The sequence below is a fragment of the Vibrio sp. OY15 genome (genome assembly GCF_000742455.1).
In the GTDB taxonomy this organism is placed as follows: Bacteria; Pseudomonadota; Gammaproteobacteria; order Enterobacterales; family Vibrionaceae; genus Vibrio; species Vibrio alginolyticus.
Genome location: NZ_JPIL01000003.1, coordinates 57,672 through 173,014, shown reverse-complemented (window position 1 = coordinate 173,014; position 115,343 = coordinate 57,672). Strand labels below are relative to the sequence as shown.

Genomic DNA, 115,343 nt, shown 5'->3' with positions numbered 1-115,343 from the left:
CGAACCCAGATAACGTTAAGAACGAGCTTGCTCAATACGACGTTATTCCTGAAGAGTGGGGCGGTGAGAACATGTTCGTTCACATCTCTGCTAAACAGGGTACAAACATCGATGGTCTTCTAGAAGCAATCCTTCTTCAGTCTGAAGTTCTTGAACTTACAGCTGTAGCTGAAGGCATGGCATCTGGTGTTGTTGTTGAATCTCGCCTAGATAAAGGTCGTGGTCCAGTTGCAACAGTACTTGTTCAATCAGGTACACTAAACAAAGGCGACATCGTTCTTTGTGGTCAAGAATACGGCCGTGTTCGTGCAATGCGTGATGAGCTAGGTAAAGAAATTACTTCGGCTGGCCCATCTATCCCTGTAGAGATCCTAGGTCTTTCAGGTGTACCATCTTCAGGTGATGAAGCAACAGTAGTTCGTGACGAGCGTAAAGCGCGTGAAGTAGCTAACTACCGTGCTGGTAAGTTCCGTGAAGTGAAACTTGCTCGTCAGCAGAAATCTAAACTAGAGAACATGTTCTCTAACATGACTGCTGGTGAAGTTGCTGAACTTAACGTTGTACTTAAAGCAGACGTTCAAGGTTCTGTAGAAGCAATCGCAGACTCACTAGTTAAGCTATCTACTGACGAAGTTAAAGTGAACATCGTTGGTTCTGGTGTTGGTGGTATTACGGAAACTGACGTAGTACTAGCGGAAGCTTCAAACGCAATCATCCTTGGCTTTAACGTTCGTGCAGATGCTTCTGCTCGTCGTGCTGTTGAAGCCGCAGCTGTTGACTTACGTTACTACTCAATCATTTACCAATTGATTGACGAAGTGAAACAAGCAATGGGCGGTATGCTTGCTCCAGAATTCAAGCAAGAGATCATTGGTCTTGCTGAAGTTCGTGACGTGTTTAAGTCACCGAAACTGGGCGCTATCGCTGGTTGTATGGTTACAGAAGGTGTGATCAAGCGTAACAACCCAATCCGTGTACTACGTGATAACGTTGTTATTTACGAAGGTGAACTAGAGTCACTGCGTCGTTTCAAAGATGACGTTCAAGAAGTTAAGAATGGCTACGAATGTGGTATCGGCGTTAAGAACTACAATGATGTTCGCGTTGGTGACCAAATCGAAGTCTTCGAAATCGTTGAAATTAAACGTACTCTAGACTAATTGACTAAAATTACTAATATTGTCTTTGAAAGATAAGTAGTAATTGGTTGTTGAATACACCATGGGGGGCTGGCTTTGACCAACCCCCCATTCTTTCTATATAAGAGTAAAGATATGTCAAAAGAATTTAGCCGCACGCAGCGCGTTGCACAGCAGCTGCAAAAAGAACTAGCGATGATCCTTCAACGTGAAGTTCGTGACTCTCGCCTTGGCATGGTGACGATCTCAGACGTAGAAGTCTCTCGTGACCTAGCTTACGCAAAAGTATTTGTGACCTTCCTATGTGTGGGTGAGCAAACACCTGAATCATGTCTAGCAGCGCTACGTGAGCACGAAGTGCACATTCGCATGATGTTAGGTAAGCGTATTCGTCTACGTTTAACGCCAGAAATCCGCTTCCACTATGACAATACGCTTGTTGAAGGTATGCGTATGTCTAACCTAGTGTCTGAAGTCGTTAGTTCAGACAAACAAAAGCAAAAAGATTCTGGTCGTGAGGACGAAGAATAATGGCTCGTCGTCGTAAAGGTCGTCCAATTAATGGCGTTATACTGTTGGACAAACCAACAGGTATCTCTTCCAATGATGCACTGCAAAAAGTAAAGCGAATCTACTTTGCCGAGAAAGCAGGCCACACTGGAGCCTTGGACCCATTAGCGACAGGCATGCTGCCAATTTGCTTGGGTGAAGCGACAAAATTTTCTCAGTTTCTTCTTGATTCTGATAAACGCTACCGCGTGATCGCAAAGCTGGGTGAACGTACCAATACGTCTGACTCGGATGGTGAAGTTGTAGAGACGCGTCCAGTCGATGTTACGTTAGACAAGCTAGAAGCGTGCATCGATCAGTTCCGTGGTGAATCTGATCAAGTGCCTTCCATGTTCTCTGCGTTGAAGTATCAAGGTAAACCCTTGTATGAATACGCTCGTAAAGGCATCGAAGTTCCGCGTGAATCTCGTAAGATCACGGTATATGAGATTGTTCTTCACCGTTTTGAAGGCGATGAAGTAGAGATGGAAGTGCACTGCTCTAAAGGTACCTATATTCGTACTATCGTTGATGATCTGGGCGAAATGTTAGGTTGTGGTGCGCACGTAACTATGCTTCGTCGTACTGGTGTGGCTAAATACCCTTACGAGAATATGGTAACACTTGAGCAACTAAATGAGTTGCTAGAGCAAGCTCACCGCGAGGAACGAGCGCCTCGAGAACTACTGGACCCGCTACTTTTGCCAATGGATACAGCGGTAGAAGACTTACCAGAAGTCAACTTGGTGCCTGAACTGGCGGATATGGTCCAACATGGGCAGCCCGTTCAAGTATTTGGTGCTCCGACAGAGGGCTCACTTCGCCTTACTATGGGTGAAGAACGCTTATTTATTGGCGTTGGCGAAATGAACGAAGATGGCAAAATCGCTCCTAAGCGATTGGTCGTGTTCCGAGATGACGTTGCATCCAAGTAAATGATTGAAAATACCGACCTGAGTGTCGGTATTTTTATATTGCACGAGATAGGAAATTTCCCTATAATCCTCGCTTCGCGTAGCGGCTGAATCAGAGATTGGCTGCTACAACTTTAAACCTACTCTTATTAGGAGAGAATTATGTCTCTGAATGCAGAAACTAAAGCAGCAATCGTTGCAGAATACGCACAAGGCGAAGGCGACACTGGTTCACCAGAAGTTCAAGTAGCTCTACTTACAGCTTCTATCAACCACCTACAAGGTCACTTCAAAGCGCACAAAGGCGATCACCACAGCCGTCGTGGTCTTCTACGCATGGTTTCTCGTCGTCGTAAGCTTCTAGATTACCTAAAAGGTAAAAACCTAGCTCGCTACCAAGACCTAATCAAACGTCTAGGCCTACGTCGCTAATCAGCGACTGCATAGCAGTTTGTCTAAAAAGGGGCTTTATGCCCCTTTTTTGTTGCCTAAATTTAGCCAAATTAGACTTATGCCGTTATAATACTGGCGGCTAAACCTTGTAAGAGGTTTTCTCAAAAGCTCATAGCATTACAGTCAACCACGTCGACCAAAAGGTCGCGACTATTCAAAAGGAATTTCCGAGTTTCTTTTTACTAGTCGCGATTCGTAATGCCTTGAGTGTCAATTAACACATCTAAGATTTCTTTAAGCACTAAAGGAAGATTAGAAACAAGGAATAACAATGTTCGAAAAACCAGTTGTTAAAACGTTCCAGTACGGTAACCACACAGTTACTTTAGAAACTGGCGTTATTGCACGTCAAGCTACAGCAGCAGTTATGGTCACAATGGATGATACGTCTGTATTCGTATCTGTTGTAGGTAAAAAAGAAGCCGTTGCAGGTCAAGACTTCTTCCCACTAACGGTTAACTACCAAGAGCGTACTTACGCTGCGGGTAAAATCCCAGGCGGCTTCTTCAAACGTGAAGGTCGTCCTTCTGAAGGCGAAACGCTAACAGCTCGTCTAATCGACCGTCCAATCCGTCCGCTATTCCCAGACGCGTTTAAAAACGAAGTTCAGGTTATCGCGACAGTAATGTCTGTAAACCCAGATGTTCAGCCAGATATCGTTACAATGATCGGTACTTCTGCTGCTCTTGCTATCTCTGGCATTCCATTCAACGGCCCTATCGGTGCGGCGCGTGTTGGTCATATCGATGGTCAGCTTGTACTTAACCCTAGCCAAACTGAACTAGAAACTTCTAAGCTTGACCTTGTTGTTGCAGGTACAGAGTCAGCAGTACTGATGGTTGAGTCAGAAGCGGACAACCTAACTGAAGAAGAAATGCTAGCGGCGGTTGTTTATGGTCATGACCAACAACAAGTTGCTATTCAAGCTATCAACGAATTCAAAGCAGAAGTTGCAACTCCTGCTTGGGATTGGGTTGCTCCTGAAGAGAACACAGCGCTTAAAAATAAGATTGCTGATCTAGCAGAAGCTAAACTTGTTGAAGCTTACCAAATTACTGAGAAAATGGCTCGTTACGACCGCATCCATGAGATCGCTGCGGAAGTAAATGAAGTTCTTCTTGCTGAAGATCCTGAAGCAGACACAAAAGAAATCCACACTATCTTCCATGATCTAGAGAAGACAGTAGTACGTAGCCGTATTATTGCAGGTAACCCTCGTATCGATGGCCGTGAAAAAGACATGGTTCGTGCACTAGATGTACGTACTGGTGTTCTTCCTCGTACTCACGGTAGCGCGCTATTCACTCGTGGTGAAACTCAGGCGATCGTTACTGCAACGCTAGGTACTCAGCGTGATGCTCAAATCATCGATGAGCTAACTGGTGAGCGTAAAGATCACTTCCTACTGCACTACAACTTCCCTCCATACTGTGTAGGTGAAACTGGTTTTGTAGGTTCTCCTAAGCGTCGTGAAATCGGCCACGGTAAACTGGCGAAGCGTGGTATTGCTGCAGTAATGCCTTCTGTTGATGAGTTCCCATACACAGTACGTGTTGTATCGGAAATCACTGAATCTAACGGTTCATCTTCAATGGCTTCAGTATGTGGTACTTCTCTTGCACTTATGGACGCAGGTGTGCCAATCAAAGCATCTGTTGCTGGTATCGCAATGGGTCTTGTTAAAGAAGGTGACGATTTCGTTGTACTTTCTGACATCCTTGGCGATGAAGACCACCTAGGTGACATGGACTTTAAAGTAGCAGGTACTAACACTGGTATCACTGCACTTCAAATGGACATCAAGATCGAAGGCATCACTAAAGAAATCATGCAAATTGCGCTTAACCAAGCTCAAGGCGCACGTAAGCACATCCTATCTGTAATGGATGAAGCAATCTCTGGTGCTCGTGAAGACATCTCTGAATTTGCTCCGCGTATTCACACGATGAAGATCAGCGCTGAGAAGATCAAAGACGTTATCGGTAAAGGTGGTGCAGTTATCCGTGCTCTAACTGAAGAGACTGGTACAACTATCGAAATCGAAGACGACGGTACTATCAAGATTGCGGCAACTGAAGGCACTGCTGCGAAAGAAGCTATCCGCCGTATCGAAGAGATCACTGCTGAAGTTGAAGTGGGCCGTATCTACACAGGTAAAGTTGCACGTCTAGCAGACTTCGGTGCATTCGTAACGGTTCTTCCAGGCAAAGATGGTCTTGTACACATTTCTCAAATCGCAGAAAAACGCGTAGAGAAAGTGTCTGACTACCTAGCTGAAGGTCAAGAAGTTCAAGTTAAAGTTCTTGAAATCGACCGCCAAGGCCGTGTACGTCTAAGCATGAAAGAAGCGGTAGAAAAGCCAGCTGAAGAAGCTGCTGCTGAAGCACCAGCTGCTAAAGACGAGTAAGACAAAATGAGACTTTCAGCCTTTTATTAGATTAAGGGCCTGAAAGCATGTTATAAAAGGGGAGCATTTTCGCTCCCCTTTTTTGGTTTGTTTCGATGTATTAACCTCAAACGAGGTTATCGCCTATATTGCATTAAGAGAAATAAATCTTGAGCGGTCCAAACAGGAGTATCAATTAGTGAAATGGTTTCAAACCGCAATTTTATGTGTTGCTATCGCGCTGACCGGTTGTGCAAATACTTCTCAACAATCAGCACAAAAGTGGTTATATCCACCGATGGCGGTGCCACTTCAGCCTAGTGTTCAACAAGAAGTACAAATCGCGCGTCTCTCGCAGTTGCTACAACGTCCCGACCTTAGTGATGAAGTGCGCGCTAAAATGCATTATGAGCGCGGTAGCTACTACGACAGCGTTGGTTTACGTGATCTTGCCCGTTTGGACTTTAACCAGTCTTTGCAGTTGAATCCTGCTCAGCCGGACATCTTCAATCTTTTGGGAGTATACTTTACCCAAGTAGGAGAGTTTGATGCGGCATATGAAGCGTTTGACTCGACCATAGAGTTGGCTCCTGATAATACCTATGCTGAGCGCAACCGTGCGATTGCACTGTATTATGGTGGCAGAATCGATCTCGCTTTAGAAGATATGACCAAGCATTATCAAGAAATGCCAACGGATCCTTTTCGTTCATTATGGCTGTACATCATCGAAGCTGAGCAAAATCCAGAGCAAGCAAAAGCCAATCTTCAACAGCGTTATTTACGAGATCGTAGTGAAGAGTGGGGATGGGTTCTTGTTGCCATCATGCTACGAGACGTCTCGGACGAAGACGCGCTTAAAGCAATTATGGATGGAACGAGAGAGAACTATCGCCTAGCTGAACGATTGACGGAAACGTATTTCTACCTTGGAAAGCGTAATCAGCTTGAAGGTGATATCGCAAGTGCCATCTCACTTTATAAGCTCGCGATTTCGTTCAACGTTTACGATTATGTTGAGCATCGCTATTCTTTCTTGGAGTTGGCGCAAATTTACGATCAATTACAGCAAGATAGATTGGCCAAGTTAAAGGCTGCCAAGAAGCTGGAAATTGAATGATTTAGAGCCGCTCGATGAGAGCGGCTTTTTTTATGATTGAACTTGATGAGTGACTCATTTAAAATAGTTAGTCTTGCTAACTAAGTGGTGGTGGCTTTTATGGCATTAGAAGAAAGCTTGATTGATTTAGAGCGTTTTTGCGCCAAAGCTTGGCGTGTCTATGCCAAAGAAGATCCATTATCACATCTAAGCTTTAATGAGTTCGATTATTTACGTGTGATTCAGGTTTACCCTGAGGGTGTGCGAATAACCGATCTTGCAGAAGAGCTGCAAGTGACTAAGCCTTCCGCATCGACAATGGTTGTGCGTTTGGAAAAAAAGGGTTTGGTGAAACGCATCGCATGTAATGAGGATGCTCGTGCTAAGCGTGTGTTGCTTACGGAAGAAGTCGCAGAAAAAATGTCTTTGGAGCAGGTAGTGTACAAAGATATCTCTGACCAAATGATGCAACAATTAAATCAGCAAGAAGCTGAACAGTTACAAGCTTTATTGAATAAAGCATTGAGTAATAAGTCATTTTAAACTGAAGCAAAGGCCTCAGCTGTATGGTTTAGTTTTTGTTGTTTCATCTTTCTTTTATTTAATTTAACCATTTAGTTAGCCTTGCTAATTAAATGGTTAGCTTTGCTAACTACTGGTGACAGTCATGCAAAACTCAATTTATAGACAGTTTTGGAAATATACGATTCCAACCGTCGCAGCAATGCTCGTAAACGGTTTGTATCAAATAGTTGATGGCATTTTTATTGGCCGTTATGTTGGCGCTGACGGATTAGCTGGGATCAATGTTGCGTGGCCTATTATCGGTTCGATCCTCGGTATAGGAATGATGATTGGGGTGGGGACTGGCGCGCTGACTTCGATCAAGCAAGGAGAGAACGATCATGAAGGCGCTAAGCGAATCCTAACGACCGGATTGACGTTGTTAGCGGCATTGATGCCGATCGTTGCTACAATATTGTTCTTGTTTTCGGATGAATTTATTCGCTGGCAAGGTGCGGAAGGGCGAGTGTTTGAACTTGCGCTGCAATATTTGCATATTCTGATTGTCGCGTGCGTATTCACGTTGGGTTCTATCGCAGTTCCGTTTTTATTACGCAATGACGACAGCCCGAACTTAGCAACGATTTTGATGGTCATCGGTGCCGTTATTAACATTGTATTAGACTACGTATTTATTGCTTGGTTGGAGTGGGAGTTAACCGGAGCCGCTATTGCCACTGCACTTGCACAATTAGTGGTCACTGTGCTCGGTATTGGTTACTTCTTTACTTCAAAAGCAACATTACGCCTTCGTATCCGCGACTTCAAAGTTCAGGTTGATGCTGCACCAAAGATTATCATGATAGGTACATCAAGTTTCTTTATGTACGCCTACGGCTCTGTGATGGTGGCACTGCACAACTCGTTATTTGCTCAATACGGAAGTGCAATGTTGATCGGAGCGTACGCCATTTTGGGGTACATCGTGACGGTTTACTATCTGATAGCAGAAGGAATTGCGAATGGTATGCAGCCTTTAGTGAGCTTCAACCACGGTGCACGTAATCAGGAGAACATCAGAAAGTTATTAAAGGTCGCGATGGGGACATCTGTGCTTGGTGGGGTGGCGTTCGTTGTTTTGATGAACCTTTTCCCGTACGAACTGGTTGCGGTGTTTAATAATGCTGACCAACAGTTGATTGATAGCACCGTGATCGGGATTCGTTTACACATGTTTGCGTTGTTCTTAGATGGTTTTTTAGTTGTGGCGGCCGCGTACTATCAATCAGTAAACAAAGGCAGCAAAGCTATGTTTGTAACACTAGGCAACATGCTGGTCCAGTTGCCATTCTTATTCATTATGCCGAAACTTTTCGGCGTGACAGGTATTTGGTTAGCTTTCCCATTGTCTAACATTGCATTGAGTTTGGTCGTGATCAGTATGTTGTGGCGAGATGTGAAAAAGCTGCTTAATGAGAGTTCTGTCGAACCAAGGGTGCAAGCCTGCTAACAAAAGCTAACAGATAAAAGCGAGGCTAGGCCTCGCTTTTATCTTTAAGGATTAAATGGTTTTTACTTCTAAGCCCGCTAGTTGATGCCAATAGCCATTGCATTGGCGGCTTTCGAGCTTTTCAGGATTATCGCCGTATTCGTTTGAGCGAAAACGCTCTAACTCTGAAAAAGTGTCGATACCAAGAGGGCTTAACCGGACCACATCAACCAGCCCTTTCATAGTAGGTAAGTCATTGATGAGGTTGTAGCAATACCCTGACTGTGTTTGAATGCCGTTAAGGTTAAAGACTTCTTGCCCTTCTTGGCTGCTGACCTGGATACCCGTAGGGTATTTGATACAGCAGGTTTCGCAATCGTCTTTCGCTCGGTTTTCAGCTCGGGCTGTGAAACAGCGAGCGGAATACGCTAAAGGCAAATAACCGTGGCTAAATACCTCAACTTCAAACTTGTTACGAATACCAAGCTCGTCACACTGAACTAAAGTATCGTTTAACCATTCGCGAGATAGCTCGACAGGCATGCACCAACGCATCATACCTTGCTTCAAAAATAAGTTGAGCGTGTGTGCGTTATAAGTATTGATTGCAGGGCCAACGACGAAAGGCACTTTATGCTCTGATGCCAATTGAACAGCAGATACGTCATTTGCTTCAATCGCGAAGTCACCGTTGTCGATGTACTTCTTCATTATGTTTACTTCACTCGGAGCTTCTAGTAGTGCCATTGTTGATAGCACCACTTGCTTGCCAGATGCAGACAGCTCTTTTGCGATTTCAAGCCAATGCGAAGGCTTCATTTCTCGACGTTTTGAACATACGGTTTCCCCAAGATAGATGATGTCCGCGGAGCTTGATTTCGCTTGTTCATAAAACGCTTCGATATCTTGTTTTGGCCAGAAGTACAACAGCGGACCAAGCGCGTATTTCATTGAATTATCCATCTTAACCTCTACTGCCATTTGCGGTGATAAGCACCAAGTGTGGTCTGCGTACCTTCAGACACGTTTGCCAATGCGGCATCCCAAGCCGCTTCGACTTGATAAGCTTCTGGGTTTGCTTGGTAACGGTCAATCGCGGCTCGCCATGTTCGAGTGACTTGTTCTACGTAAGCTGGGCTACGTTGGCGACCTTCAATTTTTACAGACGCCACATTTGCAGCAAATAGTTCTGGCAGCATAGAGAGGGTGTTCAAACTGGTTGGTTCTTCCAGTGCGTGGTAGCGTTTTTTCTCGCCTTCGATTTCTGCTTCGAAACGACCTTTACACAAGGTAGGGTAGCCCGCATTTTCACCGGCGCTGTAGCGATCGATCAAAATGTCGTTAAGGCGGGATTCCAGACCATTTTCTGTTTCTTGCCAGCGAACGTACTTAGCTGGAGAGCATGCTCCCACAGTGTTTGGAGACTCGCCTGTCATATATGACGATAGGTAGCAGCGACCTTCAGACATGATGCAAAGGCTACCAAAAGCAAAGACTTCTAACTCGACATCGCTAGTGATGTTGCGTGAAAGCTGTTTGACCTGATGAATCGATAAAACGCGAGGTAATACTACCCGTTTTACGTTGAAGTTTTGTTTGTAAAAATCAATGGCTGCGACGTTGGTCGCTGATGCTTGCACTGAAAGGTGTAGTTCTAGATCGGGATATTTGCGAGCCGCGTACTCCAGCACTGCAATGTCTGCAACAATCAGCGCGTCTACACCCAGTGCCGCTGCATTGTCTACTGCGTTCGTCCAGCGCTCGAAGCCATTGGGATGAGCGAAGGTATTCAACGCGACATGAATTTTTTTATTGCGGTCATGAACGTATTGCACCGCTTTTTCTAACTTTTTGCCGTTAAAGTTGAGGCCAGCAAAGTGACGGGCGTTGGTATCATCTTTGAAACCAATGTAGACGGCATCGGCACCGCAATCAATCGCAGTTTTTAACGCAGGCAGGTTACCCGCGGGACACAAGAGTTCCATATGCTCACAATCATTGAGAATAAAAAGGTGTCCGCATTTTATGAAGAATTATGAATAGCGAAATTGACCTAAGTTAGGTTTAGCTCAATAAAGTCGATATTTACCCCTTGCGAGTAAGGGTATCGGGTCGGGGTTAGTTCTTGTGACGACGATTCTGTACAAACAGCTCTTCAATTTCATGTTTTGGCTGCGGGCGATAAAAATGGAATCCTTGAATCGCATTACATTGAAGGTTAGAGAGCAGGGTCGCTTGCTGGTGGGTTTCCACCCCCTCGGCAACGACAGTTAAGTCGAGCGACTTACCCAGATTAATGATGTTTTCAATCACAGTGACTTGTTTCGGTAGTGTGTCGATATCATTAATAAAAGCGCGGTCGATTTTTAGCTCGTCAATAGGAAAACGCGCTAAGTAGGAAAGAGAAGAGTAGCCGGTACCAAAGTCATCGATAGAGAGAGCGAAGCCAAGCTTTTTAATCGCATTCAACATTTGCAGTGTATGTTCGCTATCACTCATCACGGCACTTTCGGTTAGCTCGAAGGTAATGCAGCTTGGATCAAGCTCGGTAGTGCGAAGCAGCTTTTCCATAAAGTCGATCAGCTGTGGGTTGCCAAATTGCTCGGGAGAGAGGTTGATGGCGACACGGCCTGGCAGTATGCCTTGTTGCTTCCAACGTTTTACCGTATTGAAAACATCACGCATCACGACACGTCCAAGGTGTTCTATTAACCCAGCGCGCTCGGCGACAGGAATGAATGAGCCAGGACTAATGTACCCTTCGACTGGATGCTTCCAACGAACGAGCGCTTCTGCGCCGTTGATACTGAAGTCTCGCGCGTTAACCTTAGGTTGATACCACACTTCCAAACCGTTCTGCTGCAATGCTTTTTGCAGTTCAATTTCAAGCCACAAACGCATACGCGCTTCTTTGTTCATTTGATCGTTAAATTTGATCAGACGATTTCTACCACGATCTTTGGCTTCATACATCGCAGTATCGGCATTTTGTAGTAGGATTCGCGCATCTTGTCCGTCTTCAGGGTATCGAACGCTACCAATTGAACACGCAAGGCGTTTACTGAAGTGGTGCAAGTCGAAAGGTTGGTTGATCAACGAGATAATGCGATCGGACAAAATTTCAGCCATGCGGGTGTTTTCTGGCTCCGGCAGAATGACGCCAAACTCATCGCCACCCAAATGACCAATAATCGCTTGGTTTGGCAGTAACCGTTTAAGACGGGCCGATACCTCTTGAATCACTTTATCGCCAATATGGTGACCAAGTGAGTCATTAATGTTTTTGAAGTTATCGATATCCAAATAGAACACCAGAAGCGGTGTTTGCTTTTTGATCAGCTGTTCCAAACGTTTGGTGAAGCCAAAGCGGTTGTAGAGTTTGGTGAGCGAGTCAATGTGTATGTCTTCATTCGATGCAGAAGACAGGTTTTTGGGCGCATCATCAGCATCTTGGATTAGGATAATTTGAGATTCGCTACCTAATATCGCCGTGGAATCCGCGTGTAGCTGAACTTTCCGTTCAAAGCCGCATCTTGCACTGGTTAAGCAGACAAAAGGTTTGTCAGAAATTAATGTACTCAATCGATGACTAAATACCTTTTTACTGTTTTCATCGATGAATAAACGACTTAGCTCTTCGCCCAACAATTCATGAGGAGAGTTAAGTCCGAGAAGGCGCGCTGATGCGGGGTTCGCAGAGATGACAATATCATCTTCGATAAGCAGTAAGCCGTCTGGTAGCAGTTGTGTTAACTTCGCAAACTTACTTTCGGACTCTTCTAAGGAGCGAACGAGTATCTGCTTTTCTGAAGTATCGACAGCGTGAAAAACAACAAAGCGAATGTCGTTACCTTCAAAAACTGGCGAAAGACTAAAGTGAAGACTGGTTTCAAGGTCGGTTTCATCGAGCGTGATTTCGGCTTCGACATGTGCCCCTTTGAACGCGCGCTGATAGTATGGTGCAAGCTTCTTATAAAACTGTTCACCCAGCACTTGGCAATCGTTTAAGCCGACGATTTCCTCATGACTTAAACCTGCGATATCGCAGTAACGGTCACTTACCATTCGATAATTGTGTTTTTTATCAAGAATGGCAAAGAAGAAAGGGCTATTTGAGGTTAGCGTGGCAAACCAATGTTTTAATTGCTGGGAAGGCATTAGGGTATTACCGATCTCCAATGAGCCAGATTATTCGTCCGTGTATAAAAAGCGACACCCTGATAAGCCTGCGGCGATCTACCACCAAGCCAAAGTGTTACTTGCCATTAAAGGGCTCGCGGTTTTAGCTGTGCAGTCGACAATCACATGGATACGCTCAGATAACTATAACTTTGAAAATACGGTTGTAAAAGTGTTTATCCACCTGTTCGCATCAATAATACACGTAAGTTCAAAAAAAGAAGCGTTAGTGAGCAATAAACCACCAATCTAAAATAAGCACTTTATTGATACATAACAGTAATCTCATCGCCACGATTGCTTAATATAAGCAACCTAATGACAAAGTAACGGATAATGAACGTGTTAAACAAGATTCGCAGTCAACTAGTAAAGAACGCAGCTAATATTTTGCGTTCTCCAGTCCAGTTATTACCACAGCCAATTCAGCAAAAAGCGTTGCTAGAAGGGCTAAAAATGGTGTTTAAAGAAGCCTTGGAAGATGGTGACTTTGAGTTCCTTGAAGACAAGTGGTTAAAAGTTGCGATTAAAGACTTGAACTTAGCATGGTACATCAGCTATCAAGACGAAAAATTGGTGGTAGCTGAAAAACCAGTTCAGGAAGATGTGAGTTTTAGTGGTAATCTAAACGACCTAGTACTGATTGCTGGTCGTAAAGAAGACCCTGACACACTGTTCTTCCAACGTCGCCTTTCAATTGAAGGTGATACTGAGCTTGGCTTAGAAGTGAAAAACTTAATGGACAGTGTCGACTTAGAGCAGTTACCGAAAGCAATGCAAGTCGCTTTGAATCAATTGGCTGATTTTGTTCAGAAAGGAGTTCAAGCGCCTGCACAACCAACCGGAGTAGCGAATGCTTATTCGAACTGAAGCCCCAGCGGACATTCTTACCATTGACCGCTTATTGAAACACGCCTTCCCGACGGAAGCTGAAGCTGAGCTTGTGATGCGTTTGCGCGAAAACAGCAAATTCACGCTTTCCTTAGTCGCGTGTACAGATGAGGGAGAGGTGATAGGCCATGCTTTATTTAGCCCTGTGACCTTAAATGGTGAAGATTTGTCATGGCAAGGGCTAGCGCCATTAGCTGTTCATGAAGATTACCGTCGCCAAGGCATCGCTGCAGAGCTGATCAAAGAAGGTTTTGATTCACTGCGTGATTTTGGTTACCCAGTGTGTGTGGTGTTGGGCGATCCTGATTATTACGCGCGCCAGGGTTTTCAATCATGCGACGAGATGGGCTTTGAATGTGCTTGGGATGTCCCTAAAGGTGCATTTCGAGTCGCAGAGTTGGTCGAAGGTCAATGTGCTGGACGCTCCGGACGCATAGACTATGCGCCAGAGTTCTCTGAACTGTAAATGAAAGAAGCCCACGACTAAGTGGGCTTCTTTCTTATTCACTGAAAACTGAGATAGGGAGGTTAGGATGACTGGTTACTTTTCTTTTTGCCCCAGACCTCTATTTTCGCTTTTTTACTTACCCCTAGCAGGCTAAGTTTTGTGCTTCCCCAGCTACTGTAAGTCATTTCAATCCGTTTTAGCTTGGCTTCTTTTGTACCTGGAAGGCTCCAGGCACGAGTCGACAATCCGCTTGTTAGTACGCCCATAGAGGAAAGCTTTTTCTCACTACCATCTGTCATGACGACTTTTAAACCATTCATGTCTACCGTTCCTTGCACACATTTTAGTTTTATTTTACTGAAGCTTCGGTTTCGGAATGGCTATTTGGTGTCACGGTATCTGTTTCTGTATGAAAGTTAACGGTTTTCGTTGCAATCAGCTCCCACTCATCGCTGTTATTAGCAAAAACACTCACGCTGGTGGCGGCTACCAGTGTGCAAAGTAGTAGCGTATTTAAGAATTTCATAATGTACCTCATATGTCATACCCAATGTGTGGCCGTTGGCAAAACGCTATGTTCAGGAATATCCAAATCATCTCATTGTGTTCAGGTGTTTCTTGAAGTCCTTTAGGTATAATCGCGATAATTTGATAGGATTGCCCTCGTTCAAATAGGTGACGGAAAATGTCAATTAACGAGAAACAGTATTTACGTGAAATGGGGATCAGCACATGGGAGCTGGTACACCCTGAAAGACTGGAAGGCTATCAATCGCCATTATTGGATTTGCAAAGTTCATGTAAACTCCTATTGGTATCGCCAATATGTCCAGAAAACGAGACGGCATTGATGTTTGAGCGCGTATTAAAAAGCATTAAGCTCACGCTTGATGATGCGCTACACCTAGAGCCTGAGCGCTTATCCATGCTGGGTGAACATCAGCTAGAGTGGGTGTGGTTTGCAGGCTGTGAGGCTGATCAAAGCATCAAGGCAAAGCACCTGACCTCGCCACTATTACAAGATATTGATGGTAATAACGAACAGCGCCGCGCATTGTGGCAACAAATCTGTTCGTACTCTTCTTAACGGAGCTAATGCGTGACAATTGAAATTACGCCGATGCGTGCAGAGCACCTCGACCAAGTTTGGCAAATCGAGCAGCAAGCACATTCTCACCCTTGGGCCGAATCTTTGGTTCGTGACTTATCCAGTCGCGGTGCTTGCCATCATGTGATGCTGGAAGGCTCTCAAGTGGTTGGTTACTTCTATGGACAGAATATTGTTGGAGAAGTGACACTATTAAATATTGCAGTAGCACCTTCTCAACAGGGCAGAGGGCTAGGGCAAAAATTGCTGGACGCGTTTATTGAATACTGTGAACAAGCCAAAGCAGAGAGTGCTTGGTTAGAAGTGCGTGAAAGTAATCACCCAGCTATCCATATTTATGAGCAAGCAGGTTTTAATGAAGTGGACCGTCGTTACAACTATTACCCAGCTAAATCGGGAAATGGTAAGGAAGACGCCATTATCATGAGTTACTTATTTTTGAGTTAGTTTTAGGCCGTTACTAATTACCTCATCAACACTTATGCTTTAAATGCGTATCCGGATTCGAGGCTTTTGAATATGTAATAATAATTTTTTGAATTTTTACATCTCTTTGTGTGGAGCTGGCTTTCCCTTGTTAGTTGCAGGTAAAGGCTGGTGAGCCGAGTAAATTCAGTTCATGTCTTTCCAGTTTGCTAGCACAGCGATAATAAGCGAGAATACCGCACAATATCGAATAGTAGATATGCTTGCCTATTTTGTGAGCATGAAAGTAATTTAGAAGATTAACTAATGTCAAATCCCCTTTTTTTAGGCGAAGTGTCTAAGCGCAGAACGTTCGCTATTATTTCTCACCCGGATGCGGGTAAAACCACCATTACTGAAAAAGTACTGTTATTCGGAAACGCGATCCAAAAAGCAGGTACGGTTAAAGGTCGTGGTAACGCACAGCACGCAAAATCAGACTGGATGGAAATGGAAAAGGAACGTGGTATCTCGGTTACCACTTCTGTAATGCAGTTCCCTTACAATGACTGTCTGGTAAACCTACTTGATACGCCTGGACACGAAGACTTCTCGGAAGATACATACCGTACGTTAACGGCAGTAGACTCGTGTTTGATGGTTATCGATGCGGCGAAAGGTGTCGAGGATCGTACACGTAAGCTGATGGAAGTAACGCGTCTGCGTGACACGCCAATCGTAACCTTCATGAACAAACTTGACCGTGACGTTCGTGATCCAATGGAAGTATTGGACGAGGTAGAAAACGAGTTGGGCATGATGTGTGCGCCAATTACATGGCCAATCGGCTGTGGTAAAGAATTTAAAGGTGTGTACCACATTCACCGTGATGAAACGATTTTATACGAATCAGGTCACGGTCATGAGATTCAAGAAGTTCGAATCATCAAAGGTCTCGATAACCCAGAGCTTGATGAAAAAGTTGGTGCAGGCCTTGCGGAAAGTGTTCGAGAAGAGCTTGAGCTTGTCATGGGTGCTTGCCCTGAGTTTGATTTGGAAATGTTCCTAACAGGTGACCTGACGCCAGTTTACTTCGGTACTGCATTAGGTAACTTTGGTGTGGATCATATGCTAGACGGTCTAACTGAATGGGCTCCAGCGCCGAAAACTCGTCAAGCGGTTGAACGTGAAGTTGAAGCGACTGAAGAGAAGTTCTCTGGTTTCGTATTTAAGATCCAAGCGAACATGGACCCAAAACACCGCGACCGTATCGCATTCATGCGTATTGTATCGGGCACTTACACGCAAGGTATGAAGATGAACCACGTTCGTCTTGGCAAGCAAGTGAGTATCTCTGATGCAGTAACCTTTATGGCTGGTGACCGTGCACGTGCAGAACACGCTTACGCCGGTGACATCATTGGTCTACACAACCACGGTACTATTCAGATTGGTGATACCTTTACGCAAGGTGAATCATTGAAGTTCTCTGGTATTCCGAACTTCGCTCCGGAACTATTCCGTCGTATTCGCCTGAAAGATCCACTAAAGCAGAAGCAGCTTCTCAAAGGTTTGGTTCAGCTATCAGAAGAAGGTGCGGTACAGGTATTCCGTCCTCTACAGAACAACGATCTGATCGTTGGTGCCGTTGGTGTACTTCAGTTCGATGTTGTTGTGGCTCGTTTGAAATCTGAGTATAACGTTGAAGCGATTTATGAAGGCATTAACGTTGCAACTGCGCGTTGGGTTGAGTGTGATGATGCGAAGAAACTGGATGAGTTCCAACGCAAGAATCAAGCGAACTTAGCATTGGATGGTGGTGATAATCTAACGTATATCGCTCCAACAATGGTTAACTTAAACTTAGCGAAAGAGCGTTTTCCTGACGTTGATTTCCGTGCGACACGTGAGCACTAATTTGCGCGGTTAGGGTAAGCCGTAACGCAAACTAGATTTTAAAACGCCCTTGGCTATAAACTTAGCCAAGGGCGTTTTTATATAAGGATAAGATATGAATTGGTTTAAACGTGGGCTAAAGCGTTACGACAACTGGTGTAAAGAGATGGGGTTAACTCCCGATCAGAAACGCAGTTGTGTCCCATATCGAAAAGACCCTGCCCATCAAACTGAAGAGAAGAGTGAAGCCCAACGATCTTCTGATTTTCTGCCCGCAGATACAGATAAAAAGCGTCAAGATGAAGCTCTTTGATACGCACTGCCACTTTGATTTTGATGTGTTTCAAGATGACTTTGCGCATCAACTTGAGCTTGCTCAAACGCAAGGTGTCGCGAGAATTTTGATTCCTTCCGTCGGTCCGCAAAATTGGGCTCGTATTCAAACCTTGGCAGAGCAACATGCTAATTTGTATTATGCGCTCGGCTTTCATCCGTATTTTCTTGAAGATAACGTTGAGCAGCACCTTACAGAGCTAGAAGGCTATCTAAATCAAAAAGGGCCACAGTGCGTGGCAATAGGAGAGTGTGGTTTAGATTTTGCCATTGATGTTGACCCACAGTTGCAAGAAAAGACACTTGAAGTTCAATTTGAGCTGGCTAGACGCTTCGAACTCCCAGTTATTTTACATAGCCGAAAAGCGCACAATCGCCTCATTCAAATGGTGAAAGCGGCGAATCTCCCTAGAGGTGGTGTGCTACACGCTTTTTCTGGGAGTTATCAGCAAGCCATGGAGTGGGTCAAATTAGGTTTTTTTATCGGTGTAGGAGGAACGATTACCTACCCAAGAGCCAAGAAAACACGCGACGCAATTCAAAAATTACCACTCGAAAACCTAGTAATCGAAACAGACGCACCAGATATGCCTATACTTGGATATCAAGGGGAGTCAAATCACCCAGCCAAACTCATTCACGTCTTTAATGAGCTCGTAGAGTTGCATAACGGCCGAAAGCAATCGATTGCCTCTCAACTGTGGAAAAATAGCAATTTTGCTTTCTCGATATGTGAATAAAATCTAAAGATGTGGTTTGAAATCGAAAACGTTTTCCTGCTTATTGTGAATTAACTCACAAAGCTGGTTGAATCAATCATGAATCTTATAGGAAAGTGTGAGGCTGGCATTACTTTAATTGATTCTGCATGAGTATAATTGCCCCCGCTTTATAGCTCCATTTTGTAACACGCCAATAAATAACTTATAAGGAAGTCATAAACTATGAGCCTGTTTATGAGCCTAATCGGTATGGTAGTGCTTCTTGCGATTGCAGTGGCATTTTCTAACAACCGAAAAGCTATCAACTTTAGAACTGTGGGTGGCGCATTCGCTATCCAATTCGCATTAGGTGCATTTGTTCTGTATGTACCTTGGGGCCGTGATCTACTAAACGGTTTCTCTTCAGGTGTTTCTAACGTTATCAACTACGGTAACGATGGTTCATCATTCCTGTTCGGTGGTCTTGTTTCTGACAAGATGTTCGAAGTATTCGGCGGCGGCGGTTTCATCTTCGCATTCCGTGTTCTTCCTACACTGATCTTCTTCTCTGCACTGATTTCAGTTCTTTACTACATTGGCGTTATGCAATGGGTTATCAAGATTCTTGGTGGCGCACTACAAAAAGCGCTAGGCACTTCTCGTGCGGAATCAATGTCAGCGGCAGCTAACATTTTCGTAGGTCAAACTGAGGCACCTCTAGTTGTTCGCCCATTCGTTCCAAAAATGACTCAATCAGAGCTATTCGCGGTAATGTGTGGTGGTCTAGCTTCTGTTGCTGGTGGTGTACTAGCTGGTTACGCATCTATGGGTGTTCCACTAGAGTACCTAGTTGCGGCATCATTCATGGCAGCACCAGGTGGTCTACTGTTCGCTAAAATCCTTCACCCAGAGACTGACCAGCCTCACGAAAGTATCGAAGAAGCGATGGACGGCGGTGACGACAAACCAGTTAACGTAATCGACGCAGCTGCGGGCGGTGCGGCTTCTGGTCTACAACTTGCGCTTAACGTAGGTGCAATGCTAATCGCATTCGTTGGTCTAATCGCGCTAATCAACGGTATGCTAGGTGGCATCGGTGGTTGGTTCGGCATGCCAGAACTAACACTAGAGCTAATCCTAGGTTACGCGTTCTCTCCACTAGCATTCCTAATCGGTGTTCCATGGGCAGAAGCTGTAACAGCTGGTTCATTCATCGGTCAGAAAATCGTAGTGAACGAATTCGTTGCTTACTTGAACTTCACACCATATCTAGGTGAAAACGCTCAAGTAATCGCGGCAACTGGTGAAGTAATGTCTGAGAAGACAACAGCTATCATCTCATTCGCACTATGTGGTTTCGCGAACCTTTCTTCTATCGCGATTCTACTTGGTGGTCTAGGTAGCCTTGCACCAAACCGTCGTAGTGACATCGCTCGCATGGGTGTTAAAGCAGTTCTTGCAGGTACGTTGTCTAACCTTATGGCAGCGACAATTGCAGGCTTCTGCTTAAGCCTTGCAGCACTATAATTAGAATCGGTTCTTAATATATAGACGCCGTTTTACATCATGCCCTGTAGCAAGAGATTGCTGCGGGGCATTTTTCGTTTTTCGGGCTCCAAAATTTCATCGGGTGTTTGCCTTAGTCGAGGTATTACGCAGTCAATGGAATAGGGGCTAGGAAATTTTGAGATACAAACCGTTTGCGCTCTATTTGGTGCTACAGTTTTGCGGTGAAACTCTATAATGTATTAATCACAGGATAGTGGTTAAGCTTGATTCTTAATCACGTAATGAATATTACATAATCGATGGGCAAATGAATTGCCCTGCAATATCAGATCTAATAGGCGTTTTGCTTTGTGATGTGATATTAAAGACACCGCAATCATAGATTGTTGTGCCATAGGCCAAACTGGTACTGTGCGGTGACAAGGATAGCAATTGGCATATGATAAATTTTCGCTGTATATGCCGAGTCTTCAGGGAACCAAGTCCGTTCATTAATAGACTGTTTAGCCATTTACTCACATTGTCTCGACTTGTTGATTATAGTTAAAGACGTGATGTAAGGCTGAGTAGTGAATTTTTTGAATATTGATCGGAGATAGAAATGAGCGATTTAAAAGCAGCAGCGCTACGTGCACTTAAACTTATGGACCTAACTACGTTGAATGACGATGACACTGATGCAAAAGTGATCTCACTATGTCATGACGCGAAAACAGCAGTAGGCAACACAGCTGCAATTTGTATTTACCCTCGCTTTATTCCTATTGCTAAGAAGACACTTCGTGAGCAAGGTACGCCAGAGGTTCGTATTGCAACAGTAACGAACTTCCCACATGGTAACGACGACATTGAAATCGCAGTTGCTGAAACAAAAGCGGCGGTTGCTTACGGTGCAGACGAAGTTGACGTAGTTTTTCCTTACCGCGCGCTAATGGCGGGTGATGAGAAAGTAGGCTTCGAACTAGTTAAGCAATGTAAAGAAGCTTGTGGTGACATTCTTCTTAAAGTGATCATCGAAACAGGTGAACTAAAAGAAGAAGCACTAATCAAGAAAGCATCTCAAATCTGTATTGAAGCAGGTGCTGACTTCATTAAAACTTCAACTGGTAAAGTGCCAGTAAACGCAACACCAGAATACGCTCGCATGATGCTTGAAGTTATTCGCGACATGGGTGTTGCAGAAACTGTTGGTTTCAAACCAGCAGGTGGTGTGCGCACTGCTGAAGACGCAGCAGCATACCTAGCAATGGCTGACGAAATCCTAGGTGACAACTGGGTTGATGCTCGTCACTACCGTTTTGGTGCGTCTAGCCTGCTAACCAACCTACTAAATACATTAGAAGTATCGGACGACGTCGCTGATCCAACAGCGTACTAATTCCAATAATACGTCTGAACGGTAGCACCTAAACGGGTGCTACCAAACCTCTTCTATCCTACTACAACCATGGCTCAAAAGAGCTTGGGAGGCACTAATGTATTTACCACAAGAAATCATTCGTAAAAAACGTGACGGCGAAGTCCTAACCGCCGATGAAATCAACTTCTTTATTCAAGGCGTAGCGAACAACACGGTATCTGAAGGTCAGATTGCGGCGTTTGCTATGACGATTTTCTTTAATGAAATGACCATGGATGAGCGCATCGCCTTAACGTGTGCAATGCGTGATTCGGGCATGGTTATCGACTGGAGCCACATGAATTTCGGTGGTCCAATTGTCGACAAACACTCAACCGGTGGTGTGGGTGACGTAACTTCTTTAATGCTTGGCCCAATGGTGGCAGCGTGTGGCGGTTTCGTACCTATGATCTCTGGCCGCGGTCTTGGTCATACAGGCGGTACGCTGGATAAACTTGAATCTATCCCTGGTTACAACATTACGCCGAGCAACGATGTTTTTGGTCAAGTAACCAAAGACGCTGGTGTGGCGATCATCGGTCAAACTGGTGACCTTGCTCCTGCGGATAAGCGTGTTTACGCGACTCGTGATATTACCGCAACGGTAGACAATATCTCCCTGATTACGGCGTCGATCCTTTCTAAGAAACTGGCGGCGGGTCTGGAATCGCTAGTGATGGACGTAAAAGTGGGTTCAGGTGCATTTATGCCAACTTACGAAGCGTCTGAAGAGCTAGCAAAATCAATCGTTGCGGTAGCAAACGGTGCTGGCACTAAGACTACGGCAATTCTTACGGACATGAATCAAGTATTGGCGTCTTCAGCGGGTAACGCGGTAGAAGTTCGTGAAGCGGTTCGTTTCTTAACAGGTGAATACCGTAACCCTCGTCTACTTGAAGTGACCATGGCTTCATGTGCTGAAATGTTAGTACTTGGCAAGCTTGCTGAGAACACAGAAGACGCACGCGCAAAACTGATGGAAGTGCTGGATAACGGCAAAGCAGCTGAGTGCTTCGGCAAGATGGTTGCTGGCTTAGGCGGCCCTGCGGACTTCGTAGAAAACTACGACAACTACTTAGAAAAAGCAGAAATCATCAAGCCAGTTTACGCAACAGAAACGGGCATTGTCTCTGCAATGGATACACGTGCTATCGGCATGGCTGTGGTTGCTATGGGTGGTGGTCGTCGAGTCGCTACTGATGAAATCGACTACGCAGTTGGTTTCGACGAGTTCATCCGCCTAGGTGAGGTCGCAGACAGTGATAAACCTCTTGCGGTCATCCACGCTCGCACTGAAGAGCAATGGGAAGAAGCGGCAAAAGCACTGCGCAGTGCAATCAAAGTAGGTGGTGAATACACACCAACTCCAGAGGTTTACCGCCAAATTCGTGCAGAAGATATCTAATAGAACAAGTAATTACACAAGGCCTACTCAACCATAATAAAAAGCCGAGTGGGCCTAAGGAACGAGCAATGAAAAGAGCATTTATTTTAGTACTAGACTCATTCGGTATCGGTGCAACTGCCGACGCTAAAGAATTTGGTGATGTAGGTTCAGACACACTAGGTCACATCGCTGACCAATGTGAAAAAGGCTTAGCAGATAACGACAATCGCCAAGGTGCACTTCGCCTTCCAAATCTATCGAAACTTGGTTTGGCAATGGCGCATAAAGAATCGACAGGTCGCTTCGCACCTGGACTAGACACAGACGCTGAAATCATTGGTGCATACGGTCATGCAGCAGAGCTTTCTTCAGGTAAAGACACGCCGTCTGGTCACTGGGAAATCGCAGGTGTTCCTGTTCTGTTTGACTGGGGTTACTTCACTGACAAAGCAAACAGCTTCCCGAAAGAATTGACTGACCGCATTCTTGAGCGTGCGGGGCTTGACGGTTTCCTAGGTAACTGTCACGCGTCTGGTACTCAAGTTCTTGACGATCTTGGTGAAGAGCACATGAAGACTGGCAAACCAATCTTCTACACGTCTGCTGACTCTGTATTCCAAATCGCATGTCACGAAGAGACTTTCGGTCTAGACCGTCTACTAGAGCTTTGCCAAATCGCACGTGAAGAGCTAGAAGATTACAACATTGGTCGTGTTATCGCGCGCCCATTCGTTGGTGCTGGTAAAGGTCAATTTGAGCGTACAGGTAATCGTCGTGATCTTTCTGTAGAGCCACCATCAGCAACGGTTCTTCAGAAGCTCGTTGATGAGAAGCAAGGCAACGTGGTTTCTATTGGTAAGATTGCTGATATCTACGCAAACTGCGGCATCACTAAGAAAGTGAAAGCGACAGGTATCCCTGCATTGTTCGAAGCAACGCTAGAGCAAATCAAAGAAGCGGGCGACAACACGATCGTATTCACTAACTTTGTAGACTTCGACTCAGCTTACGGTCACCGTCGTGACGTAGCGGGTTACGCAGCGGCACTTGAGTACTTCGATGGTCGTATCAACGAAGTGCTAGAGATTATGGAAGAAGATGATGTGCTTATCCTAACGGCAGACCACGGCTGTGACCCAACATGGCCAGGCACTGACCATACTCGTGAGCACATCCCAGTATTGGTTTATGGTCAAAAAGTACCAGCTGGTTCTCTTGGCCGCCGCGAAACATTCGCAGATATCGGTCAAACATTGGCAAGTTACTTCGGTACTTCTCCAATGGATTACGGTAAGAACTTCCTATAATTAGTTAGGTTTTTGAAAACTAGGAGCTTGATTGCTCCTAGTTTTATGTTTGCAGTATGTAAATGCTGCTTGTCGGAAATGAGAATACTCTGGCTTATATCGCCTTAAGCGCGGAGCGCTAGAGAAAGGTTAAGGAAAAGAAAATGGCAACTCCACATATCAATGCTGAAATGGGTGCATTTGCAGACGTCGTACTGATGCCTGGTGATCCACTACGTGCAAAATACATCGCAGAGACTTTCCTTGAAGATGTCGTTCAAGTGTGTGACGTTCGTAATATGTTTGGTTACACAGGCACATACAAAGGCCGTAAGATCTCGGTAATGGGCCACGGTATGGGTATCCCATCATGCTCGATTTACGCGACTGAACTAATCAAAGACTTCGGCGTGAAGAAAATCATCCGTGTTGGCAGCTGTGGCGCAGTGAATGAAGACATCAAAGTGCGTGATGTTGTGATCGGCATGGGTGCATGTACTGACTCTAAAGTGAACCGTATCCGCTTTAAAGGTCATGACTTCGCGGCAATCGCAGACTACAACATGGTTCGTGCGGCAGAAGACGCTGCAAAAGCTCGCGGTATTGACGTTAAAGTTGGTAACCTATTCTCAGCAGAGCTTTTCTACACGCCAGATCTAGAAATGTTCGATGTAATGGACAAGTACGGCATTGTTGGTGTTGAAATGGAAGCGGCTGGTATTTACGGTGTTGCGGCAGAATACGGTGCAAAAGCTCTGACAATCTGTACGGTTTCTGATCATATCAAGACTGGCGAACAGACTACATCTGACGAGCGTCAAACGACATTCAACGACATGATGCTAATCGCACTAGATTCAGTATTGCTTGGTGACGAAGAGTAAGCGACGAAGAGTCATTCTATTTTTCGCTCTCAAGAGCTAAAAAAAACAGCCCACACATTGCGGGCTGTTTTTATATGAGTTGTTAGCGCTACCTAGTTACTTGGTTAGCAGCAGGTTTGGCGCTTTTTTACGACGTATCGGTTGTCGACGTAAAATCAAGATGAACAACATACCACAGACAAAGCTCATTAAGACCATCATGTACATATAACGATCGCTCTTGCGATAGTGGTGGTCAGAAATAGCCGTAACCCGGCCCGTCTCAAAGGTCACGCGAACAAAACCGATAAGCGCACCATCTGCAAAAACTGGTTCAACCAACTGCTGGCGACCAATGGAAGCTGTTGCCAAAGGCGTATCCAGGCCAAGAACTTCGCGTACCGATAATGCCTCTTCACTAGACGCTAAACGTACACCCTGTGCATCGTAGATTGTTGCATCAAACACTAAACGGTCTTGTGCTAGCTGGTTTGTTAGCTGAAGTAATCGTTCTTGATCTTTAGTTAAAATCATCTCACTGGCAGAAAGAGACGCCTGTGAAATCAAAACTTTGGTGAGCGTTTCAAGCTGTTGTGCTTGAATTTTCTCATTACCCTTACTGATCACAACACTGTTTTTTATTGTGATAAACAACATCACACACAGTAGGATTAGTGCCAGAATTCTTAGGGCATTCCTTACTGAGAACAAAGATTCACTCATGCTCTTTACTCATCCATTTAAAATAAAACAAAGACTTGCCTTTTTAGTTTGTTGAGGTAACGTTTTAGCAAAGTCATAAGGGATTATATACATGGACGCGTCAAAAAGCTTGCCTATCAGAAAACATACGACACTTTTAAAACGATTACCCGAGACTCGATTTGCCTCCCAATTAGATAAAGCAAAAGCAAACTGGATCGTATTTGCTGAGTACCTTTCGCCAAGTCACTTCGAAGACATTGATTTCTTCACCGGCTTTTACAACCCGATACTAGAAACGTGGAAAGTTGGCCAATATGAAGTAGCCCTGATGGCCGGAGAGTTGACTCCTCAACATGAAACGATCTTACAAAGTCTCAACCTAGATTACGCCTCGCTTAATGAAGTGCCCGATCTATCAACCCAAGGGTTGATTGTATTTGATATGGATTCAACGGCGATCCAGATAGAGTGTATTGATGAAATCGCGAAACTGGCAGGAGTAGGGGATGAGGTCGCTGAAGTCACTGAACGTGCCATGCAAGGTGAGCTGGATTTTGAGCAAAGTTTACGTCAGCGAGTTGGTAAGCTCAAAGGTGCCGATGAATCAATTCTTGAACAAGTTCGTTCCCAGTTACCATTCATGCCGGACTTTGAAGCGCTAATTGCGACGTTGAAAGCCTTGGGCTGGAAAACAGCGATTGCTTCCGGTGGTTTTACTTACTTCTCTGATTACATCAAAGATAAAGTCGACTTAGATTTTGCTCGCTCCAATCAATTAGAAATTATTGACGGCAAACTCACGGGTAACGTACTTGGTGATGTGGTAACGGCGCAGATGAAGTCTGACATTCTAGTGGAACTGGCGGATGAATATGAAATTGAGCAGCACAACACGGTTGCTGTCGGTGATGGCGCTAATGATCTTGTGATGATGTCGGTGGCAGGATTAGGGATTGCGTATCACGCAAAACCAAAAGTGGAAGCTCAAGCGCAATCAGCGATTCGCTTTGCTGGGTTGGGCGGTGTGCTCTGTATTTTATCTGGCGCATTGGTGAAGCAGCAAAAGGTTAGCTGGAAAGCTAAACCTTAACCATCCATTCAAAAACACCGCCAGAAAGGCGGTGTTTTTTTTTTTCAATTTGGTATGACTTTGAATTTACTCGGTTAACTCCAATCTAATTACAACCTCTTCAGTAATGTCTTCAAATTCACTGTAACCAACGAGCGCCGTCAACTCTTTTTCTAACTTGCTCGCTTGATGTACACCAAATTGGGTTAAGTCACTTAAATCTTGTTGCAGTAATGATGTCATCGGATCGAAAATTGGTGCAGTAGAAAGGCGAAGCACGTAAAAGTCACCCATCATTCGCGCTTTCTTTATAAATTGAATCCGCTCTTTTACGCTGTTGAACTCTTGATGAAGCTTTGACTCAATGCCTGTAATTTTATTGCCTACTTTTGCGGCGCTTATGTAGATATCCTGATGTCTGGCTTGAGCACCTTCTACACGTTTTATTGGCTCTGCGATTAATGTGCTTGTCCGGCCTTTAAAGATAGGTTCAAGTGACAACAGTTGGTCATGCCCAAGACGGGCAAAAAGCTCAATGTGTTTAGGTAGCGGCAAGTTCACCCCGATAACGGGGGTTTTGATTGAAGATGACGTACTCTTACTGATAAAAATGGGCGTGCTCAGCGTACGCGAGAGCAACATGCAGTGTAGCCTTTCAAGTAGAGCATTACTTGGTAGCGTCTCTTTTTGCGGGATTAGCTTGTCTTGATTGTGCTCGATAATGCTGTTGAAAAAAGCGATTACCTTCATGGTTTGGCTGCTTTCATCAATAACTAGCTGCACGCTACAACCGTCTGGGCTTACACGAATTACTCGGTATGGCACCGACATTAACGGCAATTTTTTATCGTAGAGTTGTAATTCTCGAAAGTTGATTCTTACCTCTTGCCCAGAACGTAACATCGTGGGCTCACTTAGCCTAATTCCGAGTCCTCGTTTGGAAAGGTCAACAGTACTGCCGCCTGTTTTAGTCTGTCCTGAGTACAACTCTAAAGGTGTTTTAAAACGATAACGAGGCTCTTTTCGACGAGACTTTGCATCAAAATAAATGCCCTTTGGATTGCCGATAACTCTTCTCGGATGGCGAAACGCGTTTAATGTATTAGCGGGTAAGCGCGGCTTTTCAGTTAGCAGGTAATCCTGCCCTGACTTTTCGTCAGCAATTTCTTGCAAAATACCAATATGAGTCAGTGATTGAGACGTTTCTGCCAACTCTGGAGAGAAAGCTGCTAGGTCTTCCTGTTCTTGCTCTGATAGTTCAAAGATTGAAATTCTAAAGGCGCGCCAACTCTCTCGTTTGCCACCTAAATGCCAAAATAGCTGGCGCTGTTCGCGAGTTGCTTCTGGGCGAAACATCGAATAGAAATAGGTTCGATTCTCGTGCTCGTGAGTAAATGAATAAAGGACATTGGTTGTTCCTTTAACACCAGGCTTAATGAGTGACGCGATGCGTTGCTCGTTGAATAAGGAACCAAACATTTGCTGGTTTCTCTCATCGTGCCAGTATTGCCAAAGCTTTTGATTGTTTGGCGTTAACATTGCTAATTTTAGGTCACTACCATCAAAGAATAGAGGCAAGCTGCTGGTGTGCTTTAGTGCGATGTGCTCATAACCGCGAGTTCGAGCTCGAATAATCTTGTCTTGATTGTCGTGACGAGCCCTTTTAACAGCACTGTTGAGCGCTTCATCTATCACTCTGGTGACGACATTGGTATCAGTTAAGCGTATGGTTCTGAGGTATCGAACTGAGTCATTTTCGTAACAGTCATCAACCGCGAGTATGCGGTATGCAAGCGGTTTCTCTATACCTGCAACGTTAGATTTGCTGGCAAATTCAGTAAACGTGACCTGAATAATTTCCCCAAGGTTATATTTAAATGCGCTAGGGACTTTGAACTTTGCGCCAGAGCTAGATAAATCAATGCTTAATCCATGAAGAAGCTGTCCTTTAGAACGGCAAATTTCAACTTGAGATTGGACTTTCAAGCGTTTTTCTTGGCGCTTTAAATCGTAGCCTAGGTGAACGGGTTCTGCTAAGAACGGGCTTTTAGGATCCGTTAACGATTGCGTTTTTTGCTGAGTAAGGCGCTTGCTCATTACGCGAAAGTTATTTCGCGTGTTGACCAATGCTTCCCACATTCCTTCCGTGTAGCAGCCAAACTTTTTGATGTTTTTATGGTAAGCGTTGAAAGCAACATCATCCAACCAATGTGGAATACCATCCAAAATATACTCGCGACATTCGCCTTGAACGCGACCTCGCAAATCAATGCTTTTTTTGCATGGAGCCATTAAGCGGTTAAGTTCCATTTTAACCAAAATTTTGGCCGAAGGCGGCTCTTCCTCGGTCAGTTGGCCAAGGACAAAGTCAAAGTCATTCGTACCGTAAACGGGAATGAGTCGTTCTGCGAGCGAGAGAATTTCAGATTGCTGCATTATTTCTGTTAGAGTATGTCGTTACTTTAAATTGTATCGGCTAAGCGAAGTAATACTTAAGTATATCAATAGTTCATTTCAGTTCAGGTCTGACTTGGCTGTGCTTAGTCACATTTGTAGAAAAAATTGAGGCATCATGGCGAAAGCAAAACGAGCGTATGTTTGTAATGATTGTGGCGCGGACTTTCCCCGTTGGCAGGGGCAGTGTAACGCATGTGGTGCATGGAATACGATAACAGAAGTACGTATCGCTGCATCGCCAACCGTTGCTCGCAATGAACGCTTAAGCGGCTACGCTGGTTCCGCAACAGAAGCTACGGTTCAAACGCTATCCGAAATTGATCTGCAAGAAGTACCTCGCTTCACCAGTGGGTTTAAAGAGCTTGACCGCGTGTTGGGTGGTGGTGTTGTGCCAGGTGCCGCAATTTTGATTGGTGGTAACCCTGGTGCAGGTAAATCAACCCTTCTGTTGCAAACCATGTGTAGTTTATCTGCGCAAATGCCAACGCTTTACGTAACCGGTGAAGAGTCATTACAGCAGGTGGCAATGCGTGCTTCCCGATTGGGCTTGCCGAAAGATCATTTAAAAATGCTATCGGAAACGAACGTCGACAAAATTTGCCAAATCGCCGAAAAAGAGCAGCCTCGTATAATGGTAATAGACTCGATTCAGGTGATGCACGTTTCTGATGTTCAATCGTCGCCTGGCAGTGTTGCTCAGGTACGTGAATCTGCGACGGCTCTGACACGATACGCAAAACAGAATAATGTTGCGGTATTTATTGTTGGTCACGTAACAAAAGATGGTACCCTTGCGGGCCCCAAAGTTCTTGAACACATTATCGACTGTTCGGTACTACTCGATGGTGGAACGGATAGCCGATTCCGCACTTTGCGTAGTCATAAAAACCGTTTTGGTGCTGTGAATGAGCTTGGTGTCTTTGCAATGACAGGCCAAGGATTGAAGGAAGTGAGTAACCCATCAGCGATCTTCCTTTCTCGTGGTGAAGAAGAAACATCAGGCTCTTCAGTCATGGTGGTTTGGGAAGGCACGCGCCCTCTACTAGTAGAGATTCAAGCGCTGGTGGATTACTCGCAGTTAGCCAACCCTCGTCGTGTTGCGGTCGGCTTGGAGCAGAACCGCCTATCACTTTTGCTCGCTGTGTTGCATAAGCATGGTGGCTTACAAATGGCAGACCAAGATGTCTTTGTTAATGTGGTTGGCGGTGTTAAGGTGACGGAGACAAGCGCTGATCTTGCTTTAGTTATGGCGCTTTTATCGAGTTTTCGTGACCGTCCACTCCCTAAAGATGTGGTGATTTTTGGTGAGGTAGGGCTTGCGGGCGAAATCCGTCCAGTGCCAAGTGGGCAAGAGCGTTTGAATGAAGCGTTCAAACATGGTTTCAAGAAAGCCATCGTGCCAGCAGCCAACATGCCGAAAGGTGGCATCCCTGGCATGCAAATTCACGGCGTTAAGAAATTGTCGGAAGCGATAGAGGCTTTTGACGAGCTGTAATGCTCATAAGAATGGTATTTGTGCAATCACAAACTGTTCTATCCGTCCTCAATAAAATGCGAATAAAGTACATAAATTGCTGTGTTTGACTATGCTTTGGGGACGGAAATTTCACGTTAAAATTTTTTTTCTTCCATCCGCACGCAAGGGTATCAGTATTGACAGAATGTGATATACTCTGCGCGCACTTTATACCTTATTAACAGAGTAAGACAATGACTGATTTATCAAAATACAGAAACATTGGTATTTTTGCTCACGTAGACGCGGGTAAAACTACCTCTACAGAGCGTATCCTAAAGCTAACTGGTAAGATCCATAAGATCGGTGACACTCACGACGGTTCAACTACTACTGACTTCATGGAGCAGGAAGCTGAGCGTGGTATCACAATCCAGTCTGCAGCAACAACTTGTTTCTGGAACGATCACCGTCTAAACATCATCGATACTCCTGGACACGTTGACTTCACTATCGAAGTTTACCGTTCTCTAAAAGTACTTGACGGTGGTATCGGTGTATTCTGTGGTTCTGGTGGTGTTGAGCCTCAGTCAGAAACTAACTGGCGTTACGCTGACGAATCACACGTATCACGTCTGATCTTCGTTAACAAACTAGACCGTATGGGCGCAGATTTCTACAAAGTTGTAGATCAAGTACAGAACGTACTAGGTGCTACACCTCTAGTTATGACTCTACCTATCGGTATCGAAGAAGATTTCGTAGGTGTTGTAGACGTACTAAGCCAACAAGCTTACGTATGGGATGAGTCTGGCCAACCAGAGAACTACGAAGTTCAAGATATTCCAGCAGACATGGTAGAAAAAGCTGCTGAATACCGTGAAATGCTAATCGAAACTGCTCTAGAGCAAGACGAAGATCTAATGATGGCTTACCTAGAAGAAGGCGAAGAGCCATCTCTAGAAGACATCAAACGTTGTATCCGTAAAGGTACTCGTGATCTAGCATTCTTCCCAACTTACTGTGGTTCAGCGTACAAGAACAAAGGTATCCAACTTATTCTTGACGCGGTAATTGATTACCTACCATCTCCAACAGAAGTTGATCCACAGCCTCTAACTGATTCAGAGACTGGTGAGCCAACTGGTGAAGTTGCGACTGTATCTGCAGACGAGCCACTACGTGCTCTTGCATTTAAGATTATGGATGACCGCTTCGGTGCTCTAACCTTTATCCGCATCTACTCTGGTAAGATGAAGAAAGGTGATACAATCCTTAACTCTGCAACTGGTAAAACAGAGCGTATCGGCCGTATGGTTGAGATGCACGCGGACGAGCGTAACGAGATCGATTCAGCACAAGCTGGTGACATCATCGCTGTAGTTGGTATGAAGAACGTTCAAACTGGTCACACTCTATGTGATCCTAAGCACGAATGTACTCTTGAGCCAATGATCTTCCCAGATCCAGTAATCTCTATCGCAGTTAAGCCTAAAGATAAAGGCGGTTCTGAGAAGATGGGTATCGCGATCGGTAAAATGGTTGCAGAAGATCCATCATTCCAAGTTGAGACTGATGAAGATTCAGGCGAAACTATCCTGAAAGGTATGGGTGAACTTCACCTAGACATCAAGGTAGATATCCTTAAGCGTACTTACGGCGTTGAGCTAGAAGTTGGTGCTCCACAGGTTGCTTACCGTGAAACTATCACTCAAGCAATCGAAGATAGCTACACGCACAAGAAACAGTCTGGTGGTTCTGGTCAGTTCGGTAAGATCGATTACCGCATCAAACCAGGTGAGCCAAACTCTGGCTTCACGTTCAAATCAACAGTTGTTGGTGGTAACGTACCTAAAGAATTCTGGCCTGCAGTTGAGAAAGGCTTTGCGTCAATGATGGAGCACGGTGTTCTAGCTGGCTTCCCTACTCTAGACGTTGAAGTTGAACTATTCGACGGTGGTTTCCACGCAGTTGACTCTTCAGCTATCGCTTACGAAATCGCAGCGAAAGGTGCATTCCGTCAGTCTATGCCTAAAGCTGGCGCGCAACTTCTTGAGCCAATCATGAAAGTTGACGTGTTCACTCCAGAAGATCACGTTGGTGACGTAATCGGTGACCTTAACCGTCGTCGTGGTATGATCAAAGACCAACAAGCAGCGTCTACAGGCGTACGTATCAAGGGTGATGTACCTCTATCAGAAATGTTTGGTTACATCGGTACTCTACGTACTATGACTTCTGGTCGTGGTCAGTTCTCTATGGAGTTCTCACACTACGCACCATGTCCAACAAACGTTGCAGAGCAAGTAATTGCTGACGTTAAAGAGCGTAACGCTAAGAAGTAATTCTTAAGTTAACTCTATAACTTGAAAGCCCCGCTTAGTGCGGGGCTTTTTGTATTTAGCAGTCTTATACGCAGAGCGTGTTTGTTTTATTCCTATTTAGCGTTTGTTTTGACGATTGTTATGATGCCGTTCTAGTACTGTTGCCTTTTAGGTCAATGGTCTTAAAGTCTGGTACCACTGACTTTTCAAATATTTCTATTTCTTCCTTCAACCATTGCGCAAACAATTGAGCTTTAGGTCTTTTTAAGTAGCCTTTTGGCGCACACAAGTAATACGCAAAGTTGGGCTTGATAGCGATATCTCCAATTCGGACCAATTTGCCAGAACGAAAATATTGATGAGCTAAACTGTGTTTTACCAATGCGACGCCTTGAAGTGATAGTGCAGCCTCAAGCACGAGATGTGATCCACTGTATTTTAAGGTAGGCTTTGCTGCGCTGTGACCCAAGGCTGCTAACCACATATTCCAATCAAGATCAGGCCAAACATCTTCAATCAGCTCAGCTTTGCTTAAATCCTCGATGTTATAGATCCCGTGCTCTTTCTGATACACCGGATGACAAGCAGGATAAAAAGCTTCGTCCATCAGCCATTGTGATTCTAAATTGGGATATTTTCCTAAACCGTAACGAACACATAAATCTATCTGGCTATCTTGAAAAGACACCAAATCATTGGTTGGTTCTAATAGCAAGGCGATATCAGGGTGACGCTGGCGAAAAGCCGTAATTTTCGGGACTAACCAATGATGAGCGAAAGAGGGGAGTGTTGATATCGAAAGGTGGTTCGGGTTTGGATCTTGATTGACTAATCTTACCCCTTGCTGCAAATGAGCAAACCCTCTTTCTGCCTGACTAAACAGTAGCTCTCCCTCTGGTGTGAGCACGATTTTTCTGTGCTGACGAACAAATAGGTCCGTGCCTAAGAACTCTTCTAAATGACGAATTTGCTGACTAATGGCCGCTGGCGTAACAAACAGTTCTTTTGCTGCCGTTTTAAAGCTTCCTTCCTTTGCTGCAACGAAAAAGTAATACAAGCCCTGTAAGGGAGGCATTCGATCTTTCACATTAGTTTTCCTTAACTCTATGGCAGATTCTATCGTTTGAGGATATCAGCGTAGTCGCTGATTATTAAGTGGTCAACATTGTATAGGAATCTTTGAAATGGAAAACATGACACACACTTGTGAGCGTACTATACCTACTGCCCATCAGAGCGGGTTACAGTTAATTTATTCTAAACTGGCGGCTTGGAGAAGGAACTATAAGACACGTCGTCACTTGAGAGAGTTACCAAAGCACCTTTGGGACGATATTGGATTAGGTGAAAGGGAGATTAGTTGTGAAGTGAGTAAGCCATTCTGGAGAGAGTAGTTTATGAGTTTGATTCAAGCTCAAAGTTAAGTTGCACTCCCCAATGGTGTTGAGGAGTGCAAGCAAAATTACAAGTCTTCTTCCCACACGACCAATTCATCTTTTGGCCAATTGTGGCCTATCTCATGATACTTTTGTTCGAGCACATGACGTTTAATTTTAAGCGTTGGCGTCAGTACGCCATTTTCTATACTCCAAGGTTCTTTAATCATTAACACACCTTTGATTTGCTCATGAGAGGCGAGTTCTTGATTCATCCTGGCAATAACTTTACGTGTGGTACGTGCGTATCGCTCTCGATCAAAGTTAGGGAAGTCATGTGGCACAACCAAAAGAATCGGAGCGGGTAGCCCTAAACCGATGAGACACATCATCTCTACGCGACTGTACTCGAAAAGCTTTTTCTCGATAGGAACCGGAGAGACAAATTTACCTTTGGCGGTTTTGAAGTTATCTTTTTTACGGCCTTGAATCGTTAGATAACCATCTGAGTCGATAGCGCCGATATCGCCTGTGTGTAGCCAGCCCTCTGAATCAAAAGACTCTTGGGTGGCAATGTCATTTTTGTAGTAGCCAGAAAATAGCCCTTTGCCACGCACCATGATTTCATCATCAGCTGCGATTTTTAACTCAATGCCTGGTCCTGCATTACCGACACTACCGATTTTGTCAGCTCTAAATGGGTAGTTGAGCGTGCTGTAGGCAAATGATTCCGTCATCCCCCAAGCCTCTGTGATATCAAGGCCCACTGAGTGGTACCATTCCAACAGCGCTGGCGAGACAGGTGCAGAGCCACAGCCTAATACTCGAGCCTGATCTAAACCTAGACCATCTGCTAGCTTTTTCTTGATCAAAGAATTGACGAATGGGATTTTCAACAGAATATTGAGCTTCTTCTGTGGAAGTTTGTCTTGAATACGTTGCTGGAATAGCGTCCATAACCGTGGGACGGAGATAAACAGAGTTGGTCGGTGCATCTTCACATCTTCGATAAAAGTGTCCAGTGACTCTGGAAATGCTGTTGGCACGCCACCCATAATCGATGAACCGAAGATATAAACACGCTCTGTAATATGAGCGAGCGGTAAATAAGAGAACAATCGGTCGTTTTCTTGGATACCAATATGATTGATCAGTTGCTGAACAGACCAACTGAATGCGCCGTAAGTTAGCATCGCGCCTTTCGGTAACCCTGATGTGCCTGAGGTATACACCAACGACATTAGCTTGTCATCGTAATGCTGCGGACGCTCTTTACTTGGCACTGCATCAGCAATGAGCGCTTGGTATTCGTGCTTACACTTTGGTGCCGTGTCATAAGGTAGAGCGATGCTAATGAGTTCAGGCATAGCATCAATGACTTGCTGAGTTGCTTTGGGATCATCGAGTTTTCCGCCAATGATCGCTTTACTTTCACTATGAGTCACACAGTATTCGATGGTGTCTGCACCGGCGGTAGGAAAGATTGGCACACTGACATAGTCACCAAGCATCATAGCAAGATCGCAAATAAACCATTCTGCACAGTTTTTAGATACTAATGCGACTTTGTCGCCAGGCTTTACACCAAGTGAGCGTAGTGCGCTGACAAGTTTTAAGGCTTGATCTGCAACATCAGAGAATGTGTACTCAACAAATTGTCGGTTAATAATTTGTTTTAGGTAGACCTCATTTGGACGCTCTTGAGCCCATTTGAGGATCATTTCATTTGGTGGTGGGAGAGCGCAACCAGCAGCGCTATTTAGATTCGGCTGATTCATTTTAAGTGACTCCATGTCTTCTCATTGTATTTATAATTGTTAACGCATTGTTAACTTTAGCATGTTAAATCGCGACACGGGAATGCATTTTGATGAAATATGTGGGGAAGATAGCGTTAGTTATGGTTGAAGTCGGAGCGACTCGATCTAAAAAAGCAATGTGATTGATGCTACGCAAAAGAGAACAGGCTTTTCAGCTGTTATGTCATATCGACTTCATACTAAGAGCACAGGTAAGCAATTTATTTTATTAATAATATTGCGAAAACATAGAATCTATCCTAATTATTTATTAACTAGTGGCTTAGTGTTGAAGATAAGTATAAATGTCTCCTAATTTCTTCAAAGCGCCAAACTTAAAGGTATGTCGTGGTTTTGAAGTAGCTATACTAATCTTACTTTGGAAAGTTAGGAGCTTCACCTCAAGCTATTGCCTGAGATTACTTGGGTACGATCATCAGCAAAAGGAAAGATGTGATGTTACGGAAGACTTTACTGGGTACCTATCTTTGTAGTTTATTCATTGCGGGGAATGCATATGGTGCTGAAGGAGATGATATTCCTCAGCGCGCCCAAACGGTTGGTGATGTTATTGAGCGCCCAGGCGTTCTCACACCTAAAGGTAAATGGTCATTTGATTCGTCTTTAAGCTATACACAAAACTCTTCAAACAAAGTATCTGTTGTTGGGTATACAGTCTTACCAACTCTGATTGTTGGGCGAATTGAAGTGAGTGATTCGGATAGGACTACAGTAACCGTTGGATTAACTGCTCGGTACGGTTTAACAAACGCCACAGAGTTAGAAGTTAGAGTGCCGTATGTGTATCGTAATGACCAAGTTTCTACGCGCCCCATTCAAGATGGTTCAAACAGTGAAGTAGTAAACACAACGGTGGATGGCGGAGGGCTTGGTGATGTAGAGTTCGCATTGAGGCACCAGTTTAACTTTGAGTCTGCGCCATACTGGGTAGGTGGCCTTAGAGTAAAGTCGGATACAGGACGATCGCCTTATGATGTTTCTATTGAAGATGGAAGCAACTCATTTAGTGATGTCCCTACAGGTTCGGGTTTTTGGAGTTTTGAGCCTAATTTATCTCTTATTCACCCTGTTGATCCTGCGGTCTTGTTCGCTAGTCTAAGTTACATTTATAACTTAGAGGATACTGTTACAGTTGGCGACACAAAAGCTGATGTTGAACTTGGAGACACTATTTCTCTTTCAGGAGGAATGGGGTTTGCGGTGAATCCTGATCTTTCATTCTCTTTAGGACTTAGCCATAAAACTATTTTAAAAAGCAAAGTAAATGGCAGATCGGCAGATGATGCTAAGTTGCTTCAATTAGATGCATTAACTTTTGGTATAAACTATGCCTTTAGTGAACGCTCATCTATCAATGTTAGTGCTCAAGCTGGTCTTACAGAAGATACTCCCGACTTTCAATTAACAGTACGAGTACCTTTTAATTTGTAAAATGGATATTAGGCCCTTGAGTCTTGGGCCTAATTTATCGTTAGCGCCTAGTGTTCGCATTATAAATTGATTGGATTATATTGGATAAAGTAGGTATATATTCTTAAAATGATGGTGGCCTATTGATATATCTACCTTTCTTTTGGTATGTAATCATAGATATCAGTCGTTTCTAATATCAAAGAAGCTTAACGTGACAATTTTTCAGATAAAAATGGAAATGCTCATTGAAGGTGGTTCAATAAGGCGTCTTCTAATTGTTTGTTTGCTTTGATTTCCCGTATTACCCCATTTACTTGAGCATCAATGTCTACGAGCGTGCTAAGTCCAATAATACTGTTATCTTTCGTGTTTTGAATAATATTGATAATACTTGAATTTATAAAGTCTGAACTTATTATATTAGGATTTTGAGACGAAGGCATTTTGGGTGAATCTATAGAATCATCTCCAATAATATTTCCTTCACCAAATTGTATGATGTTAACAATACCCTGGTTGAAAATATCTCCACTTTGATTTTCACTATTTGCGCTAATGTTTTTTAAATTACCATTTTCAATTACTAAGTTGGCAATGTTTGTGTTCAAAATATCATCGCCATTTATAGTCGTAGTAATGCTTAATCCAATATTAATAATATACTCGTCCGTAATTTGGAAGCCACCTCGATATTCTTCTAAAGATAAATTTGAAAGAGGAGTAAGTTCTTGCAGGCCAACATCTTTAGCATTCACATTAAAATGAGGTATTAGCATACAAAGCACTAACAAAAATTTATTGTAGTTCATAATGCAGGCCTTTCAGGTTGTTTAGTTCTTAAAGTTATTTAAAACAATGTTATATTAATTTTCACCGGAAACTGGGAGAGTAATGCTAAATACCCCTAAGGAATCTCTAGACACTCCTGTTTTTAATGGTGATCTTTGATATACGGTGAAATTATCATTGGTTATAAAGCTAGACCTTCCCATTTCCGCTTCGTTACGGACCAGTAACACAATTCCTTGGTAATATTTTTCAAACTCATCCAGTTTCATTATCATGGTTCCTCTAGAAGGGTCTCCTAGAATAACTGAGTGATTGTTTATACCTCTGATGACAACAAAATGCATATACCCATCGAAATTAACGAGAGTAATCCCAGGGACGCCGACTTCTTTAATTTTCTCCAATCCTACTTGAAAGCCGTCAGAACGTAACCCTATGGAATCCAAGTAAAACTTCATATCCAACAAAGAAAAACCTTTCTCTTTGATTTTTTCTTTATCACCTTTTTCAAACATGCTTTTGAAGATATCTTGTTCAGATGACTCTGTTGCATAATGAAAAGTGAGAAGAGAAGCCAGGGCGGCAGAGCCACAGCTGAAGTCATACTGTTGGCGAAAAACATCACCGAACACTATTTCTTTGTAGCTTTTAACAGGAACAGAGTAATGTGCTCGGTAAGGTAGCAGTTCTAATGAAATGGCTGATGCTGAATAAACGAGCATCAGCCAAATTACGTTATTTAATACTTTCATATTGTTTACTTGAGTGTCAGGTTAACGACGGTAGAGTTCTGGATTAAAACGTTGTTTCCGCTGTTCTGAATTACGTTGGATATACCCGAACTGTCTGCGAACGCTCCACTTGATAGTATATTGTTACCACTCACGGTGTTTGACGCGACATTATCTGACGAAATACCATTGATATCTGATTCTGCATAAACCAAGTCGAGTTCAACATTTTGTCCACCTCTTGATTCATTCATGATATCCAAGCTAACTTCTCCGCCAGATAATGCAATGTCATCAGCGAGTGCAGTGCAGGCAACTATCATACTCAAAGTACAGATTGCCAAACGCATCGCTTTCTCCTACTAGTCGGTTACTCACCCCCAGTAAACACACTTGCATTAGTTGTAACAGATTGTTGTACAAGTGAATTTGAACCAGCATTCTGACCAACGGTAGTAATACCAGCCGCACCACCAAGACCACCAAGGGTGTTCATGTTTTCAACTCGAACTCGAGTATCATCCGCGTTAGTTGCATAAATAACTGATGCACCTGTAACACCACCCATTAGGCTTGAGCTCGCAACAACCATATCTGTATCCATATGGACTTGATTGAAGCTATCAACATTTGTTGAGCTCGAGTCACTTTGATAGTTACTATTGTCGTTAAAGCTGTTCGAGTTTGTTGTGCTTGAATCAGCGTAGCTACGGTTATCACTCTGGTTACGGTTGTCGCTTTGATTACGATTATCGCTGTTATCGTTAAAGCTACTGTTGATACTAGAGTCACTGTTGTCGTTGTTGCTACGTCTTACAGTAGTACTAGAGTCGCTGTTGTCGTTGTGGCTTCTATTTGTGTTAGTACTTGAATCACTACTATCACTATTTAGGCTCACATCAAGATCAGCACTGGTACTGTTGTCGTTAGCGTTAGACGTACTATTGTCGTTGTGGCTTTGAGCTGTGTTAGTGCTCGAGTTTGAGTTGTCGCTGTTGTTATTAAAGCTGTCATCAACACCAAGAGTTGCACTGTTGTCAGTGTCGCTGTTGTCGTTGAAGCTATGACCAATACCTAGTGACGCACTATTATCGCTGTTGTCGTTGAAGCTATCACCAACACCGAGAGATGCGCTATTGTCACTGTTATCATTGAAGCTGCCAGATAAACCGATATCGGTATTAGCGCTGTCAGTCCATTGCATGTTGTCGTCTCCATCATCGATCTCATTCGCGATTAGAGAGCCACTAAATAAAATTGCTGACATTGCTAAAGCAAGCCCTGTTTTGTTTAGAGTCATAACGATTACTCCATTTCCTGTTATTCCTGATTAAAAATGACTGCACTTAACTTCTTGCTGCTTCCTTCAAATGTTGTGGGAAGCGATGAAATTATAAGAAAGGATCAGTGAAAGCTGTTCTCATTATTGAGAATGATTCAGGCTGGAAGGGAGTATTTAGGTGCGTCTCTTTAAGGTGTTAAAGAAAAAAATAACATAATCATAATGTTATTTTTTGTATTTACTTTAAGTACTCATCAAGTATGAAATGAAGCCAATATAAAGAAGTAATTCGTTCTATTGCACTGAGCGGAGCAGTCATCCATTTTTTATAAATGGTATTTTATCCAATTATTATCTTTATTATTTAATATTATAAATCATATCCTTATGCTAACACAGGTTGAAAAGTATGGATAAAAATATAACATGTTCATACTTTTTAAGTCTTTTTCGGTGCTGAAAAGCAATGCGATATCATTCTGAAGTGCTATATTTTCTACTTAAAATGAAGATAAATTCTCTTTGCTATCCCCAATTAATTTTCTAACGGGGGTTGGTGAAACAGGTAAGTTAATGTGGTGGGACTATGGAAAAGAAGCACTTGATACTGCTAGCTGAGAGTAATTTACAAAGTAACTTAATAAAAAAACAGCTGTCTTCCATTCATGATGTCGATGTAAAGATAATGCAACCAGATGAAGTGGTGTTCAGAAGTCACTCACTCAGTATCGATTTGATGTTTATTGATTACGATTTTATGCGTCAGCTTGAAGTACAAGGAAAGTTACCAGATTTTGATCTATTTGGGTGGTCCTTTATGCTTCACAACGTCCCTTGTGAAAAAGTACAAACGGACTTACTGCATTGGAAGTTGTTAAAAGGAATTTTGCTCCGAAGTGCATCAGTGACACATATATGTGATGGCGCGGAATACGTACTGAAAGGTGGGTTGTGGCTACCAAGAATGTACCTAGAGAAGTTAGTCCTCAATTATCGGCATGCAAATTTGTCCGAAGAACAGCAGCATGATGAGTTAACATGCAGAGAAAAACAGATTCTAGAGCTACTTGTGTACGGCATTTCAAATCAACAAATTGCTTCAAGACTTTTTTTATCTGAAAGTACAGTGAAAAGCCATATATACAAGTTGTACAAAAAACTCGATGTCCATTCTCGTCATGATGCGGTTAAGTTGGTAAGAATGAACAATGGCTTAACCGAGAGAAGTTAAGTCACAATTTGTGATGCTCTTTTTATCGGGGTCTGTTCCGTTTTCACTATCTAATCTAAGCAAGGGCACTCGTATTTGAGTGCCCGTGGTTTATCTAGATTCAATAGTTGGCGTATCAGCAGGCTACATCATGCCCGTGACAAGGCCTGCTGCCACAAAAAACACGATCATCCATAGTACCGAAAGGTTGAGCTTTTTGTGTAGATAGAAACCCGCAATCACTAACGCCATGTCGATGGGAGCAACAACTGCGCTGCTAAATACTGGCTGGTAAAGTGCCGCGAGTAGTAACCCTACTACCGAGGCATTTACACCGTTGATGGCGCCGGAGACCAGCGGTTTGCCTGCCAGTGCTTGCCAGTTTTTAAGAACGCCAAGCAGTAAAAGAAACCCTGGGAGGAATACGCCAAGCGTTGCGATCAGAGCGCCTAAAATTGGCGTATCCGAAAGCTCATAACCGATAAAAGTCGCAAAGGTGAACATTGGCCCTGGTACAGCTTGTGCAGCGGCGTAGCCTGTTAAAAATGCATCTTGGCTGAGCTGGTCGCCAACAATGTTTTGCAGAAGCGGCAGCACCACATGACCGCCACCAAACACTAAACTACCAGCTTGGAAAAAATCACTAAACAGCCCAAGCAAAGGTAACGTATGAGCCACTAATGGTAAGCCGAGTAAAAGCACCGCAAATAGAGCCAATGGCGCGATAGACGGTTTAAACGGCTCGGCTGATGACGCGGAGTCTTTCTTCAGATATCGCGTACCGACAAAACCTGCTGCGATCAACACGAACATTTGCGTCATGATGCTTGGTGCCACCAGCAACGCAATCGCAGTCGCGACGCACAAACCCGCGGTCAGTTTACTTTGGCAGAAGTTTTTGTACATGCCCCAAGTCGCATCCGCCACGACGACGACTGCGAGCAGTTTTAGGCCGTGAACGATGTTTTGGAACACTGCGGTGTCGGTGATTTGGCTGCTCACCATCGCCAGCGCCAACATGATGATCACCGAAGGAAGCGTGAATCCGACAAATGCTGCGCATGCGCCACCTAAACCGCCACGTTTATAGCCTAAAGCAAAGCCAACTTGGCTTGAGCCCGGTCCCGGCAAAAACTGACTGAGCGCGACAATTTGCGCGTACTCGCTGTCATCAAGCCATTTCAGTTTCTCAACAAAGGTTTGGCGAAAATAACCAATATGAGCCGCCGGGCCGCCGAAGCTGAACCAACCCAGCCAGAAAAAAGTTTTGAATATGGTGAACATGTCGAGCCTGTTTATCTAAAAAGCATTGTTGCTAATTTATCGAATGCTCTAAAATGACTCAAATTGATGATTTTAATTTCATCTATGAATGAAATGGGATGAGGATGTTGGAGTGAAAGAGGACATTCAGTGGCGCAACATTGACTTGAACTTATTGGTGACGTTTTCCTACTTGTATCGCTATCGAAGCGTTAGCGTCGCGGCAGAGAAAAGTTACGTTAGCCAGTCGGCGATGAGTCATAGTTTGTCTCGTTTAAGGTTGTTGTTTGACGACCCGCTTTTTGAGCGAAAAGGGCACAAGATGGAGCCCACCGAGCACGCTCACCACATCGCGCCAACTGTGCATCACTTGTTGGATTCTATCGCCAAAGACTTGCTCACTAAGTCTGCCTTCCAACCTGAAAATTACGCGGGTGTATGTCGCATCGGGTTAACGGATTATGCCGAGTTTATCTTTGCTCCTCGGCTTTATGACGAAATACGCCAGCGCGCCCCAGAGGCGCAGATCAGTTTTATTAACGTCAATCGTAGCAACTACGTGGCATTAGCTGAGCACGAAAAGCTCGATGTCATTATTGGCAGCATGCCGGTGTTGGATGACAACTTTGAGAGCTTGTACTTGTACACCGAAAAACACGTGTGCATGTGTGATAAACAGGTGTTGAAAGGGGAAACACAGCTGTCTCTGGAAGCGTTCGCGAACATCGAGCAAGCTCTGGTAAGTCCCGATGGGAGCTTAAAGACACAAGTAGACCAAAAGCTCGCAGAACATGGCTTGAGCCGCAAAGTCACCGTGGCGTCGCGCAACTTTCTCACTATTCGGCATCTATTGAAAAAGCGCGATCTCATTGCCATCGTGCCAGAAAAAATGGCGTTGGCGGAGGGCTTTTCGGACGATCTCATTACTGTTAAGCCGCCGATCGCCGTTGCGGATTTTGATATTGCCATGCTGTGGCATTCCAGCCGAAACAATGAAGACAAAGGCATTTGGCTACGCGAGTTGGTTTCTTCGACCATCACCTCTAAATGATAAACATTTGGGGCACTCATGGTGCTTAGAGTGATTTGTTGTTGAACTTCTTACTACCCGCTGAGTTATCGGCGTTACGCCGAAACAGTACTGATTGTGCAAAATGAATATCTTGGGTTAGGGGGGGATGTTCCAGATTTAATTCATAAAAGAGATTAATGGAAAAGGTATCATTGAGTTGTACCACGTAGTTTAAGCTCTGTTTGAACGTATACATGAAGAGGGAGTAAGCGTCCATCTCGGTATTTTTCCACTAGTAAGTTCACTCCCTGAGTTCCCATCAACTCAGAGTGAATACGAATTGTAGACAACGGCGGAAAGGTAAAGCGAGCAGTAGGAATATCATTCATACTAATCAGTGTAATATCCTCTGGTATCTTTAAGCCAAATTCATGGATTGCACGTACTATGCCAATCGCGATGGAGTCTGAATCAATGAATACTGCTTTCGGGAAGTCACCTTTGGCTAGCATCTCTTTCGCTAAGTTATAACCGGACAAACTAGAGCAGGCACAATAGTGTATATCATGTTCTGCGACCACGCCTTTTAGATAGCCATAGTCCAAAAACACATTTTCACGAGTGTCAGCTGCGTCGTGCTTGTCTTGACCGCCAATATAACCGATGCGGCGGTGGCCTCGTTGTACAAAGAAATCAACTATTTGCCTACTGATTCGAATAAGGTCGACATCAACGCAATCATAAGGGCAGGTTGGATCTGAAAAGTTTATGTAGCAAATGCTATCGGCTAGACGTTTAGGTAATTTATCTACTACCTTTTGGTCGACATTTCCGACTAAAAGGACACCTGTTATCTTTTTCGTTTCAACATCAATTTCACTGTTATAGCAATTGGTTAGCGTAATACCTAATTTGTCGCATTGCGTTTCAATCCCATGACGAATTGATAAGTAGTAAGGGTCATTCACCTCTGTTTCTTGTTTGTAGTTATATAAGGCTAAAAAGTGATGTTTTTGCTTAGCTTCTTTGATGCCTTTCTTCGAGCTACTGGTGCGGTACTCCAGTTTTTCTGCAATTTCCAAAATGCGGTATTTGGTTTCTTCTTTAACGCTCAACGTTGGGTCGTTGTTCAAAACCCGCGATACGGTTGCAAGTGAGACGCCTGCTTCAATGGCGATATCTTTTAGCTTTGCCATGTAAATTTCCCGTTGGCACTGCCCAAGTGTGAGCTCAATAATCTGACTATTTTAAACAGCTACTTAGATATGCACAAACCTTTAGTAAGACAGTCCTAAACACTTTAAATCATCATATCAAGCCAAATTGTTTTCATGAAATAGACTCTATTGAGTAATAAATAAAGCCGTAAACGTAAGGATTATATTGCTGTAAAAATACTGAAAAACGCGACTGGTTTGGAAACTTGCTACTTGTGGTAACTCTAGTACTTAATAGGACTCGAGCTGTTTAGAGTTTAATCAAGCAAACGTTTTATTGTTCATGTTTATGTTTTGTGTCTCATTTTATAAACAAATCAATAGGAAAGTATTCAACTCTATTTATAATCTCCGCGCTTTTAAAAGCTGTCTAACAGTATGAAAAATTAGGAAATTATAATGAAAAAAGTATTGCCATTATTGGCTTTAGGTGCAGTGGTTGCTTCAGCATCAGTTCAAGCAAAAGGTAACTGGTATGTTGGTGCTGATTTGGTAAATTCAGATCTTAAAGTTAAAAGCTTGTCAAAAGATCTTTCTGCGACAGGTCTTAGCCTTGCTGTAGGTAAAGAGCTTCAATATTCAGAAAACTTCAAACTAGCTTTTGAAGGTGAGTACATATACTTTGGCGACTTTGAAGAAACATTTTCTTACATGGGGTGGCCGGTTAAATTTAGTGTTGATGCTTCTGCGTTCAATTTCAATGCGAAGCCTAAATACCAATTTGCAGGTACAGGCTTCTATGTTGGTGCGATTGCTGGCCTTGGTGTAATGAGTGTTTCTTATGAAGTGAAATCATCTAGCACTGTTACCGATGATGGTCGTGATGTAGGCTTTAACTACGGTGTTGAGGCTGGTTATGAGTTCGCTTCAGGTTTGGTTGTATCTGGTGGCTACCGTGCTTCTTCGGTAAGTATTGATGCCGAAAACGGTGGCAGCGAAGATTTTGATTTTGACAGCCTGTACGTTGGTGTTGATTACAAGTTTTAAGCTCGCGTAAGCAAAACATAGATACTAAAAAGGAGCCGTTAGGCTCCTTTTTTTATTAGATTATCAATCAACTCATAATGGTGATCTTGTACGCCTGCAAGGTTGCCATATTTGGGTTGGTGGCGGTCATTTTCTTTCGCGTGTTGCCAGCCAATGGTGTGACGCACAAAATGCTCTGCAAACGCGTGGGAAACTTCCAAGCAACCTGCCAGTACGGTATCAACATAACTTTGCATGATTGGGCTCTTTTCGCATGGTGGTAGTGGCTCGTCTTTTACGTAAACCCAAATGTCATGTTCTTGGTTAAAACTCGCATCTGTTTCGATTTGATCTGGCTGAAGTTGAATACGATGATAACCTCGCTCACGGCGGTCGAATTCTGCGAGCGCTTCTTCATTTACTTCGAGTAAAACGCCATTAACCTGTCCATCGCCTTGGTTCACCACTAATGGAGAGAGGCTGTAGCTGTCGTCAATCTTCCCCCAGTAGCGAACCAACCCATGTGCTATGACGGGAATGGCTTCTCCCGTTTGTCCGGTTAACTTACGCGACGCAGAATTAATCAAACTGCCATAGCCAAATATGTACATTGTCGTTGCATCCCTTAACTGATAGTTGTGCCTCTCATGTTTATACCTAACCCGCATCTGAAGCACAACTTTACCTCTTAAGTATAATCTTAATTATAAACATGTATTTTTTATACATGTTTATGATAGCATCAATATGTAGTTGAGTTAACCAGCATCGAGAGACGCTTGAGGGCAAGATAATGCTGAATATCACCGATAAAAAAGTAGAAGAAAAAATCCCCGCATGGCTGCGATTAGGCTTTCGGCCGTTTTTTCTGTTTGGGTCGATTTACGCCATTGTTGCGATTGCGTTGTGGGTGTGGATGTTCCAAGGCGGACAGCCAAACGCATTAGCCGTGCCTGCATTGTGGTGGCACGTACATGAAATGTTGTTCGGTTTTTCGATGGCCATTGTAGTTGGCTTTGTACTGACCGCGGTACAAAACTGGACTGGCATTAATGGTACCAAGCATTACATGCTTCTGGCTTTATTTGGCTTGTGGTTAGTGCCCCGCATATTGCTTTGGACACCAGCACCGTTATGGTTAACCAGCAGTATCGAAGCGGTATTTTTACTGTTTGTCGCCTATGAGGTGGGCATTCGTGTGTATCGAGCCAAAGGTTGGCGTAATTTGTTTTTCGTTCCACTGTTTCTTTTAGCCATCTTTGCGAACTTTGCAAGCTACGCAACGATAAAAGGTATGCCGCCCTTTAGCTCTTCAGCGGTGTGGCAAGCAATGCTGTGGTGGTTTACCTTGCTGTTGTCAGTGATGGGCGGACGTGTGATTCCATTTTTTACTGCGCGTCGATTTAATTTCGAAAAAGCGCAACCATTGGCTTGGTTAGAGTGGTTCGCGAACTTGCCATTGGTAATGCTATTTGTGCTGAGCTTTTTCCCTGTGACGTTTGCAGAACTAGGTAGTCCTTTGATGCTATTTGCAGGTGTTGCTCAGTTGGTGCGTTTTGTTCGCTGGAAACCTTGGTTAACCCTGAGCGAGCCTTTAGTGTGGTCGCTGCATGCTGCGTATTTGTGTTTACCACTAAGCTTAATTTTGCGAGGCGTCTGGGGAGATGCATTTGCCAGCCATAACCTCATTCACCTGTTTGCGATAGGTGCGTTAGGCGGTTTGATTTTAGCGATGATTGCACGGGTGACGATGGGACATACTGGTCGCATGATCTACAAAGGGCCAAACATGAGCCTTGCGTTTACAGCGATTACCGCGGCAGCTTTGGTTCGCAGTTTCGCCGTGATCTTTGACCCAGCGAACATGATGCTGTGGATTGATATCAGCGGCGGATTATGGATTGTTGCGTTTGGGCTGTTTGTGTGGCGCTTTGGTGTGATGCTTGTGACCCCTCGTGTGGATGGTCACCCCGGATAAGATTCTAATGTGAGTAGAGAAAAGAGGAGCCGCGTGCTCCTCTTTTGGTTTTTGTTCTTTATAGGTTTAGTGTTTATTCGTCTTCGTCGTCCGCTTTATTCGTGAGCCCCAAGCGTTTAAATAGCCACCACTCTAGACCAAAAATGACAATTAAGGCGATGCAGAACCAGGTGAATGCCATGGTGGATTCCACGCCTGGCATTCCACCAACATTGATACCGAGTAAACCTGTTAAGAAGCTGGTTGGTAGAAAAATCGTTGCTACCAAAGTAAACAGGTAACTGTTTTTATTGGTTTTCTCATCACGATGATGTTTGATCTCTTCTTGGAAAAGCGCCACTTCTCCAAGATAAAACTCAAGTGTTTCATTTATGCGCGTAATATTATTGTGTGCGAAGCGATATTGATGAGGTCTCAAAGCAATCAATTCTGATTCTGACTCCACAAGATCACGGATAGCGTACTGCTGAGGGCGAATAAAACGCTTGATAGAAATCAGTGCTTTTTGAGTCGCCATATGTTTGTACGTCGATTCATCATTCACGTCGAACTGGTTTAGTGTTTCTTCAATTGTATCAAGGTAAATGTCTATTTTACTGTTTAATCCTTCAATGATCTGATGAAGTAAACTAGCAAGACTTTTTGGGCCTTTGTGTTCCGCTAATGCTTGGCGAATCTCCATGATCGCGCGTGATGGAATTTTACGAGTTGAAATGAGTGCGCCTTGAAAGTAGAGAATTCGAATACTAAGCATATCTTCTGGTGATGCATTGCCGTTCATATTGACGCCTCGTAAAATCAACATGAAGTTCTCGTCATCTAAAGGATGGAAAGATGGTCGGCTTTCGTCGGCTAATAGATGATCAACCGTAGCTCGAGGTACTTGGTTTTGCTCCAGCCAACCACGAATATCAGGATGCAGCCGTTCGCAATGGTACCAATGCTTAGCTTGAATTTGCTCTGCCGTGGTGGATTGTTGAGTTGCTTCTGGGGTTGAGAAGTCCCAATGTTCAATCATAAAACCCATTTTCTTTTCCTTGTTTGAGCCGATACCAAAATAACCTCAAGATACTTCTTTCGCGAGAATTGCATTGCCATACAGAGGCAATGCTCTGAGTACGGTACTCTGAAGTCATTGATGCATTATTTTTCAAATGAGTATGATTGTATTTAACGCCAAATGTCTATGAATAGTTGTTCTTATTTGCAATCGAGTGGAGCGCACCAAGGTGTTGTGCTTAAACAACAAAACAAAAAGCCTGCAACTAAGCAGGCTTTATTGTGGGGGGAGGGAGGGGAGCTGTTAGCCAACTTGAGAAAGATTAACCACTTTCTGTTGTAGCTTTTTCTTCAAATAGTCCGTTAAGGCCTGTTTTTCTTCCTCGTTCATGTAAAGACCAAGCTTAGTACGGCGCCATAAAATGTCTTCATCGGTCATTGCCATTTCATGGTTCATTAAGTAATCGATCTCACGTTGGTAAACACCACCGGCTTGTGTCGAGAACGTTTGTCCTAAGTCAGCTTCACTTGTTGTACCTTCCATTAAGTTCCACGTTTGGGTACCAAACTGAGTGACATAACGAAGAATCAATGCTTCTGGCGCCCAAGTGTATTTAGCATGAATTTGTTTCGCTAATTGTTCACGACTACAGCTGAAGTTACCACCAGGAAGGGTTTGGTTGGCCGTCCAGTCTTTACCCATTTCAGGTAGGAACGGAGCAAGTTTCTTCATTGCTGCTTCACCTAACTTACGGTAGGTCGTTAACTTACCACCAAAAACAGAAAGCAGAGGTGCATGGTCGTATTCCGCATCGAGCTCTAGCGTGTAGTCTCGTGTGATTGCTTGCGGAGAGTCAGATTCATCGTCACATAAAGGACGAACACCGCTGTATGTCCAAACTACATCTTCGCGAGTCAACTGGTGGACAAAGTGTTGGTTTACGATATCAATGAGGTAATCGACTTCGTCATCTGAGATCGACACTTCACGTGGGTCACCTTTGTATTCCACATCTGTTGTACCAATGATTGAGAACTTATCTAAGTAAGGAATCATAAATACGATGCGATTGTCTTTGTTTTGAAGAATGTAGGCTTGCGGTTCGTTGTGGATACGAGGAACAACGATGTGCGAGCCTTTGATTAAGCGAATGTTACGAGGAGAGGCTTGCTCTAATCCATCATCAAAGAACTGTTTTACCCAAGGCCCCGCAGCATTGACTAACGCTTTCGCTTTACGTTCGAAACGTTGGTCTGTCATCACATCGTGAATAGTAACATGCCAGATACCACCTTCACGGTGTGCTTTTTCCACGCGGCAGTAGTTACGCACTTCAGCATGGTTTTCGCGAGCCGCAAGAACGTTCAGTAATACTAAACGTGCATCATCAACCCAACAGTCAGAGTATTCGAAACCCGTTTTCATTTCTGGTTTTAGCAAGCCAGATTTCGCAAGGTTGACGGTTTTACTGCCTTGCAGCGTCGTACGTTTACCCAAGTTATCGTAAAGGAAAAGGCCACAACGAATCATCCAAGCTGGGCGTAGGAATGGGCGATGCGGTAAACGGAAACGCATTGGTAGTGCGACGTGTGGTGCTTTACGAAGAATAACCTCACGCTCTGCGAGCGCTTCCGAAACTAAACGAAACTCGTAGTGTTCAAGGTAGCGTAAACCGCCGTGTATCAGTTTAGAACTTGCTGAAGAAGTCGCAGATGCGAAGTCATTTGCTTCGTATAAGCCAACACTCAAACCTCGGCCAGCTGCGTCTGCTGCAATACCAGCTCCGTTAATGCCGCCACCGATTACGATCAAGTCTAAGGTAGTGGATGAGCTAGTAGTGGAAGCATTATTTTGTATACTCATAAATTTGACCTCTTGGTGAGCGAACGAGCATTTTAGAACATAATGTAATCCTAGCTCAGGTTTCGTTTGTGATCATCTATTATTTTCGTTTGTGAGCGTTTTGTGTGATTTAGACACAAAAAAACCTCTGTCTAATTAAGACAGAGGTCATTTGAGGGGGAGTTATACGATTGACGTTACTCGTTTTCGGAGTTTGATTCGTTAGCTTCAACCACTTCAAGTGGGATAGAAGCTTCCTTCAAAATTGACAAGATTTCTTCTGGTGGCTGCTTATTGGTAAAGATCATGTTGAGCTGTGCAATATTGCCTAGTTTCACCATAGCATTGCGCCCGAACTTGGTGTGGTCTACGGCAAGAAATACACTACGGCTATTGTCAATGATCGCTTGTTTGACCCGGACTTCGTGGTAATCAAAGTCTAATAGCGAGCCATCGAAGTCGATACCGCTAATGCCGAGAATGCCAAAGTCGAGACGGAACTGTTTAACGAAATCGAGGGTAGCCTCGCCAACAATACCGCCGTCTCTGCTGCGGACTTCTCCACCCGCTAAGATGACTTTGATTTCAGGGTTAGGGAAAAGAATGGTCGCAACATTGATGTTGTTGGTGACAACACGCAACTGTTTATGGTTTTTATTGAGCGCTCGCGCAACTGCTTCTGGTGTGGTGCCGATATCGATGAATAGTGTGGCACCATCTGGAATGTGTTTGACTACCTCGTCTGCAATGACATCTTTTTCATTGAAGTTGAGCGCTTTACGCGTGTTGTAAGATGTGTTTTCAGAACTGAGAGGAATAGTGGCTCCACCGTGATAACGACGAATTTTGTTGTCATCGGCGAGTTCATTGAGATCGCGTCGGATGGTTTGTGGGCTGACATTGAATCTTTCTACTAACTCATCCGTGCTGACATAGCCTTGTTTTTTCACCAGCTCAACAATCTGCTGGTGTCGAGGTATTTGCTTCACTTACCACTCCCTTGTGCATTGGTAACGGCCAATGCTTCAAATTCGAAGCTCTATTGTGCTCGAATTTGCTCGTTGTGAGAAGTAAGCGAGTTCAGGAATCGGGGATAAAGCGCAAAAAGAGCGCACAAATGGCGCTCTTTTTTTCTTATGGAGATGAGATTAATCTTCTTCGTCGTGAAGTTCAGACCAGGTTTGTGCACATTTCACTGCACGTTTCCAGCCCTTGTAACGACGATTGCGTTTTTCTTCATCATCGTGTGGCTCAAAGGTGCGATCAAGTACCGCTTTATTCTGCAACTCATCAATGCTATCCCAGTAACCAACTGCAAGGCCGGCAAGGTAGGCTGCACCAAGAGCGGTAACCTCAGTTACTTGAGGGCGGTGTACTTCTGTGTTCAATACATCGGATTGGAATTGCATTAGGAAGTTGTTCGCTACTGCACCACCATCGACGCGAAGGTTCGCAAGCTTAATGCCTGAGTCAGCTTGCATCGCATCCAGTACGTCACGAGTTTGATAAGCGATGCCTTCCAATGTTGCACGGATGATATGGTTTGAATTCACACCGCGAGTAAGGCCGACAATCGTGCCACGTGCGTAGGCATCCCAGTATGGAGCGCCTAAACCAGTAAATGCAGGCACGACATAAACGCCGTTTGATGTATCCACTTTTGTCGCGAAGTATTCAGAGTCTTCTGCACCGTTTAGGATTTTCAATTCATCGCGTAGCCATTGGATAGAAGCTCCACCCATGAATACGGCGCCTTCAAGTGCATAAGCTGGTTCGCCTGCAGGACCACAAGCCAAAGTAGTTAGAAGGCCATGTGTCGAAGTGACTTTTTCTTGGCCAGTATTCATTAGCAAGAAACAACCCGTACCGTAAGTGTTTTTCGCTTGACCCGCTTCAACACACATTTGGCCGTAAAGCGCCGCTTGTTGGTCACCTGCGATTCCAGAAATAGGAATACGAGTACCGCCTTTACCACCGATGTTGGTTTTACCGTAAATTTCCGATGAGCGCTTCACTTCTGGCATCATAGATGCTGGGATGCCAAGCTCATCTAACATTTTTTGATCCCAACATAGATCGTTGATGTTAAACAGCATGGTACGCGATGCGTTAGTGTAGTCGGTTACGTGAACGCGACCTTGAGTCATCTTCCAAACTAACCAAGTATCGACAGTACCAAACAACAGCTTGCCTGCTTCTGCGTCTTCTCGTGCGCCTTCAACATTGTCCAGAATCCATTTAACTTTGGTACCTGAGAAGTAAGGGTCAAGCACCAAACCAGTGTTGTCACGTACATAGTTTTCGAGACCGCGTGCTTTTAAATCTTCACAGATATCAGCAGTACGGCGACATTGCCATACGATCGCATTGTAAACGGGTTTACCTGTTTCTTTGTTCCAGACGATGGTCGTTTCACGCTGGTTAGTAATACCGATAGCCGCTAATTGGTCGCTACGGATGCCAGACTTAGCTAGAGCTTCTACTAAAGTAGAGCTTTGTGTTGCCCAGATCTCCATTGGATCATGTTCAACCCAACCAGCTTCTGGATAAATCTGAGTAAATTCGCGTTGCGCGACGCTTACGATGTTCGCATCGTGATCAAGAATCACTGCGCGAGAGCTTGTTGTACCTTGGTCCAGGGCAACAATGTATTTTTGCTCAGTCATGGTAAGAATCCTTTTGTTTCGTTATTTATATTTTAGTAAATGTTCGAGTTACGTCAGTTTTAAGCTCTAGCTTCTTCTGTTTCTTCTTCCGTCTCACATTGGTTTGGAATCGTACAACCGTGGCCTTGTTGTGGAAGGTAAGCGGCAATCGCTTTTGGATACAACCAACCACCAAAACACGCACCTGCAATCGGAGCAAGTAAAGGCACGATAAAGTAAGGAATGTCTTTAGCACCTGTCAGAGCGTAATCCCAACCTGCGAAGTAAGCGAACAGCTTCGGTCCAAAGTCACGAGCAGGGTTCATCGCAAAGCCTGTTAGTGGGCCAAGTGAACCACCGATGACGGCAATCAAAATACCGATCAATAGAGGGTTCATTGCGCCACGTGCTGCGCCGTTATTTTCATCGCCCAGAGCCAGAATCGCAAACATCAGCACAGCAGTGATAACGAATTCCACAGCAAAAGCACCAAAGAAAGAGAGGGAGGCATGCGGATAGGTTGAGAAGATACCAGCAGTTGCTAGTGCATCTTGGCTGCTGCGAACGAAGTTATGAGCGATTTCGTAGTCGGTGAAAAGGTTGCTGTATAAGCTGTATACCAATGCAGCAGAACAGAATGCCCCAAGCATTTGAGCGATAATGTATGGCACCACTTTCGCCTTATCAAAACCATGGAACATAGCAAGTGCGATGGTAACGGCAGGGTTGATGTGTGCACCAGAGACGCCAGCCGTACAGTAAATAGCGATGGCGACACCGAAGCCCCATACAATACTGATTTCCCATTGTCCAAATGATGCGCCTGTTAGAACTAAGGCTGCAACACAGCCTACGCCGAAGAAAATAAGTAGTCCTGTACCGATAAACTCGGCCAAACATTCTCCGAGCAGAGAGGGGTGTTTGTTCGTTGTCATGTTAAAAGTCCTTTGATCATTTTTGCCTGTCTAGCACGGTACTATTGTGCATATATAAACGTTTGCGAAAACAAACGAGCGTTAAAAATGAGCGTTTGAGCATAAATTTGTTAATCAAAGTCTTCGTTTTTGTTAAATGGCGCATCTTTTAACCGGAAAAGAACACAACGAAAATAATTTATTTGTCACGAGGCCAGTGTTGAGAGCGCTCAAATTACCGATGTGAAAAAGAATGCACAACTGGTAAGAGGAGTTTTGTGAAGCTGCTACGTGCTTGGAGATTTATTACACAGAACTTGTGCAGCAGTTAACCCTAAAGGAGTAGGAGAATGTCAAATGTATCAAGGGCTAGCAGTGATATAAAAAAATACGCTGTCATGTTTGGACTTTTAGAAAAATCGTCATCCCATTGATACCAATAGGATGAGTTGAGAAGAGAATAAACGCTGTTAATGTCTTGTGTTTGTGAATCATTGCTTCGGCTTGTATTCAAATAAAAATTGTTTTTTTTATTTCGTTTGATGCTAAACGTGATCGTTTTTCAGCTTTTTAGTTATTAGTTGGTTCGGAGCGAGTAGGGCAGGCGTAAATCGCCCTTTTTACGGTTAGTTTATGTTCTAATTCGAGCCTTTGTTTCAAAGGTTTCGAATTGGAATGCTCAAGTGAGAGGTTTGAATGTCAGTTTCATATTAACGAATCTTGAGTAAAGTTGAACGATGATCTAATTAATGCTCATATAATTTACTGTATTTACTTATATTTAATCCATGTGCAACATTTGTCACAGAAATAAAATCCTAACTCCATACAATTCATGAACTTTCGAACGAAGATTTATTTTGTTTCGTTCGCTCCTTTTGTGTTTTTACCATCGCATACAAAATAATGAGGTTCCTATGTTTGGAATATTCAAACCTAAGGCGCACATTGATCGTCTGTCCCCTGGCAGCATCGATAGCACCTACTCTCGCCTCCGTTGGCAACTCTTTATCGGTATCTTTGTTGGCTACGCCGGTTACTATCTAGTTCGTAAAAACTTCAGTTTGGCGATGCCTTATCTTATCGAGCAAGGCTTTAGCCGCGGAGACTTAGGTGTCGCCTTGGCAGCTGTTTCCATTGCATATGGTCTCTCTAAGTTTCTAATGGGCAGCGTTTCAGACCGCTCCAACCCTCGCTATTTCCTTAGTGGCGGCCTATTGATGTCTGCATTAGTGATGTTTTGCTTTGGCTTTATGCCATGGGCGACTGGTAGCGTCACTGCGATGTTCATTTTGCTTTTCTTAAACGGTTGGTTCCAAGGGATGGGGTGGCCTGCTTGTGGCCGAACCATGGTGCACTGGTGGTCACGTAAAGAGCGTGGTGAGATCGTTTCGGTTTGGAACGTGGCGCACAACGTGGGTGGCGGCTTGATTGGTCCACTATTTATTCTTGGCCTATGGGCATTTAACGATGATTGGCGCACTGCATTTTATGTTCCTGCATTTTTCGCCACGTTGGTTGCTGTGTTTGTTTGGATGACGGTTCGCGATACCCCTCAGTCTTGTGGTCTGCCTCCGATTGAAGAGTACAAAGACGATTACCCAGATGACTATGACAAGTCCCATGAACAAGAAATGACAGCGAAGGAAATCTTCTTCAAATACGTCTTCAACAACAAACTTCTTTGGTCGATTGCAATTGCAAACGCATTTGTTTACCTAATTCGTTACGGCGTACTGGACTGGGCACCGGTTTACCTAAAAGAAGCGAAGGATTTCTCGGTAGATAAATCGTCATGGGCTTATTTCTTATACGAATGGGCTGGCATTCCAGGAACACTATTGTGTGGTTGGATCTCTGACAAATTGTTCAAAGGTCGTCGTGCACCTGCTGGTATCTTATTTATGGTTCTAGTGACAGTTGCAGTGATGGTTTATTGGTTTAACCCTGCGGGCAACCCAACAGTAGATATGATGGCGCTTATTGCAATTGGCTTCCTAATCTATGGTCCGGTTATGCTGATCGGTTTGTACGCACTTGAACTCGCTCCGAAGAAAGCCGCAGGTACTGCCGCTGGTCTTACTGGTTTGTTTGGATACCTGGGTGGGGCAGTTGCCGCAAACGCGATTTTGGGCTACACCGTAGACCACTTTGGCTGGGATGGTGGCTTTATCATCTTAGTGGGTTCTTGTATTACTTCTATCGTGTGTTTGATGTACGCCTTCTTAGGTGAACGTGCGCACCACGAGCAAAAAGAGCGCGAGAAGGAAGCGCTAGCGTAATATTTATTTAAAGAGGCAGTGGAATACTGCCTCTTCGCTTTATCAAGGAAATAACAATGAAAACAAAGTCAGTATGTCTTACTTTTTTAGCACTTAGCCTCTCTGCTGGTGCGATTGCGAAGCCGCTTGTCATTGCGCACCGTGGCGCATCGGGCTACTTGCCTGAGCACACGCTAGAAGCCAAAGCACTTGCTTACGCAATGAAACCTGACTACATAGAACAAGATGTGGTAATGACGAAAGACGACCAGTTGGTCGTGTTGCATGACCATTATCTCGATCGCGTAACGGATGTTGCGGAGCGTTTTCCTGATCGTGCACGTAAAGATGGTCGTTATTACGCGATTGATTTCACTCTGGCGGAAATCAAATCCTTGCGAGTTACCGAAGGGTTCAACATCGATGAGAAAGGCAACAAAGTAGCGGGCTATCCAACCCGATTCCCTATGTGGAAATCTGACTTCACCGTGCCGACGTTTGCTGAAGAGATTGAGCTGATCCAAGGCTTAAACAAAACGCTGGGTTATGACATCGGTATTTACCCAGAAATTAAAGCGCCTTGGTTCCATCGTCATGAAGGTAAGGACATTTCTAAAGCAGTACTTAAAGTCTTGAAGCAGTACGGTTACGGCTCTCAAGACGACAAAGTCTACCTTCAGTGTTTTGATGCGAATGAACTTCAACGCATCAACAGTGAACTCATGCCTGCAATGGACATGGACTTAAAGCTCGTTCAGCTTATGGCTTACACGGACTGGAACGAAACTATGGTGTACAAAGGCGACAAGGCAACACCATACAGTTATGACTGGATGTTCGAAGCCGACGGAATGAAGAAAGTAGCGAGTTACGCGGAAGGAATTGGACCTTGGAAGCCGATGCTGGTGGATGATAAGTCAACCAAAGACAATATCATCATCAAGCCGTTGATGAAGGCTGCAAAAGACGCTGGCTTGCAAGTGCATCCATACACGTTCCGCGCCGATCCAGGACGCATTCCAGCGTACACTGACAGCTTTGAAGGCATGATGGATGTGTACTACAACCAAGTAAAAGTGGATGGTTTGTTTACTGATTTCCCAGATAAAGCGGTCAGCTTTTTAAATCAGTAATCACGCATTTTTCTTTAAGCTAAAAAATCCCCCAACAGTTTCCTGCTGGGGGATTTTTCTTAACTATTTATTAGTTGTTTTTATGCAGTTCGCTGTTCAGTTCAACCGCGCTCTTGTTAGCAAGACATTCGATTTGACCTGTTACAGAGTTACGACGGAACAGTAGGTCAGAAACTCCAGCAAGATCGCGTGCTTTCACCAGTTCGACTTCTTGACCGTCAGAATCTAGCATGCGTACTTTAGAACCAGCAGTTACGTATAGACCTGATTCGATAGTACAACGGTCACCCATTGGGAAGCCAAGACCTGCGTTCGCGCCTAGTAGCGAGTTTTCACCTATAGAAACCACAACTTTACCGCCGCCAGATAGCGTACCCATGATAGATGCGCCGCCGCCGATGTCAGAGCCGTTACCAACCACTACACCAGCAGAGATGCGACCTTCAACCATGCTCACGCCAGTTGTACCTGCGTTGAAGTTGATGAAGCCTTCGTGCATTACCGTTGTGCCTTCGCCAACGTGTGCGCCAAGACGTACGCGAGAAGTGTCAGCGATACGAACGCCAGTTGGTACCACGTAGTCCACCATTTTAGGGAACTTGTCTACGCAATCTACGCTTAGTGCACGACCCGCTAGGCGAGCTTCGATTTGACGCTCTGCCAGTTCAGGTAGGTCGATTGGACCTTCGTTAGTCCATGCGATGTTGTGTAGTAGACCGAAGATACCGTCTAGTACCGTGCCGTGCGGTTGAACTAGGCGGTTAGAGATAAGTTGAAGTTTTAGGAAGCCTTCAGCAACGCTTTGTGGCTGCTCGTCAGTTGCAAGGATAACCAGTACAAGTGGTTGTGCTGATTCTGCTGCTTTTGCTGCGAAAGAAGCGTTTGCCGCATCGCCGTTTGCTTCAAATGCTGCTGCCAGTTCTGCGCTTTGTGCTGCAGAGATCTCGATAGCTTGGTTGCCTTGCTCGTAACCTGCTACTGCTGCTAGTGCGTTAACAAGCGCTTCGCTTGGGTTAAGAACTGGGTTTGGGAAAAACGCTTCGATGATTTTGCCGTCGCGGTTTTTAGTTGCCGTACCAAAGGCTAGAGAGAAGAAAGCCATAGTTGATCTCCATGTGTTGAGTCTTGTGTCTCGTCTGTTCACTGACAAGAAATAATTAAGTTGTCAGTCATCATAAAGAGAGTGTTGGGGAGTTTAAAGAGGGGAAATGGAGAAAGTCCGTAGATGGATACCTTTTGTCTTTTTAGAGATATGTTTGTCTGATGAGAAATGTGGCTACGAGGTGGTCTATTGGGGGAGTTTTGCTGAAACGATAGAAGGCAGTTTCTTGTCTCGGCTCTAGAAAGAAAGGGCGTTTTCCTATTCTGGCGAGTTCTTTCGAGATACAGAGGTATGTTTTTAATTGTTTAGAACAAGGTGTCGTATAAGTTCAAATAAATTTGGCGCAAGCTTGAGGCGGCTCGGTTTTGAGATAAATAATCCTTTATATTCATATTGATTCATATTAAGGTTGATCTACGTTTTTAAGCATTTTCAATGAGATCAGTATGGGTAAAAAAGTCGTTACGGTTACAACGTCTGAGCTGGAAAGAGATTTGTTTAATGTGACTGGTGATAAGTTATTCGCTTCCAAGCAAGCTTCGCAATTTCAAATATTTTATGCAGGTTCAGTGATAGATTCTATTAAGTATAAGAGAGGGGTGATATCCAAAGATGATCTTTTACTTAATCAACATATAAGGTGGGAGCATAATAAGGCCCATAGTTATCGCTTGGCCAAAAACATCCTTAAAAAAACAGGGCAATGTCGTCCTAAGAATGTAGCTGCTCATCATATTGTATCATGGAAAGACATTAGAGCTGCAAAGTCCAGAATGAGGCTATCAGCATTTCGAATCGATATAGATAGTGCGGAAAATGGTGTATTTTTACCAAGATGGAATAAACATGTGCCCCATTCGCAAATGGTTGAAGCTTATTCTCACTCCTGTATCCATACTTCATTTTACTATTTGAACGTTGAACATTTACTTGAAAATACGATTGCTCAGGATGCAGATAGAGAAGATATCGTTGAGGTTTTAGAGGATATTGGAGACGACTTGAAAATGGGCATGTTTCCAATAACCAGAAAAATAAGGGCGAATGAAATTGCAGTTTAAAAAACAAACTTTTACTAAGGTATTTGGTATTCAGCCAGATGTGGATAAATATTTATATCTAGAGCACACGAGCCTATTGGGTTTAGACGACGTGAATAATGAAGTTTTACCAATATTCAATGGAGCTTCAAAAATATCAACTTGGCAACCATTGACACTTGATTGGCTCCGGCATGATGATTCCGATGACTTAATAAAACCAATGATTGCTGCCTGGGGTAGCTGTACGTACGTAGTTCGCCATGATATTGCGAGCTTGTTCAAAGATACGCTCGGAGATTGTTGTGAATTCCTACCTGTAAATGTGGATAACTCCATTTGGTATGCACTTAATGTGACTTCTAAATTGGATGCATTACATACTGAACTGTGCGAGATAAACTACAAGCCAAATGGCAGAGTTCATAGAACTAGACCATATAAGCGTTTTGTTATTGATCGTGCTAAAGTTTCAACCCCGAGGCTCTTCAAATTAAGTGGTTCTCCAATAAGCATCTATACTTCAAATATCGACAATAGCTTTTTAAATCTAGTGACTAAAAACGAGTTTACCGGGGTTAGTTTTTATGAAATAGAGAGTGTTTAACTTCAGGAATAAAAAAACGCCGCATAATGCGACGTTTTTTCTAAACAAATGAGAGGCTTATGCAGCGTCTTCTTGCTCGCTATCTTCTTCAACAGCTTCAAGCTTCTTTGCTTTTTTTGGTGCAGGTTTACGTTTTGCACCCAGAGCGTAAAGCACTTCTTCTTTGTTTTGCGCAAGGTACATTGCAAGATCTTCTTGCTTACCTTCGTCTTCTAGAAGTTCACTTTTACCCAGCAGTGAGAATAACTCGTCTGCCATATCCAGCATTTTGTCGTATGCGTCAGCTTCCGCTTTAGAGGTAAAAGTCATTTTCTCTTCTCCATTGCGTTCTACCACGTACTTGACGATTACAGCCATGGTTGGTCCCCTAATTTGGTGTATTGATACTGGCTTTTTATACAGTTTTTGACCAATCAAGTCTAGCGACAAGCCTCAGAATGAGAGACACGTACAACTAACTGACTAGCATTTAAACTATCTTGGTTTCACTTTGCGGATTTGTCCGCCAAAGGAAGGTTTGTTGGTCGCTCCCAACCTTGGCAAAATTCGATAAACGTTTTGAGCAATGGGCTTTGATATTTCTCTTTATGAACCAGTAACCAGAAGCGACGTTTCATATCTAAAGGCATGTCGAGCAGTTTTACGCGGCCGTCACGAATAGCAGGTTCTGCAGACAAACGTGACAAACAGCCCAAGCCTAACCCTGCCGATACTGAGTTGATCAACGCTTCGGTGGTATTGAGCTGAAAAGCTTCATGCCAATGTTCCAAGCGCGGCGCGACAACGCGCATAAAAAATTCGCGTGAACCAGAGCCTGCCTCTCGCAATATCCATTCACTGTTTTCTAGCTCGGTTAAGTTTACTGGCCCTTCGTGCGCGGCTGGGGAATTGGGCGCGCAAATCACGCACATTTCATCTTCGCTAAACTGGGTAGACTGCAATTCAGGGTGAAGTGTTTTGCCTTCAATGAGGGCTATGTCTAACTCGTAATCGGTCAGCATGTCGCAGATTTGTGCGGAGTTAGAAATGAACAGACTTTGAGAACGATGGTTCGTTTGCTGACGAAATTCGCTAAGCAAATAGGGCGCGACTTGGTTGCCAATGGTGTCGCTGGCACCAATGCGAAGTTGGCCCGATAGCGCTTGGTCACCATCGAAAATGCTCTCGATGTCCTTGGCTCGGTTGAGTAATTCATCCGCCAGTGGCAGTAGTTTTTGACCTTCTTGGTTCAAAATCAGTCGGTTATTAACACGATCAAATAAGTGATGGCCGATCTGCTTTTCTAATTCTGAGAGTGCCATGCTCACTGCGGCTTTCGATAAAAAGAGACTATCAGAAGCCGCTGTGAGCGTTTTGTGCTGCGTGATCGTCGTAAACACTTTCAGTTGTTTAAGAGAAATGTGACTTGCCATACCCCACCGTTAAGTAATTCTGAACGTTTGTTTTAAATAATTAGATATATCGGAACGAAGTGCAAGCGTATTATACGTCTCATCAAGAGTGAGTCTGGTTGAGGTCATCATGATTCAAAGAACAAAAGCAAAAGTAATGGGAGCGCCAACTCCAATGGCGGGTTTGGCTCTTGGTATTGCAAGCTTGGGCTGGAGTTGGGAAAACTTCGCCGAATTACATGGCTACGGACAGTGGATTAGTGCGGGTATCGCGAGCATATTGTTGGCTATATTGGCAACCAAGTTTTTGCTACATAATCATCTATTGAGACAAGATCTTGCTCATCCGGTTGTGGGCAGCGTGGTTCCGACATTTGCGATGGGCACTATGGTGGTATCGAACTCTCTCGGCCATTTTTACCCATTAGCTGGCGATGCGCTTTGGCTGATTGCGGTGGTTTTGCACATCGTATTCTTGGTGAGCTTTGTTTACCATCGCGCCAAAGATTTTGAATTGCACCACATGGTTCCTAGTTGGTTTGTACCGCCTGTGGGTATCATCGTTGCGGATGTGTCTTTCTCTGGCAACCCTATGTTAGCACCAGTGGCACAAGGTGCATTGATGTTTGGTATGGTGGCGTACGCGATCATGTTGCCGATGATGATTTACCGTTTCATGTTTACCCATGAAATTCCGGATGCAGCAAAACCAACCATGGCAATTATGGCGGCGCCAGCAAGTCTATCATTGGCAGGGTACTTAACGGTCACTGCGACACCATCACCAGTGATCATCGCTATGCTATTTGGTATCGCGGTATTGATGACAGCCATCATATATCTCGCGTTCTTTAAATTGCTTAGACTGCCATTTAGCCCAGGCTATGCAGCGTTTACCTTCCCGATGGTGATCGGTGCGACGGCGCTGTTTAAAATGGCGAATTGGATGGAGTTGCAAGGATTGGCTGCGCACTATGTTCAACAAGTGCGAGGCTTAGCTGGTCTTGAGTTGATTGTGGCAACATTTGTTGTCTCTTATGTGGCTTTACAATACATCAACAACTTATTGATTCAGCCACGCTTGATGCACGCTCATCACGCTTAAATAGCAGATAGGAAAAAGCCTCTTGGTCTTACAACCAAGAGGCTTTTTTATTTCAATCGGCGTCGATGTTGGACACTAGCCTTTTTTGTAAAATCGCGACATCTCATCCAGAGAATGACGAATGATATCGACAGGAATTTTCTGTTCTTTCTCGACTTTTAACTGGCGATTCAGTTGCTGAGAGTGCCCGCCAGGGTTGACCACAAGCATCAGTTCTTTGCCGACCAATGCATAGTTGTAGTAGCTGCCTGCAATATACCAATCGCGAGAGGCAGAGCTATCAAACAAGTTATGACCAACGCTGTATGAACTCGTTGTGCCTTGAACGTCAAACAGCGTATTCATCATGGTTGGCACGACGTCAAAATGGGTCGTGCGGTAATCAACTTGCTCTGGCTGACGATTTGGCATGTACACGTAAAGAGGCACATGTACTTGAACGTCACTGTAGTTACCCGTGTGGCCCCAATAGTTCATCTTATGGTCGTTAAACTCTTCACCATGATCTGATGAAATCACCACAATGGTGTTGTCTAAGTCGACATTTTTCAGCACATCACCAATCAAGCTGTCGATGTAGTACAACGAGTTCTTGTATCGATTGTGGTAAAGCGAAGCGTCAAAATCGTTGTTGAGCAAAATGTGGTCAACGCGTTCCCAGTATGGTTTGAATTTCGCAAATTCAGGTTCAGGAAACACCGTGCCGTGGGCGGCATCGTAGAACAGAAAACCAAAGTACGGCTTGTCGCTGTCCTGCTTTTGGAACTCGATGAACTTGTCTGTTATCTGCTGATCGCGCTCGACAGTTGTTTCTCCAGTTTGTTTCAGGGTCAAGTCCGACACTTTTTTGAATACCGTGCGAGAAAGTGGCGGGCTGGTGAGCGGTGCTGAGCCAAAAATGCCCATGCGGTAGCCTTCTGCTTGCAGCGTATCCATAAACACAGGAGAGCGTTGACTTGCGTAAAAGCTTTCCCAGTAGGTCGCTGGCAAGCTGTAAAACAGGCTGAAAATACCCGCTTGAGTTGAGTTGCCGCCGCTCATATGTTGTGTGAAATTCACCGTTTTTTCGGCGAACTTGCTGACATTTGGCATGACTTCCGGCGTCGCATCACTGTAGCGCCACGCGTCAACCAAGATAAACAAAACATTGGGCTGTTTCTCTTTGCTTTGCACTTGAATCGGCGCAAGCGGGTAGTTGAGTGAGCTACGTTCAATGTTGGTTAACTCTACGCGGTTCTTCGATGCAATGTTCTCATCCACTAGGTCGTGTTTGTAAATAAATTTACGAGCCGTCAGCGGGTAGTAAAGTGGCCAGTTATTCGAAAACTGACTGACTTCATCGTCGTAAAGTGCGTTTTTGTACGCATGAATCATCTGCGTGCTAAGCAATACAGCAAACCAGACGCTGATCAAAACGAACTTAGCTCGGCTTTGTGCCAGTTGATTACTTACCCAAACGGTACAAGCGAGCCCGATCACCAGAACGGCAATTTCACTGATGAAGATTAGCCAACTCATCCACGAAATATCGAAGACATCATCACCACCTTCGAAAAACATACGGATTAATAGAGCGTTGATGTGAAGTTTGTATTGCTGAAAAACGAGAATATCGACTTTAAACATAATCAATAGACAGATCGCGATAGCGATCACGATGCCTTTGAATACTCGAGTCGGTAGAAAAGAGAGCAATAAACTCAACAACATAAATGGAAGAGCGATCAAGCCCAGCCAGCCATATTGAGTCGAAACCAAATAGTAACCTTGCAACAAGGTTAGCGGTTCATTCTGATTGTTAGACAACACAAAAGGATAACAAGCGATCGACAGGTACACTGCAAAGCAAGCAAAAAAAGCAATCAGCCAAGCGCTGTTGGAAGACAGTTTGCGAAACATACTTTTTGTTTGTTTATAAATTATGGGTAGAGGGAGTATAAAACAGTGTTTTTTATTATGGAATAGTTGCGACGAATGTCACATTTTGTATGGAAGTGTCAGACTTGATTGACATGTGAAAATTCAGAAGATTCATACTCTATTTGAGTGATATATAACCTTTTGTTTTTTCCGAACGCGAGATCACTGCGGGTTTAAATGGGGCTGTGCTAAGCTAGCTAACAGTTTCAATCGGCGCTCGGTATTCCCAATTTGTTTACTGTTTATCACTCCAACCAAGTTGACGTTCTTAAATCACTCCTTGTCGAACTGATTCGAATCAGTCCGCTGGAAAACCCGTTCGAAAAAGAACAAATTCTGGTTCAAAGTCCGGGCATGTCCCAGTGGCTAAAAATGGAATTGGCCAAAGAGTTTGGTGTTGCCGCGAACATTGATTTTCCGCTTCCTGCTACCTTCATTTGGGAAATGTTTACGCAGGTGTTGCCAGACGTGCCAAAACGCAGTGCGTTTAACAAAGAAGCGATGACTTGGAAGTTGATGCATCTGCTGCCGGGGCTTCTCAACCAAGACGTGTTTTCGCCGTTAGCGCAGTACCTCAAAGATGACAGTGATCACTCTAAGCTGTATCAACTGGCTGAGAAAATTGCCGATATTTTCGATGGTTACTTGGTGTATCGTCCGGAGTGGATCGCAAGTTGGGAAGCAGGGCAGAGTGTGCCAGAGCTGGAAGATGAGCATCCGTGGCAGCCGATCTTATGGCAAGCGTTGTATGATCACACTGTGTCATTAGGACAGTCTCCATATCACCGTGCCAACCTTTATGAGCACTTTATCGACACGTTAGAGAGTTTTAACGGCAATTTTGACCATTTACCCAAGCGTTTGTTTGTTTTTGGCATTTCTTCGTTGCCGCCTCGCTATATGGATGCGCTAAAAGCAATTGGTGAACACATCGACGTGCATCTGATGTTCACCAACCCGTGTCGTTATTACTGGGGTGAAGTTCGAGATCGCAAATATCTGGCTCGTTTGGCGGCGAAACATCGTCAGCACGTTGTGTGGCAGGACGATCACTCGGAAGTGCAAGGTGAAACTGAGCAACTGAAAGGATCACTGGAAGATAATGTGATCGATGAGCTGCACACCGATGTGGTCGGAAACAGTCTGTTGGCATCCATGGGTAAACTCGGGCGCGACAATATGTATCTGTTGTCTCAGCTGGAATCTCATGAAATCGAAGCCTTTGTTGATGTTGAGCGCGACAGTCTGCTCCATCAATTGCAAGCGGATATTCTCAATCTTGAAGAACATCAAGATGATCAACAGATTGAAAACAGTCATCACAAACAAGTGGTTAGCTTGGGTGATAAATCACTGAGCCTACACGCTTGTCACAGCCCGATGCGCGAAGTTGAAGTGCTGCATGATCAACTGTTGGCGATGTTCGATGCTGACCCAACGTTAAAACCGCGCGATATTATCGTGATGGTCGCGGACATCAACGCTTACAGCCCTGCGATTCAGGCGGTCTTTGGTAACGCGCCGGGTGAGCGTTTTATTCCATATTCGATTTCTGACCGAACCGCCGATCAAGAGAGCCCAATTCTGGCTGCATTTATGCAGTTGGTGAACTTACCCAATACGCGCTGTTTGGCATCAGAACTACTCGAACTTCTGGAAACTCCAGCGATATTAAAGCGTTTTGAACTCAGCGAAGATGATTTCTTACAAGCCAAACAATGGGTTGAGGAATCGGGAATTCGCTGGGGGTTGGATGCCAATACCGGACGCGAATTTGAACTGCCGGAAACTCGTCAAAACACATGGCAATTTGGTATTCAACGCATGTTGCTTGGCTACGCGATGCCAGAATCCGCTGGTTTGTTTGAAACCGAGCAAGGCAGTTTGTCTCCGTACAACGAAGTGCAAGGCATGGGCGCAGAGCTGGCGGGCAAGTTGGCACACTTTATCCAACAAATTAGCACTTATCGAAGCAAACTTTCTCATGTTCAGACTATTGATGGTTGGCGAGAGACTTTAGTTTTACTGCTGGATGACTTCTTCTCAGTTGAGTTAGAAGGCGAAATGGCGCTCAAATCCATTCGCGATACGCTCAGCCAACTCAAAGAGCAATTAGCTGATGCCGCATTTGATGATGCGTTATCGCCGTCGATCATCAGCCAATACCTTCAAAACAAATTATCTGGCACACGAGTCAGCCAGCGCTTCCTTGCTGGTCAAGTGAACTTTTGTACCCTGATGCCGATGCGCTCTATTCCGTTTAGAACCGTTTGTCTACTGGGGATGAATGACGGCGTGTACCCACGCTCCATGCCGCCAGAAGGCTTTGACTTGATGACAGGAAGAACCAAACCGGGCGACCGTTCGCGCCGAGATGATGACCGTTACCTATTCCTCGAAGCGATGTTGTCTGCACAGCAAACGCTCTACATCAGTTATGTTGGCCGTTCAATCCAAGACAACACCGAGCGAGTGCCTTCGGTTCTGGTTTCTGAGCTGATGGAATACTGTCACCAAAACTATTGTCTAAGTGGTGATGAAGCGTTGCCCGTTGATGAGTCTGGCGACAACTTATTAAATGCGTTAGTGAATACCCACGCCATGGTGCCGTTTAGCCCAAGTGCGTTCCAAGGCATGCACGCCAGCTACGCGAAAGAGTGGATTCCAGCGGCATTGACTCAAAGTAGTCAATCGCAAGGCTATGTTCGTCGTGATTTTAATCGGGCATTAGACGACTATCTGTTAGGAGCGACGTTCCCACTTGAGCTCGACTTAGTCGAGTTGCAACGTTTCTGGCGCTTACCTGTGCAGTATTTTTTCAATCGTCGTTTAAAAGTAATCTTTGAACCGCCGCTACCGGTGATGGAAGACGACGAACCCTTTGTTTTAGGTGGTTTGGAAAGCTATCAAATGCGTGATGAGCTGTTAGAAACCTTGCTTGAAACGACATTGATGCAGCCAGAGAAAAAAACAGAGGTGCTTAAACACTTTATGAGTCAACAGCGCGCGCAAGGCAAACTGCCGGTGGGGGCGTTTGGTGATATCGAATTTGAAACTAACCGAGTTCAGGCGGAAGAGCTGGTGGATAAACTGGCGTTTTTATCTGGTGCGCCTCAAGACGATTTGGAAATCGACCTGACGTTTGATTCCTTGTTTGAGCGAAATGAAGGCGAAGAGAAAAACGTTCGCCTAACAGGTTGGCTAACTCAATGCTACCAATCCGGTTTGATTCGCTATCGAAGCGGTAAGATTCGATCGCAGGATTACCTTGCAGCGTGGATCGATCACCTTGCCATGTCGGCGTCGGGTCATGCTAAGAAAACCCACATCATTGGTTACGATCGTAAAGAAGGCGCGCTGCATTTGATCTACCCAGAAATTGCCGATGTGCAGTATGCCAAACAGCTACTGACTGAATTGGTTCGCTTGTTCTTCGAAGGCATGACTAAGCCTATGCCTTATTTCCCGAAAACGGCGTTGGCTTGTGTTGAAGCGGGCTTTAGCCGCGGTCAGTGGGTCGATGACGAAGAGAAATCTTTGAAGAAAATGGCTGACGCATTCAATGATGGCTTCATGAGCCCGGGCGAAGGCAGTAATGCGTACATCTCTCGAATTTGGCCTGCTTGGAATGATGAGTTGGCCTCAGAAGTTCGTTTGCTGACAGCATTAGTACTGCAAGGTGCGCGCTTAGCGGTTCAAGACGCTGATAATGTAAAAGCGTGATAAAGAAAGTTGGATAAAGAGAAGGAAGAGTAGGGTGGCCGTCAGAAAATCATTATTTTTTGTAGGGCGTTCGCTGTACGGCCACAAGGTCAGAGGGACCATGATACTTTTGTTTAATTCATTTGAGTTGTGTCGCCAAAAAGGTTTGGCTTATCTCGTGGGGCGCATACTAACGGTACGTCTTATGGATAACCGTGAGAAAGATCTCACAAAGCTCTAAATTATCCAACTTGTTAAACATATTAATAGAATTTTTAACTATAGATCACATTTATTAGGTGATACGTCCTAGTAAATAATCCGGAGAGATTCAGCGTTATGGATCAAATGTCAGGTGCAGAGTGTCCTCTACATACGTTAGACCGCACAGAGCAACCTCAACCAACGCCACTAGAACCGATGACGTTTCCTCTGCATGGTGCGAGGTTAATCGAGGCATCAGCAGGTACAGGTAAAACCTTCACTATTGCAGGTTTATATCTGCGCCTTTTGCTTGGTCACGGCAGCGCGGAAACTCGACATCGCGTACCGCTTACGGTCGACCAAATCCTGGTCGTAACCTTTACCGAAGCGGCAACTGCGGAATTACGCGATCGTATCAGGGCAAGGATCCATGACGCGCGAATCGCGTTTGCGCGTGGACAGAGTTCCGATCCGGTGATCCAACCTTTGCTTAATGAGTTTGACGATCACAAGCAAGCCGCAGAAATTTTATTGCAGGCAGAGCGTCAGATGGACGAGGCGGCGGTCTACACCATTCACGGTTTTTGCCAACGTATGCTAACGCAAAATGCGTTTGAATCTGGCAGCCGATTTAATAACGAGTTTGTGACCGATGAAAGTCACCTAAAAGCGCAAGTTGTAGCCGATTACTGGCGTCGCAATTTCTACCCGTTGCCATTTACCGTGGCTGGAGAAATTCGCCAGCTATGGGGCTCTCCATCTGCGTTGTTGTCTGACATCAGCAATTACTTAACTGGTGCGCCGTTAAGCCTTTCTGTTCCAGCAATGAAAGGCAGTTTGGCTGATCTTCATACTGAAAATTTGAAAAAAATTGATGAATTAAAAGCACAGTGGCGAGAAAGCCAAGATGACTTCTTAACGCTAATTTCAGATTCAGATATTAACAAACGTAGCTATACCAAAAAGTCTCTGCTGACGTGGTTGGAGGCGGTAAACGCTTGGGCGGCAACGGAAACTACAGGTTACGATTATCCAGACAAGCTGGAGAAATTCGCGCAAAACGTCTTGTTGGAAAAAACACCGAAAGGCAGTGCGCCGCAGCATGCGGTATTTGAAGTCATTGAAACATTTCTTGCCAACCCAATCAGCTTAAAAGCGCCACTGCTTGCTCATGCGATTGAACATTGTCGTGTGATGCTGGCTAACGCGAAAAATCAAAAACAGTGGCTCTCTTTCGATGATTTGCTGACACAACTTTCTGCTTCTATCGATACGGACGAAAGCAAGCTTTTAGCTGCGCGTATTCGTACTTTGTATCCTGTCGCAATGATTGACGAGTTCCAAGATACCGACCCGCTTCAATACAGTATTTTCAGCCGTATTTATCTGAACAACCCGGAATGTGGTTTGTTTATGATCGGGGACCCCAAGCAGGCGATTTATGGCTTTCGTGGCGCAGACATTTTCACTTATATCAAAGCGCGTAACCAAGTAAGTGCCCACTACACGTTAGGAACCAACTGGCGTTCTAGCGCAGATATGGTGCAGGCGGTAAACCAAGTATTTGCTTTGCCAGACAGTCCATTTATCTATGATTCGGATATTCCGTTCTTACCCGTTAGGTACAGTCCCAATGCCGAAAAACGCATTTGGACTATGGGTGGCCAAAAGCAACCCGCGCTGACCTATTGGTTGCAAGAAGCGGACGATAAACCGCTACCAAAAGGCGAGTATTTGACTCGAATGGCAGAGGCGACTGCAAGCCAAATCCAAACTATTTTGACGCAGGCTCAACAGGGGCAAGCGTGTCTGGTGAATGGCGAAAAACAGAAAGCGGTTCAAGCGGGCGATATCGCGGTGTTGGTTCGAACAGGTAGTGAAGGTCGAATGATCAAACAAGCGCTGGCTGAACAAGGCATTGCCAGCGTGTACCTGTCTAACCGAGACAGTGTGTTTACCAGTTCAGTGGCGCAGGATCTACAGCGTTTGCTGCAAGCGGTGCTGACTCCAGAAAATGACCGTGCGCTGCGTGCAAGTCTTGCTTCTGAGCTGTTTGCCCTCGACGCAGCAAGTTTGGATGCACTTAATAACGATGAAGTGGTGTGGGAAAACGCCGTAAACGAATTCAAAGAATATCGCAAACTTTGGATTCAACGTGGTGTGCTGCCGATGTTGCGCGCGGTGATCAGCAAACGCCATATTGCCGAGCGATTACTAGAAGAAGGTGCGAGTTCACAGGGTGAAAATGGTGAGCGAGTACTTACCGATTTAATGCACATTGGTGAACTGCTTCAACACGCCAGTAATGAACTGGATAGCGATCACGGTCTGCTGCGTTGGCTCGCTCAGTCTATCAGTGATGCGGAAAACGGTTTGGGTGGCAGTGATGACCAAATCCAACGTTTAGAATCGGAACGTAACTTAGTGCAGATCGTAACTATTCACAAATCAAAAGGCTTGGAGTATGACCTCGTATTTCTGCCGTTTGTGTTCAGCTATCGAGAAGCCAGTGAAGCCAAATATTACGATGCAGCCAATGACCGCACGGTACTGGATATCACTGGCAACGATGCGTCCATGAAGCAAGCGGACAAAGAGCGTTTGGCGGAAGACTTACGCTTGATATACGTGGCACTAACGCGTGCTGTTTATGCGTGTTTTATCGGTGCCTCACCGTTGCGCAATGGCCGTTCGACCAAAGAGCCAACTGGTGTACACCGCAGTGCGATTGGCTATTTGATTCAAAATGGTCAAGAAGGTGGCATTAACGATTTGCACCAAGGTTTAACAAAGCAACAAGACGAGCTTGATTGTGTCGTTGTGGCCGATCCGCCGCAGCAACTCGAAGATAAGTACGTAGCGCCACAAGAAGAAATACACGATCTTAGTGCGAAAGAACTGCAAAACCCTATCGACAGAAACTGGCGCATCACCAGTTATTCTGGCTTGGTCAAGCAAGGCTCTCATCACGCCGAGCATGATGCCACGATTGAGATTACAGGTTTTGATATCGACTCATCTGAAGAACAAGACGAAGCGGATTTGGTGGAGCCAGAGCGTTCGATTTTTACCTTCCCTCGTGGTGCGCGTCCGGGTACGTTCCTGCACAGCCTGTTTGAGGAAATTGAATTTACTCAGCCAGCCACGACGGAAGAGAATACACAAATCATCCTTGGCTTGATGGAAAGCGAACAGCTCGATGAAGAGTGGTTGCCCATTTTACAGCAATTGATTGATACCGTACTCGCAACGCCGTTGGATGGTAAGTCTTTGCTGCTGAATCAAAATGCACCGTCGCAACGTTTGGTGGAGATGGAATTTTTGCTGCCGATTGAAGTGTTGTCTGCACCGGCGTTAAACCGAGTCATTCAACGTCACGATCCGTTGTCGGCGAAAGCGGGGGATTTAGGTTTCCAAACCGTGCAAGGTATGCTCAAAGGTTTTATCGACTTGGTGTTTGAACATCAAGGTAAATACTACGTGCTTGACTGGAAATCGAATCATCTTGGCGACGATGTGACGAGCTACCATGGTGAGGCTCTGAAATCGGCGATGGCGGATCACCGCTACGATTTGCAGTATCAGATTTATGCGTTAGCACTGCATCGTTTCCTACGTAGCCGATTGGCCAATTATGATTATGAACAGCACTTCGGTGGCGTGTATTACTTGTTCTTGCGCGGCATGGACGGGCAGAGTGACCACGGCATTTTTGCCGCGAAACCAACCTTAGACTTCTTACAAGAGATGGATCGTTTGATTGATGGTCAAGCACTTGAAACGCGCTCAACTCAAGCCGGGCAGATGGAGCTACTTTAATGACGACAAATCGCAATCTTCATTCTGACCAAGATAGTCTATTGGTAGTGCTGGAACGCTTGGCGCACAAAGGTGCTATTCGTCAGCTCGACTACCAATTCGCCTGTTTTATTGATTCTCAAACGCATGATGAACAGTCGGATAGCCAAGCACTGGCGTTTATCGCGGGTGTTGTCAGTAGTGAGCTCGGCAAAGGACATATCTGTCTGTCTCTGTTCGATGCACAAGGGCAATCTACGGATTTAGCCAGTAAGCTAGGGCTGTTTGGTGAGTCGGCATTGGCGCTCAATACACAGTTGCAAGGCATAGATTGGATTCAAGTATTACAAAATTCCAGCTTGGTCGGCGCGCAAGGAGAAGCCTTACCGCTGATGTTCGATGGCGAGCGTCTGTATCTGCACCGCTATTGGCATTATGAAGTGACACTGGCGGAAAAGCTCAATCAGTTGGGCGCCGCAGTTAACTTGCAACCACAAGAGTTTGCGCGATTATCCAAGTTGCTCAACCATTTATTTGCACGCCAATACCATTTTCTGTTTAACGCGTTAGGCAAAGCAGTAGAAGCGGGAAGCAGCAACCAAGTGTTGCGTCAACAATTGGTGTGTGACCACCTTGATGTGGTCGCAAGCGAATCGTTGGATTGGCACGCCATTGATTCCGTGCTTAGCAATGCGCGCAAGGTTCAGGATTTACAAACACTGGATGAACTCGTGCCACTCTCGGCTTGCGTGAACTGGCAAAAAATTGCGGCGGCAGTTGCGTTAACCCGTCGATTTGCTGTGATTTCTGGTGGCCCAGGTACGGGTAAAACGACGACAGTAACCAAATTGCTTGCTGCTTTGATTGAACAGGCAACGCACGAGAAAAATCTGACCATTAAGCTGGTGGCCCCGACGGGGAAAGCGGCGGCGCGATTAACCGAGTCCATTGGTAAAGCAGTGCAAGAACTGCCAGTTTCTCCGGAGCTAAAAGCCAAAATTCCGACTGAATCGAGTACCTTACATAGGTTGCTGGGCGCGATTCCTAATAGCGCAGAATTTCGTCACAACAAGCAAAATCCACTGCATTTGGATATTTTGGTTATCGATGAAGCGTCGATGGTCGATTTGCCAATGATGTATAAAGTGGTCGATGCCTTACCGAAACATGCGCGGCTGATTTTGCTAGGTGATAAAGATCAACTTGCTTCAGTTGAAGCAGGGGCCGTGTTGGGTGATATCTGTTCGTTCCACGCATTGGGTTATGGAAAAGAGCAGGCGTCAGCCATTGCAAAACTGACGGGGTTCGATACTTTAGCCCATACGGGTAACAGTGCATCTAGCATTGCCGATAGTTTATGTATGCTGCAAAAGAGTTACCGATTTGACGCTCGCTCAGGCATTGGTCAGTTGGCAAAAGCGGTTAACTCAGGTTCTGCAGCGAGCGTAGATAACGTCTGGGCGCGTGACTTTTCTGATATCGAACATTTCGCGCTAAGTAGTCAGCACTACAACCAAATGATGCAGACGTTGGTGCAGGAATACGGTCGTTACCTCAAACGCATTGGACAACAGGAAACCGATCCTGAAACCGGAGAGCCAGAGTCGCTAACGCGTAAAGCCAAAGCGGTATTAGATACCTTCAACCAATGCCGACTGCTTTGCGCGATTCGTGAAGGTGACTTTGGTGTTGCTGGGCTAAACCAGCGCATCGAGAAAGCGCTCGCGGCGCGCAAGTTCATTCAGGTTCAGGATGAAATTTGGTATCACGGTAGACCTGTCATGGTTACGCGTAATGATCATGGTCTAGGTTTGTATAACGGTGATATTGGTATTTGCATGCGAGATGACAGTGAAGAAGAACCGCGTTTGAAAGTCTTTTTCGAGTTACCTGACGGCAGTGTGAAATCGGTCTTGCCAAGCCGAGTGCCTGAACATGAAACGGCTTACGCCATGACCATCCATAAATCGCAAGGCAGTGAATTTGATTACACCCTGATGATTTTGCCACCAGACTTTAGCCCGATATTAACTCGTGAGTTGATTTACACAGGCATTACCCGCGCGAAAAAGCGTTTAGCTCTTTACGCCGAACTCAACGTTCTGAAGCGAGGTATTAAGGTGAAAACGACTCGCGCGAGTGGGTTAGTACAGCGGCTTACTAACTGATTATGGACTTAGTTTACAGTCAGTTTTACCTTTGTTACATGTCAAACTTGGTGATGAGTTGTGTTTTAACAATTCTCTTTCTGAAAGAAAAGTCATTTCAATTGATGTTTTTGAATCTGAAACGTTAACATTATGCGCAATTGTGAGCATAAGGATTTGAATGGAATGAATACAACTTATTTTAACAGCGTTAATAGGTATAGCTACATATATAGTGTTAAGCCTGGTGATACTCTTACGAGAATTATATGGAAGTTTTATCATTTTAAGTTTGGAACAGATGGCTATAATTTTGCTGTTGCTCAAATAAAAAAAGACAACCCAAAAATTTCAGACCCTAATTCGATTAAATCTGGTCAATCTATTTACTTGAGAAAGTTGAACGTTTCAAACACCAAGCAATCTGAGTTTTCTTCTAAAATTGCCATTTCAGATCATGATCAAGCGCAATTTGAATCAACGATGAAATCTATGTCGCAAAACGAAAAGGAAGCATTTTGGGCTCTTTCTTGGCTTGATGACAATTGGGGGCCTGCGAGCGCAGGTATCGGTGCTACTTTTGCGTCCATGGGGGCTTTATTAGGAGATAGTGAAAAAGGAAATGTCGCAGAGCTAAAAAAGCTTGATGGTTTATATAGAGATTATAAATCAGGAAAGTTTTCGAAAGGGCAATATGATTACCGCAGGAAAAAACTATTAGAGAATGTAGCAAAAAACCTTGGACCAACTGAGAAGCTTCTCTTTAATGGTAAGAAAGCTCGAGAGGCTATGAGGATATCTCGAAACGGCGGGGTTATGACTACCGCGGCGCTTCAGAAGAATACTGATAGGTTAGCAAAGTTATCAAAAGTAGCAGCTAAAGGTGGCACTGTATTGACTGCAGTTAATATTGGTATTGCCTGCGATCAGATAGCTAGAGCAGACTCTAAGGCAAAGAAAAACGAAATATTGGTGGAAACTGCAGCAAGTACAGTTGTAGGTACTATGTCTGGTATTGCAATATCATTATTTGTTGTTGCTACACCCGTTGGTTGGGTGGGAGCTCTGGTATTGGGAGTTGCTTCATCTGTCGGAAGTTATTATTCAGGAAAACAAGCTGCAGCGGTATATAAAGAGCACTATTCTCACTTAGACGTAGTTGAATCGACAGGTGTAGGTAATATATGCAGTTATTAGATTGGTCCTTTCTAACCTTCTTTATCGCCGGAGGAGTCGCGTTTTTATGGTTCGTTATTATCGGAGCAATTTTTATATTTTTTATACCGCCAAAGGTGAAGCGGTTTGCTTTTAATCCGAAACATTATTCAGAAGTAGAGTTAGCCTTAGTCTCGGGTTTTCACTTTGGTGCTTTAGTACATGGTGTAGGCTTAGTTGCGGCGGTCGCTTTACCAACTTTAGCGAGGAGAAGGGGCTTTGCTGATATTCATCAAGTTTGCTCCGGTCTATTCATCGGAATTTGCCGTATTTATATAAGCGTTTTATTGCTTCTAGCTATGATCACTTTAGGCTCAATGGTGGTTTGGATGTCTATTACTTGAGAGCTGGAATAGAAGGTCGGTGAAGTTTGCAGTTATTAGAAGTTTCTTTTATTACATTTTTTGTTGCAGGTGCTTTGTTAGTTTTTTGGTACCTGATAGTAGGTATTTTGCTTATTGTTATCACGCCGCAAAAAGTAAAGCGCTATGCGTACACTAGTGAGCATTATACAGATATTGAGCTTGCTTTAGTTTCTGGATGTCACTTTGGGGCCTTAATACATGGATTAGCCCTTGTTGCCGCAGTTGCATTTCCTAAGTTGGCCAAAAAAAGAAAGCTAACAGATATTCGTAGAGTTTGCCCAAAGTGGTTCATAAGTATTGGGGTAGTGTACTGGACTATTTTAATCTTTATCGTAGTCACTATTTTTGCATCTTTGTTGGCTATGATTTTTTTTTGAATTGATTACGTACGTAAAAGAAGACCGAGCTTATGGCTCGGTCTTCTTTTATGCATGTTTTGCAAACGCATTGGTAAAAGACACGCTGCGTATTTTGTATTGCTGTTGATAAGCAAGAATAAAATCTCGGACAGCGTCATTTACGGGGAAAACACAGTGGACGTCTAGGCCTTCTAAAAACTGATTGTCAGCCATATCCCAGAAGCTTTGAAGCGAATTACAAATGATTGTTCTCATAACAGTGCTCGTCTCGGCTTATTTAAAGTCAGATTAACAACTGTCCTTGGTGTGCAATACGGAGCTAACTAGTTTTTCAATTGCCCAGTATTTTAGGGTGAAGGCTACATTACATCACCTAGATCCATTCGTATTGGTTAAAAACCAATCACTAGCGAGCAGAGTATAGCCAACCAAATGTATATTTAAAAGATAAAATTGGAACGAAAATTAAGCAATGGTTTGCGCATTTCTAAGTTGGTGTTTACATGATGACTCACTAGCTCGAAGCAGGATTTATGTGAGGCTTTACTCCAAAACAAACTTGATGTGTGGGATTGAGCGTCAATGAGCTGAATCCCGCACCTTGAGGTGTTGGTATAGCGGGACCTTAAATTTCTCTTCCTGATTTAAGGTTAAGCTACAAATCTAGCGCTAAGATTTTTGACTTACGCTGGAAGTTATATAGCCCTTGTTTGGCTCCGGGCAAATAGTCGACACTGACTTCGTAAAAACCTTGCTCTCTGAACCAATGCAGACTGTGTGTCGTGAGGACAAAAATCTGATCAATGGTTTCGGATTTAGAACGATGTTTCATGTAGTTGAGCAGTAACAAACCTCGGTTCCCATCACGATAGTCAGGGTGAATCGCTACGCAAGCCATCTCTGCTTTGCGCTCTTCTGGGTATGGATAAAGGGCTGCACAGCCAATAATCAGACCGTCCTTTTCGATAATGGTAAACTTTCCAATCTCTTGCTCTAGCTGCTCTCGAGAGCGCCTAACGAGTACACCTTGTTCTTCTAAAGGACGAATGAGGTCTAAGATACCGCCAATATCGTCAATATTGGCTTGCCTCACTTGTTCAGCGCTCGCCATAACGACTTGGGTTCCGATACCGTCGAAAGAGAACAACTCCTGAATTAGGGCTCCATCTACTTTATAACTGATCAAGTGGCTGCGAGGTACTCCGGCACGGCAAGCGGCAATAGACCCTTTAAGAAAGCGCAGTGTCCCAGTGTTGTAATCTAGGTCAGGAGACGTATTTTCAGAGAGCGTTTTGATGACATGCTCCGCCTCAATTGGCAGCAACTCGGCGACAGCATTACCGTTGTCATCAATGACACCTTGTTCTGAACAGAAACCAATCAGTTTGTCTGCGCCTAATTTGATCGCCAGTTGTGTCGCAACTTCTTCAGAAAGTAAGTTAAAACACTCGCCAGTCACAGAGCTCGCAATGGGGCCAAGTAGCACAATAGAGCCTTGATCAAGAGTGCGGTTGATAGCATCGGTGTCAATGCGGCGAATACGTCCACTATGGCAATAATCCACCCCGTCATCAACGCCGAGTGGCTGAGCAATGATGTAGTTTCCGCTAACGACATTGAGCTGGGTGCCTGCCATCGGAGTGTTGTTGAGGCTCATTGATAGGCGCGCAGTAATCGCAAGTTGAAGTTGTCCGGCAGCTTGCATAACAACAGATAAAGCCGATTCATCCGTAATGCGGATATTTTTGTGGTAAGGCGTAGTGAGGTCTTGTTTTTCTAGCAGCTGATTAATTTGAGGACGTGCACCATACACCACCACGACTTTAATTCCGAGGCTGTGCATGAGTGCGATATCATTAATAATATTGCCAAAATTTTTGTGTGCGACGGCTTCTCCGCCCAGCATGATCACCATGGTTTTTCCGCGGTGAGCATTGACATAAGGTGTTGATTGACGGAATCCTTTTACGAGAGCAGTACTACGAATTTTCACTACAGCCATCCCTTTGTTTAATTATGTTAAAATAATGCCTTTTTATTCACTCGGTGGCAAGGTGAAATTTTGGAATAAAGCACAAACATATTGAGGTAGGTTCTTGGTCCCGTTAAGAGGGAAGGTTACAATGGTGGCGTCTTTCCTCAATACGTGAACCTCATGTCTTCTGCTGTTAATAAGAATGCTGCGATCACTGCTTCAAATCTGTCAAAAACGTCATCTAAATCAATGCTTCGTAAGTGGCTAGAGCGTTCTCTCATGCTTATAGCGATAGTTGGAACCGTTGTCGTGTGCATGCTGTATAGTGATTTGATTACTCGAACCATTAATCCGCCCATTCCCAAATCGACAATTTATGGTCGCTGGGTTGAGCAAGATGTTGCGCCTTATGCTCGTGAAGAATTTGTGTTGAGTGAGCGCGGTGTTACCGTAAATGGTTCTACAGTGGCGACCAGTTTTGAATTCGATGGGGATTCGTTTTCGTATCGAGTGGGTTCAAATGAGCGGCACTTCAATTTTGTGGGTAAGCAGCATGCAGAAATGAAGCTGGATGCCAATGCACATTATCTACCTGTATTCCGTTTAGAGGGGCGTGCAAGGATTGCGGTAAGATAGTCGTTTTTATCTTTGTCTGTTAAGCAGAGATCTCTTGCGTCTGTGAGTCACATGGATGATCACAATTTCATCTCTCAATCAGTAAATCTTACTTTCAAACATAATCCGGACAATTCCGTAATTCTTCCGCTGCTATCATGTTGTATTAACTGAATGAATTCACAACGAGTAAACGGATTGGCTTAGCGTTGAAACATTTTGTCGTTGCTTTTCAATTGCACCGTATGCATTTGTTTGCCATCCTTTTGCTATTCTCTTTTACGGAAAAGACACGTGTTAAAAAAACTCCTTCCTATTATCTCTTTGAGCCTACTCTTTGGCTGTGCTCAACAAAATGATCGTGCTCAGCAATATCTTGATGGTGAGTTTCCTCAGATCCTCAATCAAGTGGATGTGGTTGAGTCTAACAAACCACGCGATTTTACTGAATTTAACAAGCAAGCAGAGCAAGTGGTGATAAAGTCACCATCCATGGCGAAGATTTACCAACCGCTATATCAACGATTAAGTGAGTGGGCGCAACAAAGCGGAGATACCAGCGCGTTGAGTGCGTTTGGCATTCAAGCTGCGCAATTAGGCGGTGGTGATCAAAAAGGTAATGTACTGTTTACCGGATACTTTTCTCCCGTGATGGAGCTGCGTCATACACCAAACGACATTTTTAAGTACCCAGTTTATGGCAAGCCAAACTGCTCATCAGATTGTCCGACTCGCGCGGAGATCTACAACGGGGCATTAGATGGCCAAGGTTTAGTGCTAGGTTATGCGCCTAATCGTATTGACCCGTTTATGATGGAAGTGCAGGGCAGTGGCTATGTGCATTTTGAAGATGATGATACGTTGGAGTACTTCGCGTACGCAGGGAAAAATAATAAAGCTTACGTTAGTATTGGCCGCATTTTGATTGAACGTGGTGAAGTGCCGCGTGAAAAAATGTCCCTCAAAGCAATCAAAGAGTGGGTGATGGACAACGACGATGCGACAGTGCGCGAGTTGTTGGAGCAAAACCCTTCTTACGTCTTCTTTGCGCCAAAAGAGGAAGCGCCAGTAACGGGGTCGGCTGGTATTCCTTTGTTGCCAATGGCGGCGGTCGCGGGTGACCGTTCTATCTTACCAATGGGGACACCAATCTTGGCGGAAGTACCATTGCTGAATGCGGATGGTACGTGGAGCGGTGCGCATCAACTGCGAATGCTGATCGTTTTAGACACTGGTGGTGCGGTAAAACAGAACCATTTGGATCTGTATCATGGCATTGGTGCGAGAGCAGGAACGGAAGCAGGGCACTACAAGCATTTTGGTCGAGTTTGGAAACTTGGGCTGGAAAACTCACCAACTCAAGCGCCTTGGGCTTTACCGCCAGAAAAGCTACAATAGTCGTCCAAGAGAGAGGAACACTCTCTTATCTAGACATTTCATCAAAGAGTGCGTATAAATCGCACTCTTTGTTTTTCTATCGATCATCTGGACTTCAATATGCGTGAACTCGATACCCCAGCATCTGACAGCTACAATCAACGCTTTGGCGGCACTCGTCGTCTTTATGGCAACAGCGAAGTAGACATTCTTCGCGCTGCACACGTTTGTGTGATTGGTATTGGTGGCGTAGGTTCATGGGCGGTGGAAGCGCTGGCTCGTACGGGGATCGGTGAGTTGACTCTGATTGATATGGACGATGTTTGTGTCACGAATATTAACCGCCAAATTCATGCGATGACGGGCACCGTTGGCCAAAGCAAAATTGAAGTTATGGCCGAGCGTGTCAAATTGATCAACCCAGAGTGTAAAGTCAATCTGATTGATGATTTCATCACGCCAGACAATCAACATGAGTACTTAAGCAAAGAGTTTGATTACGTGCTAGATGCGATTGACAGCGTAAAAGCGAAGGCGTCTTTGTTGGCGTATTGCCGCAGCAACAAGATCAAAGTGATCACTACGGGGGGCGCTGGTGGTCAGGTTGACCCAACGCAGATCATGGTCGCTGATTTAACGAAAACGATCCAAGATCCTCTAGCGAAGAAAATCAAAGACACCTTGCGTCGTCATCATAACTTCCCTAAGAATCCGGCTCGTAAGTTTGGTATTGATTGCGTGTTTTCAACCGAGCAGCTGAAGTACCCTCAAGCAGACGGTTCAGTGTGTGGTGTGAAGTCGACAGCGGAAGGCCCAAAACGTATGGATTGTGCTAGCGGTTTTGGTGCGGCGACTGTGGTAACTGCAACGTTTGGCTTTGTCGCGGTATCGCGAATCGTTGAGAAGTTGATTTCAAAATATAAGAAGTAAACTAGAAGAAGAGCGCATCATGACAGATTTTCCCGTTTCTCCATTTGGTACAGATATCACCAGCGAAGACATTGTAGCGACTATGCAGCAATTTCAAGGCTGGGAAGATCGCTACCGTCAGGTTATTCAGTGGGGTAAAAAGCTGCCACAAATGCCAGAAGAGCTGAAATCAGAACAAGTTACCGTTTCGGGTTGTGAAAGCTTGGTGTGGTTAGTGAGCAAAGAGCAAGATGGCGTTTGGCATTTTTGTGCGGACTCCGATGCGCGTATCGTCCGTGGGTTGATTGCCTTGGTGATGGCAGCTTATGACGGTAAAACGGCCGATCAAATTCAAGCATTTGATATTGATGCTTATTTTGATCAGCTGGGGCTTGTCTCCCATTTAAGCCCGTCACGTGGTAATGGCTTGAAAGCTATTGTAGAGCAGATTAAGCAAATCGCCGTGTAACGAGTCATTTTCCCAACTCTTAAAAAACGCCGAATAGCCTAACTGTTTGGCGTTTTTTGTATCTGAGTTGAGATATTTTTTGCATATGGATAAAAAGTATGCAAATGGTCGACTATTTTAGCGTTAATTAACCATTCTATTGATCCTGGTTCATTATATTGCCCACTTGGTTTTTATAAACTCAATTGTATTTAAAATTTGTCTATATTAGATAATAGACATATGCCCCATTCGCTCCTATTCCCCAATGTGGAAACACACTTGGAAGCGATTGGGTTACTTAGATACAAATGCTAGGAACCTCCCTATATGCAATTCACCTTGGAACATGCGCAAGACGTGTTATCCGGAATGCCAGACCCCACTTTTATTCTGAGTGAAGATGGTATCTATATTGATGTTTTTGGAGGAACAGATAAAAAAGCCTATCACGATGGAAGTAATTTGATAGGTGAGACGCTGCACAGCGTACTCGAGAAAGATAAAGCTGACTGGTTTATCGAACAGATAAATCGGTCACTGAAACAAGACAGTATTGTGACGATCGAGTACAAGATGTGCGCCGACAGCATTCAGGGAATAGATGCTAACAGTGGGCCAAGAGGCGACCTATACTACGAAGGCAAGATCTGCCCACTCGCTATAAAATACCGGGGTCGTCGCGTTGTCCTTATTCTTACACGCAACATCTCCAATCGCCACCGAGTTGAAACCCTTCTTCGCCATCAAAGCCAAATAGATGCTCTCACCAATATCTACAACCGACGTGTTTTTTTCGAAAAGCTCACAGAAGAGGTCATTAAAGCTCAAGAGCCGAACTATCACTCCGCGTTGTTATTGTTTGATTTGGACTTTTTTAAAGTCATTAATGATAAACGTGGTCATGATGCGGGAGACCATGTCTTAGAAACGTTAGCTGATTTGGTTTCTCACTTACTCGTCAAAGATGAAATTTTCGCAAGAGTCGGAGGGGAGGAGTTTGCGATTATTTTGCCAGAAACTTCTCTGTCGGCGGCGAAAGAGGTAGGAGAGGAAGTACGTTCCCACATTCAAAATTGTCAGTTCGAATTTGAAAAGATTGAAATTCCGGTCACGGTGAGTGTAGGCGTGGTGGAAATAGGCAGAAATGAAACCACCAAACGTTTGTATGCGCATGCAGATAAAGCGCTTTATGCTGCGAAAAGAAATGGCAGAAATTGCGTGGCGACTCTGGATAGGCAGATGGAGTAACCTTGTTGGTTACTCCAAATCAAACCGTTGGCGTTATAGCATGTCGACGGCTTTTTCAACGGCGGCGATGAGTCTTTCCACATCGCTCGTCGTGTTATAAATACCAAAAGAGACGCGTACCGTGCCTTTCACATTTAGCGCATCCATCAATGGGTGAGCGCAGTGGTGTCCTGCTCGTACCGCAATGCCTTGTTGATCGAGCAGCGTCGCAATATCTTGGTGATGAACGCCGTCCATTACGAAGGTCAGTACAGAGGCATTCGGTTGATAGCCTAGAATATGGATGTCATCCAAAGCGCTTAGTGCTAGGTAGGCCTTATCCTGAAGCGCATGGAGATGAGTCTCTACTTCGTGATGGTCAAAACCTTGGTACCACTCAATGGCTTTCGCTAGAGCAATCGCGCCCGCAACGTTTGGTGTGCCCGCTTCAAATTTTCCAGGAAGTGCAGAAAACGTCGTTTTTTCGAAAGAAACGCGTTCAACCATTTTACCGCCGCCGTGCCATGGTGGCATGGCTTCCAAAAGTTCAAGCTTGCCGTATAAAACCCCAATGCCTGCTGGTGCATAAAGTTTGTGACCTGAGAAAACGTAGAAATCGATATCTGATGCCGATAAATCAAGTTGCTCATGTACGATGCCTTGCGCGCCATCAACTACAATAACCGCGCCAACGTTGTGCGCCAGTTCAGTGATTTTTTCGATAGGTTGGCGTGTGCCTGTTACGTTGGTTATTTGTCCGCAAGTAACAATTTTACAGCGGTCAGACAGAAGCGCCTCAAATGCACTGATGTCGAACTGACAATCTGATGTCATCGGAACTTTAATGACTTTAGCCCCCGTTTGCTCTGCCACGATTTGCCAGGGCACGATGTTGGCGTGGTGCTCCATCTCGCTAATTAAGATCTCATCACCTGGTTGTAACGTGCTACGGGCGTAGGTTTGAGCAATTAAGTTCAGTGCTTCGGTTGCGCCCCGTGTCCAAATGATTTCCTTAGAGCTGTTTGCACCAATAAAGCTTGCCACTCGTTCTCGTGCCGCTTCAAATTGGCTGGTAGCATTAGCCGTTAAACTATGACTGCCACGGTGAACATTGGCATTTTGCGCACTGTAGTAATGACTGATGACATCAATCACACATTGCGGTTTTTGCGTTGTCGCTGCGCTATCTAGATACACTAAGGGCGTATCGTTGACGGATTGATTTAGAGCGGGAAATTGCTCACGTACAGCATTTACGTCAAACATTATTCTTCACCAAGCTTGTGGTAGTGCAGAGTAGGCAGAGGGAGCATTGGTTCAGCAACTGACCATGCGTGTTTTTTACCTGAGAGTTGAATGATTACTTCCATCGCGAACTCTAAAGCTGTACCCGGACCTTGACTAGTGATCAGGTTGTGGTTGATATCAAAGGTCACGCGTTTGCTGCGCCACTTCTCTTCCGGGATATGTGACTGAAAGCTCGGGTGACAGGTCATCAGTGATTGTGGGAAAAGATCATGGTGTTGCAATACCAACGCCGGTGATGCGCAGATAGCAGCAACCAATTTTCCCTCGTAGATGTGCTGCTTAAGGATTTCTATCATCACCGTACTATCACGGAAAATTTCTGCACCACCAACACCACCAGACAGTGCTATGGCATCAAACTCATCATCAGCGATATCGACTAGCTTACAATCTGCCGTTAATGTGACTCCGCGAGAAGCTTTCATCGTCAATGAGCCATCAAAAGCAGCACTCGCTACTGTAACGTCATAACCCGCGCGAACCATCATGTCGATAACGGTGACGGCTTCCATTTCTTCGGTGCCTGGAGCTATTGGCACTAAGATTTTCTTACTCATTGTTCTGTCCAGCTTTGTTCTATTTGTTTGATGCGTTGGTAAAGTTTTAAATTCTCAGGCGTATTGATGCGATGTTTCTCGGCAGCCTTTAAAAAGTATCCGGTTATAAAATCAATTTCCGTTCGACGCTGATGGAATACGTCTTGTCTCATTGAAGAATAGTTCTCAGCTGTGGCGTTCACCACTTGCATTACCGTATCGAAAAGAGAGCGAAACTCGATAGCAATACCTTCTTTACTCATTACTTCAACCAGTTCTTGAGTGATGCTTTCGAGTTGTATCTTAAACTCGGGCTGCGCAAGCTCACCATTCTTACACTGCTGAATCGCAGTCAGTGGGTTAATCGCGCAGTTAATTGCTAACTTAGTCCATAACGCAGATTGGATGTGTGGATTCCAAATGACCTCTGGAAGAGCATGAAGCATAACATCTTGCAGAAAAGCGCACTGCATTCCTTTGTCATTATAACCACCCACTTGCGTTGTTCCGTGACCGGTATGCAGTACGTGTTGGTTATCTGGTTTGTATGCGCCGTGCGTCGTTGTTGCGAGCACTATCGGATTGTTTTGCACAACCTTCTCCACGCCAGAGGCAGTACCCATACCATTGTGCATCAGCATGATAATCGTGTCTGTATTGATATGAGGGAGCAAAGGCTGAATGGCGTCTTCCACTTGCCAAGCTTTTACCGTGATCAAAATGAGATCCGCTTGATTTACGGAGGAAATATCTTGATTACTGAATACGATTGCGGGTGTGTCATCCAACTGAAGTGATTGTTGTCTCTCTGAACTTCTTCCCCACAATGAAACATTGTGCCCGGCAAGCTGAAATTTTGTTGCCCAGAGTGAGCCCACCGCACCTGGACCGAGGATAAGGATATTCACCAAACGCTCTCATTAAAAAGGTTTGCTGCAAGGATAATGAGGGAAAAAAGGAAAGCAAATAAAAATGGCGCCGAAAGGCGCCATTTTTGATGAAACTTAGTGGTTCAATTAGAACTTGTAAGTTACAGCTACGTAGTGACCTACGCCTGAAGACTCAGATTTTGTCGAAGAATCCCATGGTAGACCAGTACCATCTTCGAAACCATATACGTCATGGTATAGCTTCAGACCGTAACCTACCGCGAAGCGGTCAGAGTGCCAGTAGATACCGTTGAACATAGCACCGCCATTACTAACTTGAGAATACTCGTCTTTCATACCAAATTGGTAATCGATGTAACCTTGGTAAGAGATGAATGAACCGTTCTCGAAGAAGTAGAATGGTTTGAACCAGTTAGTCGAGATTTGGAAACCGTTCCAATCTTTTTGGTTTGAGTCGTAAGTGCCGTAAAGGTTTAGACCCATTTTACCAAACCAAGGAACCATTACGTCAGAACCAAGACCTACTTTCTGAGTGTTAACACCGCCATTGTTACCGTCCCATTCAAAAAGAGTAGACAAGTAAAGCTCTTGTACTGGACCGAAAGATAAGTCTTTACCAGTAATAGCGTCTAGAGACATACGAGGGGCGAACTTCATAAAGATTTTACCATCTTTATCAGCTTTATCACTGCTGCTGTCGGAAGTTAGGTTGAATACGTCAACGTAGCCGTAAAGGTCGAAAATACCAGAGCGACCGCCAAATTCCATTTCTAGGTAATCGTGAGTTGATTCGTAAGGACCTTTCTCATTTATTGCGCCCATGATGTTGAACTGCATCCACTTGTAATCGTTCTTGTGGATATCGCCATCTGAGTAGTCAGCAGCCATAACTGGAGCTGAAGTAGCCGCTAGAAGGCTAAGAGCTAAAAGTGATTTACGCATAAGGGGACTCTCTATGTTTGTAATGATTCAGAACACGCAATCTGTGCTGCGCTTTCCAATTGGCGGGAATAATAGCGATAAAAATCCCAAATGAAAGTGATAAAGGGTGCAAAATTGAACGTTTTTGGTGAGTTATGTCACGAAATTATCTTTATTTACGGAACTTTTTGTTTGTTGCATTTGATTGCAATAAATATGTGATTTGGATCGTTTGCGTAAGCGATTTTATGACTTTTTAAGCCAGTCGATTAACCAACATAAATCGTTAGTGATCGGAGTGATAAGGGATTCGTATGTATCCGTGAATCAAAGAGGACGTTTGAATGAAAGAAGTCATGTTATTCCCACTCACTTCAGTTGTACTCCCTGAAGGTAAAATGAATCTGCGCATTTTTGAGCCACGATATAAGCGAATGGTAAAGGAATGCAGCCTACAAAATGTGGGCTTTGGAGTTTGCCTAGTAGGAAGTGAAGGTGACCCTAAAGACGTGGGTAACGTTTCATCTATCGGAACTTTGGTCAGGATCGTTGATTTTGAAACACTCAGTGATGGCCTTCTTGGTATTACAGTTGCTGGTGAGCAACGCTTTGTTGTCAAACGCGTCCGTGCAGATGCGGATGGCTTACGTCATGCAGAGGTTGAATGGTTAGACAATTGGCAACATCTAGACAACTCACCAGATTTCTTCTTTTTAAGCCAGCAGTTATCCCATGTTTATGAAGAGTTTCCTCAACTTGGAAGCCTCTACCAGCATCGTTTTTACGATGACTCTGCTTGGGTTACTCAGCGTTGGCTTGAGTTACTACCCCTAGACTGCAATCTGTTCGAACAGCTAGTCGGCGCAGAGGACTGTATTTCTGCGTTGCAATTTCTGACAGAAGCCATAGAAGCCCCGACTAACAAAGAGGCAAGGATATGAAAGGATTTAATAAAGCTGCGCTAACTATTGTTGCGACATTAGGACTGGCGGCGTGTGGCTCCGACAGTGACACTATCGAGTATTCCAATTTACAGGCAGTGCACGCGTCTTCTGATGCGCCGCTTGCAAATGTGTGGATCAACGATAAACCATCATTAACGAATGTTGATTATGGTGTGGGATCTGGCTACGTTAAATTGCGAGAGGGGATGAATTCGATTCAGGTCGATGTTCAGCTCCCAGGTAATGAAACCGCGACCGTAATACCTAAAACAGAACTAGATCTTGATTCCGACCTCAATTATAACGTGTTCGTTGTTGGCGATGCCGATGGTTCGCCAAACCCAGTTGAGCCTTTAGTTGTGACTCGCAGCGCCGATTCAATGGCTGATGCCAATAGTCTAGATGTTCAAGTTGTTCATGCAGCTTCAGGCGTTCCTGCTGTTGATCTTTATGTCACTGAGCCAGGTGTTGCTCTTGCTAGCGCGACTCCAATAACTAACCTTGCTTACAAAGCTTCTACCGACGTATTGAACATCCCAGCTGGTGAGTATCAAGTTCGACTTGCCGTAGGAGACAGCGTTGCTTTTGACTCCGGCACAGTACCTCTTGCGGCTAACTCCAACTTGACGATTGCCGCTATCGGCACAGGAGATTCGAATAGCACGTCACCTGTCAAACTCTTGGTGTTGGACGGTTCGGGCTCTTCTATAATTGAAGATATGGGCAGCCAAGCTGAAGTAAGAGTCGGACACCTTGTCGATGGAGCGCCAGTCGTCGATGTTAACGTTAACGGGGCGGCCTTCGCTCCTCTTGCCGACTTAGCGTTCAAAGAGATTCGTGGTTATTTGGATCTTGCTGCTGGGGATTACGATATTGATGTTTACGTGGATGGCACAACAACCAATCCGATCATAGATGTTGACGGGTTAATGGTTGCAGGTGGAATGGATTACAGTGTTTATGCAGTCGGTGTTGTTAGCCCAGCGATTGATATCGAAGCTCTGGTTGTTGAAGATATGAGACGCGCTGTGACGACTAGCGCGACATTGAATGTGACACACGCGGCGGCTAATCCTATAGCGGAAATGGTGGATATTTACCTCACTACGAGTGCAGGAATAGATGGAAGTGATCCAACTATTGCTAATTTTGCGTATAAAAATAGTGTACAAGGATTATATGTCGCTGAAGGTACATATTATGTAACGGTAACAGTGGCTGGTAACCCAAGTATTGTTGCGGTTGACTCAGCACCAGTCAATGTAATGAACGGTGTTGTGTACCAAGTCGTTGCCATTGATGATGGGAACAACGGTGGTTTCAACTTGTTGGTCGATGACGTGACCGATTAGGAAGAATGGGAGGAGGAAACTCCTCCCACAAATTAAGGCCGATTATGATGAGTGATAGCCCGAAAAAACTGGGGCGCAGTGATTGGAACGATTACATGGATAAAGTGAAGGCTCGAGACAAAGACGCGTTCGCTTTTGTATTCCGTTTTTACGCACCCAAGCTGAAGCAATTCGCTTACAAACATGTTGGTAATGAGCAAGTTGCTATGGAGATGGTGCAAGAGACCATGGCGACAGTTTGGCAGAAAGCGCACCTCTATGATGGTGAAAAGAGCGCGTTATCGACTTGGATATATACCATAATCCGAAACCTTTGTTTTGATTTGCTGAGAAAACAGAAAGGTAAGGAATTACACATTCATTCTGATGACATTTGGCCGTCAGAGTATTATCCACCTGATCTTGTTGATCACTATTCACCAGAGCAAGATATGTTGAAAGAACAGGTGGTTAAGTTTTTAGATATATTACCGAAAAACCAGAGAGATGTTTTACAAGCGGTATATCTTGAAGAGCTACCTCATCAACAGGTCGCGGAATTATTTGATATACCCCTCGGTACTGTAAAATCCAGGCTGAGGCTTGCAGTAGAAAAGCTAAGGCATTCAATGCATACGGAGCAACTATGAACAAACACCCAGATAACAGCTTGTTAGAAGCATACGCTTCGGGAAGCATTGATGCAGTTTCTGGTCTTGTGGTCGCAACCCATTTAGAAACATGCACCAAGTGCCGAGCTTATGTGAACCAAGTCGAAGCAAGTCAAGCGAACATCGTAAGTGACATACCTTCTGAGTATGTTTCTGAATTTGACGACATGTTTAATGACATCATCAATGCGGAGCCAGCGACTGATAATATCGTGATCCGCGACCCTGCTGCTGTTAATGTGGCAGGAAAAAGTTTCGCTCTTCCTAAAACTCTAGCGCGTTTCTCTGACCTCGTAGGGTCATGGAGAAGTTACGGAGGCAAGGTTTTCAGTGCTCAGATTGACCTAGGGGAAGACGCTCGTGTCAGCTTAATGTACATCGGGGAAGATGTGCAAATTCCTCAACATACGCACAAAGGCCTGGAGTCTACATTGATCCTACATGGCGGATTTAGTGACGAGGATGGCCAATATGAAGAAGGCGATTTGATGATTAGAGACGCATCAGTGAAGCATAGCCCTTACACTAAGGCCGGAGAAGACTGCTTGTGTTTAACCGTATTGACTGAGCCGATGATCTTTACTCAAGGCGTGGCACGTATATTTAATATGTTTGGTAAAGGGTTATACCCATAGACCTCTTATCTTATATATCGCAAAACAAAAACCACCGAATTCGGTGGTTTTTTATATGCTTCGTTAATGCTTGTGACGTGCTTTTTCCAATAGAGCATCAAAGTAATGTCGTAGCGAGTACAACATAATCAAGCTTGGCACGACCATGACAGCGGTAAGCACGAAGAATGTGCTCCAATCATTAAGATAATCCACTAGCTCGCCACTGAAAGAAGCAAGAGTCGTCCGTCCGAAGTTTCCTAGAGAGGCAAGCAACGCATACTGAGTTGCCGAAAATGCTTGCCCGGTTAGAATCGTCAAAAATGAAACAAAAGCGACAGTTGAGAAAGCAGTCGTAAAGTTATCGACAATAATCGTGGCTAAGTACAAGTGCTCGTTTGGGCCTACCGAAGCAATCCATGCAAACATCAAGTTACTGGCAGACATAGCAATACCGCCGATCATTAATCCACGTACAATACCAAACCTAACGTTGAACATGCTTCCGACAAAAGTAAAGAAGATGGTGGCTCCCCAACCAATCAGTTTGGAGTAATAGCCAATTTGTTCATTGCTAAAACCAATATCTTTATAGAACGCGATCGACATCCTGCCCAAAAACGCTTCGCCAATTTTAAATAGGAAAACGAACAGCAACAGAGTAATCGCGACACGGACGCCATTGCGATTAAAGAAATCAAGGAAAGGTTCTACAACAGTCACGGTAAACCAAGCTACGACTTTTGAACCAACCACTTCTTTGTGGCGTTGTTCAGCGGCAGACTGAAGTTGTTCGCGTTGAGTCTTCGGTTCACCGACTAAAATCGTAAAGACCATTAGAATGCCGACTATCACCGCCATCCCGTAGTACACACCATTCCAACCGACACTGTCAGCATTAACAAACGCTAAATAACCCGGTAGTGAATAACCTGTCCACCAGCCAATGACCGCCATTGCAGAAGCTTGAGGCAGTTTAGACTCTTCTGACTTTGGGAAAGTATCAATACGAAAAGCATCAATTGCGATGTCTTGTGTCGCTGAAGCCGTTGCAATGCACAAGGCGAGTAGTGACGCAAACACCAAGTTTTCCGCTGGATTAACGCCGGCAATAAATAGGGTAGCGACGAGTACGATACTTTGGCAAAAGAAAATCCAGCTACGTCTTTGCCCCAGCAGTCTAAAGAGGACTGGCAGCTTCACGCGGTCAACCAGAGGTGCCCACAGAAAGTTGATCGCATAGACCGCAAAAACGCTACCAAAATAGCCAATTGCGGAGAGGGTCAAGCCGGCATCTTTTAGCCAACCTGACATGTTTGAACCGATAAGAACCCACGGAAAGCCGCTAGAGCAGCCCAGCATGAAAACCCACATGAGTCGTTTATCGAGGTAACTTTTTACCGTTTCCAACCAAGTGATGGAAGGTAATGAAGACATAAATCAATCCAATAAAATGAAGCCGTTGAAAGAGAAAGCCCTTCGATTATTCAAAGGGCTTATCGTTTTGGCTATTTAAGTAGTGTAGCTTTGGTGATGACGATTTGCGTCTCTGGTACATCACGCATTCGGCCTACTGTCGTGGTCGGCTGCTGAGCCATTTTCTGGATAACGTCGAACCCCTCAGTAACCTCACCAAATACAGCATAACCTGGTGGTCGAGCGCCATAGTTGAGAAAGTCATTGTCGACTAAGTTGACGAAAAACTGACGAGTTGCAGAGTTTGGTGCATTAGTTCGTGCCATGGCGATGGTAGTACGGTCATTGTTTAGACCATTATTTCCTTCGTTTTTGATTGGCGCGTATGTTTTCACCATCTGCATATCTTGGTTAAAGCCGCCACCTTGTGCCATGAAGCCTGGGATAATACGATGAAAAATAGTACCTTCGTAGCTCCCATCTTCTACATATTTCAGAAAATTAGCGACAGTGATAGGTGCTTTCTCTTCGTTTAACTCAACCGTAAATGAGCCAAGTGTCGTTTCAAACGCTACTTTTGGTCCAGCCCAAACGCTGCAGCTGAGTAATGCTAAAGACAGAATCGCTTTGCGTAACATTAGAAACGCTCCTGCATGTATTGACGAAGCTCAGGGTCATTGGCAATCTCTTTAAGCGTCAATGTCACCACATCATTCAATGTCTCTTCAATATCGGCATCAGAAGCACTCAATGTGCCAGATCGCTTTGCTGTACCTGTATAAGTTTTGACTAGCTTGCCCTCAGGTGTCTCTGCTGTGATTTCCAGCACAACTTTAGCATCCATCTCATTTTCCATCACCGAATGCTTCACGTTGACCAACGCTTCTTGAACGCTCAATTCAATCGCGTTGTTGCTGTTTAGATCCGCATGGAAACCTTGAGATGAGAATTGCTTCTCTAATGCTTCTTCTAACGCAATACGTAAATTCTGTTTAGCATGAAGAGGAAGAATGTTCGAACGGCCGTTATCCACCAACGCCACGTACTGCGCTGCACGTACATCTTTGCTGGTCAAACTGTAAGTCTTGCCTTGAACAATTGGATTGGTGCTCAATGTGCTTTCTGGCATCAGGTTCAGCTGAGGTTGTTGAGGGGCTGAACACGCAGCAAGCAACGCAACCGAAGCCGCAAGTACCAATTTTCTCATTTTATTATTCCTTTTAACTATTTTGCTAAAGCTTATTTTGCGCTTAATTTAGCAGGATTTTTTGTAGCCTGTAAAATCACAAACTTATTGTTGGAAGCGATAAGTTTCACATTTTTATCGCCAAACAGACGTTTGAGTTTTGCGTCGTACCCGAGGTGACGATTTCCGATAACCAGTAAACGGCCATTTTCACTTAATACTTGTTTAGCATCGCAGAACATTTGCCAAGCAATATGATCGGTGATTGCCTGTTGTTGATGAAACGGTGGATTACACATAACCATAGAGCTGCTGCTGTGTTTAAAACCGTCCAAGCAATTGTTTGCTATGCACTGTATGTCTCTATTTTCACCAAGGTTGTCGAGTAGGTTCTGTTTTGCCGACTCAAGCGCCATAAAGCTTTCATCAACACATGTTAGCCGAGCATTTGGATTCAACTGACCAAATTTAACAGACAAAACACCATTGCCGCAGCCGAGGTCGATGACATTGTCTATCGAAGGGTCTTGAGGCAGGTGCTGCAGCATAAAGCGTGCACCTAAATCTAAACTTTCTCCTGAATAGACATTTGGCATGTTCTTGAGTTCGATATCTTCGCCATCAACGCGCCAAGTCGTGAAAGGCATTACTTCAATCGGAGGCTCAACTGTTGCTTGAGAAAACACCAATCTGTGCTTTTTCCAGGCCAAAGATGTTTTTGTTTCGCCTAAGTATTTTTCAAACAGTTTTAGCGTCGAAGTATGAATGTCTTTCGCTTTATTGACTGCAATGACGGGGCAGGAAGCCGGTAGCGCCTTTCTTAATTGGCTTAGTATCCACACTAGATGGCGGTTACTTTTGGGCAGTTGCAGCAAGACGAGATCAATATTGGCAGGAACGAGGTCCATCGTGGTGGCAAGCGCTACTTTATTGCACTGGTTTTGCTCGAGATTTTGCTGTGCACCTTTATGTGAGATGAATGAATCACTCATTAGCGTTACATGGTGCTTTTCCGAAAACCAGCAGGAGAGGGCACCAAAGCTGTCATTAATCACGAGGATGTTTTGATTGTCTGGCAAAGCAAGCTCTTCAACATGATTAATAAGATACTCATCACCGGCATCCCACGCTTGTAGCGTTTCGTTACTACGTTTTGGGAAACGATGAAGTGTTAAGCTTCGCTCGTGAAGGTTCAGTTCGGTTTTCATAGCTAAATGTAAGTTGATTTAGAAATTAAGTGTTATTGTCGCAAATGATGACGTGTCGAGATACAAAAAGCTGTCAAATTTTACGAGTTCAGTGATGGCTGCTCTCTAGGCATGCTCATGGAGTCGAGCGCCTTGAGACAATATGTCTACAAAGTGCGTCAATAATGAGAGTGACGTTTGAGTGATGCATGTCTGCTTTACTTAGGTATATACTTATGGAATTCGCATCAATGAGGAACGAATATGATCCAAGAAATCATAGAGAAGAAACTACACAGTGAGCTGCAACCCAGCTATCTCAAAGTCATTAATGAGAGCTACATGCATAATGTGCCACCAGGCTCAGAGAGTCATTTCAAAGTGATTGTTGTGAGTGATTCGTTCGCGGGACAGCGTTTGATTGGGCGCCATCGTCAAGTTCATCAAATTTTGGCAGATGAACTGGACAACCACATTCATGCATTAGCTATTCATACATATACTGATGAAGAGTGGAAGCGTGAACAAGATGGCGCCCCTGATAGCCCGATGTGTATGGGTGGTGGTCACTAAAAACGCAAGATATAAAGGTGCAGAGAAAGGTGGCTTAAGGCCATCTTTTTTCGTTTTACATTCTTTAGGGACGTTAACGTGGCACAAATTCTGGTTAAAAAATGTGTTAACAGTGTTTCAACAAATGAATGGAAATTGCAGAATATTTCAGGCGATGAATATCACTTTTCCATAAGATATGTATGGAATATGGCATTTGTGCGATGGGTCAAAGTTATGACTATTCTTTGACCTTTTAGACCTGATTCTACCGAAATAACCCCTCTATTCTAATGATTGATCATGGCATCAAGTTCCTAAAAAATGCTAGACTACGGCACCTGATAAATCTCGCGTATTCCTTGTGACGAGATTTTTAATAGGATGTTGCGATTTTGATGTTTAAAACAACATCAAAACCGGACACTGATGTCGTGTCTAAAAGTTACGCAATCAAAAGAATCTTTTTCCCGATAAAAGTAGTGCAAGTGCGTATGATTACAATAAAGAAGGGCTTGGATCTTCCTATCGCAGGAACTCCATCCCAGGTGATTAATGATGGTAAGACCATCAAAAAAGTCGCCTTGCTTGGCGAAGAGTACGTTGGCATGCGACCTACCATGCATGTCCGCGTTGGTGATGAAGTGAAAAAAGCGCAAGTTCTTTTTGAAGATAAAAAGAACCCAGGCGTGAAATTTACTGCACCAGCAGCCGGTAAAGTGATCGAAGTTAACCGTGGCGCTAAACGTGTCCTTCAATCTGTAGTGATTGAAGTGGCAGGTGAAGAGCAGGTGACATTTGATAAGTTCGAAGCCGCTCAACTTTCAGGTCTAGATCGTGAAGTGATCAAGACTCAGTTGGTTGACTCTGGCTTATGGACCGCTTTACGTACTCGTCCGTTTAGCAAGGTTCCTGCAATCGAGTCTTCTACTAAGGCTATTTTCGTAACTGCAATGGATACTAATCCACTAGCAGCTAAGCCTGAGTTGATCATTAATGAGCAACAAGAAGCATTCATTGCTGGTCTAGACATTCTTTCAGCCCTGACAGAAGGCAAGGTTTACGTATGTAAATCTGGCACTAGCTTGCCACGCTCTTCACAGTCTAACGTAGAAGAACACGTCTTCGATGGCCCTCACCCAGCAGGTCTTGCTGGCACCCACATGCATTTCCTATACCCAGTAAATGCAGAGAATGTGGCATGGAGCATCAACTACCAAGACGTTATCGCGTTCGGTAAGCTGTTCCTAACTGGTGAGCTATGCACAGATCGTGTTGTGTCTCTAGCTGGCCCAGTTGTGAATAACCCTCGTCTAGTCCGTACCGTAATGGGTGCAAGCTTAGATGACCTAACAGATAACGAGCTGATGCCTGGCGAAGTTCGTGTGATCTCTGGTTCAGTACTAACAGGTACACATGCAACTGGTCCACACGCATACCTTGGCCGTTACCATCAACAGGTTTCTGTATTACGTGAAGGCCGTGAAAAAGAACTATTTGGCTGGGCAATGCCTGGTAAGAATAAGTTCTCGGTAACTCGCTCTTTCCTTGGTCACGTATTCAAAGGTCAGTTGTTCAATATGACAACGACGACCAATGGTAGTGATCGTTCAATGGTTCCAATTGGCAACTACGAACGCGTAATGCCTCTAGATATGGAGCCTACTTTGCTGCTTCGTGATCTATGTGCCGGCGACACAGACAGTGCTCAAGCACTGGGTGCGCTTGAACTGGATGAAGAAGATCTAGCATTGTGTACCTTTGTATGTCCAGGTAAGTACGAGTACGGTACGTTACTTCGTGAATGCCTAGATACTATCGAGAAGGAAGGGTAATTTTCATGGCTCTTAAAAAGTTTCTTGAAGACATCGAGCATCATTTTGAGCCTGGTGGCAAACACGAAAAATGGTTTGCCCTGTACGAAGCTGTAGCAACAGTTTTTTACACCCCAGGTATCGTAACAAATAAAAGCTCGCACGTTCGTGATAGCGTTGACCTAAAACGTATCATGATCATGGTTTGGTTTGCGGTATTCCCAGCAATGTTCTGGGGTATGTACAACGCAGGTGGCCAAGCTATTGCAGCACTTAACCACATGTACGCTGGTGACCAACTAGCGACAGTTATCGCAGGTAACTGGCACTACTGGCTAACAGAAATGCTTGGCGGCACTATCGGTGCGGAAGCGGGTGTTGGCAGTAAGATGCTACTAGGTGCGACTTACTTCCTGCCAATCTACGCAACAGTATTTATTGTTGGTGGCTTCTGGGAAGTGTTGTTCTGTATGGTGCGTAAACACGAAGTTAACGAAGGTTTCTTTGTAACTTCTATCTTATTCGCACTTATCGTTCCACCAACGCTACCTCTATGGCAAGCGGCACTAGGTATCACATTTGGTGTTGTTGTAGCAAAAGAGATCTTCGGTGGTACAGGTCGTAACTTCCTTAACCCTGCACTTGCAGGTCGTGCATTTCTATTCTTCGCTTACCCAGCACAAATTTCGGGTGACGTAGTATGGACTGCAGCTGACGGCTTCTCTGGTGCAACTGCTCTTAGCCAATGGGCTCAAGGTGGTAACGGTGCTCTAGTTAACACAGTAACTGGCGCTCCTATCACTTGGATGGACGCGTTCATCGGTAACATCCCTGGCTCTATTGGTGAAGTATCGACTCTAGCTCTAATGATCGGTGCAGCGATGATCGTTTACATGCGAATCGCTTCATGGCGCATCATTGCGGGTGTGATGATCGGTATGATCGCAGTATCGACTCTGTTTAACGTGATCGGTTCTGACACTAATCCAATGTTTAATATGCCATGGCACTGGCACCTAGTTCTAGGTGGTTTTGCATTCGGTATGTTCTTCATGGCAACGGACCCAGTATCAGCGTCATTTACTAGCAAAGGTAAATGGTGGTACGGCATCCTGATTGGTGCAATGTGTGTGATGATCCGTGTAGTTAACCCAGCGTACCCAGAAGGTATGATGCTGGCGATTCTATTCGCGAACCTATTCGCACCTCTGTTCGACCATGTAGTGATTGAGAAGAACATCAAGCGGAGACTAGCACGCTATGGCAAGTAATAACGACAGCATTAAAAAGACGCTGGGTGTTGTTATCGGGTTGAGCCTTGTTTGTTCAATCATCGTATCAACAGCAGCAGTAGGTCTGCGTGATAAGCAAAAAGCTAACGCTGTCCTAGATAAGCAATCAAAGATCGTTGAAGTTGCAGGCATTGACGCAAACGGTAAGAAAGTACCAGAGCTATTTGCTGAGTACATCGAACCTCGTCTAGTAGACCTTGAAACAGGTAACTTTACTGAGGGTAATGCATCTACGTACGATCAACGTGAAGCATCAAAAGATGCAGAACGTTCAATCGCATTGACACCAGAAGAAGACGTAGCTGATATCCGTCGTCGCGCGAATACAGCAGTGGTGTACCTTGTAAAAGATCAAGATGAAGTCCAAAAAGTTATCCTGCCTATGCACGGTAAAGGACTATGGTCGATGATGTATGCCTTTGTAGCCGTTGAAACTGATGGTAACACTGTGTCTGCTATTACTTACTACGAGCAAGGTGAAACTCCTGGACTTGGTGGTGAAGTAGAGAACCCTTCATGGCGCGATCAATTCATTGGCAAGAAATTGTACAATGAAGATCACCAGCCAGCGATTAAGGTCGTGAAAGGCGGCGCACCGCAAGGTTCTGAGCACGGTGTTGATGGCCTATCAGGAGCGACGCTCACTAGTAATGGTGTTCAACACACATTTGACTTCTGGTTAGGTGATATGGGCTTTGGTCCTTTCCTAGCAAAAGTTCGTGACGGAGAACTTAACTAATGTCTAGTGCACAAAACGTTAAAAAGAGCATCCTAGCGCCAGTGTTGGATAACAACCCAATCGCGCTACAAGTTCTTGGTGTATGTTCTGCTCTTGCAGTAACAACTAAACTAGAAACAGCTTTTGTAATGACACTAGCGGTAACATTTGTAACTGCGTTGTCTAACTTCTCTGTTTCATTGATCCGTAACCACATTCCTAACAGTGTGCGTATCATCGTTCAGATGGCAATCATCGCATCGTTAGTAATCGTGGTAGACCAAGTGCTAAAAGCTTACCTATACGATATCTCTAAACAGCTATCTGTATTCGTTGGTCTGATTATCACTAACTGTATCGTAATGGGTCGTGCTGAAGCATTCGCAATGAAGTCTGCGCCAGTACCATCTCTTATTGACGGTATTGGTAACGGTCTAGGTTACGGCTTCGTTCTTATCACTGTAGGTTTCTTCCGTGAGCTATTTGGCTCAGGCAAACTATTTGGTCTAGAAGTTCTACCTCTAGTGAGCAACGGTGGTTGGTACCAGCCTAACGGCCTAATGCTACTAGCACCATCAGCATTCTTCCTAATCGGCTTCCTTATCTGGGTAATCCGTATTCTGAAACCAGAACAAGTAGAAGCGAAGGAGTAAGGACGTCATGGAACATTACATTAGTCTGTTAGTTAAATCGATTTTCATCGAAAACATGGCTCTGTCTTTCTTCCTAGGTATGTGTACTTTCCTTGCCGTATCTAAGAAGGTTAAGACCTCTTTCGGCCTAGGTGTTGCAGTTGTGGTAGTTCTGACTATCGCTGTTCCTGTGAACAACCTGGTATACAACCTAGTTCTGAGAGAGAACGCGTTAGTTGAGGGCGTGGACCTTAGCTTCCTAAACTTCATCACCTTTATCGGTGTAATTGCAGCACTTGTACAGATTCTAGAGATGGTCCTAGACCGTTTCTTCCCACCTTTGTACAACGCGCTAGGCATCTTCCTACCGCTGATCACAGTAAACTGTGCAATCTTCGGTGGTGTATCTTTCATGGTACAACGTGACTACAACTTTGCTGAATCGATCGTTTACGGTTTCGGCTCTGGTGTGGGCTGGATGCTAGCAATCGTTGCTCTTGCAGGTATCCGTGAGAAGATGAAGTACTCTGACGTACCTCCAGGTCTACGTGGTCTTGGTATCACATTTATCACTGTAGGTCTTATGGCGTTAGGCTTTATGTCTTTCTCTGGTGTTCAACTGTAAGTCGGGTAAACCGCAACAATTAAGGAATAGTCAATGGACATTATTCTTGGTGTAGTGATGTTTACTCTGATCGTACTAGCACTAGTACTAGTGATTCTTTTCGCTAAGTCTAAGCTTGTACCAACAGGTGACATTACAATTTCTGTGAACGATGACCCTTCTCTGGCGATCGTTACACAACCAGGTGGTAAGCTACTGAGTGCTCTAGCAGGTGCTGGCGTATTCGTATCTTCTGCTTGTGGTGGCGGTGGCTCATGTGGTCAGTGTCGCGTAAAAGTTAAATCAGGTGGTGGCGACATCCTACCAACCGAGCTTGACCATATTACTAAAGGTGAAGCGCGTGAAGGTGAGCGTCTAGCGTGTCAGGTTGCAATGAAAACTGACATGGATATCGAGCTTCCTGAAGAAATCTTCGGCGTTAAGAAGTGGGAATGTACTGTTATCTCTAACGATAACAAAGCGACATTCATCAAAGAGCTTAAGCTACAAATTCCAGATGGCGAATCAGTACCTTTCCGTGCTGGTGGTTACATCCAGATTGAAGCTCCTGCTCACCACGTGAAATACGCAGACTACGATATTCCTGAGGAATACCGTGAAGACTGGGAGAAGTTCAACCTTTTCCGTTACGAGTCTAAAGTTAATGAAGAGACCATTCGTGCATACTCTATGGCTAACTACCCAGAAGAGCACGGTATCATCATGCTTAACGTTCGTATCGCAACTCCGCCGCCGAACAATCCAGACGTACCACCAGGCATCATGTCTTCGTACATCTGGTCTCTAAAAGAAGGCGACAAGTGTACTATTTCTGGTCCATTTGGTGAGTTCTTTGCGAAAGATACAGATGCAGAAATGGTATTCGTTGGTGGTGGTGCTGGTATGGCTCCAATGCGCTCACACATCTTCGACCAACTTAAGCGTCTGCACTCTAAGCGTAAGATGTCTTTCTGGTACGGCGCACGTTCTAAGCGTGAAATGTTCTACGTAGAAGACTTCGATATGCTACAAGCTGAGAATGACAACTTCGTATGGCACTGTGCACTGTCTGATCCACTTCCAGAAGATAACTGGGATGGTTACACTGGCTTTATTCACAACGTTCTTTACGAGAACTACCTACGTGATCACGAAGCGCCAGAAGACTGTGAATACTACATGTGTGGTCCACCTATGATGAACGCTGCTGTAATCGGCATGCTAAAAGATCTAGGTGTAGAGGATGAAAACATCCTACTAGATGACTTCGGTGGTTAATTCCTCCAAGTGATTGAATCTATGGCTAGCTCTCCAAGAGAGCTAGCCATTATTTTTTATAGACATAAAACTGATACTCAACAGTTGATATAGGTAATCGGATTGAAAGGATTGATCCTATTTCCCATATCAATTCAACAACATTGGGAGTTAACAAGTGAAAAAGTGGCTTGTTGCATTTGCTTCTCTATTGATTTTGGCTGGCTGTGAGCAGCCTGCCGATCAAATTCATTTAAGTGGCCCTACCATGGGGACTTCTTACAACATCAAGTATATCGAGCAAGATGGTATTCCAACGCCAAAAGCGATGCAGACAGAAATTGATCGCTTATTGGAAGAGGTTAATGACCAAATGTCGACCTATCGTGACGACTCAGAGTTAAGTCGTTTTAATCAGCATCAAACGAGCGAGCCATTTACAGTTTCGACACAAACTGCAACGGTAGTGAAAGAAGCAATTCGCCTTAACGGTCTTACTTTAGGTGCATTGGATGTGACGGTCGGCCCTCTAGTTAACCTGTGGGGGTTTGGTCCAGAAGCTCGTCCAGATGTAGTTCCAACCGATGAAGAACTCGCTGCTCGCAAAGCAAATACCGGTATTCACCACCTATCTGTTGATGGTAATACACTGTCCAAAGACCTTCCTAACTTGTACGTCGACCTATCGACGATTGCGAAAGGTTGGGGGGTTGACGTGGTTGCTGACTACCTTCAATCTGAAGGGGTACAGAACTTTATGGTCGAAGTTGGCGGTGAAATGCGTCTCAAAGGTGTCAATCGTGAAGGTGTGCCTTGGCGTATCGCAATTGAAAAACCGACCGTTGATGAACGTTCAATTCAAGAAATTATTGAACCAGGCGACATGGCAATTGCAACAAGTGGTGACTATCGTAATTACTTTGAGAGTAATGGTGTGAGATACTCTCATATTATTAATCCACGAACAGGCAAACCAATTCATCATAAAGTGGTGTCTGTAACGGTATTAGATAAATCGTCGATGACTGCTGATGGTCTTGCAACTGGTCTTATGGTGCTAGGTGAAGACAAAGGCATGGCAATTGCGAACGAAAATAATATTCCTGTTTTCATGATTGTGAAAACGGAAGATGGTTTTAAAGAGTTGGCTTCGGAAGCATACAAGCCATTCATGAAGAAATAACAACAGAAGTGAGCATGTTTTTATGAATACATTTCTAATTACCTTTGCTGTGTTTGTCGCGGTAATCACTGCAATGGCTGTCGGATACATTTTCCAAAAGAAAGTCGTGAAAGGTAGCTGTGGTGGCTTAGGGGCAGTTGGCATCGAAAAAGTGTGTAATTGTCCAGAACCCTGCGATGCGCGTAAAAAACGTGAAGCGCGCGAGGCTGCGCGTGCTGAGAAATTGGCGGCGTGGGAAAAAGATAGAATTGCTTAGTATTGGTTAATCGTACTAAGAAAGTGATAAAGCTCAGCGTTCTGCTGAGCTTTATTTTTAGGCAGCTAACCAAAGCTCAGATGTCCGAGAAAGAGCCCAATACCGTGTTTTGTTGTTTCTTTCTCTCATGTTACAGAGCAAGACCACACTGATAGTCATTAGGACGAAGAAATGATTTGGTTACGTCCGTTCTCTTTGGCCATGTAAAGTCGCTCATCCGCCACTTTTATTTGTTGTTCCAGCTCCCCCTCGATGTTGCTTACACCAATACTCGCGGTCACAAGAATGTTTTTGTCCAAATAAGTTATTGGCGTTTTTTCTATGCGCTGTCTCATTTGTTCTAAGCGTGTTAGAAAGCCGTCATAGTCGCCACTGGCTTGAATACAAAACTCCTCGCCACCAAGCCTAGCGACAATATCATTTGGAAAATAGATTTTTAGAATATTCGCTATCATGACTAACACTGCATCGCCGCCCTCATGTCCGTGTGTATCATTTACTTGCTTAAAGAAATCGATATCAAGCATCGCGATGTTTCTTTGAGCGTTTTCTACATGGGGTTGCTCAAACAGAAAGCGGCGGTTCCATAAGCCCGTTAGCGCATCTTGATTTGCCATTTTAAACAGTTCAGATGTTGCGTCTTTGATATCTAACAGTTGGTGAATACGGCAAAAAAATTCTTCTTGATTAAATGGCTTGTATAAAAAGTCATTGGCCCCTGCTTTTAGAAACCTAGCCGTCATGGTCTTAGAGTTACTACCCGACAAGCCGAGAATGGCTAATTGATTTTTATCCCACTTCCGACGTAATTCACGCACCATAGTAATGCCATCTTTAACGGGCATATCATGGTCGGTTAAAACGAGAGTGATATCTGGATTTTGCTCGACAAGCTCTAGGGCTTTTTGCCCATTGTCAGCTTCCAACGTCTGAATATATTGATGCTCCAAAAGTTGGGCAATGTGTCTTCTTACGGTGTGTGAATCATCAACGACTAAACATTTGTGTTGTTGATTGTTGGTTAGTCGCTTGAGGAGTGGTAATAGATAGGAAACGGACGCCATGCTGTCTTTCAAAATATAGTCGAGGACACCTTTTGCAAGCATCTTTTCGCGAGTGTCTTCTTGAAATCGAGCCGTTAAAACAATGACACGATGACCATGTTCCAAAACGAGGTCAATAATCTCGCCATCTTGAGCATCCGGTAAACAATAGTCTAAAACCGCACAGAAGAGGTCCTGTGCTGAAGATAACAAGTTCTTTGCCTCCGCGTAGCTTTCCGCTGCGATGACCTCATAACCAGCTTGGCTTATTGTTTGGCAAAGAAAGTTTTTAAATGCACGACTATCTTCAACAACCAGAATCTTATTACTCAAGCGCAGTCCCCAAAATTAATTGTTTAAAATCAATGATAACTAAAATTAAACTTATCGCCATCAAAAAACACATGTCAACCAAAAGTAGAACAACTACTCAAATGTTTGACACGCATCCGTTAACATCACATCATTATTCCTGTCTTAGTTATATAATTATGTTTAGCTAACGTAGGGAGAAAGTAGTATGGAAATGCATCAACATGGTATGGCTGAGCTATTTCAACAACTGGGCCTCGGTAGCTCTCCTCAAGAAATGAAAGATTTTATTAATCAACATCGACACAAAAGAGATTCTGCGCCTTTACATGAAGCTAGCTTTTGGACGATGTCACAGGCGAACTTTCTAAAACAAGCCATCGAAGAAGATGCAGATTGGGCCGAATTAGTCGATCAATTGGACGTAATGCTTCGAGATTGACGTTCGCTTAAACACGCCCATTTCTCTTCAGGTAGATTTGATTTATACTGTTTTTTTGAACAGTGCTTTGATGGCTATGTCAGATCGAATTAGAAAAATTATTCATGTCGATATGGATTGTTTTTATGCTGCCGTAGAGATGAGAGATAACCCCAGTTACCGTGGCATTGCACTCGCTGTTGGCGGACATGAAAAGCAGCGTGGAGTGATTAGCACCTGTAATTATGATGCGCGTAAATATGGTGTTCGCAGTGCAATGTCAACGGCGCGCGCGCTGCAACTCTGTCCTCATTTGTTGGTTGTGCCCGGTAGAATGCATGTATATAAGCAAGTCTCTCAGCAGATTCGTGCTATTTTTGAGCGTTATACGCCTATCATTGAACCTCTCTCATTGGATGAAGCATACCTCGATGTCACGGACTCGACAGCTTGCCGTGGCTCCGCTACGTTGATCGCAGAGTCAATTCGCCGCGATATCTGGAGTGAACTTGGGTTGACGGCATCGGCGGGCATTGCTCCGATAAAGTTTCTTGCCAAGGTCGCGTCAGACATGAACAAGCCCAACGGTCAGTTTGTGATTCCGCCAGAGAAAGTCCAAGAGGTTATCGATAGTCTTCCGCTAGAGAACATTCCTGGTGTGGGGAAGGTGAGTCTTGAGAAGCTCCACCAAGCCGGTTTTTATCGATGTGAGGACATTAAAAACAGTGACTATCGAGAGTTGTTGAGGCAGTTTGGTCGTCAGGGTGCCTCCTTATGGCAGCGAAGCCATGGAATTGATAATCGAGAAGTCGTTGTTGAGCGCGAGAGAAAGTCCGTCGGTGTGGAAAGGACATTCAGCCAGAACATCGCAACCTATGATGAATGTTGGCAAGTGATTGAGGAGAAACTTTATCCTGAACTCGAGAAACGTTTAGAGCGTGCAAGCCCAGATAAGTCGATTATTAAACAAGGTATTAAAGTCAAATTTGCCGACTTTCAACTGACAACAATTGAGCACATCCATCCGCAATTAGAGCTTGAGGACTTCAAGATCTTGCTAAGAGATATTCTTAAACGCCAAAATGGACGGGAAATTCGCCTTTTAGGCTTGAACGTGATGCTCAAGCCCGAAGACCAAGCGCGTCAATTGAGCTTTTTTTAGGCCCTTACCGTTTCTACCTGCGTTAATACCTGCTCAAAACTTACATTTGCCATTGCACCATAACCTGCTAGCTTTGAGGCTTTTAGCTGGCTAATCAAAGGAGTGCTGATTCCGCACAAGAAGCGAGCAACGGCATCATTACTGATGGCCGATGGGGAAAGCTGAATAAACTCCCGCGCCCATATCGATACTTGAGATTGTTCAATATCTTCAGGTTCTGGTGCTGTGAATGTGGCGACGTGACCACGACACACGGAGCAGTGACCACATTGCTTTGGTGCATCGTGATCCGCAAAGTAGTTCGCCAATTGTGAGCTCAAACAGTGCTCGGACTGGAACAAGTGCAGCATGGTGTGGATTCTTTCGATATCTTTGCTTTCTTTGGATTGGAACAGTTCATACAGTTGTTGGATTAAAACATCCGAGCTCTGTTTGGTTGGCATAACTGAGTACACGTCCGTCAGTTGTTTGCTCTCTAGTTCTATCCAGCCGTTCTGGTGAAAATAGTCGAGCGCTGCGACAACTCGGCTGCGTTCCGATTGATAGTTCATCCATAGCGCTTCTAGATCAACTTGGCACCACACTTTGGCTTTTTGTGAGCAGGAAAAAATAGCCTCCACAAATTGACGTCGCTCGCCTTGAAATTGATTCACAATAAATTGCTGATCGTGCAAAAACTTAAACCGATATTCCGCAAAGTAACTGTACTTTGCTTCAATGACGTTATGTAGCTCCAAATAAACCAACAAGGTTTTGAGTGTCAATTGGCGGATATTACTTTCACGCGACAAACGCAGTGGCACTACCTCCCATTGTGGAGCATGTTCTTTCGCTTGCTCGACTACATAGTTAATTGACGTAAATTCTGGTGTGTCACCATAGACAAAATTCTCCAACACCGTTAGGCCGGACGTATTGCCTAGCAGAATGCACTCCGAGCGTTGCCCGTCCCTGCCTGCACGTCCAATCTCTTGTGCGTAGTTCTCGATTGATTTGGGTAAGTCGAAGTGAATGACGCGTCGAATATCAGATTTATCGACCCCCATACCAAATGCAATCGTTGCAACAATACAGTCAATTTGGCCATCCATGAACTGCTGTTGGATTTGTTCACGAACGTCGCTTTTCATGCCAGCGTGGTATGCGTGAGCGTTAATGCCAATATGGATTAATGACTTTGCTACTCGTTCTGCTGTTTGCTGCTGCGTCACGTATACGATGGTCGGAAGCTTAGGTGAAGAGGCGATGATCTCACTGAGCTGTTCTTGTTTCTTTGTTTCCTCACACGGGATCACCGAGATATCCAGATTAGAGCGGTAGAAGCCTGTAACGGTAATATGTTCACTGGAAATATCGAACTTTTTTTGCATGTCTTCAATAACTGCAGGCGTTGCCGTTGCGGTGAGAAGTAAAGACTGTGGGATGTTCAGTTCACGTTGATATTGCGGTAGTTTGAGATAATCTGGACGAAAGTTATGCCCCCATTCGGAAATACAGTGCGCTTCATCAATGACCATCAAAGAAATCGGTACTTGGCGAATGAATTCACGAAAACGCTCATTTTTTAGTCGCTCAACAGAAATCATCAAGATTTTGATTTGTCCATTCTTCACGCCAGCCATGACCTGTTGTGCTTCTTCTCTACTTTGACTGCTATCGATAGAAGCGGCCGCGATTCCTTTACTTTGTAAAAAGCTCAGTTGATCCTTCATTAACGCCAACAACGGAGAGATCACCAACGTAAGGTTGGGTAATATGGTTGCAGGTAGTTGATAACAGAGTGACTTCCCCGAGCCTGTAGGAAAGATTGCCGCAGCAGAGTAACCATTCATAACGGCTTCAATAACGGGTTGCTGACCTTGGCGTAATGAGTCAAAACCAAATACAGATTGAAGTGTTTGATGCAGCGAGTCACTTTGCATAATAGGGAAACCTTTCTTTGATGGTAAACTTGGCTACATTAACACACCCCGAATACTAAACGCGCGTCCTAAAAGTATGAACAAAGCTGACTTAGTCCAAATTATCATCCAACATCTGGAAGAAAAACTTCAAGTTGCCCATTCATCGGCTCAGCGAGCTATCGATGCCGCCACAGATGAAGAAACTGTTCCCGAGCACAAGTACGATACATTGGCACTTGAAGCCGCGTATCTTGCTCATGGACAAGCCATGCGAATTCAAGATAGTGAAGAGGAGTTGCGTCAATATCGTTCTTTAGTGACTCGTAACTTTAAGAATGCGCCTGTTGGTGTTGGTGCTTACGTTGTTCTCGCAGATGAGAATTTGATCGAAAAGCACTTCTTTGTAGGCCCTTGCTCTGGTGGTTTGACTGTTCAATATCAGACTCTGGAAGTCTTTGTCTTAACAGCCAAATCTCCTCTGGGTCGAGCGTTGTTCGGGAAAGAAGAGGGTGATGAGGTTGACGTGAAAATAGGAGATAAAACAACTTGTTACGAAGTCGTGACGATTTGCTGACATCTCATGTATCACTCAGTGTTATGTTTAACACGAGTAATGTTAAATAAAAGAGAATGACATGAAAAAGCTTTTTACACTCTCATTGCTGATGGTCAGTGCTACTGGTTATGCAGCGCAGTGTCGTGTGGACATCAATAATGAAGTCCGTATGGATGGGCAAAGCTTGGAAATTCGCCAAACGACAGGTGATAAAGCTGTCGTGGATGAGGATAACAACCTCTTCATCAAAGGTGAGCTAATTGAACTCAATGCCGACCAAAAAGCGGCAATTGAAGACTATCGCGAAAAAATGAACGCGTATATTCCACAAGCAAAGCAATTGGCGAGTGATGGTTTAGCGCTTGCGAATGATATTATTGATGATGTTGCGGAAAGCCTCGATGCACCTGGTGCGTTTGATAATGTAAAAGTCGCAGTAAAGGACTTTTTCGCTGATGTTGAATCACGTTACTACAAAGATGGTGATTTCATCCTGCCTGCGGAGAGTTTTGAGTCTATGACACAAGGGTGGACTGAAGACTTTGCAAAAGCACAAGAGATCTTCAATAAAGAGTTTTTAGCCAGTTCGTTGGATGCTTTATCGAAAAAAATGAAGGAAGAGGGAGGGATAAACCTCACTGCATTATCAGAGAGTATGGCTGAACTCAGCGCGAAAGTAGAAGAGCGTTTAGCCGAGCATTCAAAAGAGGTAGAACAACAAGCAGAAGACTTGTGCGATTCGCTGGATGACATGGCAGGGCAAGAAAACGATCTGTTGAAGAAAATCCCTGAGCTAAAAGATTACCGAGTATTTACGATTTAATTACTCATTAAAAAGCAAAAACTCGATGAGATAAAGAAAGAGAGCACTATTGTGCTCTCTTTGCGTTTTACTCGCTTATTCTTTGATAGCTTATTGCGCATTCATCTCGGTGAGTTTATCGCCGACAGGTTTTGAGAAGTTAAAGCCATCATGCTGATCCCAGTTGATAGACCATGTCATTACTCCTGCATAATTCGGGTAATGGTACGCTGGTTTTACGGTGCCACATGAAGTGCCTTTGGTTAAACAATCTAGTGCGTTGATAATATTCTGTGTTGGAGCCTGCCCTGAATTTGCCGAGCTAGGACCTGAAGGTAAACCGATTGCGACTTGATCATCGCGCAATGGTGCAAATTGAGTGCCGTCGGCCAACTCAAAACCTTCGATAAGCATTTTAGATTGCGCTACCATCATATCCACAGAGCCTTCTGGTGCACTGCCTGGCAGGTATGGGTTTGGCAAACCGCCGTTGTTATATAACTGGACGTGAAGCAAGTCGAGCGTGCTGCGTGTCTCGTTTATCACAGGAATGTAAGCTCCCCAAATACCGCTGTAAGCCACATAGCCGCCTTGAACATAAGGGTGCTCAGGCGCCATGGTTAGGTACATATCTCCACCCATGTTTTGCTCTATTTGAAGCAAAGCACGACCAAGGCGAGCTTGAATTTGCGAGCCATGAACTAAGTTAGAACCACTCTCTAAATCCACATCTAGACCATCAAAGCCCCACTCAGCGATAAGACCTGTTAGGCTAGAGACAAAGTTGGCTTCATCTTGGTCGGTATTCAGCGTAATCGTGCCTTCTGCGCCGCCAAGAGAGAGAACAAACTTCTTACCTTTAGCTTGAAGCGCTGCCATGTCCTGCTTGAATTGTGTTGGATCGAGTGCTGGACAATCGCTGTAAATATCGCCTGAATATAGATTAAAGTGCACAGTGCCATCACTGTTGCGATCATTTTCAGCAAAGGCAATATCAATCACATCCCAAGCATCTGCCATATCTGCTAGACGAATTGGACAGCCCGCACCATTTACAAAATTGTGCCAGTAACCGATGAGGTTATGGCGTTTCTCTACTTGCTCAACCACCGTTATTGCTGCGGCGTCAGACAGTGCATTGCTTCCTGACAAATCCACAGCTTGGGCGCTAACTGTAAAGTTACCAAGTGCAGTTGGTGTCCAGTTGGCTGTGTAAGGTGCTGTGGTATCGGTTGCAACAATAGAGCCGTTGATCATGAAATCAACGTGTTTAATGCCTGAAGTTAAAGACGTTGCATCGGCGCTTAATGCGAGACTTTTGCCTAATCCGACGGTTTGACCGCTGCTTGGTGAAGTCAGAGAGACGACCAAATCTTTATCGCTGACTTCCACACCAACCAGGGACTCTGACGTGTTGTTATCATTATCGGTTGCGACGGCTTTAAGCTGGTTAGCGCCAATAAGTGTGGCGTTCCAAGTAACGGAATATGGCGCTTGAGTGGTGACCCCTAAGCTGGTGTTGTTCGCAAAAAACTCAACTTGCGTGACTGTGCCATCAGCATCGCTTGCGTTTGCCGTGATTTCGTTATTGCTGCCAGCGAGCACGACTTGTCCATCCGTTGGTGCCGTAATGGTAACTTGCGGTGGTGTCGAACAAGCACCTAGGCCACTCCAAGCATCTTGCCAGTATAGCCCTTCACCAGGCTCGTAAGCCCATGTCGCATCCGAGGAGCACCAACCAGCAACATCACAACGATATTTTTGGTTGAAGTGAGAAATCAGGTCGCCAGCTTGATAACTTGTGCCTGCCACATAAGGTACTGCATCTGCACATCCGCCCGTTCCGGTTTCTGAATTACTAATAACCAGCGCTACTTCTTGGCTCATCGTTGCGAGGTTTGTATCATCAGTCGCTTGTGCTTTGAACGAGTATGTACCTGGACTAGCGGTCCATTGATATTCGTAAGGTGCGCTAGTATCAATGGCGACAGATTGATTGTTTACGAAGAACTCAACTTGTGTGACCACACCATCAATATCGTCAGCTTGAGCGGCTACGGTTAGGTTATCGCCTACATTAAGCACTTCTGTGCCTACTGGGCTTGTCAATGAAATGCTTGGTGGCGGTAATTCGACTTGTGGTTGAACTTGGATAGAAATCGTCGTGGTGCTAACAGCTCCCTCATTATCTGTCGCAATTGCGGTCAATTGCGAGATCCCTTCAATAGCTGTCCAAGAAGCTTCGAATGGTGCTTGAGTTACCACAGCAACGGTTTGGTTGCCTGCAACAAACTCAATTTGTGTGATTTGGCCATCTTCGTCAGTTGCGTTGGCTAACAAAGTGATCGCACTGCCTTCGGGAATTTGTGCGTTGTTTATTGGAGAGGAGAACGACACCGTTGGTGATAAATTGTTGCTTCCACCATCACATTGCCCTAACGCTTTCCATGCTTCCCAAGATCCTGAGTTGGTCACGGGATCATTGCCTTGCGTCCAATATGCAGCCTCATAAGCGGCTCCTTGCGTTTTTACTAAAGCGCCCGATGTATAAGTCGCAGTGCTGTCCCAGTCGGGTAAACTTTGACAGTTATAGGCTTGAGCTTGGTAGCTGGCGCTGAGTGCTACAACCATCGCTCCGTGAAGTAGGGTGACCTTCATTTTCCTCTCCTTGAATCATGGGTATAAATGAGAACAGAGTAATAACTAGCTGATAAATAGACATTAGGGGGAAAAAGCGAAGCACAATATTCTGCTTTTCGACACAGTATCACGAGGAACAGTTCGTCCCTTACACCAGAGCTCATTATTTTTCGGCTCACTTCACGGCAGAAGGATTGGTAAAATTCAGCCACGTAAAACGAACAACAGTCGCGAGGCTTTTGAGCGATGAATATGAGATGTACGTTAAAATTTACAAGCTGAATGACTACAAATTGTTTCAACTGTCGAGGATTTAACCGAGGTGCTCTTGTTGAATAGTGAATATTGCTATAGTGTACTAGTTAGCTAGTTCAATGATATTTTTGTGTGAGTAGTATGACACAGCAAACCTCTTCTCAGCCTCGCGAGCATTTTGGCTCTCGTCTCGGGTTCATCTTAGCTGCCGCAGGTGCCGCAGTTGGCCTTGGCAATATTTGGGGCTTCCCAACTCAAGCAGCCAGTAATGGTGGCGGTGCTTTCCTGTTAGTTTATTTGGTGATGATTCTTATCGTCGCATTTCCGATGCTGGTGGTTGAAATGGCGATTGGTCGCCATGGTCAAGCCAACCCTGTAGACAGTATGCGTGCAATCACAGATAACCCTACCGGTAAAAAACTCGGCGGCATTGTGGGTTGGATTGGTTTAAGCGTACCAAGCGCTGTCTTAGCGTTTTATTCAATTGTTGGTGGTTGGTTGATCTGCTTTTTACTGGGTGCAATCACAGATCTAATGGGGTTAGAAGCTGCAACTCAATGGCTAAAGGGCTTTAGTGTTGAACGTAACTTGTTCGGAACCATTACTTTTTATGTACTGACGATTCTCATCGTACAAGGTGGCGTAAAACAAGGTATTGAGAAGTGGTCCACACGTTTGATGCCAGCATTGTTTGTTCTGTTTGCTCTGCTATTTGCTTACATCATGACGCAAAACGGTGCGATGGAAGGTCTGAAACATTACCTAGTGCCGGATTTTGAAAAGGTATGGGACCGCAAGTTGATTCTTGCTGCAATGGGACAGGGCTTCTTCTCGCTTACGATCGGTGGCTGTTCAATGCTGATTTATGGCTCTTACTTGAGTAAGAAAGAGAACCTACCAAAGATGGCGATGAACGTGACCATGGTAGATACTGCCGTTGCTTTCATTGCAGGATTAGTGGTGATGCCAGCGATGTTTGTGGCAATGCAAAAAGGCGTTCAGATCTATGCAGAAGATGGCTCTCTATTAAGCTCTGATACGTTGGTATTTACCGTATTGCCATTGATGTTTGATAGCTTAGGTTTGCTTGGTCAATTGTTCTCTATTGTGTTCTTCTTATTGCTGACGATTGCGGCGCTAACGTCCTCCATTTCAATGTTAGAGTGTCCAGTGGCTTTAGTGAGTGAGCGCTTCAATACTAAGCGCAGCGCAACGAGCTGGGTTTTAGGTGGTCTCATTGCCTTGTTCAGTGTGGTGATTGTTTATAACTTTGGCGCTCTGTTTGGTATGGTCGCGACGGTTGCTACTCAGTATCTACAACCAACCGCTGCGCTCTTATTCTGCTTATTTGGTGGTTGGGTATGGAATCGCAACTCAAAAATCAAAGAGCTTGAGCAAGGTTGCCCGGAGTTTACGCAAGGTTGGTTTGGTAAGTTATGGCCTGCGTATGTGAAGTTTGTATGTCCAATTCTTGTGGCGACAGTCATCTGGGCTTCATTTGGCTAACCGAGACGCCTATCGAATAAAAGAAAAGGGCTTGATGGTAACTCATCAAGCCCTTTTTCATATTGGTTATTCTCGTTTCGGTTATCCGCCAAGCATGGTGTGGATTAACGGAATTGTCCTGCTTCTGGAAGAAAGTCAAAACCAGCAGAAGCCAGTTTTGTCTCCAGTGCTGTGCGCTCGATATCGAAGAAAGCCACCAGTTTGTCCAGATCACCTCCGAAGTCATCGCGTAGCTTCATATTCACAATGCTCATCAGCATGACAGGGTCCATGGATTCAAAGTTCGTTAGATTCATGACTTATCCTCAAAATCTGAAATCAGTAGGTTTGCCGCAGCAAATGCCGCTTTTTCACGCACTTCTTTTGGTAGCGATTCATCCGCTGCAACATCGTTCAGTGCTTTAACTGCACATGAAATTGCTTGGGGAATATAAGCTTGATCGCCACTACCAATCTGAGCATAAAGCTCACGAACCAGTTCACAACAGCCGTATACTTGCATGTTTTCTTTCCACTAAATGATAACTTATCTCAATATACACACAGCGGATTTGAAACTCAAAGTACAGAGTTGTTTTGGCTCAAGTTGAAGGTTTGCTTGAGCGAGATTTAATCACTGCATTTGTGCTTCTAACTTCTGAGTGACTTCTGGTGAAAGTTGAAGTTGTTTTGCTAGTTCTTGCAGATACGCTTTTTCCATAAAGTTTTGTTCATCAGCGACGATCAAAGACGCTAGGTAAATTTCTGACGCTTGTTGAGGAGAGGTCGCCTGATTAGCAATTTCAGCAGGATCAAGCGGTTTGTTTAACTCTTGCTGAACGAGGTGACGAACGTGCTCATCTGCGCCCATATCCGCGAGAGCTTGTTCAATGCGCGCCATTTCCTCTTCATCAACGTGACCATCAGCTTTTGCAGATCCAATCATTGCTTTTAAAATTAAGACACTGTGTTTACTGTCATCGGGGTCAAAGGTTTCTTGAACACCTTGACCGGATTGCTTGGCTTGCCAGTCGTTATACACTTTGTAGGCCAAGGCTCCAAGCGCAGCTGCGCCACCGACTTTTAATGCGTTTGACCCTATTTTTTTAGTCATTTTTTTACTTTTCTTTGAGCCCATCAGCATACCGATGAGGCCTCCGCCTACAGCACCTGCTCCTAGCGTTTTTAGACTACTTGAATTTGATGAGGATTTGATGTTGTTGGTTTGTTTGCCCAATGCATCTGCACCTTGCTTAAGTAAGTCTGATTTGAGTGCTTGGTTTAGAAGACTTTTTAAATCCATAACTGACCTCCTTTAGATGATGAAATCAGTTTAATAGCAAGAAGCTGAACCAAAGATTAACAAAGTGAATAGTTCGAAAAAGGTGGAGGGAGGATGTTGAGCTGTAATAAAAAGGGCTGACCGAAGCCAACCCTTTTTAACTATTTGAAACTACTTCAAATGCGAACTCGTCTAGTGCTTACTTTAGTTGAGCTTTTACGTGCTCAACAATGTCAGTCATTGCGACTGCTGTTTTCTCACCAGTAGCACGGTTCTTGTATTCGAAGTTGCCTTCTTTCATTGAGCGGTCACCGATAATAATGGTATGCGGTACACCAATAAGCTCCATGTCAGAGAACATTACGCCTGGGCGTTCTTTACGGTCGTCAAATAGCACTTCGATGCCCATTGCTGTTAGCTCAGCGTACAATTTCTCAGCGGCTTCTTTCACTTCTTCTGACTTGTGCATGTTCATTGGAACGATCGCTACCTGGAATGGTGCGATTGCATCTGGCCAGATGATGCCGTATTTGTCGTGGTTTTGTTCAATAGCAGCCGCTACTACGCGAGTGATACCGATACCGTAACAACCCATTTCTAGGATGACGTTCTTACCATCAGGACCCAGTACACCACAGTTCATCGCTGCGGAGTAAGCGTTACCTAGTTGGAAGATATGGCCAACTTCGATACCACGCTTAAGCTGGATAATGCCCTTGCCACATGGGCTTGGGTCACCTTCCACAACGTTACGTAGGTCTTCAACTTGGCCAAGCTCTACATCACGACCCCAGTTAATACCGAAGTAGTGTTTGCCATCGATGTTCGCGCCCGCACCGAAGTCGCTCATTACCGCAAC

At 44.5% G+C, this 115,343-nt stretch carries 104 protein-coding genes and 1 pseudogene (2 of these 105 cut by a window edge); 63 read left to right on the top strand and 42 right to left on the bottom strand.

Going from position 1 to position 115,343, the window contains the following annotated elements:
* The 8 genes from infB to IJ23_RS04725 form a co-directional block, all read left to right on the top strand.
* Window positions 1–1,160: the 3' end of a translation initiation factor IF-2 gene (infB, locus tag IJ23_RS04760; RefSeq protein WP_005380086.1), read on the top strand. 1,552 nt of this gene lie to the left of the window's left edge; the window shows 1,160 of its 2,712 coding nt (coding positions 1,553–2,712); the start codon falls outside the window, past its left edge; its stop codon occupies window positions 1,158–1,160.
* 114 nt (window positions 1,161–1,274) lie between these two features.
* On the top strand, window positions 1,275–1,670 hold the full coding sequence (gene rbfA, locus IJ23_RS04755) for a 30S ribosome-binding factor RbfA (RefSeq protein WP_005380087.1): 396 nt from the start codon (window positions 1,275–1,277) through the stop codon (window positions 1,668–1,670).
* The gene (truB, locus tag IJ23_RS04750; RefSeq protein ID WP_017820421.1) at window positions 1,670–2,623 is read left to right on the top strand and encodes a tRNA pseudouridine(55) synthase TruB; all 954 of its coding nucleotides are present in this window, start codon (window positions 1,670–1,672) and stop codon (window positions 2,621–2,623) included. The genes rbfA and truB overlap by 1 nt, the downstream gene beginning before the upstream one ends.
* Before the next feature lie 141 nt (window positions 2,624–2,764).
* Entirely contained in the window at window positions 2,765–3,034 is a 270-nt protein-coding gene (rpsO, locus tag IJ23_RS04745) for a 30S ribosomal protein S15 (protein ID WP_005380094.1), read from the top strand.
* A gap of 292 nt (window positions 3,035–3,326) precedes the next feature.
* The gene (gene pnp, locus IJ23_RS04740) at window positions 3,327–5,462 is read left to right on the top strand and encodes a polyribonucleotide nucleotidyltransferase (protein ID WP_005380098.1); all 2,136 of its coding nucleotides are present in this window, start codon (window positions 3,327–3,329) and stop codon (window positions 5,460–5,462) included.
* Window positions 5,463–5,640: 178 nt separating this feature from the next.
* Window positions 5,641–6,561: a lipoprotein NlpI gene (gene nlpI, locus IJ23_RS04735; protein WP_005380101.1), complete on the top strand. Its 921-nt coding sequence runs from the start codon at window positions 5,641–5,643 to the stop codon at window positions 6,559–6,561.
* 99 nt (window positions 6,562–6,660) lie between these two features.
* The gene (locus IJ23_RS04730) at window positions 6,661–7,083 is read left to right on the top strand and encodes a MarR family winged helix-turn-helix transcriptional regulator (protein WP_005380103.1); all 423 of its coding nucleotides are present in this window, start codon (window positions 6,661–6,663) and stop codon (window positions 7,081–7,083) included.
* 124 nt (window positions 7,084–7,207) lie between these two features.
* Window positions 7,208–8,554 (top strand): MATE family efflux transporter, encoded by a 1,347-nt coding sequence (locus tag IJ23_RS04725; protein WP_033905574.1) that lies wholly within the window; start codon window positions 7,208–7,210, stop codon window positions 8,552–8,554.
* A gap of 51 nt (window positions 8,555–8,605) precedes the next feature.
* Here the strand turns inward: IJ23_RS04725 and IJ23_RS04720 are convergent, their stop codons facing one another.
* From IJ23_RS04720 to IJ23_RS04710, 3 genes are all read right to left on the bottom strand, one after another.
* Window positions 8,606–9,484, bottom strand: coding sequence for a U32 family peptidase (locus tag IJ23_RS04720; RefSeq protein WP_021034024.1), 879 nt, complete (start codon window positions 9,482–9,484; stop codon window positions 8,606–8,608).
* 20 nt (window positions 9,485–9,504) lie between these two features.
* Complete coding sequence (gene ubiU, locus IJ23_RS04715) at window positions 9,505–10,518, bottom strand: ubiquinone anaerobic biosynthesis protein UbiU (protein ID WP_005386427.1); 1,014 nt, start codon at window positions 10,516–10,518, stop codon at window positions 9,505–9,507.
* Window positions 10,519–10,651: 133 nt separating this feature from the next.
* Entirely contained in the window at window positions 10,652–12,691 is a 2,040-nt protein-coding gene (locus tag IJ23_RS04710) for a sensor domain-containing protein (RefSeq protein WP_005380112.1), read from the bottom strand.
* 363 nt (window positions 12,692–13,054) lie between these two features.
* On the opposite strand from IJ23_RS04710, the gene ubiT reads away from it, so the two are divergent.
* Entirely contained in the window at window positions 13,055–13,582 is a 528-nt protein-coding gene (gene ubiT / locus IJ23_RS04700) for a ubiquinone anaerobic biosynthesis accessory factor UbiT (protein ID WP_005394645.1), read from the top strand.
* Complete coding sequence (locus tag IJ23_RS04695; RefSeq protein WP_005380119.1) at window positions 13,566–14,069, top strand: GNAT family N-acetyltransferase; 504 nt, start codon at window positions 13,566–13,568, stop codon at window positions 14,067–14,069. The genes ubiT and IJ23_RS04695 overlap by 17 nt, the downstream gene beginning before the upstream one ends.
* Window positions 14,070–14,131: 62 nt before the next feature.
* On the opposite strand, the pseudogene IJ23_RS04690 reads toward IJ23_RS04695, so the two are convergent.
* Window positions 14,132–14,577 (bottom strand): annotated as a pseudogene (locus IJ23_RS04690) (hypothetical protein).
* 159 nt (window positions 14,578–14,736) lie between these two features.
* Between IJ23_RS04690 and IJ23_RS04685 the strand changes: the two are divergent.
* From IJ23_RS04685 to IJ23_RS04660, 6 genes are all read left to right on the top strand, one after another.
* Complete coding sequence (locus IJ23_RS04685) at window positions 14,737–15,138, top strand: DNA polymerase III subunit psi (RefSeq protein WP_005380121.1); 402 nt, start codon at window positions 14,737–14,739, stop codon at window positions 15,136–15,138.
* Between the two features lie 12 nt (window positions 15,139–15,150).
* The gene (rimI, locus tag IJ23_RS04680; protein ID WP_005380122.1) at window positions 15,151–15,606 is read left to right on the top strand and encodes a ribosomal protein S18-alanine N-acetyltransferase; all 456 of its coding nucleotides are present in this window, start codon (window positions 15,151–15,153) and stop codon (window positions 15,604–15,606) included.
* 285 nt (window positions 15,607–15,891) lie between these two features.
* On the top strand, window positions 15,892–17,481 hold the full coding sequence (gene prfC / locus IJ23_RS04675; RefSeq protein ID WP_033905573.1) for a peptide chain release factor 3: 1,590 nt from the start codon (window positions 15,892–15,894) through the stop codon (window positions 17,479–17,481).
* 94 nt (window positions 17,482–17,575) lie between these two features.
* Window positions 17,576–17,773, top strand: a complete 198-nt coding sequence (locus IJ23_RS04670; RefSeq protein ID WP_033905572.1) for a DUF5363 family protein — start codon at window positions 17,576–17,578, stop codon at window positions 17,771–17,773.
* Window positions 17,760–18,533: a TatD family hydrolase gene (locus IJ23_RS04665; RefSeq protein WP_033905570.1), complete on the top strand. Its 774-nt coding sequence runs from the start codon at window positions 17,760–17,762 to the stop codon at window positions 18,531–18,533. The genes IJ23_RS04670 and IJ23_RS04665 overlap by 14 nt, the downstream gene beginning before the upstream one ends.
* 204 nt (window positions 18,534–18,737) lie before the next feature.
* A complete protein-coding gene (locus tag IJ23_RS04660) occupies window positions 18,738–20,021 on the top strand; it encodes a NupC/NupG family nucleoside CNT transporter (RefSeq protein WP_005380131.1) in 1,284 nt (427 codons plus the stop codon).
* A 358-nt stretch (window positions 20,022–20,379) separates the two neighbouring features.
* Here the strand turns inward: IJ23_RS04660 and IJ23_RS25695 are convergent, their stop codons facing one another.
* Complete coding sequence (locus IJ23_RS25695; protein WP_005391675.1) at window positions 20,380–20,514, bottom strand: hypothetical protein; 135 nt, start codon at window positions 20,512–20,514, stop codon at window positions 20,380–20,382.
* Between the two features lie 90 nt (window positions 20,515–20,604).
* On the opposite strand from IJ23_RS25695, the gene deoC reads away from it, so the two are divergent.
* The 4 genes from deoC to deoD all read left to right on the top strand — a co-directional run bounded on the left by deoC (window position 20,605) and on the right by deoD (window position 24,959).
* On the top strand, window positions 20,605–21,381 hold the full coding sequence (gene deoC, locus IJ23_RS04655; RefSeq protein ID WP_005380133.1) for a deoxyribose-phosphate aldolase: 777 nt from the start codon (window positions 20,605–20,607) through the stop codon (window positions 21,379–21,381).
* Between the two features lie 97 nt (window positions 21,382–21,478).
* A complete protein-coding gene (gene deoA / locus IJ23_RS04650) occupies window positions 21,479–22,807 on the top strand; it encodes a thymidine phosphorylase (protein ID WP_005380134.1) in 1,329 nt (442 codons plus the stop codon).
* Between the two features lie 68 nt (window positions 22,808–22,875).
* Window positions 22,876–24,096 carry a phosphopentomutase gene (locus tag IJ23_RS04645; protein ID WP_017635882.1) on the top strand — a complete coding sequence of 407 codons (1,221 nt, stop codon included), beginning with the start codon at window positions 22,876–22,878 and terminating at the stop codon, window positions 24,094–24,096.
* A gap of 143 nt (window positions 24,097–24,239) precedes the next feature.
* Complete coding sequence (gene deoD / locus IJ23_RS04640; protein ID WP_033905569.1) at window positions 24,240–24,959, top strand: purine-nucleoside phosphorylase; 720 nt, start codon at window positions 24,240–24,242, stop codon at window positions 24,957–24,959.
* Window positions 24,960–25,055: 96 nt separating this feature from the next.
* Here deoD and IJ23_RS04635 read toward each other — a convergent pair whose 3' ends face one another.
* Window positions 25,056–25,661 (bottom strand): YtjB family periplasmic protein, encoded by a 606-nt coding sequence (locus tag IJ23_RS04635; RefSeq protein WP_005391677.1) that lies wholly within the window; start codon window positions 25,659–25,661, stop codon window positions 25,056–25,058.
* A 91-nt stretch (window positions 25,662–25,752) separates the two neighbouring features.
* Between IJ23_RS04635 and serB the strand changes: the two genes are divergently transcribed.
* On the top strand, window positions 25,753–26,733 hold the full coding sequence (gene serB, locus IJ23_RS04630) for a phosphoserine phosphatase (protein ID WP_005386439.1): 981 nt from the start codon (window positions 25,753–25,755) through the stop codon (window positions 26,731–26,733).
* A gap of 66 nt (window positions 26,734–26,799) precedes the next feature.
* Here serB and IJ23_RS04625 read toward each other — a convergent pair whose 3' ends face one another.
* Complete coding sequence (locus IJ23_RS04625; protein ID WP_017820431.1) at window positions 26,800–29,148, bottom strand: PilZ domain-containing protein; 2,349 nt, start codon at window positions 29,146–29,148, stop codon at window positions 26,800–26,802.
* A gap of 136 nt (window positions 29,149–29,284) precedes the next feature.
* On the opposite strand from IJ23_RS04625, the gene radA reads away from it, so the two are divergent.
* Together radA and fusA are read left to right on the top strand one after the other, a co-directional pair.
* Window positions 29,285–30,664 (top strand): DNA repair protein RadA, encoded by a 1,380-nt coding sequence (radA, locus tag IJ23_RS04620; RefSeq protein ID WP_005386443.1) that lies wholly within the window; start codon window positions 29,285–29,287, stop codon window positions 30,662–30,664.
* A 215-nt stretch (window positions 30,665–30,879) separates the two neighbouring features.
* Complete coding sequence (fusA, locus tag IJ23_RS04615; RefSeq protein WP_005386444.1) at window positions 30,880–32,970, top strand: elongation factor G; 2,091 nt, start codon at window positions 30,880–30,882, stop codon at window positions 32,968–32,970.
* A gap of 118 nt (window positions 32,971–33,088) precedes the next feature.
* Here the strand turns inward: fusA and IJ23_RS04610 are convergent, their stop codons facing one another.
* The gene (locus IJ23_RS04610) at window positions 33,089–34,036 is read right to left on the bottom strand and encodes a LysR substrate-binding domain-containing protein (RefSeq protein WP_033905566.1); all 948 of its coding nucleotides are present in this window, start codon (window positions 34,034–34,036) and stop codon (window positions 33,089–33,091) included.
* A 97-nt stretch (window positions 34,037–34,133) separates the two neighbouring features.
* Between IJ23_RS04610 and IJ23_RS04605 the strand changes: the two genes are divergently transcribed.
* Entirely contained in the window at window positions 34,134–34,343 is a 210-nt protein-coding gene (locus IJ23_RS04605; RefSeq protein ID WP_005380156.1) for a DUF1127 domain-containing protein, read from the top strand.
* Between the two features lie 68 nt (window positions 34,344–34,411).
* On the opposite strand, the gene IJ23_RS04600 is transcribed toward IJ23_RS04605, so the two are convergent.
* On the bottom strand, window positions 34,412–36,103 hold the full coding sequence (locus IJ23_RS04600) for an AMP-binding protein (protein ID WP_025768211.1): 1,692 nt from the start codon (window positions 36,101–36,103) through the stop codon (window positions 34,412–34,414).
* Window positions 36,104–36,580: 477 nt separating this feature from the next.
* Between IJ23_RS04600 and IJ23_RS04595 the strand changes: the two genes are divergently transcribed.
* On the top strand, window positions 36,581–37,576 hold the full coding sequence (locus IJ23_RS04595) for a transporter (RefSeq protein ID WP_005380160.1): 996 nt from the start codon (window positions 36,581–36,583) through the stop codon (window positions 37,574–37,576).
* A gap of 224 nt (window positions 37,577–37,800) precedes the next feature.
* Here the strand turns inward: IJ23_RS04595 and IJ23_RS04590 are convergent, their stop codons facing one another.
* The 4 genes from IJ23_RS04590 to IJ23_RS04575 are packed head-to-tail and all read right to left on the bottom strand — an operon-like array spanning window position 37,801 to window position 40,378.
* Window positions 37,801–38,367 carry a hypothetical protein gene (locus IJ23_RS04590; RefSeq protein ID WP_033905565.1) on the bottom strand — a complete coding sequence of 189 codons (567 nt, stop codon included), beginning with the start codon at window positions 38,365–38,367 and terminating at the stop codon, window positions 37,801–37,803.
* Window positions 38,368–38,421: 54 nt separating this feature from the next.
* Window positions 38,422–39,099 (bottom strand): C39 family peptidase, encoded by a 678-nt coding sequence (locus IJ23_RS04585; RefSeq protein WP_033905563.1) that lies wholly within the window; start codon window positions 39,097–39,099, stop codon window positions 38,422–38,424.
* Window positions 39,100–39,104: 5 nt separating this feature from the next.
* On the bottom strand, window positions 39,105–39,428 hold the full coding sequence (locus IJ23_RS04580; protein WP_005380167.1) for a hypothetical protein: 324 nt from the start codon (window positions 39,426–39,428) through the stop codon (window positions 39,105–39,107).
* Between the two features lie 20 nt (window positions 39,429–39,448).
* Window positions 39,449–40,378, bottom strand: coding sequence for a hypothetical protein (locus IJ23_RS04575; protein WP_005391691.1), 930 nt, complete (start codon window positions 40,376–40,378; stop codon window positions 39,449–39,451).
* A gap of 568 nt (window positions 40,379–40,946) precedes the next feature.
* On the opposite strand from IJ23_RS04575, the gene IJ23_RS04570 reads away from it, so the two are divergent.
* A complete protein-coding gene (locus tag IJ23_RS04570; protein WP_005380169.1) occupies window positions 40,947–41,591 on the top strand; it encodes a helix-turn-helix transcriptional regulator in 645 nt (214 codons plus the stop codon).
* 123 nt (window positions 41,592–41,714) lie between these two features.
* Here IJ23_RS04570 and chrA read toward each other — a convergent pair whose 3' ends face one another.
* The gene (gene chrA / locus IJ23_RS04565) at window positions 41,715–42,854 is read right to left on the bottom strand and encodes a chromate efflux transporter (protein ID WP_017820434.1); all 1,140 of its coding nucleotides are present in this window, start codon (window positions 42,852–42,854) and stop codon (window positions 41,715–41,717) included.
* Window positions 42,855–42,966: 112 nt separating this feature from the next.
* Between chrA and IJ23_RS04560 the strand changes: the two genes are divergently transcribed.
* Entirely contained in the window at window positions 42,967–43,884 is a 918-nt protein-coding gene (locus IJ23_RS04560) for a LysR family transcriptional regulator (protein ID WP_152560881.1), read from the top strand.
* A 170-nt stretch (window positions 43,885–44,054) separates the two neighbouring features.
* On the opposite strand, the gene ebgR is transcribed toward IJ23_RS04560, so the two are convergent.
* Window positions 44,055–45,041 (bottom strand): transcriptional regulator EbgR, encoded by a 987-nt coding sequence (gene ebgR, locus IJ23_RS04555; protein ID WP_033905561.1) that lies wholly within the window; start codon window positions 45,039–45,041, stop codon window positions 44,055–44,057.
* A 420-nt stretch (window positions 45,042–45,461) separates the two neighbouring features.
* On the opposite strand from ebgR, the gene IJ23_RS04550 reads away from it, so the two are divergent.
* Complete coding sequence (locus tag IJ23_RS04550; RefSeq protein WP_017820436.1) at window positions 45,462–46,049, top strand: outer membrane beta-barrel protein; 588 nt, start codon at window positions 45,462–45,464, stop codon at window positions 46,047–46,049.
* Window positions 46,050–46,087: 38 nt separating this feature from the next.
* On the opposite strand, the gene IJ23_RS04545 is transcribed toward IJ23_RS04550, so the two are convergent.
* On the bottom strand, window positions 46,088–46,639 hold the full coding sequence (locus IJ23_RS04545) for a gamma-glutamylcyclotransferase family protein (RefSeq protein WP_025768214.1): 552 nt from the start codon (window positions 46,637–46,639) through the stop codon (window positions 46,088–46,090).
* Between the two features lie 182 nt (window positions 46,640–46,821).
* Here IJ23_RS04545 and IJ23_RS04540 point away from each other — a divergent pair, with 182 nt between their 5' ends.
* Window positions 46,822–48,006, top strand: coding sequence for an NnrS family protein (locus IJ23_RS04540; RefSeq protein WP_033905560.1), 1,185 nt, complete (start codon window positions 46,822–46,824; stop codon window positions 48,004–48,006).
* A gap of 73 nt (window positions 48,007–48,079) precedes the next feature.
* Here the strand turns inward: IJ23_RS04540 and IJ23_RS04535 are convergent, their stop codons facing one another.
* The 5 genes from IJ23_RS04535 to IJ23_RS04515 all read right to left on the bottom strand — a co-directional run bounded on the left by IJ23_RS04535 (window position 48,080) and on the right by IJ23_RS04515 (window position 54,428).
* Window positions 48,080–49,033 carry a CorA family divalent cation transporter gene (locus IJ23_RS04535; protein WP_005391702.1) on the bottom strand — a complete coding sequence of 318 codons (954 nt, stop codon included), beginning with the start codon at window positions 49,031–49,033 and terminating at the stop codon, window positions 48,080–48,082.
* Window positions 49,034–49,309: 276 nt separating this feature from the next.
* Entirely contained in the window at window positions 49,310–50,869 is a 1,560-nt protein-coding gene (gene glpD, locus IJ23_RS04530; protein WP_033905559.1) for a glycerol-3-phosphate dehydrogenase, read from the bottom strand.
* Between the two features lie 176 nt (window positions 50,870–51,045).
* Window positions 51,046–51,837 (bottom strand): DeoR/GlpR family transcriptional regulator, encoded by a 792-nt coding sequence (locus IJ23_RS04525; protein ID WP_005380192.1) that lies wholly within the window; start codon window positions 51,835–51,837, stop codon window positions 51,046–51,048.
* 159 nt (window positions 51,838–51,996) lie between these two features.
* A complete protein-coding gene (gene glpK, locus IJ23_RS04520) occupies window positions 51,997–53,514 on the bottom strand; it encodes a glycerol kinase GlpK (protein ID WP_005380193.1) in 1,518 nt (505 codons plus the stop codon).
* Window positions 53,515–53,573: 59 nt separating this feature from the next.
* The gene (locus IJ23_RS04515; RefSeq protein WP_005380195.1) at window positions 53,574–54,428 is read right to left on the bottom strand and encodes an MIP/aquaporin family protein; all 855 of its coding nucleotides are present in this window, start codon (window positions 54,426–54,428) and stop codon (window positions 53,574–53,576) included.
* 896 nt (window positions 54,429–55,324) lie between these two features.
* On the opposite strand from IJ23_RS04515, the gene glpT reads away from it, so the two are divergent.
* On the top strand, window positions 55,325–56,689 hold the full coding sequence (gene glpT / locus IJ23_RS04510; protein WP_005380199.1) for a glycerol-3-phosphate transporter: 1,365 nt from the start codon (window positions 55,325–55,327) through the stop codon (window positions 56,687–56,689).
* A 56-nt stretch (window positions 56,690–56,745) separates the two neighbouring features.
* Window positions 56,746–57,801 (top strand): glycerophosphodiester phosphodiesterase, encoded by a 1,056-nt coding sequence (gene glpQ, locus IJ23_RS04505; RefSeq protein ID WP_005380201.1) that lies wholly within the window; start codon window positions 56,746–56,748, stop codon window positions 57,799–57,801.
* Window positions 57,802–57,871: 70 nt separating this feature from the next.
* Here glpQ and dapD read toward each other — a convergent pair whose 3' ends face one another.
* The gene (dapD, locus tag IJ23_RS04500; protein WP_033905558.1) at window positions 57,872–58,903 is read right to left on the bottom strand and encodes a 2,3,4,5-tetrahydropyridine-2,6-dicarboxylate N-succinyltransferase; all 1,032 of its coding nucleotides are present in this window, start codon (window positions 58,901–58,903) and stop codon (window positions 57,872–57,874) included.
* Window positions 58,904–59,349: 446 nt separating this feature from the next.
* On the opposite strand from dapD, the gene IJ23_RS04495 reads away from it, so the two are divergent.
* Together IJ23_RS04495 and IJ23_RS04490 are read left to right on the top strand one after the other, a co-directional pair.
* A complete protein-coding gene (locus IJ23_RS04495; RefSeq protein WP_033905557.1) occupies window positions 59,350–59,964 on the top strand; it encodes an AHH domain-containing protein in 615 nt (204 codons plus the stop codon).
* Entirely contained in the window at window positions 59,948–60,550 is a 603-nt protein-coding gene (locus IJ23_RS04490; RefSeq protein WP_033905556.1) for a hypothetical protein, read from the top strand. The genes IJ23_RS04495 and IJ23_RS04490 overlap by 17 nt, the downstream gene beginning before the upstream one ends.
* Before the next feature lie 57 nt (window positions 60,551–60,607).
* Here the strand turns inward: IJ23_RS04490 and IJ23_RS04485 are convergent, their stop codons facing one another.
* Window positions 60,608–60,907, bottom strand: a complete 300-nt coding sequence (locus IJ23_RS04485; protein WP_005386503.1) for a YebG family protein — start codon at window positions 60,905–60,907, stop codon at window positions 60,608–60,610.
* A gap of 128 nt (window positions 60,908–61,035) precedes the next feature.
* Window positions 61,036–61,962, bottom strand: a complete 927-nt coding sequence (locus IJ23_RS04480) for a LysR substrate-binding domain-containing protein (RefSeq protein ID WP_033905555.1) — start codon at window positions 61,960–61,962, stop codon at window positions 61,036–61,038.
* 109 nt (window positions 61,963–62,071) lie between these two features.
* On the opposite strand from IJ23_RS04480, the gene IJ23_RS04475 reads away from it, so the two are divergent.
* A complete protein-coding gene (locus IJ23_RS04475) occupies window positions 62,072–63,046 on the top strand; it encodes a TDT family transporter (protein WP_017636010.1) in 975 nt (324 codons plus the stop codon).
* Window positions 63,047–63,121: 75 nt separating this feature from the next.
* Here the strand turns inward: IJ23_RS04475 and IJ23_RS04470 are convergent, their stop codons facing one another.
* Entirely contained in the window at window positions 63,122–64,945 is a 1,824-nt protein-coding gene (locus IJ23_RS04470) for a DUF3413 domain-containing protein (RefSeq protein ID WP_033905554.1), read from the bottom strand.
* A 252-nt stretch (window positions 64,946–65,197) separates the two neighbouring features.
* Here IJ23_RS04470 and recC point away from each other — a divergent pair, with 252 nt between their 5' ends.
* The 6 genes from recC to IJ23_RS04435 all read left to right on the top strand — a co-directional run bounded on the left by recC (window position 65,198) and on the right by IJ23_RS04435 (window position 76,774).
* Window positions 65,198–68,689 carry an exodeoxyribonuclease V subunit gamma gene (gene recC, locus IJ23_RS04465; protein WP_033905553.1) on the top strand — a complete coding sequence of 1,164 codons (3,492 nt, stop codon included), beginning with the start codon at window positions 65,198–65,200 and terminating at the stop codon, window positions 68,687–68,689.
* A 327-nt stretch (window positions 68,690–69,016) separates the two neighbouring features.
* On the top strand, window positions 69,017–72,691 hold the full coding sequence (gene recB, locus IJ23_RS04455) for an exodeoxyribonuclease V subunit beta (protein WP_050550063.1): 3,675 nt from the start codon (window positions 69,017–69,019) through the stop codon (window positions 72,689–72,691).
* The gene (gene recD, locus IJ23_RS04450) at window positions 72,691–74,838 is read left to right on the top strand and encodes an exodeoxyribonuclease V subunit alpha (RefSeq protein WP_033905550.1); all 2,148 of its coding nucleotides are present in this window, start codon (window positions 72,691–72,693) and stop codon (window positions 74,836–74,838) included. Before recB ends, recD begins: the two co-directional genes overlap by 1 nt.
* A gap of 165 nt (window positions 74,839–75,003) precedes the next feature.
* On the top strand, window positions 75,004–76,014 hold the full coding sequence (locus IJ23_RS04445) for a LysM peptidoglycan-binding domain-containing protein (protein ID WP_033905549.1): 1,011 nt from the start codon (window positions 75,004–75,006) through the stop codon (window positions 76,012–76,014).
* Window positions 76,002–76,376 (top strand): hypothetical protein, encoded by a 375-nt coding sequence (locus IJ23_RS04440; RefSeq protein ID WP_033905548.1) that lies wholly within the window; start codon window positions 76,002–76,004, stop codon window positions 76,374–76,376. Before IJ23_RS04445 ends, IJ23_RS04440 begins: the two co-directional genes overlap by 13 nt.
* A 26-nt stretch (window positions 76,377–76,402) precedes the next feature.
* Window positions 76,403–76,774: a hypothetical protein gene (locus tag IJ23_RS04435; protein ID WP_033905547.1), complete on the top strand. Its 372-nt coding sequence runs from the start codon at window positions 76,403–76,405 to the stop codon at window positions 76,772–76,774.
* Window positions 76,775–76,822: 48 nt separating this feature from the next.
* Here the strand turns inward: IJ23_RS04435 and IJ23_RS23970 are convergent, their stop codons facing one another.
* Together IJ23_RS23970 and argA are read right to left on the bottom strand one after the other, a co-directional pair.
* Complete coding sequence (locus IJ23_RS23970) at window positions 76,823–77,011, bottom strand: hypothetical protein (RefSeq protein WP_074191720.1); 189 nt, start codon at window positions 77,009–77,011, stop codon at window positions 76,823–76,825.
* Window positions 77,012–77,411: 400 nt separating this feature from the next.
* Window positions 77,412–78,749: an amino-acid N-acetyltransferase gene (argA, locus tag IJ23_RS04430; protein ID WP_012841478.1), complete on the bottom strand. Its 1,338-nt coding sequence runs from the start codon at window positions 78,747–78,749 to the stop codon at window positions 77,412–77,414.
* Between the two features lie 162 nt (window positions 78,750–78,911).
* On the opposite strand from argA, the gene IJ23_RS04425 reads away from it, so the two are divergent.
* The 5 genes from IJ23_RS04425 (at window position 78,912) to IJ23_RS04405 (ending at window position 83,331) form a co-directional block, all read left to right on the top strand.
* Entirely contained in the window at window positions 78,912–79,367 is a 456-nt protein-coding gene (locus IJ23_RS04425; protein ID WP_005380234.1) for a DUF2850 domain-containing protein, read from the top strand.
* Between the two features lie 273 nt (window positions 79,368–79,640).
* Window positions 79,641–80,744, top strand: a complete 1,104-nt coding sequence (mltA, locus tag IJ23_RS04420) for a murein transglycosylase A (protein ID WP_033905546.1) — start codon at window positions 79,641–79,643, stop codon at window positions 80,742–80,744.
* 99 nt (window positions 80,745–80,843) lie between these two features.
* Complete coding sequence (gene tcdA / locus IJ23_RS04415; protein WP_005380241.1) at window positions 80,844–81,653, top strand: tRNA cyclic N6-threonylcarbamoyladenosine(37) synthase TcdA; 810 nt, start codon at window positions 80,844–80,846, stop codon at window positions 81,651–81,653.
* A 19-nt stretch (window positions 81,654–81,672) separates the two neighbouring features.
* Window positions 81,673–82,101: a cysteine desulfurase sulfur acceptor subunit CsdE gene (gene csdE / locus IJ23_RS04410; protein WP_005380244.1), complete on the top strand. Its 429-nt coding sequence runs from the start codon at window positions 81,673–81,675 to the stop codon at window positions 82,099–82,101.
* Window positions 82,102–82,410: 309 nt separating this feature from the next.
* Window positions 82,411–83,331, top strand: coding sequence for a GGDEF domain-containing protein (locus IJ23_RS04405; protein ID WP_033905545.1), 921 nt, complete (start codon window positions 82,411–82,413; stop codon window positions 83,329–83,331).
* Between the two features lie 33 nt (window positions 83,332–83,364).
* On the opposite strand, the gene csdA is transcribed toward IJ23_RS04405, so the two are convergent.
* From csdA to IJ23_RS04385, 4 genes are all read right to left on the bottom strand, one after another.
* Window positions 83,365–84,576 (bottom strand): cysteine desulfurase CsdA, encoded by a 1,212-nt coding sequence (gene csdA, locus IJ23_RS04400; RefSeq protein WP_033905544.1) that lies wholly within the window; start codon window positions 84,574–84,576, stop codon window positions 83,365–83,367.
* A complete protein-coding gene (locus tag IJ23_RS04395) occupies window positions 84,576–85,175 on the bottom strand; it encodes a DJ-1 family glyoxalase III (protein ID WP_033905543.1) in 600 nt (199 codons plus the stop codon). Before IJ23_RS04395 ends, csdA begins: the two co-directional genes overlap by 1 nt.
* A complete protein-coding gene (panE, locus tag IJ23_RS04390; RefSeq protein ID WP_033905542.1) occupies window positions 85,172–86,062 on the bottom strand; it encodes a 2-dehydropantoate 2-reductase in 891 nt (296 codons plus the stop codon). Before panE ends, IJ23_RS04395 begins: the two co-directional genes overlap by 4 nt.
* Before the next feature lie 108 nt (window positions 86,063–86,170).
* The gene (locus tag IJ23_RS04385) at window positions 86,171–86,986 is read right to left on the bottom strand and encodes a nucleoside-specific channel-forming Tsx family protein (protein ID WP_033905541.1); all 816 of its coding nucleotides are present in this window, start codon (window positions 86,984–86,986) and stop codon (window positions 86,171–86,173) included.
* A 323-nt stretch (window positions 86,987–87,309) separates the two neighbouring features.
* Here IJ23_RS04385 and IJ23_RS04380 point away from each other — a divergent pair, with 323 nt between their 5' ends.
* From IJ23_RS04380 to IJ23_RS04365, 4 genes are read left to right on the top strand one after another with little or no spacing between them, the layout of a single operon-like run.
* Entirely contained in the window at window positions 87,310–87,906 is a 597-nt protein-coding gene (locus IJ23_RS04380; protein ID WP_033905540.1) for an LON peptidase substrate-binding domain-containing protein, read from the top strand.
* Complete coding sequence (locus IJ23_RS04375; protein WP_033905539.1) at window positions 87,903–89,261, top strand: DUF4397 domain-containing protein; 1,359 nt, start codon at window positions 87,903–87,905, stop codon at window positions 89,259–89,261. The genes IJ23_RS04380 and IJ23_RS04375 overlap by 4 nt, the downstream gene beginning before the upstream one ends.
* Window positions 89,262–89,305: 44 nt before the next feature.
* Window positions 89,306–89,890: an RNA polymerase sigma factor gene (locus IJ23_RS04370; RefSeq protein ID WP_005380255.1), complete on the top strand. Its 585-nt coding sequence runs from the start codon at window positions 89,306–89,308 to the stop codon at window positions 89,888–89,890.
* Complete coding sequence (locus tag IJ23_RS04365; protein WP_033905538.1) at window positions 89,887–90,546, top strand: ChrR family anti-sigma-E factor; 660 nt, start codon at window positions 89,887–89,889, stop codon at window positions 90,544–90,546. Before IJ23_RS04370 ends, IJ23_RS04365 begins: the two co-directional genes overlap by 4 nt.
* 63 nt (window positions 90,547–90,609) lie before the next feature.
* Here the strand turns inward: IJ23_RS04365 and IJ23_RS04360 are convergent, their stop codons facing one another.
* From IJ23_RS04360 to IJ23_RS04345, 4 genes are all read right to left on the bottom strand, one after another.
* A complete protein-coding gene (locus IJ23_RS04360) occupies window positions 90,610–91,962 on the bottom strand; it encodes an AmpG family muropeptide MFS transporter (protein WP_005380257.1) in 1,353 nt (450 codons plus the stop codon).
* A gap of 71 nt (window positions 91,963–92,033) precedes the next feature.
* Window positions 92,034–92,579, bottom strand: a complete 546-nt coding sequence (locus IJ23_RS04355; protein ID WP_017636023.1) for a peptidylprolyl isomerase — start codon at window positions 92,577–92,579, stop codon at window positions 92,034–92,036.
* Window positions 92,579–93,148, bottom strand: a complete 570-nt coding sequence (locus IJ23_RS04350) for a YajG family lipoprotein (protein ID WP_005380259.1) — start codon at window positions 93,146–93,148, stop codon at window positions 92,579–92,581. Before IJ23_RS04350 ends, IJ23_RS04355 begins: the two co-directional genes overlap by 1 nt.
* Before the next feature lie 32 nt (window positions 93,149–93,180).
* Window positions 93,181–94,335 carry a methyltransferase gene (locus IJ23_RS04345; RefSeq protein ID WP_033905535.1) on the bottom strand — a complete coding sequence of 385 codons (1,155 nt, stop codon included), beginning with the start codon at window positions 94,333–94,335 and terminating at the stop codon, window positions 93,181–93,183.
* A gap of 243 nt (window positions 94,336–94,578) precedes the next feature.
* On the opposite strand from IJ23_RS04345, the gene bolA reads away from it, so the two are divergent.
* The 9 genes from bolA (at window position 94,579) to nqrM (ending at window position 102,622) form a co-directional block, all read left to right on the top strand.
* Complete coding sequence (gene bolA / locus IJ23_RS04340) at window positions 94,579–94,887, top strand: transcriptional regulator BolA (protein WP_005380262.1); 309 nt, start codon at window positions 94,579–94,581, stop codon at window positions 94,885–94,887.
* A gap of 473 nt (window positions 94,888–95,360) precedes the next feature.
* A complete protein-coding gene (locus IJ23_RS04335) occupies window positions 95,361–96,701 on the top strand; it encodes a Na(+)-translocating NADH-quinone reductase subunit A (RefSeq protein WP_005380264.1) in 1,341 nt (446 codons plus the stop codon).
* 5 nt (window positions 96,702–96,706) lie between these two features.
* Entirely contained in the window at window positions 96,707–97,951 is a 1,245-nt protein-coding gene (locus tag IJ23_RS04330) for an NADH:ubiquinone reductase (Na(+)-transporting) subunit B (protein ID WP_005380265.1), read from the top strand.
* Window positions 97,941–98,711 (top strand): Na(+)-translocating NADH-quinone reductase subunit C, encoded by a 771-nt coding sequence (locus IJ23_RS04325; RefSeq protein ID WP_005380267.1) that lies wholly within the window; start codon window positions 97,941–97,943, stop codon window positions 98,709–98,711. Before IJ23_RS04330 ends, IJ23_RS04325 begins: the two co-directional genes overlap by 11 nt.
* Window positions 98,711–99,343 carry an NADH:ubiquinone reductase (Na(+)-transporting) subunit D gene (locus IJ23_RS04320; protein WP_005380269.1) on the top strand — a complete coding sequence of 211 codons (633 nt, stop codon included), beginning with the start codon at window positions 98,711–98,713 and terminating at the stop codon, window positions 99,341–99,343. Before IJ23_RS04325 ends, IJ23_RS04320 begins: the two co-directional genes overlap by 1 nt.
* Before the next feature lie 7 nt (window positions 99,344–99,350).
* On the top strand, window positions 99,351–99,947 hold the full coding sequence (nqrE, locus tag IJ23_RS04315; protein WP_005380270.1) for an NADH:ubiquinone reductase (Na(+)-transporting) subunit E: 597 nt from the start codon (window positions 99,351–99,353) through the stop codon (window positions 99,945–99,947).
* A 33-nt stretch (window positions 99,948–99,980) separates the two neighbouring features.
* The gene (gene nqrF, locus IJ23_RS04310) at window positions 99,981–101,204 is read left to right on the top strand and encodes an NADH:ubiquinone reductase (Na(+)-transporting) subunit F (RefSeq protein ID WP_005380271.1); all 1,224 of its coding nucleotides are present in this window, start codon (window positions 99,981–99,983) and stop codon (window positions 101,202–101,204) included.
* A gap of 157 nt (window positions 101,205–101,361) precedes the next feature.
* Window positions 101,362–102,366: an FAD:protein FMN transferase gene (locus tag IJ23_RS04305; protein WP_005380272.1), complete on the top strand. Its 1,005-nt coding sequence runs from the start codon at window positions 101,362–101,364 to the stop codon at window positions 102,364–102,366.
* A gap of 22 nt (window positions 102,367–102,388) precedes the next feature.
* Window positions 102,389–102,622 carry a (Na+)-NQR maturation NqrM gene (nqrM, locus tag IJ23_RS04300; RefSeq protein ID WP_005380273.1) on the top strand — a complete coding sequence of 78 codons (234 nt, stop codon included), beginning with the start codon at window positions 102,389–102,391 and terminating at the stop codon, window positions 102,620–102,622.
* A 158-nt stretch (window positions 102,623–102,780) separates the two neighbouring features.
* Here the strand turns inward: nqrM and IJ23_RS04295 are convergent, their stop codons facing one another.
* Window positions 102,781–103,998, bottom strand: coding sequence for a response regulator (locus IJ23_RS04295; RefSeq protein ID WP_005380276.1), 1,218 nt, complete (start codon window positions 103,996–103,998; stop codon window positions 102,781–102,783).
* 187 nt (window positions 103,999–104,185) lie between these two features.
* Here IJ23_RS04295 and IJ23_RS04290 point away from each other — a divergent pair, with 187 nt between their 5' ends.
* On the top strand, window positions 104,186–104,419 hold the full coding sequence (locus IJ23_RS04290) for a DUF2789 domain-containing protein (protein WP_005380277.1): 234 nt from the start codon (window positions 104,186–104,188) through the stop codon (window positions 104,417–104,419).
* Between the two features lie 76 nt (window positions 104,420–104,495).
* Window positions 104,496–105,560: a DNA polymerase IV gene (dinB, locus tag IJ23_RS04285; protein WP_025768236.1), complete on the top strand. Its 1,065-nt coding sequence runs from the start codon at window positions 104,496–104,498 to the stop codon at window positions 105,558–105,560.
* On the opposite strand, the gene IJ23_RS04280 is transcribed toward dinB, so the two are convergent.
* Entirely contained in the window at window positions 105,557–107,482 is a 1,926-nt protein-coding gene (locus tag IJ23_RS04280) for a RecQ family ATP-dependent DNA helicase (protein ID WP_033905533.1), read from the bottom strand. The two genes, dinB and IJ23_RS04280, sit on opposite strands and share 4 nt — an antisense overlap.
* Before the next feature lie 76 nt (window positions 107,483–107,558).
* Here IJ23_RS04280 and IJ23_RS04275 point away from each other — a divergent pair, with 76 nt between their 5' ends.
* Entirely contained in the window at window positions 107,559–108,038 is a 480-nt protein-coding gene (locus IJ23_RS04275) for a GreA/GreB family elongation factor (RefSeq protein WP_005380280.1), read from the top strand.
* Window positions 108,039–108,099: 61 nt separating this feature from the next.
* Window positions 108,100–108,843: a YggN family protein gene (locus tag IJ23_RS04270; RefSeq protein ID WP_005380283.1), complete on the top strand. Its 744-nt coding sequence runs from the start codon at window positions 108,100–108,102 to the stop codon at window positions 108,841–108,843.
* Between the two features lie 90 nt (window positions 108,844–108,933).
* Here IJ23_RS04270 and IJ23_RS04265 read toward each other — a convergent pair whose 3' ends face one another.
* Window positions 108,934–111,480 carry an Ig-like domain-containing protein gene (locus tag IJ23_RS04265; RefSeq protein WP_033905532.1) on the bottom strand — a complete coding sequence of 849 codons (2,547 nt, stop codon included), beginning with the start codon at window positions 111,478–111,480 and terminating at the stop codon, window positions 108,934–108,936.
* A gap of 378 nt (window positions 111,481–111,858) precedes the next feature.
* On the opposite strand from IJ23_RS04265, the gene IJ23_RS04260 reads away from it, so the two are divergent.
* Window positions 111,859–113,223, top strand: a complete 1,365-nt coding sequence (locus IJ23_RS04260; RefSeq protein WP_033905531.1) for a sodium-dependent transporter — start codon at window positions 111,859–111,861, stop codon at window positions 113,221–113,223.
* A 104-nt stretch (window positions 113,224–113,327) separates the two neighbouring features.
* On the opposite strand, the gene IJ23_RS04255 is transcribed toward IJ23_RS04260, so the two are convergent.
* The 4 genes from IJ23_RS04255 to IJ23_RS04240 all read right to left on the bottom strand — a co-directional run.
* Window positions 113,328–113,519: a DUF4250 domain-containing protein gene (locus IJ23_RS04255; protein ID WP_033905530.1), complete on the bottom strand. Its 192-nt coding sequence runs from the start codon at window positions 113,517–113,519 to the stop codon at window positions 113,328–113,330.
* Window positions 113,516–113,725 carry a YaeP family protein gene (locus tag IJ23_RS04250; RefSeq protein WP_033905529.1) on the bottom strand — a complete coding sequence of 70 codons (210 nt, stop codon included), beginning with the start codon at window positions 113,723–113,725 and terminating at the stop codon, window positions 113,516–113,518. The genes IJ23_RS04255 and IJ23_RS04250 overlap by 4 nt, the downstream gene beginning before the upstream one ends.
* Window positions 113,726–113,836: 111 nt before the next feature.
* A complete protein-coding gene (locus tag IJ23_RS04245) occupies window positions 113,837–114,505 on the bottom strand; it encodes a tellurite resistance TerB family protein (protein ID WP_033905528.1) in 669 nt (222 codons plus the stop codon).
* A 178-nt stretch (window positions 114,506–114,683) separates the two neighbouring features.
* A protein-coding gene (locus IJ23_RS04240) for a proline--tRNA ligase (RefSeq protein ID WP_033905527.1) crosses the window boundary here: on the bottom strand, window positions 114,684–115,343 show its 3' end. The gene runs 1,056 nt beyond the window's last position; 660 of the gene's 1,716 nt are visible here — the last part of the coding sequence; its start codon lies beyond the right edge, outside the window; its stop codon occupies window positions 114,684–114,686.

What these genes read in the sequence shown, in the direction of transcription:
- csdA (WP_033905544.1), bottom strand. Translation starts at nt 84,576, where the DNA reads ATGTTTGACGTAAATGCTGTACGTGAGCAATTTCCCGCTCTAAATCAA.
- IJ23_RS04425 (WP_005380234.1), top strand. Translation starts at nt 78,912, where the DNA reads ATGTCTTCTGCTGTTAATAAGAATGCTGCGATCACTGCTTCAAATCTG.
- IJ23_RS04515 (WP_005380195.1), bottom strand. Translation starts at nt 54,428, where the DNA reads ATGACAACGAACAAACACCCCTCTCTGCTCGGAGAATGTTTGGCCGAG.
- IJ23_RS04440 (WP_033905548.1), top strand. Translation starts at nt 76,002, where the DNA reads ATGCAGTTATTAGATTGGTCCTTTCTAACCTTCTTTATCGCCGGAGGA.
- deoA (WP_005380134.1), top strand. Translation starts at nt 21,479, where the DNA reads ATGTATTTACCACAAGAAATCATTCGTAAAAAACGTGACGGCGAAGTC.
- IJ23_RS04695 (WP_005380119.1), top strand. Translation starts at nt 13,566, where the DNA reads ATGCTTATTCGAACTGAAGCCCCAGCGGACATTCTTACCATTGACCGC.
- IJ23_RS04360 (WP_005380257.1), bottom strand. Translation starts at nt 91,962, where the DNA reads ATGTCTTCATTACCTTCCATCACTTGGTTGGAAACGGTAAAAAGTTAC.
- IJ23_RS04665 (WP_033905570.1), top strand. Translation starts at nt 17,760, where the DNA reads ATGAAGCTCTTTGATACGCACTGCCACTTTGATTTTGATGTGTTTCAA.
- pnp (WP_005380098.1), top strand. Translation starts at nt 3,327, where the DNA reads ATGTTCGAAAAACCAGTTGTTAAAACGTTCCAGTACGGTAACCACACA.
- IJ23_RS04270 (WP_005380283.1), top strand. Translation starts at nt 108,100, where the DNA reads ATGAAAAAGCTTTTTACACTCTCATTGCTGATGGTCAGTGCTACTGGT.
- IJ23_RS04325 (WP_005380267.1), top strand. Translation starts at nt 97,941, where the DNA reads ATGGCAAGTAATAACGACAGCATTAAAAAGACGCTGGGTGTTGTTATC.
- IJ23_RS04370 (WP_005380255.1), top strand. Translation starts at nt 89,306, where the DNA reads ATGATGAGTGATAGCCCGAAAAAACTGGGGCGCAGTGATTGGAACGAT.
- radA (WP_005386443.1), top strand. Translation starts at nt 29,285, where the DNA reads ATGGCGAAAGCAAAACGAGCGTATGTTTGTAATGATTGTGGCGCGGAC.
- IJ23_RS04685 (WP_005380121.1), top strand. Translation starts at nt 14,737, where the DNA reads ATGTCAATTAACGAGAAACAGTATTTACGTGAAATGGGGATCAGCACA.
- ebgR (WP_033905561.1), bottom strand. Translation starts at nt 45,041, where the DNA reads ATGGCAAAGCTAAAAGATATCGCCATTGAAGCAGGCGTCTCACTTGCA.
- ubiU (WP_005386427.1), bottom strand. Translation starts at nt 10,518, where the DNA reads ATGGAACTCTTGTGTCCCGCGGGTAACCTGCCTGCGTTAAAAACTGCG.
- IJ23_RS04280 (WP_033905533.1), bottom strand. Translation starts at nt 107,482, where the DNA reads ATGCAAAGTGACTCGCTGCATCAAACACTTCAATCTGTATTTGGTTTT.
- IJ23_RS04365 (WP_033905538.1), top strand. Translation starts at nt 89,887, where the DNA reads ATGAACAAACACCCAGATAACAGCTTGTTAGAAGCATACGCTTCGGGA.
- IJ23_RS04275 (WP_005380280.1), top strand. Translation starts at nt 107,559, where the DNA reads ATGAACAAAGCTGACTTAGTCCAAATTATCATCCAACATCTGGAAGAA.
- IJ23_RS04245 (WP_033905528.1), bottom strand. Translation starts at nt 114,505, where the DNA reads ATGGATTTAAAAAGTCTTCTAAACCAAGCACTCAAATCAGACTTACTT.
- IJ23_RS04495 (WP_033905557.1), top strand. Translation starts at nt 59,350, where the DNA reads ATGGGTAAAAAAGTCGTTACGGTTACAACGTCTGAGCTGGAAAGAGAT.
- serB (WP_005386439.1), top strand. Translation starts at nt 25,753, where the DNA reads ATGGACGCGTCAAAAAGCTTGCCTATCAGAAAACATACGACACTTTTA.
- recD (WP_033905550.1), top strand. Translation starts at nt 72,691, where the DNA reads ATGACGACAAATCGCAATCTTCATTCTGACCAAGATAGTCTATTGGTA.
- rpsO (WP_005380094.1), top strand. Translation starts at nt 2,765, where the DNA reads ATGTCTCTGAATGCAGAAACTAAAGCAGCAATCGTTGCAGAATACGCA.
- IJ23_RS04625 (WP_017820431.1), bottom strand. Translation starts at nt 29,148, where the DNA reads ATGCAGCAATCTGAAATTCTCTCGCTCGCAGAACGACTCATTCCCGTT.
- IJ23_RS04730 (WP_005380103.1), top strand. Translation starts at nt 6,661, where the DNA reads ATGGCATTAGAAGAAAGCTTGATTGATTTAGAGCGTTTTTGCGCCAAA.
- IJ23_RS04575 (WP_005391691.1), bottom strand. Translation starts at nt 40,378, where the DNA reads ATGACTCTAAACAAAACAGGGCTTGCTTTAGCAATGTCAGCAATTTTA.
- IJ23_RS04660 (WP_005380131.1), top strand. Translation starts at nt 18,738, where the DNA reads ATGAGCCTGTTTATGAGCCTAATCGGTATGGTAGTGCTTCTTGCGATT.
- IJ23_RS04590 (WP_033905565.1), bottom strand. Translation starts at nt 38,367, where the DNA reads ATGAACTACAATAAATTTTTGTTAGTGCTTTGTATGCTAATACCTCAT.
- IJ23_RS04545 (WP_025768214.1), bottom strand. Translation starts at nt 46,639, where the DNA reads ATGTACATATTTGGCTATGGCAGTTTGATTAATTCTGCGTCGCGTAAG.
- IJ23_RS04580 (WP_005380167.1), bottom strand. Translation starts at nt 39,428, where the DNA reads ATGCGTTTGGCAATCTGTACTTTGAGTATGATAGTTGCCTGCACTGCA.
- recB (WP_050550063.1), top strand. Translation starts at nt 69,017, where the DNA reads ATGTCAGGTGCAGAGTGTCCTCTACATACGTTAGACCGCACAGAGCAA.
- nqrF (WP_005380271.1), top strand. Translation starts at nt 99,981, where the DNA reads ATGGACATTATTCTTGGTGTAGTGATGTTTACTCTGATCGTACTAGCA.
- IJ23_RS04600 (WP_025768211.1), bottom strand. Translation starts at nt 36,103, where the DNA reads ATGAATCAGCCGAATCTAAATAGCGCTGCTGGTTGCGCTCTCCCACCA.
- bolA (WP_005380262.1), top strand. Translation starts at nt 94,579, where the DNA reads ATGATCCAAGAAATCATAGAGAAGAAACTACACAGTGAGCTGCAACCC.
- IJ23_RS04490 (WP_033905556.1), top strand. Translation starts at nt 59,948, where the DNA reads ATGAAATTGCAGTTTAAAAAACAAACTTTTACTAAGGTATTTGGTATT.
- chrA (WP_017820434.1), bottom strand. Translation starts at nt 42,854, where the DNA reads ATGTTCACCATATTCAAAACTTTTTTCTGGCTGGGTTGGTTCAGCTTC.
- IJ23_RS04345 (WP_033905535.1), bottom strand. Translation starts at nt 94,335, where the DNA reads ATGAAAACCGAACTGAACCTTCACGAGCGAAGCTTAACACTTCATCGT.
- IJ23_RS04550 (WP_017820436.1), top strand. Translation starts at nt 45,462, where the DNA reads ATGAAAAAAGTATTGCCATTATTGGCTTTAGGTGCAGTGGTTGCTTCA.
- IJ23_RS04710 (WP_005380112.1), bottom strand. Translation starts at nt 12,691, where the DNA reads ATGCCTTCCCAGCAATTAAAACATTGGTTTGCCACGCTAACCTCAAAT.
- rbfA (WP_005380087.1), top strand. Translation starts at nt 1,275, where the DNA reads ATGTCAAAAGAATTTAGCCGCACGCAGCGCGTTGCACAGCAGCTGCAA.
- IJ23_RS04335 (WP_005380264.1), top strand. Translation starts at nt 95,361, where the DNA reads ATGATTACAATAAAGAAGGGCTTGGATCTTCCTATCGCAGGAACTCCA.
- IJ23_RS04670 (WP_033905572.1), top strand. Translation starts at nt 17,576, where the DNA reads ATGAATTGGTTTAAACGTGGGCTAAAGCGTTACGACAACTGGTGTAAA.
- IJ23_RS04380 (WP_033905540.1), top strand. Translation starts at nt 87,310, where the DNA reads ATGAAAGAAGTCATGTTATTCCCACTCACTTCAGTTGTACTCCCTGAA.
- fusA (WP_005386444.1), top strand. Translation starts at nt 30,880, where the DNA reads ATGACTGATTTATCAAAATACAGAAACATTGGTATTTTTGCTCACGTA.
- IJ23_RS04470 (WP_033905554.1), bottom strand. Translation starts at nt 64,945, where the DNA reads ATGTTTCGCAAACTGTCTTCCAACAGCGCTTGGCTGATTGCTTTTTTT.
- IJ23_RS04605 (WP_005380156.1), top strand. Translation starts at nt 34,134, where the DNA reads ATGGAAAACATGACACACACTTGTGAGCGTACTATACCTACTGCCCAT.
- truB (WP_017820421.1), top strand. Translation starts at nt 1,670, where the DNA reads ATGGCTCGTCGTCGTAAAGGTCGTCCAATTAATGGCGTTATACTGTTG.
- deoD (WP_033905569.1), top strand. Translation starts at nt 24,240, where the DNA reads ATGGCAACTCCACATATCAATGCTGAAATGGGTGCATTTGCAGACGTC.
- IJ23_RS04375 (WP_033905539.1), top strand. Translation starts at nt 87,903, where the DNA reads ATGAAAGGATTTAATAAAGCTGCGCTAACTATTGTTGCGACATTAGGA.
- IJ23_RS04635 (WP_005391677.1), bottom strand. Translation starts at nt 25,661, where the DNA reads ATGAGTGAATCTTTGTTCTCAGTAAGGAATGCCCTAAGAATTCTGGCA.
- IJ23_RS04355 (WP_017636023.1), bottom strand. Translation starts at nt 92,579, where the DNA reads ATGTTACGCAAAGCGATTCTGTCTTTAGCATTACTCAGCTGCAGCGTT.
- glpD (WP_033905559.1), bottom strand. Translation starts at nt 50,869, where the DNA reads ATGAGTATACAAAATAATGCTTCCACTACTAGCTCATCCACTACCTTA.
- IJ23_RS04265 (WP_033905532.1), bottom strand. Translation starts at nt 111,480, where the DNA reads ATGAAGGTCACCCTACTTCACGGAGCGATGGTTGTAGCACTCAGCGCC.
- IJ23_RS04540 (WP_033905560.1), top strand. Translation starts at nt 46,822, where the DNA reads ATGCTGAATATCACCGATAAAAAAGTAGAAGAAAAAATCCCCGCATGG.
- glpK (WP_005380193.1), bottom strand. Translation starts at nt 53,514, where the DNA reads ATGACTGAGCAAAAATACATTGTTGCCCTGGACCAAGGTACAACAAGC.
- IJ23_RS04725 (WP_033905574.1), top strand. Translation starts at nt 7,208, where the DNA reads ATGCAAAACTCAATTTATAGACAGTTTTGGAAATATACGATTCCAACC.
- IJ23_RS04330 (WP_005380265.1), top strand. Translation starts at nt 96,707, where the DNA reads ATGGCTCTTAAAAAGTTTCTTGAAGACATCGAGCATCATTTTGAGCCT.
- IJ23_RS04395 (WP_033905543.1), bottom strand. Translation starts at nt 85,175, where the DNA reads ATGAGTAAGAAAATCTTAGTGCCAATAGCTCCAGGCACCGAAGAAATG.
- prfC (WP_033905573.1), top strand. Translation starts at nt 15,892, where the DNA reads ATGTCAAATCCCCTTTTTTTAGGCGAAGTGTCTAAGCGCAGAACGTTC.
- IJ23_RS04290 (WP_005380277.1), top strand. Translation starts at nt 104,186, where the DNA reads ATGGAAATGCATCAACATGGTATGGCTGAGCTATTTCAACAACTGGGC.
- IJ23_RS04350 (WP_005380259.1), bottom strand. Translation starts at nt 93,148, where the DNA reads ATGAGAAAATTGGTACTTGCGGCTTCGGTTGCGTTGCTTGCTGCGTGT.
- IJ23_RS04250 (WP_033905529.1), bottom strand. Translation starts at nt 113,725, where the DNA reads ATGCAAGTATACGGCTGTTGTGAACTGGTTCGTGAGCTTTATGCTCAG.
- IJ23_RS04260 (WP_033905531.1), top strand. Translation starts at nt 111,859, where the DNA reads ATGACACAGCAAACCTCTTCTCAGCCTCGCGAGCATTTTGGCTCTCGT.
- IJ23_RS04385 (WP_033905541.1), bottom strand. Translation starts at nt 86,986, where the DNA reads ATGCGTAAATCACTTTTAGCTCTTAGCCTTCTAGCGGCTACTTCAGCT.
- IJ23_RS04255 (WP_033905530.1), bottom strand. Translation starts at nt 113,519, where the DNA reads ATGAATCTAACGAACTTTGAATCCATGGACCCTGTCATGCTGATGAGC.
- IJ23_RS04445 (WP_033905549.1), top strand. Translation starts at nt 75,004, where the DNA reads ATGAATACAACTTATTTTAACAGCGTTAATAGGTATAGCTACATATAT.
- glpT (WP_005380199.1), top strand. Translation starts at nt 55,325, where the DNA reads ATGTTTGGAATATTCAAACCTAAGGCGCACATTGATCGTCTGTCCCCT.
- IJ23_RS04535 (WP_005391702.1), bottom strand. Translation starts at nt 49,033, where the DNA reads ATGGGTTTTATGATTGAACATTGGGACTTCTCAACCCCAGAAGCAACT.
- dapD (WP_033905558.1), bottom strand. Translation starts at nt 58,903, where the DNA reads ATGGCTTTCTTCTCTCTAGCCTTTGGTACGGCAACTAAAAACCGCGAC.
- deoC (WP_005380133.1), top strand. Translation starts at nt 20,605, where the DNA reads ATGAGCGATTTAAAAGCAGCAGCGCTACGTGCACTTAAACTTATGGAC.
- IJ23_RS04645 (WP_017635882.1), top strand. Translation starts at nt 22,876, where the DNA reads ATGAAAAGAGCATTTATTTTAGTACTAGACTCATTCGGTATCGGTGCA.
- IJ23_RS25695 (WP_005391675.1), bottom strand. Translation starts at nt 20,514, where the DNA reads ATGGCTAAACAGTCTATTAATGAACGGACTTGGTTCCCTGAAGACTCG.
- IJ23_RS23970 (WP_074191720.1), bottom strand. Translation starts at nt 77,011, where the DNA reads ATGAGAACAATCATTTGTAATTCGCTTCAAAGCTTCTGGGATATGGCT.
- glpQ (WP_005380201.1), top strand. Translation starts at nt 56,746, where the DNA reads ATGAAAACAAAGTCAGTATGTCTTACTTTTTTAGCACTTAGCCTCTCT.
- dinB (WP_025768236.1), top strand. Translation starts at nt 104,496, where the DNA reads ATGTCAGATCGAATTAGAAAAATTATTCATGTCGATATGGATTGTTTT.
- csdE (WP_005380244.1), top strand. Translation starts at nt 81,673, where the DNA reads ATGACAGATTTTCCCGTTTCTCCATTTGGTACAGATATCACCAGCGAA.
- IJ23_RS04720 (WP_021034024.1), bottom strand. Translation starts at nt 9,484, where the DNA reads ATGAAATACGCGCTTGGTCCGCTGTTGTACTTCTGGCCAAAACAAGAT.
- tcdA (WP_005380241.1), top strand. Translation starts at nt 80,844, where the DNA reads ATGCGTGAACTCGATACCCCAGCATCTGACAGCTACAATCAACGCTTT.
- nqrM (WP_005380273.1), top strand. Translation starts at nt 102,389, where the DNA reads ATGAATACATTTCTAATTACCTTTGCTGTGTTTGTCGCGGTAATCACT.
- IJ23_RS04485 (WP_005386503.1), bottom strand. Translation starts at nt 60,907, where the DNA reads ATGGCTGTAATCGTCAAGTACGTGGTAGAACGCAATGGAGAAGAGAAA.
- IJ23_RS04320 (WP_005380269.1), top strand. Translation starts at nt 98,711, where the DNA reads ATGTCTAGTGCACAAAACGTTAAAAAGAGCATCCTAGCGCCAGTGTTG.
- IJ23_RS04475 (WP_017636010.1), top strand. Translation starts at nt 62,072, where the DNA reads ATGATTCAAAGAACAAAAGCAAAAGTAATGGGAGCGCCAACTCCAATG.
- IJ23_RS04585 (WP_033905563.1), bottom strand. Translation starts at nt 39,099, where the DNA reads ATGAAAGTATTAAATAACGTAATTTGGCTGATGCTCGTTTATTCAGCA.
- nqrE (WP_005380270.1), top strand. Translation starts at nt 99,351, where the DNA reads ATGGAACATTACATTAGTCTGTTAGTTAAATCGATTTTCATCGAAAAC.
- IJ23_RS04570 (WP_005380169.1), top strand. Translation starts at nt 40,947, where the DNA reads ATGGAAAAGAAGCACTTGATACTGCTAGCTGAGAGTAATTTACAAAGT.
- IJ23_RS04480 (WP_033905555.1), bottom strand. Translation starts at nt 61,962, where the DNA reads ATGGCAAGTCACATTTCTCTTAAACAACTGAAAGTGTTTACGACGATC.
- IJ23_RS04405 (WP_033905545.1), top strand. Translation starts at nt 82,411, where the DNA reads ATGCAATTCACCTTGGAACATGCGCAAGACGTGTTATCCGGAATGCCA.
- IJ23_RS04595 (WP_005380160.1), top strand. Translation starts at nt 36,581, where the DNA reads ATGTTACGGAAGACTTTACTGGGTACCTATCTTTGTAGTTTATTCATT.